The organism is Massilia sp. CFBP9026 (assembly GCF_034045165.1).
Lineage (GTDB): Bacteria > Pseudomonadota > Gammaproteobacteria > Burkholderiales > Burkholderiaceae_D > Telluria > Telluria arenae.
This window is the reverse complement of the sequence record NZ_JAXCWH010000003.1, coordinates 115,344-230,686: the sequence shown is the minus strand read 5'-3', so window position 1 is coordinate 230,686 and position 115,343 is coordinate 115,344. Positions and strand designations below refer to the sequence as shown.

Genomic DNA, 115,343 nt, shown 5'->3' with positions numbered 1-115,343 from the left:
CTGTCGATGACGCACAGCGTGCCCACCGCCTGGCCGTCGCTATAGACCGGCTGGCCGGCGTAGAAGCGGATATGCGGCTCGCCCGTCACCAGCGGATTGTCGGCGAAGCGCGGATCGCACGCCGCGTCTTCCACCACCAGCATCTCGCTCGCCTGCACCGCGTGGCTGCAGAACGAGATCGAGCGCGGCGTCTCCTGCGCTTCGAGTCCGGCGCGCGACTTGAACCACTGGCGCTCGGCATCGACCAGCGACACCAGCGCGATCGGCACACCGAAGGTCATCGCGGCGAGCCGGGTGTACCGGTCGAAGCGCGTTTCCGCAGGCGTGTCGAGGATTTGAAGCGCGGCCAGCGCGGCAAGGCGGGCCTGTTCGTTGTGTGCGTAGGTGATGATGATGGTGCTCTTCCAAATACCGGTTCAGGGGCGGCGGGTCGAGGCCGGGACGATGAGGGAACGCCGGGGATGAGGGCGTCCACGGCCGAATCTTACATGGGGTTCCTAGTGGAAACTACTGTTTCCGCCGCCAGCGTTGCGTGGCGTAGACGCTTTTACGCGGAGGGCTAAGCGGTCGTCAATACGATGTACCGTCTCAAGCCTGAGCGACACGAATTAATGTTTCCTTACGGCATCTATCGCCGTGCGTCCGGTCGCCGGATCGTCGGTGAATACCGCGTCCACGCCGGCTTCAAGGTAGGCGCGGATCTCGCCCGCCGCGTCGCCGCGCTGGCTGGGCGAGGCGATGGGTGCGGCGCGCAAGCCCGTTGGCAGGAACGGGTTCTCGGGCCGCATGGTCCACACATGGATTGCCAATCCGGCGGCGCGCGCATCCTGGACGAAGCGGGTCGGCACGCCCAGCGCGCCTCCCGCATCGCGCGGGATGACGATGGTCTTGTACGGCGCCACCACGTCGGCATAGCCCGCGATCGCGCGCAGTCCTTCCGGCGTGATCATGTCGGCATAGGTCAGGCCGCTGCCGGCTTCGATCGCATCGTGGGGCGCGCCGCTCGGACTGACCAGCTGCACCAGGCGGTAGCCGGCCATCGCGCGCAGCTCCTTCAGGTTGCCGGTTTCGAAAGACTGGATGAACACGGCCGCATCGCGGCCGCGGTAGCCGTTCGCCGCCAGCACCTCCACCACGCGCCGCTCGAGCGGCAGGCCGATCGACTTGAAATAGCTCGGGTGCTTCAGCTCCGGGACCAGGCCGATGGTCTTGTTGCGCGCGCGGCTCTCGCTGTCGACCAGGTCGATGATCTCCTGCAGTGTCGGGATGGCGTACTGGCCGTCGTATTTCACATTGGCCGGCCGGTTGGCGGGAATGCGCTCGCGGGCGCGCAGCAGCTTGAGTTCGGCGAGGGTGAAGTCTTCGGTGAACCAGCCGCTGACCACCGCGCCGTCAATGGTCTTGCTGGCCTTGCGCGCGGCGAACTGCGCCAGTTCGGCGACGTTGGTAGTGCCCGAGATCTCGTTCTCGTGGCGCGCCACCAGTACGCCGTCGCGGGTCGCGACCAGGTCGGGCTCGATGCTGTCGGCGCCGTCCTCGATCGCCTTGCGGTAGGCGGCCAGCGTGTGCTCGGGACGCAGGGCCGAGGCGCCGCGATGGGCGATGACGCTGGGAGAAGTGGGCCAGGCCGGGCCCGGATTTTTCAGGTCATGGCTGGCGCAGCCGGCCGCCAGCAGCGCGACGAATGCCGCGCCGGCGATGCGCAAGGAAAGTGAACGGGCAAGATGCGGCACGGGCCACCTCCGATGATCAGGCTTGGCGTTCATTGTCGGGGTTGACCGTGACACCGGTGTGACAGCCGGCGTTCAGGCCGCCGGCCCCTTGACCACCGCTTCGACCCGATGGCCGTCCGGATCGACCAGGAAGGCCGCGTAGTAATGCGGGCCGTAGTCGGGCCGCAGTCCCGGAGCGCCGTTATCCGCGCCGCCCGCACGCAACCCGGCCGCGTGGAAGGCATCCACGGCCGCCCGCGTCGGCGCCGCGAACGCGAGGTGAAACCCCGGCCCAGGCGCCGCGGCGTCATCGCGCTGCTTCAGGCACAGGATATCCTCGTCATCCTCCAGGCCATAGCCGATCGCCTCGTCGTCCTCGAACACGCGCCTGAAACCCAGCGCGCCAAGGATGCCGTCGTAGAAACGCATGCTGGCATGCAGATTCCGCACGCCGAGCGACAGGTGATGAATCATGTGGGCCCTTCTAGATATCCAGGTGCGAGATCAGCAACCGGCGCTGTTCGATGTCGTTCTGGCTACCCTGGCTCCCCTCCCCTTGCGCCCCCAGCGAGATCCCGACCGACATGATGTCGATCAGCAGCAGCTGCAGGATGCGCGAGATCATCGACAGGAAGGTGGTGCTGTCCTCGCTGTGGTCGACCGCCAGGCACACGCTGGCCTTCTTGGCCAGCGGCGACTTGCTGCTGGTGATGGCGATGACGTCGGCGCCCTGCGCGCGTGCAGTGTCGACCGCCTCCAGCAGGTCGGGCAGCTGGCCGCCGGTGGAGATCGCGATCACCACGTCGCCCGGTCCCAGCAGGCCGGCGGCCAGGTTGAGCAGGTGCGAATCGCCGTACAGCGCGGCCGGGATGCGAAAGCGGAAGAACTTGTGCTGGCCGTCCAGCGCCACCGCGCGCGAATTGCCCATCGCGTAGAACTCGACCCGGCGCGCGCGCCGCAGCAGCTCGATCGCGCGGTCGATCGCATGTACGTCGAGCGCGTCGCGGAACTTCAGGATCGCCGACACCGTGTTATCGATTACCTTGGCCGACAAATCATGGGTGCTGTCGGTGACCCGCACCTGGCTGTGGCGCACCGGGATGGTGCCGGTCAGGCTGCCGGCGAACTTGAGCTTGAAGTCGGCCAGGCCCTGGAAGCCCAGCGAGCGGCAGAAGCGGATCACGGTCGGCTGGCTCACGTCCGCCAGGCGCGCGATCTCGGCGATCGGTTCGGACAGCACCTTGCGCGGATGGTCGACCACCAGGCTGGCCACGCGCTGCTCGGCCGGCGACAGTTCGTGGCGCAGCTGCTGCACCCGGTCCATCAGCGTGTTGGCGCCGCTGCGTCCGCGCAGGTGTTCGGACAGGATCGCCGACACGCCGTACAGGGCCGGGTTCGGGGTCATGATGACGAAGGTAGGGATCTGCGCGATGTAGTCGGTAAAGCGCCCCTTGGCCTCGAAGCGGGCCCGGAACGGCGAACCGGCGAACCACTCTCCCATGCGCGGCACGATGCCCCCACCGATGAAGATGCCGCCGAAGGCGCCCAGCGTCACCGCCAGGTTGGCGGCGGCGCTGCCCAGCATGCCGGCGAAGGTTTCCAGCACTTCCAGGCACAGGGCGTCGCCGGCGTCCAGCGCGCCGCTCATGATGTCGGCGGTGCTGCGCGCAGGCGCATCGATGCTGTTGCGTTGCGCCAGCGCGCGGTAGATCAGTTCGATGCCGGGGCCGGAGATCAGGCGCTCGTTCGAGACGTGCTTCCATTCGCGCCAGGCATATTGCAGGATCGCGAATTCGCGCTCGTCGCTCGGCGCGAAGTTAACGTGGCCGCCCTCGCTGCCCAGGGTCACGAAACCGTCGATGGTCGGGATCACGCCCGATACGCCCAGGCCCGTGCCGGGACCGAGCACGCCCGACACCGCATGCGTCTGCGCTTGCCCGCCGCCGACCTGCAGCAAGTCCTTCGGCTGGAAGCCGGGCAGCGCCATCGCCAGCGCGGTGAAGTCGTTCACGATCAGGAGCGTCGACAGGCCCAGCGCGCGGCGCACCTCGTCGGTCGAGAACTGCCAGTCGCGATTGGTCATGCGGATCAAATCGCCGCTGATCGGATTGGCCAGCGCGAAGGCCGCGTGGCTGATGCGCTGGTTCGGATGATCGGCCAGGTAGGCGTGCAGCAGCGGGACGATGCCGTCGTAGTCGTCGCAGCGCAGCACGCTGACTTGGGAGAGGACCCCGGGCGCGGTCTCGAGACCGAAGCGCGCATGGGTGGCGCCGATGTCGGCCAGCAGGCGCGGACCGTCGGCAAAGGCGGCGCGCGCGGGCTTCAGTTTGGTGTCTGGATCAACGGTCATCGTGTAAGGATACCATTGAAGTAAATGCAAGAGAATGGGGGTTCGTGGGTGCTGCGAAGGGTGCGGGTGCGCTTGCAAACTTGGGTACCCGCCTGCGCGGGTACGACGTTCTGACGGTGTGGGCCACCGCAGTTACCGCAGTCCGCTACGCACGCACGTCGTGCCCGCGAAGGCGGGCACCCAAGTTAACGCAACGCAGCCGCAAGCGCGCAGTACACCACAATCAGCGCACCAGCCCCTCCACCAGCGCCTTGTGGAACTTCACCGGTTCCTGCATCTGCGGCGCATGCCCCATGTCCGGGAAGGTCACCAGCTTCGAGCCCGGAATCGCCTCCTTCGTCTTCTGCGCCAGCACCGTGTAGTTGCCGAGCTTCGGCCGGATCTCGGCCGGCGCCGCGTCCTTGCCGATCGCCGTCGTATCCTTCAGGCCCATCAACAGGAAAGTCGGCACTTTAATCAGCGGGAACTCGTAGACCACCGGCTGCGTATAGATCATGTCGTAGATCAGCGCCGAATTCCAGGCCACGATTTCCTTGCCCTTGCCGCGGTACATACCGACCAGCATCTGCACCGGCACCTCGTACTCCGGCTTCCACTGGCCGTTGTAATAGGTGGTGCGCGAGTATTCGCGCAGGCGCTCGGCCGAGGTCTTCAGCTCGCGCTCATACCATTTGTCCACGCTCAGCGACGGCACGCCGAGATTTTTCCAGTCCTCCAGGCCGATCGGGTTGATCATCACCAGCTGGTCGGTGGCTTCCGGATACATCAGCGCATAGCGCGTGGCCAGCATGCCGCCGGTCGAGTGGCCGATGACGATCGCCTTCTTCACGCCGATCGATTCGAGCAGCTTGCGGGTGTTGTCGGCCAGTTGCTGGAAGCTGTACTGGTAGTGCTGCGGCTTGGTCGATTTGCAGAAGCCGATCTGGTCGGGCACCACGACACGGTAGCCGGCCTGGGTCAGGGCCTTGGTGGTGCCGTCCCAGGTCGCGCCGCAGAAGTTCTTGCCGTGCATGAGCACCGCGGTGCGGCCGTTCGGCTTGGCCGGCTTGACGTCCATATAGGTCATCTGCAGGTCGACGCCCTGGGACTTGAAGCGGTATTGCTGCGTCGGTTCGGGGTACTTGAACTCTTCCAGTTCGGGACCGTAGCTCGGCTCCGTGGTGGACTGCGCGAGGGCCTGGACCGGCAGCAGCGCGAAGGCGAGACCCATTCCCGCGACGGCACGGGCAATACGTGTAAAGACTGGCATGGCAATCTGTGCAAAGTTGACGGAACTTCCAGTCTATCCCAGTTTACGGGCGCTTCGATACCGTGATTTTCACGCCATCGTCAGGCCAATAATGCGCGCATCTCCGGCACCGACAAGGGCGCCGCCTGCGCCTGCTGGAAGCGCTGCAGCACCCGCTCGATCGCCTGCGCCGGCTGCGCGCGGCTGAAGTACCAGCCCTGCACGCAGTGCACGCCGCGCTCGGCCAGCCACGACAGGTCGGCCTCGTCCTCCAGTCCTTCGCACAGCAGCTCGGCGTCGAACACGGCGGCGATGCCCTGGATCAGGGCAAACACGCCGGCGGTGCGGGCATCGCTCGCCACGCCGTGCACGAAGCGGCGGTCGGCCTTGAGGCGGTCGAAGGGAAAGCTGTTGAGCGCATCGAGGTTCGAGTAGCCGGTGCCGAAGTCGTCGACCGCCACCCGCACCCCGAGCGCGCGCAGCGCCGACACGCGCTGGTGCAGCAGTTGCGGCGAATCGAGCAGCAGGCTTTCGGTGACTTCGAATTCGAGCAGTTCTCCCGGCACGCCGGTGGACTCGAGGATGTCGGCCAGGCGCGAAAAGATCTGGGTATGCATCAGCGAAGCGCGAGAAAAATTGAGCGCCACCGGCGGGACGTCGCGGCCGCGCGCGCGCCATGCCATCAGGTCGTTGCAGACCAGGTTGAGCACGTGCATGTCGAGCTCGAAGATGCGGCCGGAGCTCTCGGCCTGCGGCACGAACATCGCCGGCCCTACCAGCCCGTAGACCGGATGGCGCCAGCGCACCAGCGCCTCCAGTCCGATCAGGCGCCCCTGGGCGACGTCGACCTGCGGCTGGTAGTGCACTTCCAGGTGGCCGAAGCGCAGCGCGCCGCGGATCGCCTCGCGCAGCTCGTAGCGCAGGCGCGCGCGCGCCATCAGCGCCGTGTCGTACTCATGCACGGCGCTCACGTCCTGGTGCTGGCGGACCGAGGATGCCGCGATATCCGCGGTATCGAGCAGGCCGCCGGCGCTTTCCTCGCACGGCAATGCCTGGCGCCGCAAGCCGATGCGCGCGTGCAGCGTGTGCATATTGCCCGGCTCGACCTCGAACGGCTGATCGATGGCGGCGCACAGCCGCTTGATCCAGGACGGCTCATCCTGCGGCGGCGACAGCAGCGCGAACACGAACTGGTCGGCGCCAAGATGGCCGAACAGCGCGCCGTCGACCCAGCCTTCGAGGCGCTTGCCCATCAGGCGCAGGATGCGGTCGCCCGTCTCGCGCTGGAACAGGTCGTTCACCTGGCGGAATCCGATCAGGTCGACCAGGCCGACCGTGACCGTCTGCCCGTCGTGGTCGACCAGCATGCGCTGCAGGTGCTGCAGGAATACCGCGCGGTTGAACATGCCGGTGACCGGATCGCAGTAGCGCAGCTCGAGCATGTCGACCACGATGCGGCCCATCAGCCGCAGTTGCGCGGCCTGGGCGACGTCGAGCTTGCGCGGCTCGGCGCCCATTACCCACAGATTGCCCAGCAGGTGTTCGCTCTCGCCCCGCAGCGGCACGGCGGCGTAGTGGCGGTAGTGCGGCTCCCCGGCCACCAGCGGATTGTCGACGAAGCGCGGATCGAGGCTGGCGTCTTCCACCTCGAACCAGTCGTTGCCGTCCGCCACTGCGCTGTCGCAGAAGGAACCGGAACGCGGGAAGAAGCTGGCATGCAGGCCAATGTGCGACGGCAGCCAGACCTGCGACTTGAACAACAGGCTGATGCCGCCGATGTCGGCGCCGGTGGCCTGCACCGCCAGCCGCGTGATGTAGTCGAGCTTGGGATCGGGCGAATCGGCCATGCCGACCTCGCTGGCTTCCGGCAGGTGCAGGCCGGCATGGGTATCGCCCCCGGGCGCCAGCCTGCGCGCCGTCCCCCGCACCAGGCGGTAGCTCATTCTCGCTTTTGCCTTGCTGCCCATGCTCGCTCCCCTTCCGCGCCGGCTCACAGCGGCGCGCCACGGCCGCGCGCTCTATCGGCGCGCGGTTCCGTAAAACTTGACTGTGTTGCCAGCTTAGCAGTCTTCGGTCGAAGGCAGCGGTCGCGCGGATGGGAATTCCGCGCGGCAGGTTTTATGCAACAAGCATGGGGCGGATTCTCAGTCCTGGGCGATCAGCGCCACCGGGGCGGCGGTATCGAAACGCACCTTGCCGCCCTTGACCACGGCGGTCTTGCCGGTGTACCAGTCGCGCACGGTGGCGCCGTCATGGAACACGCCACCGACCTGGATCGTGGCCGGCTGGCCGCCCGGCAGGTCGAGCGCTACCACCACACGGTCGCTCACGCCGTTCCGTTCCCAGGTGCGCTTGAAGGTGTAGGGGCTATGGCTGATCATCTGGTGCACGCCGGCGCCGACCGCCGGGTGGGCGGCGCGGAAGCGTCCCAGGCGCGCCCAGTGCGCGCGGATGTCGGCCACGCGGTGCATGCCGCGTTCGGCGTTCGTTTTCAGCTCGTCCCAGTTCATGAACGAACGCAGGGTGGCGTCGCCCTCGGCGCCTTCGACGCGCAGGATGCGCGCGGTCTCGTCGCCGTAGTAGATCTGGGCGGCGCCCGGCGCCAGCAGCAGCTTGTTGGCCGATTCGAACGGGCGCTCGCGCAGCGGATCGAAGGGGCTGCTGTCGTCGTGCGAGCTGATGTAGTTCAGCACCGAATAGCCCTTCATCTCGCCTTGCAGGATCTTCGAGTAATCCGAGAAGATTTTTTCATAGGGCTGCTTGGCGTCGCTGCGCAGGCTGAAGCTGATCATGCTGTCGAAGCCCTCGCCAGGATAGTCGACGAAGTCGCCGCCGCCCAGATCGAACTTGCGCGCATGCTTGATTTCGTAGTTGTAGACCTCGGACACCATCCAGAATTTGTCGTCGCCCAGGCGCTGCTTCGGATTGGCGCGCTTCCAGTCTTCGAAGGCGATGCTGGCTTCCTGCTTGAGTTCCTTCCACAGGCCAGGCTCGGTATGCTTGACGGTGTCGGCGCGGAAGCCGTCGATGCCGTACTTGCGCACCCAGTCCGCATGCCATTTCATCAGGTAGTAGCGCGGCGCGCGCGGATAGCCGGTGCGCTTGAAGAAGTCGTCCAGCTCTTTCACTTCGCGCTCGTAGCGCCCTTCCTTCTTCCATTTCGCCGCCAGGTGCGGCGGCAGCTCGACGTTGGCGCGGCTAGCGGTGAGGAAGTCCGGCAGGTTCGCCACCAGCGTGCAATCCATCGTGGTGCGGGCGTCCTTGTAGGTGCACTGCGGGCCGGTGCGCACCCACGATGCCGGCCACACCGGGTCCTGCTTCGTCACCGGGCCGGTATGGTTCATCACCACGTCGAACACGATGCGGATGCCGTTCGCGTGCGCCGTGTCGACCAGCTCCTTGAGTTCGGCCTCGGTGCCGAAGGCCGCATCCAGCGCGGTGAAGTCCTTCGCCCAGTAGCCGTGGAAGCCATAGCTCTTGCCGGTGCCTTCGTCGGTCGAGCCGTGGATCTGCTCGACGACCGGCGTGAACCAGATCGCGTTCACGCCCAGGTCCTTGAAATACCCTTCCTTGATTTTCGCCGTGATGCCGGCGATGTCGCCGCCCATGAAGCCACGCATCGTCGCGGCATCGTCCTTGCGGCCATATGCCTTGTCGTTGGCCGGATTGCCGTTGTTGAAGCGGTCCGTCAGCAGGAAGTAGACGGTCGCGTTCTCCCAGACGAAGGGTTTTCCGGCAGGAGCCTTGATCTGCGCGGTGGCAGATGACATGGCGCCGAAGGCGAGCAACATGGAGGCGGCAAGGACGGGTAATTTCATGCGGTTTCCTGTAGGTGGGTGGGTGTCAGGTGATGACGGTGGGTTCGTTGCGGCCGGTGCGTTGGCGCAGGCCGGACACGCTCTCTGCCACGCCGATCAGGCCCTGCAAGGCTTGCTGGGTGTCGAGGTCATGGCGCGCCGGATCGGCCTCGAAGCGTTCGAGGTAGAGACGGACGGTGGCGCCTTCGGTGCCGGTGCCGGACAGGCGGAACACGATGCGCGAACCGTCGCTCATGATGATGCGGATGCCCTGCTGGCTTGCGACCGAGCCGTCAACGGGATCGGCGTATTCGAAGTCGTCGGCCTGCGCCACGTGGTGGCCATCGAGCGTCTGGCCCGCCAGCTCGGGCAGGCGCGCGCGCAGCGCGTCCATCATGGCGGCTGCCGCCGAGGCGTCGACCGCCTCGTAATCGTGGCGCGAGTAATAATTGCGGCCGAAGCGGGCCCAGTGCGCGCGCAGGATCTCCCCGACCGGCTGCTTGCGCACGGCCAGCAGGTTGAGCCAGAACAGCACCGCCCACAGGCCATCCTTCTCGCGGATGTGGATGGAGCCGGTGCCGTAGCTCTCCTCGCCGCACAGGGTGGCGAGGTTGGCGTCCATCAGGTTGCCGAAGTACTTCCAGCCGGTGGGCGTCTCGAAGCAGGAGATGCCGAGCGCCTCGGCCACGCGGTCGGCCGCTTGCGAGGTGGGCATCGAGCGTGCGATGCCGGTGATGCCATCCGCGTAACCCGGCGCCACGGTGGCGTTGGCGGCGATGATGGCCAGGCTGTCCGACGGCGTGACGGCGATGCCGCGGCCGACGATCATATTACGGTCGCCGTCGCCGTCCGAGGCGGCGCCGAAATCGGGCGCATCCGGCGCCGCCATCGCCGCGATCAGCTCGGCCGCATTGACCGGGTTCGGATCGGGATGGCCGCCGCCGAAGTCTTCCAGCGGCTGGCCGTTGACCACGGTGCCGGCGGGCGCGCCGAGAAGGTCTTCCAGCACCGCCGAGGCGTAGGGGCCCGAGACCGCGTGCATGGCATCGAAGCGCATCCGGAAGCCGCTCGCGAACAGCGCGCGGATCGCATCGAAGTCGAACAGGCGCGCCATCAGCTCGGCGTAGTCGGCCACCGGGTCGATCACCTCGATCGTCATGTTTTCGATGCGGGTCGTGCCCAACTTGTCGAGGTCCACGGCCGGCGCATCGCTGATGCGGTACTCGGTCAGCGACATCGTATGCCCGTAGATGGCGTCGGTGATCTTTTCCGGCGCCGGGCCGCCGTTCTCGATGTTGTACTTGATGCCGAAGTCGCCCTCGGGACCGCCCGGATTATGGCTGGCCGACAGCACGATGCCGCCGTAGCAGGCATGCTTGCGGATCACGCAGCTCACGGCCGGCGTCGACAGGATGCCGCCGCGGCCCAACAGCACCTTCTCGACGCCGTGCGCGGCGGCCATGCGCAGGATGGTCTGGATGGCTTCGCGATTGAAATAGCGGCCGTCGCCGCCCACCACCAGGTGCCGGCACTTGCCCTCGCCCAGGGTCAGGAAGATGGATTCGACAAAGTTCTCGAGGTAGCCCGGCTGCTGGAACTCGGACACCTTCTTGCGCAGGCCCGAGGTGCCGGGACGCTGCCCGGCGAACGGGGTGGTCGCGACGGTCTGGATGGTCATGCTGTGCTCCTGTCTGGGTAAGTTTGCGCTCACATAGTCACCCCAGGCCGGGTCTGGCCGGGGCGAATATGTTAGTAAAACGTTACGATACGACAGCCGCGAAAATGACGGCGCGCGTGGACGGGAAACCCGCCTGGATCAGGCCTTCGAGACTGGGGCCGCCTTGTCGGTGACGAACAGGGTCAGCACCGCCGCAATCAGCATGCAGCCGCCGCCCAGCACCAGGGTCAGCACCGCATGGCCGCCGAACAGGTACTTGGTGGCGCTGCCCAGCAGCAGGCCGCTGACGATCTGCGGGATCACGACGAAGAAGTTAAACAGGCCCATGAAGTAACCCATGCGCTTGGCCGGCAAGGAACCCGCCAGGATCGCGTAGGGCATGGTCAGGATCGAGGCCCAGGCGATGCCGATGCCGATCATCGGCAGCATGAGCATCTGCTTGTCGGTGATCAGGAACACGCTGGCCAGCGACAGGCCGCCGATGACCAGGCAGGTCGCATGCACGATCTTGCGCGAGGTCATGCGGGCGAATACCGGCAGGATGAAGGCGGACAGCGCCGACACGCCGCTGTACACCGCGAACATGATACCGACCCAGTTGCCGGCATCCTGGTAAGCGCTCGATTGGGCATCGGTGGTGCCGTAGACGTTGTCGGCGATCGCGGTGCCGGTATAGATCCACATCGCAAACAGCGCGATCCAGGTGAAGAACTGCACGAAGGCCAGCTGCACCATGGTGCGCGGCATTTTGCCGAAGCCGCCCAGGATCTCGACGAACATCGTGCCCACGCCGCGCGAGGCCTTGCGCTCCTTGTGGAAGGCTTCCAGGTCGGGCGGCGGCAGTTCGTCGGCGAACAGCACGGTCCAGCTCACGGCCAGGAAGAACACCAGGCCGCCGGCGTAGAACGAGTAGCGCACGGTGTCCGGAATCGTGCCGCCGACGGCGGCGTTGGACACGCCCATGCTTTCGAAGAAGGTCGGCAGGAGCGAGGCGATGACGGCGCCGCAGCCGATGAAGAAGGTCTGCATCGCGTAGCCCGCGGTCTGCTGGGCCGGGTCGAGCTTGTCGCCCACGAAGGCGCGGAACGGTTCCATCGACACGTTGATGGCCGCGTCCAGCATCCACAGCACGGCCACCGCCATCCACAGCGCGGTGGAGTTAGGCATCAGGAACAGCGCGATCGCGGCCAGCACGGCGCCGATGAAGAAGAAGGGACGGCGGCGGCCCCATTTCGGGTGCCAGGTATTGTCGCTCAGGTAGCCGATGATGGGCTGGACCAGCAGGCCCGTGACCGGCGCGGCCAGCCAGTACAGGGACAGGTTGTCGGGATCGGCGCCGAGGGTGGCGAAGATGCGGCTGGTATTGGCGTTTTGCAGCGCGAAACCGAACTGGATGCCGAAGAAACCGAAGCTCATGTTCCACAGCTGCCAGAACGACAGGCGTGGCTTCCCCACGGTCGATTGCATATCCATTGTGTGTCCCCAATCTGGCCCGGACGGTGCGGGCTCTCTCGTGTGATTGCACGGCCGCTCGCATTGAGCGTACCGTCAGTGCCTTGTGCAGGATGCGGTGCGAGGCCGGAAGGGACGAAAACAGACGACTACAGTCCGGCTAGCGTATCTGTAGCAAAATAACATGGTGATTTCTGGGTGTCAATCGTGGCGTTCTCTAGTAGAGACGCCACGATGACAGGTGTAAAGACTTTGTTTTGTAGTCAAACAACAGAGTCTGGCAATCAGCCTTGGCTTGGCCCCTTGCGATGCGGCTTCTTGCCGGCCGGCTTTTCGCCCAGGCGACGTTCGACGCCCTTGGCGGCATATGGCTTCTTGGCCGCCGGCGGGGTCGCTGGCGTTTCGCCGTCGCGCGTGATGGCGAGCTGGCGGCCCGCGACCCAGATCGTCTTCAGGTGCTCGACCAGGTCCTTCGGCATATCGTCCGGCAGGTCGAGGGTGCTGTAGTCGTCATAGATCTCGATACGGCCGATATGCTTGGACGGGATATTGGCTTCGTTGGCGATCGCGCCGACGATATTGCCCGGCTTGGCGCCATGGGCGAAGCCGACTTCGATGCGGAAGGTGGCCATGCCCGGCTCGGGATCGCGCATCACGCGCTCTTTCTTGAAGCCTGGCTCGCGTGCCGGACGCGCCGGACGCTCTTCCCAGTCGCCGCGCGGTGCACGCGGTGCGCGCTCCTGCACGCCGCCGCCGAACTCGCGTTGCGATGGCACGAACTCGGGACGTGCTTCGCGATCGGGCTTTTGCAGCAGCAGCGGCTCGTCGCCGCGCGCCAGCTTGGCCAGCGCAGCCGCGATGTCGATCGCCGGCACATTGTCGTCGCGCTCGATGTCTTCGATCAGCGAACGGAACACTTCCAGGCCGCCTTCGGCCAGGGCGGTGCGGATCTGGTCCTTGAAGCGGGTAATGCGCACTTCGTTGACCACCTTGATGGTCGGCAGCTCGAGCGGTGCGACCGGCTGGCGGGTGGCGCGCTCGATGGCTTTCAGCAGGCCGCGCTCGCGTGGGGTGATGAACAGGATTGCGTCGCCGCTGCGCCCTGCCCGGCCGGTACGGCCGATGCGGTGGGTGTAGCTCTCCGGATCGGACGGCACGTCGTAGTTGATCACGTGGCTGATGCGCTCGACGTCGAGGCCGCGCGCGGCGACGTCGGTCGCCACCAGGATGTCGATCTTGCCGTTCTTGAGCTGCTCGATGGTGCGCTCGCGCTGTTGCTGGGCCATGTCGCCATTGATGGCGGTGGCCGCGAAGCCGCGCGCCTGCAATTTGGTCGCCAGTTCTTCGGTGCCCAGCTTGGTGCGCGCGAAGATGATCATGCCGTCGAACGGCTCGGCTTCGAGGATGCGGGTCAGCGCGTCGAGCTTGTGCATGCCGGCCACCAGCCAGTAGCGCTGCTTGATATTGTCGGCGGTGCCGGTCTTGGCGGCCACGGTGACTTCTTGCGGGTCGCGCAGGTAGGTCTTGGCGATGCGCTTGATCGCTGGCGGCATGGTCGCCGAGAACAGCGTGGTCTGGCGGCCTTCCGGGGTTTGCTGCAGGATCTGCTCGACGTCGTCGATGAAGCCCATGCGCAGCATCTCGTCGGCTTCGTCCAGCACCAGGGTGGTCAGCTGCGACAGGTCGAGCGAGCCTTTTTCGATGTGATCGATGACGCGGCCCGGGGTGCCGACCACCACGTGCACGCCGCGGCGCAGGCTCGACAGCTGCGGGCCATAGCTCTGGCCACCGTAGATCGGCAGCACGTGGAAGCCCTTGATGTGGGCGGCATAGCTCTGGAAGGCTTCGGCGACCTGGATCGCCAGTTCACGCGTCGGCGCCAGCACCAGCGCCTGCGGCGCGGTTTTCTTGACGTCGATATTCGACAGGATCGGCAGCGCGAAGGCCGCGGTCTTGCCGGTCCCGGTCTGGGCCTGCCCCAACACGTCGCGCCCTTCCAGCAGCAAAGGAATGGTGGCAGCCTGGATCGGCGACGGCGTTTCGTAGCCGACGTCTTTCAATGCTTTCAGGACAGGTGCCGAAAGATTGAGGTCGGAAAACGATGGGATTGGGGTGTCAGACATAAAGGAGTTGCTCTTAAATAAGTAGAAACGAAAGCGGTAGTTTACACCGTCGCCCCGCGCAAGGCGCTAAATAGGACGACGCATGGACTAAACAGGCGTGGATTATGAGGCCAAAACCACAGAATCCGAAAAAAACAAAAAGCCCTTGCAGGCTAAACCTGCAAGGGCTGGCAGACGCCGCGCTGGGCGGCGTGCCGATCAACCAGTGTGTTGCTTACAGCTTGTAGTTCAGGCCCAGCAGCATCTGGCGGCCGTACTTGCTGTAGCCGCGCGGACGATCTTCGGTGCCGGCGTAGCTGCGGAAGGCGGTGTCGGTCAGGTTGTTCACCTGGAACAGCACCGACAGACCTTCGACCTGCTTGAAGTCGTAACCCAGTTGCAGGTCGACCACTTTATCAGCTTTCACGTAAGTCAGCTCGGTTGCACCGCCGATGCCGCCGATTTCACCCACGAAGTCGCTGCGGTAGCGCTGGCTGATGCGGGCCGAGAAACCGTCTTTCTCGTAGTAGGCGGTGACGTTGAACACGCGCTTGGACAGGCCTGGCAGCGGGATCGCGAGGCTGCCGAAGCGCTGGTCGACGATCGAGATTTCGCTGCTGGTGAACGAGGCGTTGGCGGTGATGCCGAAGCCGTCCAGCATCGGGTGGATCATGTCCAGCGGGGTCGAGGCCGCGAACTCCAGGCCCTTCAGGGTGCCGCCTTCGCCGTTCATCGGCTGGGTCATGGTGCCGATATTGGTCAGGGCGCCCTGCAGGTTGAACTCCGAGAAGTCACGCGGCACGGTCACGCTGTAGATGTACGAGGACAGGTCCTTGTAGAAGCCGGCGGCCGAGATATAACCCTTGTTGCCGAAGTATTTTTCGTACGACAGGTCAACCTGCTTGGCGCGCCATGGGTCGAGCTGGGCGTTGCCGCCATTGCCCCATGGGGTGCCGGTGGTTTGCGCGGTCAGGCCCACTTCCAGGGCGGCGTTCAGCTGGTTCAGCTTGGCGCGCGCCAGGGTCTTGCCGGCGCCGAAGCGGATGAATTGCTGGTCAGGCAGGGCCCAGGCCAGGTTCACGCTCGGCAGGTAGTCGGTGTACTTCTTGCCGTCGGTCAGTGGCACCAGGTCGGCGAACGGCCAGGCGCGCAGCGTGTTCGCGGTCGAGCTCTGGTCGGTTTCGATGACTTGCATGCCGATATTGCCGCGCAGTGGCATCGACATCAGTTCGGTGTCGATGTTCAGCTTGGCGTAGCCGGTCTTGACCTTTTCTTCGATCGACCAGTTCTTGGTCGCGCCCCACGGCACCAGCACCGTCGGGGTGAACGGGCCGAAGTTGTTCGCCAGCACCGCGTCGATGTCCCAGCTCAGCGAGTTCTGCAGGCCATAGAGACCCTGCGAGCCATTGAGCACGCCAGGCGCGAAGGTGCCGTCACCCAGCTTGGTGAAGCCGGTTTCCAGGTGTTCCTTCTCTTTCTCGCGCTTGGAGTGGTTGTAGCCGACTTCCAGGCTGCTGAACGGACCGTCCGAGAACTTGCGCTCGAGGCTGACGCGGAACGACGTCATCTTGTCGGTCATGTTCGGGGCGTTGACGTAGCCGTCGCCGAACTGGCCGCCGATGGCGATCTGCGACGGATCGTCGTAGACGCCGGACAGCGACAGTTGCGGGATGGTGCCGCCGTTGTAGCTGTAGCCCAGGGTCTGGCGGGTGGCGCGGCCCGAGTTAATCTCGATCAGCTGCTCCTTGTGGTCAGCCTTGGAACGGCTGATGTCGACGATACCGACCCAGTCGCCCGAGCTGTAGCGGTTGTTCCAGCCGAATGCGGTCAGCTTGTCGTCGCGCGTCATGCGGTTGTTGCGCACCACCGGATTGACGTTGTTGGCGGTGCCGGCGATCGCAGTGCCGTTGACCACGGTCGCGTTCGAGAAGCGCACTTCGCCGTCGTCCTTCAGCGGCATTTCGATGCCGCGGCGGATTTCTTCCTGGTCGAAGCGCGAGTGATAGACGTCGAAGGTCGAGCTGAAGTTGCGGTTAGGACGCCATTCCAGCACACCCATCAGGCCGTCACGCACCTGGTCGCCGGTGGTGGCCATCGACTTCATGCCCTTCGGCACTTTAACGGTCGAGCCTGGCACGACATTGGTGTCATCCACCCAGTCCCAGGTCTCGAACTGCTGGTGCACGTTCGGCTTGTCCTGGCGCGCATAGCCGATCGCCACGCCGAGGGTGCGGTTGGCGAACTGGTCGATGTAGGACGCGCTGATGCGGCTGCCGGTGTCCGGCGAACCGGCGCTGATCGAGCCTTTCGAGTTCTTTTCGCCGCGCACATTGACGGTGATGACGCGCTCGCGCAGCGACAGCGGCTTGATGGTCTGCAGGTCGACCGTGCCCGACAGGCCCTGGCCGACGACTGCAGCGTCGCCGGTCTTGTACACGGTGACGGCGCTGATCAGTTCCGATGGGTACTGGTCGTATTCGACGCTACGGTCCGAGCTGGTGGTGACCTGCTCGCGGCCGTTCAGCAGCGCAGTCGACAGGTCGCCCGAGGTGCCGCGGATGCTGATCTGCTGGGCCTGGCCATTGACGCGCTGGGCCGACAGGCCCGGCAGGCGAGCCAGCGATTCGGCGATCGACACGTCCGGCAGCTTGCCGATGTCTTCCGAGGAGATCGCTTCGACGATGCCGGTCGATTCGCGCTTGACGGCGATCGCATCTTCGATCGCGCGGCGGATGCCGGTCACGGTCACGGTGGTGACAGGCGCGTCCGGGTTCAGGTTGGCGGTTTCGCCGGTGCTGGCGGTTTGCGCGTGTGCGCTGCCGGCCAGGACCGTGACAAAGATGGCGCAGCCGGCGGCAACCGGGCTCAGCTGGAATGCGGCACGCTTGGTGGCGATATTTTTCATGTGTCCCCTCAGATAGAACGATGTAGTCCCGAAATCACCTGCTTGAGCAGACCGGGATCGGCTTTTTGCGACAAAATCAACGTTGGGCGGAATTTTGTATTAAAACTAGATGCACTGTCAACGGGAGTTATTTAGAGCAAGGATTACGCGATCGGATTCGCTAATACATTGTAATTTAACGGATTTTTCGTTGTTTAAGAGCGACAGGGCAATGTAGTGACTCTGTAGTCGGGCTACAAATGCCCTTAAAACCGGCAGATTTTTATTGCCTCGCACCATCTTGGTGCGCTTCCTGTAGTAAATCATTCAGATCGAGGGCGCTTAGGCCCGCAGACTGAAAATTTGCTACACAGATAAGTTCCTCGACCTGATGCGGCCTTACAACAGGCGAAAAAAAGGCCGCCCGAAGGCGGCCGTGCGGCAGAGTCGATGAGGGGGCTAGGATCTTTTAGCCGCGCAATGTTTGGCGATGTATTCTTCATGCGACGGCATCACGTCGACGCATTTGCGGATCACGTCGCGCACGCTGCCCATGTAGTCGGCGATATCCGCCTCGGACTGGGTATCGGCCAGCGGGTGGTAGCCGTCGATGGGCATGTTCTGCCCTTCGAACACCTGCAACCAGCCGACCTCGGAAAACAGCTCATTATCGACGCGCACGATCTTGCCGCGCGAACGGTACAAGTCCATCTTCTGGCGCAGGGTTTCCGGAATCGCCATATGCGCGCACTCGGTCCAGTAGGCCGAATCGGTGCGCTGGTTCAGGTGGTAGTGCAGGATGATGAAGTCGCGCACGCGCTCGTACTCGAAGCGCGACTGGCGGTTGAACTCGATGCGGTCGGTCTCGCTGAAGCGGCGGTCCGGGAAGAATTCGACCAGGCGCGCGATCGCCGACTGGATCAGGTGGATGCTGGTCGACTCGATCGGCTCCAGGAAGCCGCCCGCCAGGCCGATTGCCACCACGTTGCGGTTCCAGGCCTGCTTGCGCATGCCGGTGCGGAACTTGATCATGCGCGGCTCGGCCAGCGCGCGGCCGTCGAGGTTCGACAACAGGGTCGCGGTCGCCTCGTCGTCGCTGATGAAGCGGCTGCAATACACATGGCCGTTGCCGGTGCGGTGCTGCAGCGGGATGCGCCACTGCCAGCCCGATTTATGCGCCGTGGCGCGCGTAAACGGCGTCATCGCCGGCACCGATTCGCACGGCACGGCCAGTGCGCGGTCGGCCGGCAGCCAGTGATTCCAGTCTTCGTAGCCGGTCTCCAGGGTCTGCTCGATCAACAGGCCGCGGAAGCCCGAACAGTCGACGAACAGTTCGCCCTCGATGCGCTGGCCGCCTTCCAGCTCGACCGCTTCGATGAAACCGTCCGGCTCGCGCTGGATGGCGCGCGCAATCTTGCCCTCGATGCGGGTCACGCCGCGCGCCTCGCACAGGGCTCGAAGGTATTTCGCGTACAGGCTGGCGTCGAAGTGATAGGCATAGGCGATGTCGCCCAGCGGCGAATTCGGTACATCGGTGCGCGCCGGCATGAACTTGCCGGCCTTGGCCGCCATGCGCGTGATCGAGTATTCCTCGAGCGGCGCGGCCTTGCCCAGCGCGCGCATCTTGTGCCAGTACTGCTCGAACGGCACGGTGGCCAGGTCTTGCCCCATGCGCCCGAAGCCGTGCATATAGCGCTCGCCCAGCTTGCCCCAGTTGACGAACTCCACGCCCAGCTTGAAGGTGCCCATCGTCTCGCGCATGAACTCCGCCTCGTCGATCCCGACCACGCGGTTGAAGCGCTGGATCATCGGGATGGTCGCCTCGCCCACGCCGACGATGCCGATCTCGTCCGACTCGACCAGCCGGATATTGTAGCGGCCGTTGAGCATGCTGCTCAACGCCGCCGCCGTCATCCAGCCGGCGGTGCCGCCGCCGACGATGACGATGTCCTTGATTGCCTGGTGTTCCATATTTTTATTCCTGCTGTCTCGTCCAAGAAAAACAACCCCCGGGGCCTGGCGGCCGCGAGGGTTGCATTGTAGTCCTGCCCGATTGCGATCAGAACTTGTAGTTGGCGCCGAACTGGTAGGTGCGGCCGTACTCCACGCGACGGGTGATCGAATCGCTGTTGTCGGTGTACTCCTGATACGGTGCGTTGTTCCAGTTGTTCGCTTGTGCGAACACCGACACACCTTTGGCGAAGCCCTTCTGGATCTCGTACGAGATCTGGAAGTCGACGATGGTCTCGCCCTTCACGAAGGTGTACTGCAGCGTGTCCGAGAAGTCGGGCGACTGGCCCAGGAAGTCCGAACGCTTGCGCGCCGCGGCGGCGATCTGGAAGCCGTTCTTCTCGTAGTACAGGCGCAGGTTGCTGACCTTGCGCGACAGGCCCGGCAGTGGGATGGTGGTCGCCGCGGTCTGCACGTTGCCGAAGCCCAAAGCCGGCAGGTCGATCTTCGACGTGGTGTTCGAGTGGTTGGCCAGGATGCCGAAGCCGTCCAGCCATGGATGCACCATCTCGAGCGGCACGTTGATCGCCAGCTCGTAACCGCGGATGGTACCGCCGTCGCCGTTTTCAGGACGGTTCAGCACGCCGATGGTTGAACCGGCGAACGAGCCGGACGTCGGCAGCGGCGTGGTCTCGGTGACCCACGGCGCGAAGTCGTATTCCGATGGCGTACGCAGGATGAAGGTGTCGAGCTTCTTGTAGAAGCCGGCCACGCTGATATAGCCCTTCTTGCCGAAATACTTCTCGTACGACAGGTCGAACGACTTGGCCTTGAACGGTTCCAGCATCGGGTTGCCGCCGCCGCCGCTCAGGAACGGGTTGGTCACGCCGGTGTTGACGCCAAAGCCGATGCCGCCGCGCAGGTCGTCCAGGGTCGGACGCGACAGCACTTGCGCCATGCCCATGCGCAGCACCTGGTCGTTCTTGAGGTCGAACGACAGGTTCAGGCTCGGCAGCACATCCCAGTAGTCGTGCTCGCCGGTAGTACGCACCACCGGGCAGGTGTCGGCGGTCTCGCCGGTGCAGTTGCCGCTGTTGAAGCCGCCGCCCATCTGCTTGGTGTGCACGAACTGGGTGCCGACGTTGCCGCGGTATTCCAGGCCGAACAGTTCGCCGTTCAGGTCGCCCATGACGTAGGCGGTCTGCACGGTTTCCTTCACGTCCCACATCTTGGTGAGGATGTCGGCATTGACCTTCGGCGCCAGTTCATAGACCGATCCGAGCGAGCCCAGTGGATTCCAGGTGGCGATCGGGATACCGGTGGTGCCGGCCGTGTTCGGGGTGCTGCCCGGCATCGCGACGGCGCCGAAGCGGTCGCCGCCGATGATCATCAGGCGGCCTTCTTCGCCGGTACGGGCTTTTTCGCGGTCGGTGAAGTTGTAGCCGAACTGGATCGCCGACACCGGACCCCATTCGACGTTGCGCTTGGCGTTCAGGCGGATCGCCTTGAGCGTGTCTTCGATATACGGCTGGGCCAGGTAACCGGCCTGGGCCAGCGGATTGTCGGCCGTGCCCGACCAGCCGTTGACGTCGGTCAGGCGGGCGACGTTGGGGTCAGCGTAATTCAGGCCGGTGCGCCAGGCGATATCGGTGAAGTTGCCGCCGTTAAAGCCGGTCCACGAGATCGTGTCCAGGTTGGCCGCATTGCCCGGCAGGCCGGCGCTGGTTTCATAGCGCGAGCTCAGCTTGGTCGCCTTGGACCAGGTGAGGTCGGCGCTGGTGTTCCACTCGCCCAGTTTCAGCTCGTTCTTCCAGCCGACCGTCTTGAGGTCGTCGTCCGCCGATTCGATGTGGTTGCGGATCACGGCCTTGTAGTTGGTCAGGGTGCCGCTGGTGGCGATGCCGTTCTGCACCGTCACGTTTTCCAGCACGCCGGCCGGATCGTACAGGCCCGAGGTGTTGGCGCCGACAGCGCCTTCCAGGCCGCTGCGCTTGTAGCCGGTTTCGCCGGCCGAATAGAACAGGTCGACTGTCGAACGGAAGTTGCGGTTCGGGCGCCATTGCAGCGAGGCGAAGGCGCCGTCGCGGTTGTGGTAGCCGGTTTCGGTATCGGCGGTGAAGCCCAGCGGCACGCGCACGTTCTGGCCGTTGTACGGCAGTTCGGCCACGTTGCCGCCCCAGGCATCGTACTTGCGCTGTTCGCCGCCGGTCTCGTCGTACGAGGTCAGGCCGACCGCCACGCCGATCGTGCGGTTGGCGAACTGGTCGATGTACGACAGCGAGAAGCGGTCGCCATCGCCTTCTTCGGCGGTGCGCACGCCCAGGCGGCTCTTCTTGTAGTTGACGGCGATGACGCGCTTGCCGAAGTCGAGCGGCTGCACGGTCTTGAGGTCGATGGTCGCGGCCAGGCCCTGGCCGATCACGCTCGCGTCCGGGGTTTTGTAGATCACCACGCCGCCCATCAGCTCGGACGGGAACAGGTCGAATTCAGGATTGCGGGCGTTGCCGGTCGAGGCCATTTCGCGGCCGTTGAGCAGGGTGCCGTTGAAGCTCGGCGACAGGCCGCGCACCGAAATCTCGGACGCGCGTCCCGAACCGCGGCTGCGCTGGGCGGTCACGCCCGGCAGGCGCGCAATCGATTCGGCCACCGAGGAATCGGGCAGCTTGCCGATGTCTTCGGCCGAAATCGCTTCGACGATGGAATTGGAATTACGCTTGACCGAGATCGCCGCCTCGATGCCCTGGCGGATGCCGGTCACGGTGACGGTGGAGACGCTTGGCGCCGGCGCCGGGGTGGCGATGACTTCGCTGGTGGCGGCCGCGGTCGGGGTGTTCGGTGCGACGGCGGTCTGCGCTTCGCTGCCGGATGCCTGGGCGAAGGCCTGGCCAGCCAGCGCCGACAGCAGGACGGCGCAGCCCGCGGCGAACGGGTTCAACGGGAATGCGGTACGCGCCGACTTGCCGGCGCGCCTGGTGGCGGTAGCTTTCATGTGTCTCCTCGGTGAAAGGCGGTTTCCCGCGGCGCGGCGTTGCCGCTGCCGGGGTCATTGCCTCGACAATTTTTATCAGCCCCGACTCAACGTCTGTACTAAAACTAGATGTTGCAGTCGAAAACTGTGTGTATCGACAATAATGGCAGGTTTCGAAAAAAACAGTATCGCGCGCGTTGTAGCTGGGCTACAGAAATAGCCATGTTCGGCTTAGCGGGAGGAGATTTCGCGCTGTTTCTAAAGGAAATCTGAAGATTCAGTGGAGGCGCGTCCGTGTAGTTCCACTAGAGACGGCAGGCGGTGTATTGATTGTTAGCGGCCATTTTCTATAGTACTCTTTCGCCAACACAACAACACTTCGCGCCAATTCGTACTCACTCTGCATAGGTTTGTAGTCTTACTACCTGAGCAGCTGATAGCGATAATGGCGCTCGATAATCATGAGACAACTCCTCGCCAGCATCGTGCTCGGCGGCGCTTCGCTTGCCGTCCACGCCCAGACCCCCGACATCGCCCGCATGGAGCCGCCCTTCTGGTGGGCCGGCATGCAGCACGAGCAAGTGCAGTTGATGGTGTATGGCGACAAGATCGCCGACCTGGACCCGTCGCTGGCGTATCCGGGCGTGCGCATCGCCTCGGTGACCCGCACCCCGAACCGTAACTACCTGTTCATCGACCTGGTGCTCGACCCGAAGGTCAAGCCAGGCAGCTTCGACATCGCCTTCAAGGGTGCCAACCGCACGGCCAGCTATACCTATCGCCTGCTGGAGCGCGAAGCCGGTTCCGCCGAACGCCAGGGCTTTTCCAGCAAGGACGCGATCTACCAGATCATGCCGGACCGCTTCGCCAATGGCGATGCGTCCAACGACAGCGTCGAGGGCATGCCCGACAAGCTCGACCGCAAGGGTGGCCTGGGCCGCCACGGCGGCGACATCAAGGGCATCATCGACCGCCTCGACTACGTCGCCGGCCTCGGCTTCACCCAGCTGTGGCCGACGCCGCTGATCGAAAACAATATGCCGGGCTACTCCTACCACGGCTATGCGGCCACCGACCTGTACAAGATCGACCCGCGCTACGGCAGCAACGAGGACTTCAAGCGCCTGTCGCAGGAAGCGAAAAAGCACGGCATCGGCATCATCCAGGACGTGGTGCTGTCGCACATCGGCAGCCACCACTGGTGGATGAAGGACTTGCCGGCGCCGGAGTGGATCAACTACAACGACAAGTTCGTGCCGACCCACCACTACCACACGGCGGTGCAGGACCCATACGGCTCGAAGGAAGACGCCGACAACTTCACGCGCGGCTGGTTCGTCAAGAGCATGCCCGACATGAACCAGTCCAATCAGCTGGTGTCGAACTACCTCATCCAGAACAATATCTGGTGGATCGAGTACGCGGGTCTTTCCGGGCTGCGCATCGACACCTTCGGCTACTCGGACAAGGCCTTCCTGGGCGAGTACACGAAGCGCCTGATGGCGGAATACCCGAACCTGAACCTGGTCGGCGAAGAGTGGTCAACCAAGGTGCCGGTGGTGGCCTACTGGCAGCGCGGCAAGCAGAACTTCGACGGCTACCAGGCCTACACCCCTAGCCTGATGGACTTCCCGGTGGCCGAGGCGATGCGCAAGGCACTGGCAGACAAAAAAGGCGGCAACGTCTTCACCGACGTCTACGAGACGCTGTCGCTCGACTACCTGTATCCGGAGCCGGGCAACCTGGTGCTGTTCGCCGACAACCACGATATGTCGCGCATCTACAGCGAAGTGGGCGAAGACTTCGACAAGTACCGCATGGCCATGATCTTCATGATGACGGCGCCGCGCATCCCGCAGTTCTACACGGGCGACGAGATCCTGATGACCAGCGCCGTCGGCGAGCGCAACGACGCCACCTACCGCACCCCGTTCCCGGGCGGCTGGGCCGGCGACAAGGTCGATGCGTTCAAGGGCATTGGTCTCAGCAAGAAGCAGCGCAATGCGCAGGACTTCGTGCGCAAGCTGGCCAACTGGCGCAAGGGCCAGCCGGTCATCCACAACGGCAAGATGATGCATTACGGCCCGCAGGACAACACCTGGGTCTACTTCCGCTACAACGATGACAAGAAGGTGCTGGTTGCGTTCAACAACAACAGCAAGGAGATGTCGCTCGATGTCGACCGCTTCCGCGAGATGCTCTCCGGCGTAGCCAGCGGCACCGACGCGCTGACCGGCAAGACCTATGACTTGCGCGAGAAGCTGGTGCTGGCGCCGCGCGCGGCCATCGTCCTCGAACTGGCGGCGCCGCAATGAAGCGCCGTGCCATCGCCCTGGCGGCCCTGCTCTCCTGTGGCAGCGTCCTCGCCCAGAACGTCGACGGCCTGTACGTGCGCGGCGCCTTCAATGGCTGGGGCACCGCCAGTCCGCTCGCGGCCAAGGGCGATGGCATCTACCAGGCCGACGTCGAGGTCATGCCCGGCAACCACGCCTTCAAGCTGGGCACTGGCGACTGGAGCGCCGAGTGGGTGATCGATCCCGATAAAAGCACCAGCGTCAGGCCCGATACCGACTACCGCCTGGAGCGGCAGTCCGGTCCCGAGACCTTCCTGTTCGTGCGCCAGCCCGGCACCTACCGCTTTACGATCGATGCGCGCGATCGCGCCAAGCCTGTGCTGAAGGTGGCGCGCATCGCCGACACCCAGCGTGGCGCCGGCCCCGATCCGCATGCCGGCCACACGGCCCAGGCAAGCCAGCAATGGCCGACCTGGGACGGCAAGGTGGAAACCGTGCGCTATTCGACGCCGGATGCGGACGCGCCGCTGCGCCGCTACGTCCAGTCGAGCACCATGCTGCTGCGCGATCCCGGTCCGCAGCACGTCGAGTATGCCGAAGAAGACGGCCTGCCGCGCGTACGCAGCGGCAACCTGGCCTTCGACGCCCTGTTCGCGATGGCCGGCCGCGAGATGCGCCAGAATTCGGTCAGCCAGATCAATGACGGCAACTACAACGGCGGCAACGCGATCGACTGCGCGTGCTTCGCCACGGGCGAGAAATGGGCCTATGTCTGGACCCGCGACCTGTCGTACGCGGCCGACCTGGGCCTGGCCCTGCTCGATCCGCAGCGGGTGCGCAATTCACTGGATTTCAAGCTCTCGGGCTGGCGTCCCGAAGTCACGGCCGCGGCGCAGGTCCCGGGCACGCCGGACGGCCTGCAGATCGTGCAGGATACCGGCAGCGGCGGCAGCTGGCCGGTCAGCACCGACCGGCTGACCTGGGCCCTGGCAGCCGAGGAGACGCTGCGCACCCTGCCCGCTTCCGAACGCGCCGCGTTCGCCGCGCGCGCCCTGAAGGCGCTGTCGAACACGATCGAGATCGACCGCGTGGCCGCCTTCGATCCGGTGACTGGACTGTACACGGGCGAGGAATCCTTCCTCGACTGGCGCGACCAGACCTATGCCGCCTGGATCCCGGGCGACCTGGCCTCGATGGCCAGTTCCAAGGCGCTGTCGACCAACGTCGTGTATTACCAGGCGCTGAACCTGGCCGCGAAGCTGGCGCGCGAGCACAAGGACAACGACAAGGCGCAGCGCTACACGCGCTGGGCGCAAGAACTGAAGCGGGCGATCAACGAGCGCCTGTGGTTGAAAGACGCTGGCATGTACAGCAGCCTCACCGCCGGCCACCTGGACGACGCGCCGCTGCACAAGTTCGACTGGCTGGGCCAGGCGCTGGCCATCGTCAGCGGCGTGGCCGACGAGCGCCAGGCGCGCTCGATCCTGGCGCGCTATCCGCATGGCCCGCTGGGCGCCCCGATGATCTGGCCGCAGCAGGTCAAAGCGCCGGTCTATCACAACCGCTCGAGCTGGCCGTTCGTGACCGCCTATGGCCTGCGGGCGGCGGCCCACGGCAAGAACGCGGCGGTGGCCGACGTGGCCTACGCTTCGTTGATGCGCGGGGCGGCGGTCAATCTGTCGAATATGGAAAACCTCGAGTGGCTGTCCGGCCAGCCGCTGCTGCTCGACGAAAACAACCCGGGGCTGAGCGGTCCGGTGATCAACTCGCGCCGCCAACTGTGGTCGGTGGGCGGCTATCTCGGCATGGTGATCGGGAATGTGTTCGGCGTGGAGACGCTGGACGACGGCATCGCATTGAAACCGTTCGTGACCGCGAAACTGCGCCGCGAGACCTTCGGCGGCACGAACGAGATCGCGCTGCACGACCTGCGCCTGCATGGCAAGCGCATCGACGTGCGCATGCAACTGCCTGCCGTGAGCGAGAAAGATGGCTATTACGCGGTCGAGCGCATCGTCCTGAATGGCAAGCCGGTCACCGGCGCCATCCGCCTGGACGCGCTGGCCGACAGCAACCGCATCGAGATCGTGCTGGGCAAACTGGTGACCGGCCAGCAGGACATCCGCCGCGTCAACGCCAATCCCTATGAAGAAGCAAGCGCCGTCTTCGGCCCGCGCGAGCCGACCATCGACAGCCTGGCGCGCGCCTCGTCCGGTGCGGTCACCTTGCAGATCGGCGCCAACGGCAATGCCGCCAACGTGAGCTATCGGGTCTACCGCGACGGCAAGCTGGTGGCCGACAAGCTGCCGGCCGGGACCTGGGTCGATCGCAAGGCTGGCGCCACCTCCTGCTATGCGGTCGAAGCCTTGTACACCGACAGCGGCAACGTCAGCCACCACAGCCAGCCGCGCTGCGTCGATGCGGGCACCGAGATTCCCGTGACCGATGCACGCGTGATTTCGAACCTGAAGACGACCGCGCCCGATGCGCGCTTCACCCAGGCTCACCTCAAGGACTGGGGCAAGCCGGACGACCGCTTCGCCGTCGACGGCATCCGCATCGAACGCGCGGGCGATTACCGCATCCAGGTGCGTTACCACAACGGCGCCAACCAGGTGAACCTGGGCATCAGCGGCGGCGTGAAATGGCTGGCGCTGAAGGACGGCAGTGGCAAGGTCGTGGCCCAGGGCGTGATCCAGCTGCCGCATGCGCCGCTGCTGCAGAAGGACACGCCGAGCGTGTATTCGACGCCGCTGGCGGCGCGCATTGAGGCTGGCAACGAGGCGGGCAGCTACCGTCTCGAGATGACGGACTTCTACAATATGAGTTATCTCGACAGTAACCGCAGCTTCACCGGCGCCGGCGGCGCCGAGCCGTCGAACCGCTTCGATATCTACGGCGTGCGGCTGCTGCGGGTGAAGTAAAGCCTGGCCAGATAGTCAGCTACCACGTCGTTCCCGCCTTCGCGGGAACGACGTGCTGGCGTCAGCAAAGAAGGTAATCGTTAGCTTTACGCTCAGGCTTCACGCAGTCTCGAACGTGCCTTCGACAGGCCTCGGCTCACCGCGCCCGCTCGAAGACACCAACAACTTGAGCCGCCCCTCAAGCACCCTGAATTCGAACGGCGTCGCCATCTTGCTCACCTCGCCGTCCGCCGCCACCTTCAGGCGCTTGCGGCCATAGAACGACGGCGTGCGCACCGTCATGCTCTTGAATGCGAAGGCGATGACGTCGTCGCCTGCGCCGAGCTTGCCGAAAGCGCCGCGGATCAGGAGGCCCAGCAGCCCGAGCTTGCCCATCGGCTTGGGCGCCAGCGCCACCAATTGCCCCTCCTCCACCGCCTCGGTCAGGTCTTCCATCCCGACCTGCTCCATCTGCAGCCGGTTATTACCCACGAACAGGGTCGTGGTGCGCAGATGTTTTTCCTTGCCGTCGAGTTCGAGCGTGATGCGCAGGTGGCGGTGGGGCCGCAACGCCATCTTGATCGCCGACAGGAAGGCGACGAGGCGGCTGCGGCCATATTCGCGCTTGTCGTGCTCGCGCGCCTCGAGCAGCGCCGGATACAAGCCCACACTGGCATTGACCAGGAAGATCTTGTTGTTGAGCATGCCGATCTGCACCGGCCTCACCTCGGCGCGCAGCATCGCGTACACCGCCTCGGCCAGGTCTTCCGGAATGCCGTGGGTGCGGCCAAAGTAATTAAATGTCCCCTGCGGCAGCACGCCGAACAGGCAACCGGCCAGCACCGCCTGGTGCGCCACCGTGTTGATGGTGCCGTCGCCGCCGGCCGCGACCAGCACGCCGCCGTCAGCAAGGGCCTTGGCGGCCATTTCGCGCGCGATGTGTTCCAGTCTCTCTGGATCTTCGACCACTTCCAGGTGGCAGACCCGGCCCGACTGGTCCATGACCTCGCGGATCGTCGAGATGCGCTCCTCGGTCTCGGAATGCCCGGAACCGGCATTCAAGACAATGTAGAAATGGGCGTCTTGCGGCAACTCGTTGGATGGCATCGGTGTCGTTTCGGTCAGCAGGCATTGGAGATGCGCCATCGTACCACCGTCAATACCCGCACAAGGTGCGCTACTCAACCATCCAGATCGGCCAGGTAGACGTCGACCTCGGGCTGGCCGGGGGCCAGGGTGGCGCGGCGTTCCAGGCGCAGTCCCAGCCGTTGCAGGAGCGCGATCGAGGCCGCATTGCCGGGAGAGACGATCGCCGCCAGGCGCCGGATGCCCAGCCGCGCCGCAAGACGCACCACCGCCTGCCCTGCCTCGAAGGCGTAGCCGCATCCGCGGTACTCGGGCAGGAAGGCATAGCCGATATCGACGTGCTCCAGGGTGTCGCGCTTGACCAGGCCGGACAGGCCGATCGGCGCGCCATCCGTCAGCCGCTCGACCAGGTATAGCGAATGGCCGTATTTCTCCTGCATCGCGATCGGGCCCTCGCACAAGCCGCGGCGCGCGGCGTCGACGGTGCGCAGCTTGCGGTCGCCGATATGCTCGATGAAGGCGGGGTCGTTGGCCAGCGCCAGGTAGAACGGGGCGTCGTCCTCGGTGACGCGGCGCAGGCGCAGGCGGTCGGTGGTGAGGATCTCGGTCATGGCCGAGATCATATCGTGCTTATGTGCTCGCGACTACTCGTCCGCGGTCGGCCAGTGGTCGGGGTCTTGCAGCAGCTGGTACATCACATAGGCATCGACATAGCCCAGGCGCTTGTGGCGAAAGGCCTTGGGCAGGGTGCCGACGATGGAAAAACCCAGTTTCTTCCACAGCCCGATGGCGGCGGCATTGGTGCTGACCACGTGGTTGAACTGCATCGCCAGGAAGCCCAGGCTGCGCGCCTCGTTCAGGCTGTGTTCACCCAGCTGGCGGCCGATGCCCGCCCCCTGCGCCGACGGACTGACCATATAGGACGCATTGGCCACGTGGTGGCCGCGTCCGACCTGGTTCGGCACCAGCTTGTACATGCCCAGCACCCGCCCCGCCGCGCTCACGGCGACGAAGCTGTGCACGCCCTGGCCCAGCCAGTAATGATGGCCTGCCTCGCGCGAGGTGGCGGTGGTGAAGACATAGCTTTCACCGGCCACCACGTGGGCGCAAAAAATGGTCCAGATCGCCTCGAAGTCGGCTTCGACGGCGGGACGGATTTCAATATCTCTCACAACAGTCAGTTTGCAAATGCCAGAACCCGGCGGTCAGTTATTTTGCCTGAAAACTCACAAATAATCACGGAGCATCCTGGTTTTCCGGCTTGTTGCTTTGGGGCATCCGGAAGTCGACGCCATCGGGCCTTCCGTCGAGATACAGGTGGCTGGCGGCGGCCGGCGCCTCGGCCACCACCCGGCCGCGCCGCAGCACGAGCCGGCGCGCCGCGCGCAGGCGGATCGCCTCCACCGGAGAACCGGCGTCCAGGATCACCAGGTCGGCATGGCAGCCAGGAGCCAGGCCGTATCCTTCGAGACCAAGGATGCGCGCTGGCGTCGCGGTGATCGCGTCGAAGCAGGACTGCATCGCCTCCAGCCCCGTCATCTGCGCCACGTGCAGGCCCATGTGCGCCACTTCGAGCATGTCGCCCGAGCCCATGCCATACCAGGGGTCGAGCACGCAGTCGTGGCCGAAGGCGACGTCGACGCCGGCCGCCATCAGTTCGGGCACGCGGGTCATGCCGCGCCGCTTGGGATAGGTGTCGTGGCGGCCCTGCAGGGTGATGTTGATCAGCGGGTTGGCGATCGCCGCCACGCCGCTTTCCGCGATCAGCGGCAGCAGTTTGCTCACATAATAATTGTCCATCGAGTGCATCGAGGTCAGGTGCGAGCCGGCCACCCTGCCCTGCAGGCCGAGGCGCTGGGTCTCGTACGCCAGCGTCTCGATATGGCGCGACAGCGGGTCGTCGCTCTCGTCGCAGTGCATGTCGACCCGCAAACCGCGTTCGGCCGCGAACTCGCACAGCAGGCACACCGACTCGGCGCCCTGCGCCATGGTGCGCTCGAAATGGGGGATGCCGCCGACCACGTCCACGCCCATGCCGATCGCGCGCTTCAGGTTGTCGAAGGCGGTCGGGCTGCGCAGCAGGCCATCCTGCGGAAAAGCGACCAGTTGCAGGTCGAGATACGGCGCCACCCGGCGCTTGACTTCCAGCAGGGCTTCCACCGCCAGCAGGCGGTCGTCGCAAATGTCGACATGGCTGCGGATCGCCAGCAGGCCACGGGCCACCGCCCAGTCGCAATAGCGCAGCGCGCGCTCGACCAGCGCGTCCTGGGTCAGCGTGGGCTTGAGCTCGCCCCACAGCGCGATCCCTTCCAATAAGGTGCCGCTGCGGTTCACGCGCGGCAAGCCATAGCTCAGCACCGCATCCATATGGAAGTGGGCGTCGACGAAGGGCGGGCTGACCAGATCACCGGCGGCGTCGATTTCGCGCGCGCCCCTGGCCGCCAAGCGCGGCTCGAGGGCCGCGATGCGGCCGTCGGCGATGCCGATATCGATGTCTTGCCGGCCGTCGGGCAGCGTCGCATTGCGAATCACGAGGTCCATGTCAACTCCATCCTTGATTGGTCATTGTAGCAATTCGGGAACACGGTCTTTGAGCTAAATCAAACAATGCTGCGATGCAATATTACCCTTAATAAATAAGCCACCTTTGTGCGTTGCAACACCCGCAAATCGTGGTTACACTGGTCGATATTGCAGCGCGCCATACTGACCGATAGGAAATCCAATGACTTCACTTCCCGAGCAATTGTCCGCAGCATCTACCAGGCAACTGAGCGCCCAACTGGATGCGCAGTTCCGCTTCTTCAATACTTTCGCCACGCAGGCGCTGGACAACGCCAGCCGTCTCATGTCGCTCAACCTGTCGGCCTCGCGCGATTCGGTCGAGCGCTCGTCGCACACCCTGCGCCAGCTGATCGGGGCAACCCAGCCGCAAGACCTGCTGGTGCTGCGCACCCATGCCGAAGAACAGGTACGCAGCCTGTTCAACTACGGCCGCGAACTGGCCAACATCACCGCCAATGCGCAGCCATACGGTTTGCGCACGATCGCGCCTCAGGCCGCATCCCCGGCCGTCGTCGCGCCGATCGTTCGGACAGCGCTGATTGCCGAGGCCGTGCAGGAAGCGCCGAAGGAAGCCGTGCAGGTTGCCGAGAAGGTCACGGAGAAAGCCACGGAGCAGATCAAGCAGGCTGCGGAGCAGATTCCCGAACCGGCAGCCGCGCCAGAGCCGTTCGTGGTCGAGCAGGTCGAGCCGGTTGCAACGGCGGCCGAGGTGCAGGCGACGATCCTCGAAGAGCCTGTTCCCGTGTCCGAGCAGAAGCCGATCGCCAAGGCCGTCGGCAAGGGCGCCTCGAAAGCGGCCGCGGTGCCGCAACCGCTTGCGGCCCCGGTCGAGGACAAGGATTCGGCCACCGTCACCCGCATCGGCACGTCGTCGAAGCGCCGCAAATAGGATGGCGAAATAGCGCGGCGAAATGCGCCGGATAGGCAAAACGACTACACTAGCGGGCTCTGGCCCGCTTTTTTTTCGGGCGCATTTCCAAGGATTTCGAATGAGTTTGTCCAGGCTGATCGGCGGCTTCGTGCGCCGGCATTGGCAATCCTATGCCTCGTCGGCCGCCATGCTGGTCGGCGTCGCGATCTGCACCGTCCTCATCCCGCGCAAGGTCGGCGCCATGGTCGACGCCCTTGCCGCCAACCGCCTCGGCCAGCACGACCTGCTGCTCGGGATCGCCGAACTGGTCGCGCTGGGCGTGGCGATCTACGTGCTGCGGGTCTGCTGGCGCATCCGGCTGTACTCGGCCGCCTACAACCTGGGCGTCGAGCTGCGCACCCGCCTGTATGCGCGCCTGGCGGCGCAGGGCCCGGCCTTCTACCAGCGCCAGCGCACCGGTGACCTGATGGCGCTGGCCACCAACGATATCGACGCCATCGAGATGGCGGCGGGCGAAGCCTTGCTGGCCGCCTTCGACGGCACGCTGACCCTGGTGATGGTGCTGGGGATCATGATGCTGGGCGTGGACTGGCGCCTGGCCCTGGTCGCGCTGCTGCCGTTCCCGCTGATGGGCCTCGCGTTCTGGTACATCTCGACCCATATCCACACCGCCGAAGGCGATGCGCTCAAGCGCTTCTCGGCCCTCAACGACCACGTGCAAGAGTCGCTGTCCGGCGTGCGCACCCTGCGCGCCCTGGGCCTTGAAGGGCGCAGCGCGAACCAGTTCGGCGAGCTGGCCGGCAATGCCGCGCAAGCCAGCCTGACGGCGCAAAAATGGGAAGCCGCCTACGAGCCGGCGGTCGGCCTCACGCTCACCGCCGCCACCGGCCTCACGCTCGGCCTGGGCGGCTACCTGGTGTGGCAAAACGAATTGACGGTGGGCGCCCTGACCAGCTTCACGATGTACCTGGGCCAGCTGATCTGGCCGATGTTCGCGGCCGGCTGGGTGCTGACCCTGATCGAACGCGGCCGCGCCGGCCTGGCGCGCCTGCAACCGCTGCTCGACGCTCCGCTCTCGGTCGAAGACACCGGCACGGTCGAACAGGTCGGCCAGGGCGCGCTGGTGCTGGACAAGGTCACCTTCGCCTATGGCGGCCAGGGCAATCTGCAGCAGCCGGCACTCGACGGCGTGTCGCTGCGGCTCGAGCCGGGCCGGACCCTCGGCCTGGTCGGCCCGACCGGTTCCGGCAAGTCGACCCTGCTGCGGGTGCTGCTGCGCCAGGCCACGCCGCAGTCCGGCCGCGCCGAATGGGCCGGCCAACCGCTCGACGCCTATCGCCTGTCGGCGTTGCGCAGCGCGACCAGCTGGGTGCCGCAAGAGTCCTTCTTGTTCTCGGCTACGATCGCCGAGAACATCGCGCTGGCCCGTCCCGGCGCCTCGCGCGCCGAGGTGATCGCGGCGGCGCAGATGGCCGACATCCACGACGACATCCTGCGTTTCCCCCATGGCTACGACACCCCGGTCGGCGAAAAAGGCATCACGCTGTCGGGTGGCCAGCGCCAGCGGGTCGCGATTGCGCGCTCGCTGCTGGCCGACAGCCGCCTGCTGCTGCTGGACGATGCCCTGTCGGCGGTCGACACCGGCACCGAGACCCGCATCCTCGAGCACCTGGCCGAGCTGCGCCAGGCGCAGCCTGGACGCACCGCCATCATCGCCAGCCACCGGTTATCAAGCGTGGTCGCGGCCGACCACATCGTCGTGCTGAAAGCCGGCCGCGTGACGGAAGCCGGCACCCACGATCAACTGCTCGCACTGGATGGCTGGTATGCCAGCCAGTGGCGCTACCAACAACTGGAGGCCAGCCTCGATGCCATCTGACGCAAGCCCCGACAAATCCGTGGAACGCGGCGAACTGCGCAACCAGGCGAAGCTCGCCACGCGCCTGCTGCGCCGCGCCGCCGCGCCCGAAAAGCGCCACCTGGCCGTCGCCACCCTGTGGCTGATCCTGGCCGCGGCCTTCGAAGTCCTGGGCCCGCTGCTGGGCAAGGCCCTGATCGACGACCACCTGCTGCCGCGCAACCTCGACTGGACGCAGATGACGCTGCTGCTGGGCGGCCTGGTCGTCACCGGCTGGATCTCGAGCTGGGTGCGCTACCTGCAGCTGATCCGCCTGTCGGGCCTGGCGATGCGCTCGGTGCAGCGCCTGCGCGAATGGGTCTATGGCCACGTGCTGCGCCTGCCAATGGCCTTCTTCGACCGCGCCATCACCGGCCAGCTGGTCAGCCGTGTAACCAACGACACCGAGGCGGTCAAGACCCTGTACATCCAGGTCCTGTACGTCATGCTCGACAACTCGATCGTCCTGATCGGCACCATGATCGCGATGGCCTGGCTCGACTGGCGCCTGATGCTGATCGTGCTGACGCTGGTGCCGGCGGTGGTGGGCATCGTCTGGCTCTACCAGCGCCTGTCGGCGCCGGCGGTGACGCGCGCGCGTGCACTGCGCAGCGACATCAATGCCCAGATGGCCGAGTCGATCGGCGGCATGAGCGTGCTACAAGCCAGCAATGCCGAAGTGCGTTTCGGCGAGCGCTTCCTGGGCACCAACCGCAACCACTACACGGCGCGCGTGGCCGAGCTGCGCGCCAACGCCTTCCTGCTGCGGCCCGCGCTCGACCTGCTCAACGTCGCCCTTCTGGCGCTGGTGATCTTCGCCTTCGGCCAGCGCGAGGTCGGCGCGGTCGAGGTGGGCGTGCTGTACGCCTTCGTCAGCTATATCGCGCGCGTGGTGGAACCCCTCATCCAGATCACGATGCAGTTCAGCGGCCTGCAACAGGCGGTGGTGGCGGCGGCGCGCGTGAACACGCTGCTCGACGAAGCGGGCGCGCCGGAACACGATCCCAAGCGCGCCCACGACGACAGCGTCTTCTCGGCGACTGCGCCGGCGGTGCGGGTGCGTAATGTGGAATTCGCCTACGTGGCGGGCCAGCCGGTGCTGCACGACCTGTCGCTCGACGTGCCGCAAGGCGCCTTCTTCGGCATCGTGGGGCACACCGGCAGCGGCAAGTCGACCCTGCTGTCGCTGCTGCTGCGCTACTACGTGGCCGACAAGGGAAGCATCGAGATCGGCGGCCTGCCGCTGGCCGGCATCGGCAACGAGCGCTTTCGCAACGAGGTCGGCCTGGTGCCGCAAGACCCGTTCATCCTGGCCGCCACCGCGCGCGAGAACATCGACATGGGCCGCGGCCTTTCCTTCGCCCGCCTGCAGGCGGCCGCGCGCGCGGCCCACGCCCACGACTTCATCGAAGCGCTGGAAGACGGCTACGAGACCCAGCTGGGTGAAGGCGGCTCGCGTTTGTCATCCGGCCAGAAGCAGCTGATCGCGATCGCGCGTGCGCTGGCGGGCGAGCCGCGCATCCTGCTGCTGGACGAAGCGACCTCGCGCATCGACAGCGCCACCGAGCAAATCGTGCAGGAAGCGCTGGAAGAGTTGCGCGGCAAGGTGACCATCATCGCCATCGCGCACCGCCTGTCGACAATCCGCGAAGCCGACCGCATCATCGTGCTCAACCACGGCAAGATCACCGAAGCCGGGCCGCACGAGGAGCTGATGCGGATCGAGGGCGGCTTGTATCAGCGGCTGTATCTGTTGCAGCAGATCGCAGTCTAGATTCGACTCCAGTTGAAACAACCGGCCGGCGCACCGCTGCCGCTCACCAGCAGCGCGCCGTGCCGGTACAGGTCCCAGCGGCGTGATTCCGGCACCGCCATCACCACCACGCCCATGGCGCGGTCGCTCCATACGAGCCGACCGTCGACCGCGTCGAGCGCCGCGAACACTTCGCGCGGGCCGGCGCCGGGGTGGAATACGACGGTGGTCAGGTCTTGCCCCGGCGGCGGCATCAGCGCCCAGGCGCCGGCGCCGGCCGTGCCGGCCGCCAGCAGGGCCAGCGCCGCGGTCGCCTTGGTCACATTTTGCATCCCACCGCCGCCGCCGCCCTGGCGGCGCAGCCAGCGCCAGCCCAGCACCAACGGCACAATGCCGAACACGGCCAACCACAGCACATCCCAGGCCAGCGGGTTCGGGCTGTCGATGCGGATGCGGTGGATGCCGAGCAGCCAATGCGACAGCAGCGCATCGACCGAGTGCCAGACGCCAAACCCCACTAGCATCGCGCCCGCCAGCGGCCGGCCCCAATCCACTGCGCCGCGCCGCTGCGCGCGCCACAGCCCAACCAGGCCGACCAGGGCGATCACGTACATCAGCAGGTGGAAGTAACCATCCCACAGCACCTGCAGGCGCAGGTCGTCGATGCCGGGCACCAGGCTCAGAAGGTGGTGCCACTGCAGGATCTGGTGCAGCAGGATGCCGTCGAAAAAACCGCCCAGCGCGACGCCCAGCATCGCGCCCCACCTGGCCCAGGGTGACTTCCACATCGCGTTCTCCTTGTCGCCAATCGTGGCCCCCAGTATAGAAGCCGGCGCGGATCGGGATCGCACCGTTGTCGCCACAATGTGGTACGTGATTTTTGCTATCGGTTACTTCCAACAGGCGATATTTTGTTGTCGCACTAAACACGCGGTTCCAGCAATTTTTCCTGGATTGACAGGCTTCCCGGGGCAATCGCCTTGCGCCACGGGGACGCCCCCGATTTGGCTGTGTCATTTTTGTGACAATTAAAGAGAAAGTGAAATTTCTACTTTGCAACAGCCATATAATGGCCCAAACAACTTCCGCCGGACCACCCCGGCGCGACGAGAAACGGCATGTTCGCTGTCCTGCATTGCGCATTCGCGCGCTCCCGCTTCCACGCGCTGGCCCTGGCATTGTGCGTGGCGGCGCCCGTGGCGTTCGCCAGCGGAGTCCTGCCGCTGGAGCAGCGCATTGCAGAGATCCGCGAACTCAATCGCTTTGTGCCCGAGCGCGCACTGCCGAAGCTGGAGGCGCTCGAAGCGGAAGCCCGTAACGCGCCACTGGCGCAACGCATCGAGTTCCTGAACCAGCTTGCCATGGCGCGCCACGGCCTCGGCCACCATGGGCAGTCCTTCACGCTCGCCAACGAGCTGATCGCACTGGGCCGTGAGTATGATCATGCCGGCGCGCTGGCCAAGGGCTTCCTGATGCAAGGGTATTCGGCCTTTGCCCAACATCGTCCGAGTGAAGCGCACCGCCTGGTCTGGGAAGCGGAAAAGCTGGCCAACACCACCGACGACATCGACCTGCGCGTACGCGCCGCGATCTCGTCGGGCGAATCGCATGCCGAGGAAGGCAATCTGCCGAGCGCCCTCGAGCGCCTGCAGTCGGCAGCCGCGCTGGCGCGCAGGCAGGGGGACCCGGTGCACGTGGTCATGGCGCTCAATTCGCTGGTACGCCTCTACTCCCAGATGCGCGAGCCCGAAAAAGGCTTCGGACTGCTGGACGAGGCGTTCGCCGCCGCCCGCAAGGCGAATTCGCCGGGCCGCATGGCGACCATCAGGAACGCCGAGTACTGGCTGGCGATCGATACCGGGCAGCGCGAACGTGCGCTGCGCGCGCTGCAGGAAGGACTGGCGCTGGAACGCTCGATCGGCGCCACCAAGCGAATCGCAGTGTCGCTGATCAACCTGTCGGATTTCTATCTCAAGACCGGCGCCTACAGGCAAGCGGCGGGCTACGCCGAACAGGCGGTGGCGGCGACGCGTCCGCTGAACGACCGCAAACTCGATGCGACCGCGCACCTGAACCTGGGCCAGGCCTACCTGGGCACCGGCCGCCTGGCCGACGGCAAGCGCCAGATCGAGCTGGGCATGGCCGGCTACGAGGAAATCGGCGACAAGCCGGAACTGCAGAACGCCCTGGTCGAATACGGCCTCGCGCTGGAGCGCGTCGGCGACCTGCCCGGCGCGCTGCAAGCCTATCACCGCGAGCGCAAGATCTCGAACGAGCTGTTCGAACGGCGCCGCCAGCAGGCGATGCTCGACCTGCAGGAAAAATACGAGGGCGACAAGAAGCAGCGCCAGATCGAGCTGCTGCGCAGCGAAAACCTGATCAAGTCGACCGAAATCGATAACCGCCGCCTGCAACAGCGCGTGTGGTGGCTGCTGGTCGCGGTGTTCGCGCTGACGGCGACCGTGGTCGGCCTGTTGTACCGCAAGGTGCGCCACGCCAACGCCCAGCTGCACGAAAAGAACCGCGAACTCAAGCAGCAGAGCGTGCGCGATCCGCTGACGGGGCTGTACAACCGGCGCCACTTTCTGGAGTACATGCGCGCACTGCCGGCGACAGGAGTCGAGGCAAATGAGCAGTCAGATGAGCAGACAAGCGGCGGCGCCTTGTTCCTGCTCGACGTCGACCACTTCAAGAACATCAACGACACCTATGGCCATGCGGCCGGCGACGTGGTACTGACCACGATCGCGGCGCGCCTGTGCGAGATCCTGCGCGAGACCGACATGATCGTGCGCTGGGGTGGCGAGGAATTCCTGGCCTACCTGCCGACGGCGCCGGCCGGCACATCAGGGCTGGACGAGGTGGCCGGGCGCATCCTGGCCGGTATCGGCGCCACCGTCGTCGACCATGGCGGCACGGCCCTCTCCGTGAACGTCTCGATCGGCTACGCGCCCTTCCCGCTGTCGGTCGGCAAGCAGAACCTGGCGTGGGAACGGGTGGTGAATCTGGTGGACATGGCGCTGTACCTGGCCAAGTCGCACGGGCGCAACCGGGCATATGGCGTGCGCGGCTTCGCCGACGACAGGCTGGCCAGCATCGATGCGATCGAACAGAACCTGGAGCATGCGTGGCGTGCGGGGCAGGTCGATTTGTCGGTCGTGATGGGAGAGCGGGAGCCGTTGAAGGCGGCGAACGGTTGAAGCAGTTCCACCGACAGCAGCTTGCCCTGGAGTGTCTTCAGGTCGAGCGCGGCGTCATCGGAAAGTAGCTCGACGACATAGGCGAGATCGCGCGGTAACGCTTTGCAGGCGTCCAGCTTGTTGACGAGCAGCGTGGACGCCGGGCCGTCGTCATGAGAAAACGCCAGCCGCAGGGACGAATCCCGCCCCCTTGTGCAGGGTCGATCGTGTGAAGCCTGGCCGACCGCGAAGGAGCCGGCTGGCAGATGAGCTGTTCAGTAAACTTCTTGAGTTAGCATAAAAACGTCGTCCCCACGCAGGTGGCGACCTAAGTACTGCAAACGTCGTCGAAACGCTTGCAGGATTAGGTTCCCGCCTGCGCGGGAACGACGTATTTGACGGCTAGCTCAGCTAGCTTAACTTAACGCTATCAGCGGCTGGTAAGTCGTCAGAAGCCGTACTGCACGCCCACCGATACCACGTCAGCCTTGGCGCCTACGTCCTTCTTCTTGCCATAACGCTCGTATTCGCCAACCAGCGCCACGTTCGGCGCCAGCGCATACTGCAAGCCCAGCGCAGCGTAGGCGCCGGTGTCGCGATTGGTCCGGTTGACGCTCATGAAGCTGGTCTTGGTTTCGTTATACGACGCGCCCAGCTTTGCGTAGGCCGACAGGTCGGCACTCACCGGCATCGTGTATTTGCCCGCGATATAGGTGCGCGAGCTCTTTACCTGGGCATCCGGGAATTGAGGCGCTGCGGTCGCCCTGAAGTCTTCCTTGCCGAAGCGAGAGTGACCTGCTTCCACCGCCCAGTTCTGGTCGATGTTGTAGCCGCCGAAGATCTTGCCGCCGGCCTGCCAGTCATCCGTCGTCTGGTTCTTGGCGCCGGATACGGCGGCGCCGATATAGGGGCGCCCCGTGCCGCCCTCGGAAACGACGGTTTGGGCTTGTGCGGAACCGATGGCGGCCACGGCGGCTGCGAGCGTAATGAACAGTTTTTTCATGATGTCCTCTGTCTGGTCTGGTTCGCAATTCCTCATTGAATTGCGTATTGGAAAGGTAGCACCAATAGCAAGCCGAGCTGAACCGTTGATACGTAAGCGCTTGTAACCGCGGGATCCCCGGCCGTCGGCCTGCCAGCCGCCGAGGGCGACTAACAGGCACGATGCATGCCATTCGCCGCACGATCAGGCCCGATGCGATATATGTACGGTGTTACCTCTGGATACAACTTGGTCGCGACCTTGCGATCAATGCCCGTGCTGGCCTCCCGCCACCGCCGGCACGACGAATTCCACCTCCTTGCTGGAGATGACCATGTGCGTGGGATCGGCCAGTTCGATCAGCACCTTGTGCGGGCCTGGGGGCAGGCCCACCAGGATGATCGGCTCGTTGCTGGCGTCGGCCCAGTGCCATGGCGTGCCATCCACCGTCACGTGCAGGTGGCCGATGCGCGGCGACACGTCGAGCGCGCCCTTGTTATATACCGGCACGATGCGGATGTTCTCGGTGCGGTAGCCGATGAAGACCTGGCCTTTCGCCAACGGTCCTGGCAGCGGCTGGTCGACGATTAACGTGGGCGCCGCCTCGTTCTCAATCGCCACCACGGCGATCGGGCGGGCGCCGCCGACATCGCCCTGGGCGAAGACCGGCAGGGACAGGGTGGCCGCGAGGCCGAGGATCAGGGTAGAAAGCAGTCGCATGATGTTCTCTCTCAGACGAGGTTGATCTGGACGTCGATATTGCCGCGCGTCGCCTTCGAATACGGGCAGGTCTGGTGCGCGCTGTCGACCAGCGCGCGCGCCGTGTCCTGGTCCAGGCCGGGCAGGTGCACGTTCAGGCGCGCCTGCAGGAAGTAGGCGCCGCGGGCATTGCACAGGTCCACTTCGGCGTCGACCGCCAGCCCGGCCGGCAGCTTCACGCCCAGCGTGCCCGCCGCGAGCCCGATCGCGCCGATGAAGCAGGCCGACCAGCCGGCCGCGAACAGCTGTTCGGGATTGGTGCCCTCGCCTGTCGAACCGGGCGAGGACAGCTGGATGTCCAGGCGGCCATCCGTGCTGCGGGCCGCGCCATCGCGTCCGCCCGAGGTGGTGTGGGTCTTGCCGGTGTAAAGCACGTTTGCGTTGGTGTTCATGGTCGATCTCCTCAAATCCATTTGGCGACGTCGAGGATGGCCTGGGCGAAGTCCCGGGGCGCTTCCTGCGGCAGGTTGTGGCCGACACCCCTGGCGAGGTGGCGGTGTTCGTACTTCTTCAGGAATTTTTTGGCGTAGTTCTTCGGGTCCGGATGCGGCGCCCCATTGGCTTCGCCCTCCATCGTGATGGTCGGCACCGCGACGTCGGGGAATGCCGCCAGGCGCTGCTCGAGGTCTTCGTACTGCGGCTCGCTTGGCGCCAGGCCCAGGCGCCAGCGGTAGTTGCTGATCGAGATGGCGACGTGGTCCGGGTTGTCGAGCGATTTGGCGGAGCGGGCGAAGGTCGCGTCGTCGAACTTCCACTCGGGCGACGCCAGCTCCCAGATCAGGCGCGCGAAGGCGTGCGTGTTTTCGCGATAACCGAGCTCGCCGCGCGGGGTGGCGAAGTAGTACTGGTACCACCATTGCAGCTCGGCCTTCGGCGCCAGCGGCTTGATATTGCCTTCCTGGCTGCCGATCAGGTAGCCGCTGACCGAGACCAGCGCATTGAAACGCTGCGGCCACAGCGCGGCCAGGGTGGTGGCGATGCGGGCGCCCCAGTCGAAACCGGCGACGATGGCGCGCTCGATCTTGAGTGCGTCGAGGAAGGCCACGGCGTCGGCCGTGAAGCTGGCCTGCTGGCCGTTGCGGAGCAGGTTCGGCGACAGGAAGCGCGTACTGCCATAGCCGCGCAGGTGCGGCACGATCACGCGGTAGCCGGCCGCGGTCAGGATCGGCACCACGTCGATGAAGGCGTGGATGTCGTAGGGCCAGCCGTGGAACAGCACGATCGGCGTGCCGGTGCGCGGCCCGGCATCGACATACCCGACGTCGAGCACGCCGGCGCGGATCTGGCGGATATCGGTGAAGGTGTTGCTGGCCGGGGAAATCCCACTGCCGGCGCTTGGCCTGGCGCCGGCAGGCGCCGCCTGCGCGGCGCCCATCAGGCTGGCCTGGACGGCGACGAGGCCCAGCGCAGCAGTATTCAGGAATCCCCTGCGTTTCAGGTTGGTGGTGTCGGTCATGATGTTCTCCCGGATTACAGCGACATGCCGCCGTCGATGGTCAGGCTGGCGCCCGTCATATAGCCCGAATCGGGGCCGGTCAGGTAAGCCACCAGGCCGCCGATCTCGGCCGGCTGGCCGACGCGCTTCACCGGGATCAGGGGCGTGATCATCTCGAGCATGTCGGCCGTCATGTCGGTCGCGATCGGGCCGGGCTGGATGTTGTTGATGGTGATGCCGCGCGGCGCCAGGTCGACCGCCAGGCCCTTGACCATCACCGCCACCGCGCCCTTGGTCATGGCGTACACGCTGGAACCAGGATGGCTGCTGCGTTCGGCCACATTGCTGCCGATGGTGACGATGCGCCCGCCCTCTCCCATGTGCGGCAAGGCCGCCTTGATCGCCAGGTAGACGCCACGTACGTTCACGTCGAGCATGCGGTCGAGGTTGTCGATGCTGAACTTGGCCACGTCGGCGACGTGCAGGATGCCGGCGGCGACGACGACGATGTCGATGCCCCCGAAGCGCGCCACGGCCTGGCGCACGGCCGACTGCAGGTCGGCGGCATTGCCGCTGTCGGCCTGGATCGCCAGGGCTTCGCGGCCCTCCTGCTCGATGGCGGCGACCACTTCATTGGCCTTGGCCGTGGCCGCGGCATAGGTCAGCGCGACATTGGCGCCTTCCTGCGCCAGGCGCAGGGCGATGCCGGCGCCGATGCCGCGCGAGCCGCCGAAGACGAGTGCGATTTTGTGTTGTGCGGTGCTGGTGTTCATGGTGGTTCTCCTTCGTGGGTTGAAAAATTGATGGCTTACGCCGCTTCGGCCAGCAGGGCCTGAATTTTGGCTTCGGTCTCCTGGTAGGCGCCTTCGCCGAAGTGCGTGTAGACGATGCGTCCGCGCTTGTCGATCAGGTAGACGGCCGGCCAATACTGGTTCGAATAGGCTTCCCAGGTGGCGTAGCGGTTGTCCTGGGCCACCGCATACGGGATGCCGAAGCGCTTGATCGCGGACTGCACGTTCGAGGTCGAGCGCTCGAACGGATACTCGGGGGTATGCACCCCGACCACGACCAGGCCTTGGGTTCGGTACTTCTCGTGCCAGCGCTTCACATGGGGCAGCGTGCGGATGCAATTAATGCAGGTGTAGGTCCAGAAATCGACCAGCACGACCTTGCCGCGCAGGCCCTGCATGCTGAGGGGCTGCGAATTGAGCCACTTGTCGATGCCCGTGAATTCAGGTGCGGTCTGGACCTTGGCGACCGGCGCGCCATGGGACGAGGCGGCGTTGAAGAAGGTGGCGCCGGCGAGCAGCAGCGTGAACAGGCGTTTCATGATGATTCCTTTCAGAGCGAGATGAAGTTGGCGAGATGGGCGTACAGCAGGACGTCGTACTGGAAATAGATGGCGGCGGCGGTGGCCAGGATCAGCGCGCCGAACAGCTGTTGCAGGCGGTCGGCGTGGCGCGCCACGGCGCGGATCCGGGTGCGGACGAATTGGCCGCCGTAGGCAATGACGAGCATCGGGACGCCGGCGCCGATGGCGTACAGCAGCAGCAGGCCGGCCGAGCGGCCGATATCCTGGGCCTGGGCCACCAGCACCAGGATCGAGGCCAGTACCGGGCCGGCGCAGGGCGTCCAGACGGCGCCCAGCGACATGCCGAGCAACAGGCCACCGAGATTGCCGGCGCGTGCCTCGCCGCCGGCTGGCATCGCACGGCTCACCAGGGCGCTCAGGTGGTTCATGAGCCAAGCGTACGGCGCCTTCCACAGCATCGCCACGCCCAGCACGGCCAGGATGGCCAGGCCCGCGTAGCGCAGCGTCTCGTGGGCCAGCACGACGTGCTGCGAGGCGCTGGCCAGCAGCATGCCGAGCGCGGCGAAGGCAATGACGAAACCGGCCACGATGAACAGCGGGCGTGTATTACGTTGTCCCTCCACCCGGTCTTGCAGGGTGCCGCCCAGGACGATGGGCAGGATGGGGAGCACGCAGGGCGAGGCGATGGTCAGCACGCCGCCGAGCAGGGCAAGTGGTGCGTCGATGAGAGTTGGCATGGTACGGTCCTCCTGTTGGGATGACCGTATTGGACCGCCGTGGCGTATCCGGGATGTGTCGGGAATGGGGGTTCTTGCAATGTACTGTACCCGGCCATGAGCCAGATACACTGGCATACAAAACTGCGCCGAAGTTGAGATATAAAGACAGCACTGCTACTCTTTGAACCGACCTCCTACCAGGTGCCGACCATGGAACATACCGACCATATCCTGATCGTCGACGACGACCTCGAGATCCGCGAACTGCTCGCCAGCTACCTGGAAAAACAGGGCATGCGCGCGTCCACTGCCGCCAACGGCCGCCAGATGCGCGCGCTGATGGAACAGCACCAGTTCGACCTGGTGATCCTGGACCTGATGCTGCCGGGCGAGGACGGACTGACCCTGTGCCGCGACCTGCGCGCCGGCAAATGGCGCGCCTTGCCGATCCTGATGCTGACCGCGCGCGACGAAGAGACCGACCGCGTGGTGGGCCTCGAGATGGGCGCCGACGATTACCTGACCAAGCCGTTCGCCGTGCGCGAGCTGTTCGCCCGCATCCGCTCGGTGCTGCGCCGCGCGCGCATGCTGCCGCCGAACTTCGAGGTCAAGGAGCCGGGCCAGTTCCTGGCGTTCGGCGACTGGCGGCTCGACACCGTCGGCCGCCACCTGCTCGATGCCGAGGGCACGATGGTGGCCCTGAGCGGCGCCGAATACCGCCTGCTGCGGGTGTTCCTGGATCATCCGCAGCGTGTGCTGTCCCGCGACCAGTTGCTGAACCTGACCCAGGGCCGCGACGCCGACCTGTTCGACCGCTCGATCGACCTGCTGGTCAGCCGGCTGCGCCAGCGCCTGCGGGACGATGCGCGCGAGCCGCGCTACCTCAAGACCCTGCGCAGCGAAGGCTATGTGTTTTCGTGCGCGATCGAGGTGGCGGACGGTCCGGCATGAACGCTAACTTTCTGCGCTGGCCGCGCACCCTGTTCGTGCGCCTGGTGCTGATCCTGTCGCTCGGCCTGGCGCTGGCGCATGCGCTGTCCTATGTCCTGATCATGAGCGAGCGGCGCGAAGCCACGGTGGGCCTGATGCTCGGCTACCTGGAGCAGGACGTCGCCAGTTCGGTGGCCCTGCTCGACCGCCTGCCGGCGGCCGAACGCGCCGCCTGGCTGCCGCGCCTGGAGCGCCGCACCTACAGCTTTTCGCTTGGCCCCGGCGACCTTGGCCACCTGCCCGACACCGCGCATGCGCGCCGCATCGCCGAGGCCTTCATGGATGCCATCGGCAAGCAGTACCAGGTCACCGCGCGGGCGGTCCCGGGCCATCCGAACCGGGTGCAGGCGACCGTGATCCTGGGCGACGGCACGCTGCTGACGATCGACATGCGACCCGCCGGCCTGCCGGTGTCGAACTGGCTGCCCGCCGTGCTGCTCGGCCAGTTGATCCTGCTGGCGGCCTTCACCTGGGCCGGCGTGCGGCTGGCGACCCGTCCGCTGGCCCGGCTGGCCGATGCCGCCGACAGTCTCGGGCCCGATCTCAAGTCCGCGCCGCTGCCCGAATCCGGCCCCCAGGAAGTCTCGCGCGCGGCGCGCGCCTTCAATGCGATGCAGGCGCGCATCGCCGGCTACATGAGCGAGCGCACCCAGATATTGGCCGCGATCTCGCACGATCTGCAGACGCCGATCACGCGCATGCGCATGCGCGCCGACATGCTGGAAGACGCGGTCCAGCGCGACAAGATGAACCGCGACCTGCGCGAGATGGAGGCGCTGGTCAAGGACGGCGTGGCCTATGCGCGCACCCTGCACGGTACGCTGGAGGCGCCGTGCCGCATCGATGCCGATGCGATGCTGTGCAGCCTGGTCGGCGACTACCAGGACGCGGGCCGCGCCGTGACCCTGCGCGGCAAGTCCGGCGTGTCCATGGCAACCCGTCCGCACGCCCTCAAGCGCATCCTTGGCAACCTGGTCGACAATGGCCTCAAGTATGGGGGCGAGGTAGAAGTCAGCATCGGACGGGCCGCGGCCGGCGAGCTCGCGATCCTGGTGCGCGATTTCGGCCCTGGCATTCCCGAGGAAGAGCTGGAGAAGGTCTTCGAACCGTTCTACCGCCTGGAAGCGTCGCGCAACCGCGATACCGGCGGCACCGGGCTCGGTCTGGCGATCGCGCGCCAACTGGCGGCCACGCTGGATGGCACGCTGACGCTGGCGAACCATCCCGAAGGCGGGCTGGAAGCCAGGCTGGTGATCCGCGACCTGGCCTAGGCGAGCGGCACGGCCAGCCGCACCCTGGTGCCTCTGCCGGCGCCGCTATCGACCGTCAGCTGCCCGCCGATCTGCGCCGCGCGCTCGCGCATCCCGACCAGGCCCCAGTGGCCATCGCGCCTGCCGGCCTGCAGCACCGCCTCCGCGATGCCGCGGCCATCGTCGGCCACCTCCAGCGCCAGCCGGCGCCTGCCATACGTCAGGCGCACGTCGATGCGCGTCGCGTCGGCGTGGCGGAAGGCATTGCGCATCGCCTCGCGCGCGATCTCGGCGACTTCCTCGGCCAGTGCGGGCGCCAGCCGCACGACGCTGCCATCGACCTCGAAGCCGGCCATGACGCCGGGATGGTCTTCCTGCAGCCGGCGCAGCGCGTCGTCGATGACGCAGTCCAGGGTGACGTTGTCGCTCATGCGCAGTTCCTGCAAGCGGTCGCGGCCCTCGGCGATGGCCTGGTCGGCTTCGTCCAGCACCTGTTCGAGCCTGGTGCGGGCCCGGTCGCCATCGGGCATGGCGCGTACCACCGTGTCCAGGCGCAGGGCCAGCGCCTCGACCGTCTGCAGGAAGGAGTCGTGCAGGGTGCGGGCGATGCGTTCGCGCTCGGCGGTGCGCATCCGCAGCCGCTCGGCCACCCGCCGCGTCAGATGGCGCACGCGGTAGCGGTACAGCAGATAGCCCAGCGCCAGCGCCGCCAGCGCGCACGCGAGCTGGAACGGACGACTTTCGAACAGGGTCGGCGCGATCTCCAGCTCGAGCGACGCGGCATTGGCGCTGGCCACGCCGTCCTCGTTGCGCGCCCGCACCTGGAAGCGGTAAGCTCCCGGCGCCACATTGGTGTACCAGGCGGCGCGCCGGTTGCCGGCGTCCTGCCAGTCGCGGTCGACGCCGTCCAGGCGGTATTCGAAACGCAGGCCGTCCGGCCGGCGCAGGCCGAGGGCGGTGAACGCGATGCCGAAGTCGTTCGATCCCGCCGGTAGCGCCAGCGCTCCGGCAGCGGCAAGGGCCACGCCCCCGGCCTCGGCGCCGAGGATCGCGACCCGCGCCGCGTGCCGGTTGCGCGACGCCGGCGTATCGTCGATGCTGACCACGCCGCCCGATGTCACCAGCCAGATACGCCCTCCTCCATCGGCTACCGCGGTGGGCATGCGGATCTCGGTCATCGCCTTGCCGGTGTAGCCGTCCTGCACGCCGAACTGCCGGTAGCGCAGCGGCAGGCCGGGGTCGGCCATGCTGCGCCGCCAATCCTGGGCGCGCACGTGCACCGCGCCACCCGCGCCATTGAGCCAGCGGTCGCCCTCGGGCGTGACGTGCATGCCGGTGACGTTGCGCAGCACGTCCGGATCCTGGGCACGCAAGAGCTGCACCCGGCCGTCCTTGAGCACGCCCATGCCACGCGTGCCGCTGATTGTGACGTCGCCTTCGGCGAAGATGCGTGACGCCATGCCGACCGCGGACGCATCGTACACCTGCCTGACGCCTTCATCGTAGAAAATCAGCTCGCCGTCGCCCAGGCCTAGCCACTGCTGGCCCGGTTTGGCGCCCGCCGTCGACGCGTTGATCTTGGGTGGCAGCGGGAAGGCGCTGCGCGGCAGCCACTTGCCATCGACCAGCCCCATCAGGCCGGTCGTGGCGGAGAATATCCACAACACCTTGCCGTCGTGCCCCATGCCGCCAAGGCGCAACGCGGCCGGCTTGCCGTCCGGTCCCGGCGGAAACGGTATCCGTTCGATCGCGCCGCGATAGCGCACCTCGATGCCATGCGTCCCGGCCAGCATCAGCGCGCCCCGATGATCGTTGGCGACCATCGTCGCATGCTGTCCGCGCTCGACCTGCGGCGCACGGCCTGGCGCGATGCGCCACAGGGCGCCGTTGCTGCGGTCGGCGGCCCAGACTACGCCACCGGTGTCGCGCGCCAGGGTGAAATAGTAGCCCGCCCCCGACAGGGGCGAACGATGCACCCGCTGCTCGCGGAAGCGGTCCAGGCCATGCTGGGTCGCGATCCAGACGTTGCCCTCGAGGTCTTCGAGCATGTACTCGGGATCGTCGCCCGACAAAGGCGGGGAAGCGACGACCTCGCCCTCGCCCCGCGCGGCGTCGAAAGCGGCATCCGGCAGCGAGCCGGCGCCGTAGCGCAGGCGCAGTTCACGGCCGGCGCCGAGCGACCACAACGTGCCGTCCCGGTCGAACAGCGCCGCGGGCCGTACCTCGGTGCGATTGAACCCTTCCGGCGGCGGCAACACGCGGCCATCCGGCGCTCCCGGCAGCAGCGACATCCGCCCCCCGTTCGCCAGCCAGAGGCGGCCGTCGGGCGACATCGCGAAGAATCCGCCATGCATGGCGATGCGCACGAAACGGCCACGCTGGCGGTCAAGGCGCCAGGCGCCTTCACGGTCCGACACCCACATCTGCCCATACTGGTCGAGCAGCATATTGTGTACTCCGCCCACCTCCGGCACGCCGTCGAACGGGACCGGCTGCCAGCTCCGGCCGTCGAAGCGGTGCACGCCGTTTTCCGCGCCGGCCCAGATGCTGCCATCGACATCGATCGCCGTGGACAGGATCTGGCCGAGCGGCTGCCCCATGTCGGGCAGGTCTTCCAGGCGGCCGTCCGGATGCAGCATCGACATGCCAAAGCCGGCGTAGGTGATCGTCAGCCTGCCATCGCGCTCCGCTCCCAGCGCATAGATGCGGTCGCGGGGCAGCATGCCGCGCTGAGGCAGCTCCACGCGCGTGAAACGCAAGCCGTCGAAGCGGTACAAGCCATCGTAGGTGCCGAGCCATAGCCAACCGTCGGGCGTCTGCGCCATCGACGTGACCTGTGCCGGCGCGCCATCGAGCGCGGTCCAGCGGCTGTGATGGATATTGGCCAGGCCGACCTCACGATCCAGCGCCGGGGCCGGCGGGCAGGATGACACCAGCCACAGGGCCACGAAGCTCTTCGACAGGAGTAACGGCAAGGATAGGCGGGACATGGCTGCTGGATACCCTCTACTTGTGGTAGCAGAATTTAATACCGGAAATATACCTCATGCGTGGATATGCATGACAAGTAATGCACGACAAACTCGCGACATCGCCTCGCTACGATGCCGGCTCGTTCACCACCTGGAGTCCACCATGTTCCGCCTTCGTACCCTTCTTTCCTGCGCCAGCCTGGCGCTCGCCGCCGCCAGCGTCGGGGCGGCGCCGCCGGCCGGCGCCGCCCCGATGCTGGCGCCTCTCGCGCAAGCCCATACCTTCGCCCAGGTGCGCCAGGGCGAGCGGGTCCATACCCTGCTGGCATTGACGCTGGGCGCCGGCAAGCTCACCGCCATCGACCTGAGCGCGGCCAGCGACCTGTATAGCCCGGACGCCTTCGACGTCGTCAGCCGCTTCGACGCTGCCGCCCTCGACGGCCTGGCGCGCCAGGCGCAAGGCACCGTCAGTCATCCGCTCGAGCGCCTGCTCGGCGTGGGGCCGCGCGGCCTGGCCCACATCGCCGCCGGCACCAACTACCCGGCCCACGGCGAAGAAGTCGGCATGCACGAGGCCTTCCTGTTTCCCAAGCTGTCCGCGGCCGGCGGCCCGCGCGCCACCGTCGCCGCCGCCCCCGGCGCGCTGCTGGACTACGAGGTGGAAGTCTGCGCGCGCTTCGACCGCGAGCTGCGCTCGGGGGCCGATTTCGACGCCGCCCGCAAGGGCTTCTTCCTGTGCGGCGACTTCTCGGACCGCGCCACACTGGTGCGCAATATCGACCTGCGCAATCCCGCCTCCGGCGACGGCTTCGCCGACGCCAAGAGCGGGCCGGACCGCTTCCCCGCCGGCGCCCTGCTGGTGGTGCCGCGCGACTGGAAGGCCTTCCTGCAAGGCGTCACCATCGCGACCCACATCGACGGCCGCCCGCGCCAGCAGGCGAAGGCGGGCGACATGATCAAGGACCTGCGCGCAATCGTGGACGAGACATTGGGCGAGGCCGGCACGCGCACCTGGTCGTATGCGGGCAGCCGCATCCCGATGGTCGCACGAAAGGCGATCGGCACCGAGAGCGCGGTGCTGACCGGCACCGGCGACGGCGTGGTATTCCAGGAACCCGAGCCGGCCGTGATCAAGGCCGTCATGGACGCGAAGGACCGCGCCGCGCAACTGGCGCAGATCGAACGCTACCTGGCCGGCGAGGCCGCCAAACGCATCTATCTGCAGCCGGGCAACCGGGTGCGCCATTCCAGCAACTACCTCGGCTGGATCGACGCGACCGTCGTCGCGGCCGGCGCGCCGGCAAAGTAAGCCACCGTGCCAACGACATTTCATCGACACGCCTGCCGCATAGTGCAGGCATTCAATCAGCGACCACCGACAGGACCATCCATGAAGCCCTTCTTTCTCTTTGCTACCCTTCTCGCCGTCTCCAGCCTCGCCAACGCGCAGCAACCGTCCCGCTGGGGCCTGGGCGTCGGCGCCGCCGTCTCGGACTCGGTGTACGCCGGCGAAGGCACGCGCGTCACGCCCTTCCCGCTCGTGACCTACCAGGGCGAGCGCTTCTACTGGCGTGGCATCGGTGGCGGCGCCCACCTCGTCAAGCGCGGCGGCTTCGCGCTCGACGCGACCTTGTCGGCCCGCTTCGACGGCATCGACAAGGACGATTTCGGCGTGGCCGAGCTGGCCGAGCGCGGCATCGACCGCAATCTGCTGGAAGACCGCGACGATGCCTTCGACCTGGGCCTGGCCGCCAGCTGGCGCGGCGCCATGGGCCAGCTCGACCTCGGCGTCAAGGGCGACATCACCAGCACCAGCAAGGGTTACGAGGCCAGCCTGACCTATGGGTATCCGGTCCAGTGGGGCGCCACGCGGATCACGCCGAACATCGGCGTCTCGCACCTGTCGAAGAAGCTGGCCAATTACTACTACGGCACCTTGCCCGAGGAAGTCGCGCGCGGCGTGGCCAGTTACCAGCCGGGCAGCGCGGCGGTAGCCCGCATCGGCGTCGACGTGATGCGCCCGTTCGCCGGCAACTGGGTCTTCATCGGCAACGTCGGCTACCGCAAGCTGCCGACGAAGCTCTCCGACAGCCCGCTGGTGGAGAAGGACAAGGACGGCTCGGTGTCGGCCTTCATCGGCTTCAGCCGCGGTTTCTGAGATTTTGGTGCGATACTGCTCCGGCCCTTTCAACCGACCTCGTTGCGCCCCATGATCAAGCAGCCCCTGAGCATACTCATCATCGAAGACAACGCCGGCCTGGCGGCGAACATCTACGACTACCTGGAAGCGTGCGGACACCATCCCGACGCGGCGCCGGATGGCGAATCGGGCCTGGGGCTGCTGGCCATCAACCGCTACGACGCCATCGTCCTCGACTGGATGATGCCGCGCATGGACGGCATGACGATGCTGGGGCGGCTGCGCCAGGACATGAAGTCGCGCATTCCGGTGATCGTCCTCACTGCGAAGGACCAGCTCGAGCACAAGCTGCACGGTTTCCTGACCGGGGCCGACGACTACGTGGTCAAGCCGGTAGCGCTGGCGGAGCTGGAAATCCGATTGCGCGTGCTGGTGCAGCGCACGCGCGGCGCCGTGGCCGAATCGCAGGTGCTCGAAGTGGCCGACCTGCGCTTCGACCTCGGCACGCTCGAAGTGAGCCGCGCCGGCAAGGTGCTGGCGATGACGCCGGTGCGGCGCCAGCTGCTCGAACTCCTGATGCGCCGCTCGCCCGCGCTGGTGCGGCGCGAGGAGCTCGAAGCACTGATCTGGAAGGACGACGTCCCCGACAACGACGTCCTGCGCTCGCACATGCACATGCTGCGCAAGGCGGTCGACGGCGACGCGCCGCGCAAGCTGCTCAAGACGATCGCGGGCAGCGGCTATCGGCTGGGGTTATCGGATGAATAAGCGCAACCGCGGCATGTCCAGCCTGCAGCGCAAGATCAGCGCCGTCTTCGTCCTGTTCTTCCTGGTCATGGCGCTGGGCCTGACCGTCCAGGGCAACCTGAGCCAGCACCTGATCGTGCATCCCCTGTGGGAGGAACTGCTGGAATCGAGCACCGCCCGGATGCTCGCGGACGGCAGGCCAGCGCCCGATGCGAAGCCGCCGCAGACGGGCCTGATCCGCGGCTGGCGCCTGGGCGCCGGGCCGGTTCCGGCCGATATGCCGCCCTACTTCGCCGGGCTGCAGCCCGGCTACTACGACGAAGAGCGGATGGACAGCTACGAGTCGGATCTCAGCCATGCGGTGCTGGTGACGCCGGTCGGCGACGGCGAACGCATCGTGATGGCGGTCGACATCACCGACCTGGAGAATTACCAGAACAATATGGCCCTGGTCAGCGTGCTGATCGCGGTGCTGAGCGGCGCGATGATCGCCGGCTCGATCGCCTGGGTCTACCGCAGCCTGCGGCGGCCGATGGGGGTGCTGGCAGAGCGAATGGAAGAACTCGATCCCGAGCAGCCGTCGCAACGCCTGGCGACCGACTTCGCCCTGAGCGAACTGCACGACATCGCCGTCATCGTCAACGGCCACCTGGAACGGGTCGAGCGCTTCATCGAGCGCGAACGCAGCCTGCTCGACCAGGCCAGCCACGAATTCCGCACCCCGATCGCCGTCATTGCCGGCGCCGTCGACGTGCTCAAGCTGCACGAGCTGCCGCCGGCCGCCGAGGCCCCGCTGGCGCGCATCGAATCGACCGCCGAGAACCTCACCGAGATCATGGCGGCGCTGCTGTTCCTGTCGCGCGAGGACGGCAAGGCGCCACTGGAAACCACGCGGCTCGATGCGCTGGTGCTGACACTGATCGACGACCACCGGCATCTACTGGAGGGCAAGGACGCGCACTTCGTCGTCGGCGTGCTGGAGCCCCTGACGGTGAACTGCCCGGAAGCGATCGTGCGCATCGTGGTGGGCAATCTGCTGCGTAACTCGGCCGAGAACAGCTACCAGGGCGCCATTCACGTCCGCCTGGTTGGCGGGCGCCTGAGCATCCAGGACAGCGGCGCAGGTTTCGACACGGTCGCCGCCGCGCGGCGCTACACGCAGGCGCTGCGCAAGTCGGCCAAGCAGGGTGGCGGCCAGGGTCTGGGACTGTTCCTGACGCGCCGGGTGTGCGAGCGCTTCGGCTGGACCTTGACGATCTCGTCCAACCCCGCGCACGGCACGCTCGCGGAAATGACGTTTATTTAATCGTCTTCCTTGATCTCATCGGCTTTTTCCTGGATCTTCTCGCCGGCGCGTTCCACCGACTTGCCGACTTCCTCGGTGGCGCGATCCAGGCCGCGGCTGGCTTCCTCGGTCGCGTCCTTGACCTTGTCGCGCGCCTCGTCGACCGCGTCGTCGACCCGGGCCAGTTCGTCCTTCATCGAATCGGTCACCTTGGCGCTGGCCTCATCCATCGCCTTGCCGATGCGTTCCGCCGGCCCGGCGCCGTCCTCATCGCGGCTGCACGCTGCCAGCGCCATGAGCATCACCGGCACCAGCAGCGCCTTGATCATGGTTGCCTTCATTCTCTACTCCTTGCGGTTTTCTCAACGCCGTCCATGATACACGCGGCCATCGGGCGTGGATGTCCTTACAGGATCATCCCCCGCGCTTCGGATCGGCCAGCGGATGGCTGCGCCGGCGCCGCTCCTCGCGCGTGCAGGCGGCGGCTGCGGCATTGAGCGCATCCTGGACCTTGCGCAGTTGCTGTTCGCTGGCGCGCGTCTTGCGCAGCGCGATCAATTCGTCCTGCGCCTGTTTCGGCTTGCATTCCTTCGCCAACGTGATCGCCGCGTCCATGCGGCGCTCGATGCGCGCCTGGGTCGGCTTGGTCAGCATCCAGGCCAGCCATAGCAGGCCTAGCGCGATCAGCCACCAACGCAGGCGGATCGGCTTGCGCGCCGGCGCGGTCGGCCGGGGCGCGGCACTCGGGCGAATCGGTGGCGGCGGTGGCGGTTGCGGCGGCTTGGGTGGCGGTGGCGGTGGCGGAATTGGCGCCGCAGGAGCCGGGGCAGGCGCCGGCGGCGGGACCGCGACCGGCTCCGGCCGTTTCGCCAAGGTTGGCGCCGGGGGCACGATCGGCGCAACGACGGGTCGCTGCGCCGTTCCGCACCACGGACAGAAATCGACCCGACGCGGAAAGGCGCGTCCGCAGCCGACGTTCACGCAGCGGTGGAGGGACTGGGCTTGCTCCATATTCAATCCTAGTCCGGGTCCGGCACGCCGTCGTCGGGATCGGGTATTCCCTCATCCCCTGTCCGGCCAAGCGCGATTGCCAATTCCGGCAGCTCTCCCACCGTACTCCACTTGCCGATCTTCGGATGCCAGCGCATGTCCCAGGCGCGGGTGGCGTGATCGATCTCGCCGCGCGCGGCCTGCTCCGCGATCTCGTCGACCGTGAACGGCCCGCGCTGGGCGCCGCCGACGAACAGCTTGAAGCGTGGCGTGGTGGTCGGCAGCGGTGGCGGCGCGACGGGACGCTGTGCCAGCGCCTGCGCCGCCGCTTCCTCGTCCGCCAGCAGCGCGGGCAGGATCACGCGCTTGTCGACCGCGCGCTCGACTTCCCAGCTGTAGGCGTCCTGGCTCGAGCCGGGAACGGCCTCGGTCCAGCGTTCGACATGGCCCAGCAAGGCTTCGATGCGTGCCGGCCCCAAGGCCGGATCGGCCGCCTGGGCGCGCCGGATCCAGCTGTCGTACAGGCGGCGCGCGGTGATGTTCGGCAGCGAGGGCGATGGCAGCTGGGCGCCGGTCTCGTCGACTTCGAGCCGCGGCTCATACACGCGCAGCTGGTAGTAGCGCATCAGCGCCGCCAGCAGCATCAGCCGCTGCGGGCCGAGATGCGCCAGGCGGGCCTGGACGGCCGCGACGATCCCCTCGCGATAATAGGGCGGCAGGCCGTTGGAGCGGATCGCGAACTCATTGCCGACCTGGAGCCATTCGCCAGACCCCGCTTCGACCTCGAACAAGTACTGGCCGCGCGGCTGGAAAGCCGCCTCGCGGTCGCCCAGCTCCGGTTTGCGCCGGATGACGCCCAGCGCGATCGCCTGCAAATACCACTCGTAATCGTCGGCCAGCCGTCCCAGCTCGTCCATCGACGGCGAGATCGGATGGCGAAAACGCGTGGCGTCGAAATGCAGGTGGGTCGGGATCTTCGGGTTCTCGATCTGGTACGAGGCGCGCCAGGTCGGCAGGCCGCGCAGCACCGTCATCGGATAGCCGGACAGCTCGATATAGCACACCGCCCTGCCGCTCACGCCGGTGTTGACGATCGAGACCAGCTCGCCATGGAAGTACCCGGTCGGCACTGCGGCGCGGATCTCGGCCTCCATGCGCCGCCACGCGATCGGATCGCCCACACCGATGAAGCACTTGAACTGGTCGGCGTTCGGCGTGAACTCGGCCGAGAAGCGCGCATTCACCCACGGCATCGCGCTGCGGATCCACTCGGCGAAAATGCGCTGGCGCTCCTGCGGCGACAAGCTCGATAATCGTTCGAGCAGCGGATCGGCGGGTTCCTGCTGTTCCAGATCCTGGCTGGACAGCTGCAACTGCGCGCGGCGGAACAGCTTGAGCAGCAGCTCGGCGCGCAGGCGTTCGTCGCCCAGTTGCGGGAACAGGCGCGCCGATCCGCCGAATTCGAGCAGCACTTCCTCGCTCCAGATGCTGGTGTCGCCAGTGAGACGAACCGGCGCCGGCGTCGTATCGACGCCGAGCTTGATCGTGGTCGCATGTTCCTGACGCGCGTCGGCGCGCAGCTGCATGATGCGCTGGTCCACCGCGCCGAGCATCGCCTGGACGGCACGCCGCCCTTCCTGGAACTCGCCGGCGATGCCGCTCCACTGCGCATGGCCCTGCTCATCGGTCGATTGCGGATCGCCCAGCCAGCCGGACAGGGAGCGCATCACCTCGATCGACTGGCCGGCCGCCACCGCGAGCAGGTGGAAGCGCAGGTAGTCAGCCAGGTCGCGCTTGAGGTGACCCATCACTTCGCGCGCCTGCGGCTCCTTGCCGAACAGGCGGCCGGCGGCCTGGCCCAGGTTGTTCAGCGATTCCTCGACCTGGCGCGTGCGCAGCGCATCGCGGATGTCGCGATAGCGCCGGCCATTGCGCTCGGCATGGGACAGGTCGCGCTGCGACAGCCGCGCCTTGACCTGCTCCAGCAGCGACAGCACGAATTCCAGTCCGCCCTGGCGGCGATCGTCGAGCAGGGCATACAGGCGCTCGCGCACCCTGCCCTTCAGGCGGTTCGACAGCTCGCCGGTATGGCGCTTGATGCGGTCCTCGCTCGTCTCGGCGGTGGCGCCGGCCTCGCGGATCGCATCGCGTTCGAGCTGCGGCAGCAGCTCGGACACTTTTTCGCGCCACAGCGTGATATCGTAGGACGCCATGATGCGGTCCATCTCGAGCTGGACCCGGCTTTCCACGCGCTCGAGCAGCGAGCGGCCGTCGCGGTCCTGCAGCAGCGCGGTCGTCAGCGCGTACTCGGTGAACGGCGTCACGTCCACGGAACCCTTGCGCAGATCGGGGAACTCGTCGAACGGCCGCTCGGCCATCTCCATCTGCTCGCGCATGAAGGCGTCGCGCTCGGCGTCGCCGGCGCGCCGCGCCGCATTGTTCCCCGCATTGTTCCCCGCATTGTTCCCACTTACGCCATCGGCGCCGGCAAGACCGAAAAACGCCTTCACCATCAGCGCCGCCAGTTCATAGGCGCGGATGTCTTCATGCAGGCTTTGCTGGGTGTCGAGCACCGACTGGCCGAAGCTCGAATACACCTTCGAGTACGACAGCCGCATGTCACCGAAACGCGCCTCGGGCACGCGCGGGTTGTACGGTCCCAGCTTGTGCTGCTGCTGGTTGACCGCCACCGAACGCTTGCGGTTGGCGAAATCGGCCGATGCGAAGTCTTCGAACAGGGTATCGGCCACCATCTGGTAGACGTCCTTGACGTCGAGCGTGGCCTTGTTGGCCAGGTTGGCGGTATCGACGAAGTACACATCGTCGTAGGGCGCGCCGCGGCCCGCGATGCTGTCCGGCTCCGCCCACGCCACGCTGGCGTTCATGTCGCGCATCGCCGTCTCGAGTTCCATCAGGGTGGCGTAGGCATTGGCCTCGGTGCGCTCCTTGTTGGCCTTGGCGAAACCGGACGGCATCAGCAGCACCAGGTCGACCTGGCTGTCGGACACTTCCTGGCGTGCGATCGCCTTCGACAGCCAGCCCAGATCGAGCACGCTGCCGGCGCCGGTGCCGCCGGCGGCGGAGGCGATGACCACGATGCGGAACTTGGAGGTGTCGACCTGCAGCCCGAGGCGCTGGTAATTCTCCTTGCGCTCGATGCCGGCATTGCTGCTCAGGTAGTTCAGCGCGCCCTTGATGCGGCCGCGCAGCTTCGGATACTTGTCGAACAGGTAGAGCCGCGCCAACGCGCGGATCTGGCCCGCGCCTTTCGACGGATCGATGCCGAGCGAACGCAGCTTCTTGGGCCGCAACGGCATCCAGCTCTCGATCAGCGGAAAGCGGGCCAGGCTGTCGTCGGACTCGTGGTATTGCGGCAGGTCGAGCGGCTCGACCAGCCGTTCCTCGTCGGAGAGGCGCACCAGCTCGTACCAGGGATCGGTGCGCTGCGACTTGCCCTCGTCGATGACGGCATTGTTATCGAGGTCGAAGTGCAGGAAGCGCGCCACCGGGAAGTCGGCGATCGATTCGACCCGGGTCGGATGGCGCCGGTTCCAGACCGCCGACAGGATGCGGCGCCGGATGCGCATCATGACTTCCATGCCGGTGCCGCCGGCACCGATGAACAGCGTCGGCCGCAGGTCGACCTTCAATTCGGCCGGACGGGCGTTGACGCCGGAAGGATGTGGGAATTCTGCCATGGTGTGGGGACTCCCTTTGTTAGCGACGGCCGATGAACAGCGAGGCGACCAGCGCCACCAGGCCCACCGCCACCAGTGGGCCGGTGACCGCGAAGGTCAGGAAGCGGCTGGCATTGATGATGGCCAGCACCGCCGCCGCCGACAGGAAGCCGAGGCCGACGAACAGCAGCCAGCCCGCATTGCCAGCCGAGGAAGGCGCCACGCGCTTCCTCACCAGGTGGTGCACATAGGCGCCGCGCGCGAAGAAGTAGACGCTGATCAGGATCAGGAACACGATGCCGCCGATCGCCAGGTCGCGGTCGGAAGTGTCGGCCACAGGCAGCGTGTGCGGATCGACCGGCATCACCTCGACCGGGCGGGTGGCGGTGTCCGGCAAAGTCTGCGGCAGCGAGTCCTGCGGCGAGGCCGATTCCTCCGGCAGCTTGAAGCCGGGATCGGCGGGCGACGGGGCATTGGTTGGTGGCTGGGTTGCCTGCATGGCGTCTTCCTTTCTAATATTCAGCGGCCGAGCCGCACCTGCGCGCCTTCGCGCACATCGAGCAGCCGATGGCCGAACAGCGTTGTTTTCAGTTGCGCGACCTGTTCGCCATGGCGGTCATGGATCGCCTGTGTGGTGCCGGCGCGGCCGCGCATGGTGCGCATCTCCTCGTCCACCGTCACCTGCACCTTGCGTGGCCGCGCCCAGGCCCAGGCGGCCGCCGCGAGCAGCGCCAGTAGCGCGAGCAAGGCGCCGACCAGCGCCAGCAGCGGCCCCATGCCGTAATGGACGCGCACCTCCACCGGCAGCACCGCCGTCGACGCCTGCACCCGCGCTGGCGGCATGAAGATGTCCGGCAACGGATCGCCCGGGAACAGCGCCGCCATGCGCTGGCGGAAGGCCTGCGACAGCGCCAACTGCTGGTCGGCCAGGTGCAGCTCGATCCGGCCCGGCAGCGCGTAGGCCGAGCCGGCGGACTTGAGCGCTGCCAGCGACCATTTGTCAGGAATCTGCGCCACCGGCAGCGCCATGCTGGAACCCAGCGGCGCCGGCTGGCCGGGCGCCAGCGCGCGCACGCGCTGCGTGTCGAGCGCGATCGGGCGGCTCTCGCCAGCCAGCGTCGAGCGCGCGCTCAGGGTGGCGGAGCTGATCGTGTACGGATACATCGTGTTTTCCAGGTTCCATTCGATGCGCGCCTGCGGCGTGCGCGCATCGGGCGCGACATCGGCGCGCAGCACGCCGCGCGCATCCGAGGTGAACGACACGCCGGGCGCATTGACGACGCGGCGCGGCGCCAGCCGCACCGTGTCGCGGTCGAGCGGCTTGAGGCGCGCCGGCGGCTCGGTGATCACCCGGGCGATGCGTCCGGAAGCCAGCAGCGCATCGAGCGCCGCCGCGCCTTGCGACCCGACGGCGAAGGCGTACACCATCAGACCGTTCGCGCTGTAATGCTTGCCCTGGACCGGCATGCGCAGCGGGAAGGCCAGCGCCTTCGTGATCGCATCGCCGCCGTGGATCAGCGCATAGAATTCGCGGTTGCGGGTGGCCGTGGCCTGGTCGTTATTGGGGCTGTTGCGGTTGTTGGTCACCAGCCAGACGATGCCCGGCTGGCCCTGGAGGACCTGGCCGGTTGCGGCGCGCACCGCTTCGCCCAGGTCGGTGTCGGCCAGCGCCGCGCCTCCTGGCTTGCGCGCCGTGTCCAGGCTGGAGATGGCCTGCGCCACGCGCGCGCGCACCGGTTCCTCGCCCGCCTTGAACGACAGCAGCGCGCGCGGCGACGGCGCCCCCTCCCGGGCCTGGTTGAAGCTCGCCAGCACCAGCGCGTCTCCCGGCTGGACCACGCTGCCCGCCAGGGCCGCCACCAGCGGTTTGAAGGGCGACTTGGGATCGCTATAGAACGGCTCCATCCAGCCCGAGTTCTGCACCAGGAAAACCTGAGGTACAGCCTGCGCGCACAGCGACACGCCGGCCAGCAGGGCCGCCGCCAATGGACGTGCGATCGTCTTCATCATCGTCGTGATCACAACGGCTCGTCCAGGCGCCAGCCGCGCATCTGGTTCCAGTCCGGGTGGTGCAGCCACAGGCAGCCGCCCGCCACCACCGGCACGCATTCGAGCGGACGGGAAAGGCGCGCGATCTCGTCCAGGATCACGTTGCGGCGCCCGATCCATTCGACGGTCGTGCGCGGAATGATGCGCGCATTCTCTCCCGCCCCCAACGCTTCTTCGGCGCGGAAGTTCGCCTTGTGGAAGCGCAGCACCAGGCCGCTCGGCTGGCTGCGGTTATTGTTAAAGCTGCGCAGCAGCGGCAGCACCAGCGTGTCGTCGTGGTGCGGGTCTTCGACGTGCTCGTTCGACCACGGCTCGTCCAGTACCGGATGCCCGCGCCGGAACAGGAAGTTGGCGAACCCCAGGCGCGCGCCGTCGATCGCCATGCGCGCCGGCAGGTGGTCGGGGCCGGCGCCAAGTTCGAGGTAGGAATACCCCTGGCCATCGTGCCCGATCTGCCACAGGCGGCCGTCGCGGCCCTGGGTCGGCCCGCCGAACTCCAGGCGCGGTTGCCAGTGCAGCGGCCAAGGCGAAAATTGCGGCGCCTCGCCGGGTCGCCAGGTGAGCTGGCCCTGCGCGTGCAGCCAGAACAGGCGGCCGTCGTAGCCGAGCGGATGGCTCCAGCCGGCGGCCGGCGCATCGGGGCAGGCATATTCCTGCACTTCATCGAGGTCGAGGCGCATGCTCCACAGGCGCACGGCATCAACGCCGCCCGCGAGGCAGGCCAGGTGGCGCCGCATGAGGCCGGGCGCGGCCACGATGGGCGCGGCCAGCAGGCTCTCGGTGCGGTAGGTTTCGCTGACCGGGTCGATCCAGAGCCGCTGCAGGCCGTCCAGGCCGGGGACCACGCCAGCCTCGCCGCGGCGCGGGTCCTGCGCCGGGATCCAGGCGTGGCTGGAGGCGGTGAACACCAGGCTGGCGGCGCCCGCTTCGGGCGTGAGCACATGCCAGCTGCCGCCCAGCGGATCCCAGTATTGCAGCACCCCGCGGGTGTGGGCCAGCGCCAGCAGGCGTTCGCCGGGAAAGCCGAAGCCGGCGGCGGCGAACACCGAACAGGCATTGGGCGGCGCCGGCATCGTCAGGTCGCAGCGACCCGGCGTCGGCGCCGCCGGCCGTTCTTCGAGGCTGTCGCCGAGCGGCGTCGAGGTGACCGGCAGGCCGTGCGGCACGTGGCGCGGCAGCACGTCATCCCCGCCCGGCCCCCACCATCCGCGCGCTCGCGTCGGCGCGCCGCCAAGGCGCAGCAGCGGGCGCCCGCAGCGCGGGCAATAGGCGAAACCTTCGGGATAGATCGGGGAACAGCGGCAATCGAGGGGCAGCGAGGCGCCGAGCACGTGGGCGACGTCGGGCAGGCGCTGGCGCGCCCGGCCCTGCCAGTCGACCGGGCCCAGCCCCTCGCTGGCGAGCAGGGCGAACTCGCCGCTTGCCTCGTCTTCCTGCCAGATGCTGGCAGGCGTTTCCCATCTGTACGCCATTGCTGCCTTTCGCTCTGCCAAATAATTTGTCGAAACACGACCCGCGGGCCGCGTCATTGCTGTTGCTCAAATGATAGCTCCGCGAACCGGCGCGCGGCGCGCTGTTCACGAGGTAGCGTCGCGCGATCCCGGACGCATCAATAATCGAACTCATCGCCTGCCCCGCAGGGAACTTTCGGCAGACATACGTATAATGGCCGCCTGCCCTTCCACCCCTTCCGCCCTCCCGATTCCGCCATGACCGCTGCCGATTCCCACGCCGACCTCCCCTCGCACGCCATCGATGCCGCCACCAGGAATCTAGCCGACGTACTGACGATCGCGCTCGAACACGGCCCCGCGCAGCGCGCGCTGGTGGTGTACGACACCCGCACCGGCCTTTCGCGCGCGCTGCTCGAAGGCTACCGGCGCAACCTGCCGGATGCGACCTTCGTCGACTTCGACGGCGTGACGCCAGAAGCGGTGCTGGCGGCCTTCGGCACGATGGTGGCGGGCGAGCTGGTGGTGCTGCTGCAATCGTCGAACTTCCGCCTCGACGGTTTTCGCATGCGGGTCGAGCTGTTCAAGCGCGACCTGAAAGTGATCGAGCACGTGCACCTGTCGCGCATGCCGGGCATCCAGGGCGAGCACTACATCGAGGCCCTGGCCTACGACCCCGCCTACTTCCGCGGCACCGGGCGCGCGCTCAAGGAGCGCATCGACCGCGCGCCGCACGGCCGCGTGGTCGGCGGCGGCGAGACGCTCACCTTCGCCTCGCCGTTCGAGCCGGCCAAATTGAACATCGGCGACTACAGCGACATGAAGAACGTCGGCGGCCAGTTCCCGATCGGCGAAGTGTTCACCGAAGCGCTCGACCTCGAAGCGGTGCACGGCCGGGTGCAGATCCACGTGTTCGGCGACACCAGCTACCGCTCAAACCACCCTGACGTGCCGGTGACCCTGGTGATCGAGGCCGGCCGCGTAGTCGCCACCGAGAACGCGACGCCGGCCTTCCAGCAGGTGCTGGACAATATTCGCGCCGACGAAGGCGAAGTCTGGGTGCGCGAGCTGGGCTTCGGCCTGAACCGCGCCTTCACGCGCGAGCTGCGGGTGGACGACATCGGCACCTACGAGCGCATGTGCGGCATCCACCTGTCGCTCGGCGCCAAGCATGGCGTGTATCCGAAGCCGGGCTTCAAGCGCAAGGATGCGCGCTACCACATCGACGTGTTCGCGGTGACCGACGCGGTGTACCTGGGCGAGGAACGGGTGTATGCGGACGGTCGCTGGCTGGCCTGACGCCGGCCTGGCGCGGCAGTATCGCGTGGTATGATGGCCGATTGTAAAACGGGAGCCCATCATGCCGGACTCGCTATCGAGTCATGTGAGGGAAATTCAAGCCATCGCGGCCGTTCCGCGGATGCTGGAAACCGTTGCCGGGCTTACTGGCCTGCGCTTCGTGTGTATCGCCCACGTCACCGCCGACAGCTGGACCGCCTGCGCGGTCCATGACGGCCTCGGATTCGGCCTTGTCCCTGGCGCGACGCTGGACGTCACCACCACGCTGTGCGAGGAAGTGCGCGAGTCCCGGCAGGCAGTCGTCATCGACTGCGTGCGCGACAGCGAGTGCTACCGCGATCACCACACCCCGCGCATCTACGGGTTCCAGAGTTATTTTTCGATTCCCATCTTTCGCCCCGACGGCTTTTATTTCGGCACTTTGTGCGGTCTCGATCCGGAACCGGCCCGGCTGAGCGAGGGCCCCACCATCGCGGCCCTGACCCTGTTCGCCGAACTGGTGTCGCGCCAGCTCGAAACGGAGCGCTCGCTGAACGTGGCCCGCACCGCGCTGTTGTCCGAACGCGACACCGCCGAGCTGCGCGAACAGTTCATCGCGGTGCTGGGCCACGACCTGCGCACGCCGCTCTCGGCGATCCTCACCGGCGCCGAACTGCTGGCGCGGCGCCACGATGACCCGATGACGCGCCAGCTGGTGGAGCGGATGCGCAGCAGCGCGCTGCGCATGTCCGGGCTGGTGGATAACGTGGTCGATTTCACGCGCGGGCGCATGGGTTCGGGACTGGTGCTTGACCTGGCCCGCCATGCCGACGTCGACCGGGTGCTGGAACAGGTGATCGATGAACTGCGCAGCGTGTATCCCGGTCGCGCCATCGCCAGCAGCATCGGGCGCGGCCTGATCTTGCGCTGCGATCCCCAGCGCCTGGCGCAACTGCTGTCGAACCTGCTCAAGAACGCGCTGGTGCACGGCGCCGAAGGGTGTCCGATCGAGGTTCGCGTCGACATCGACGACAGCCGTTTTGTGCTGGAAGTGCGCAACGAGGGGCCGGACCTGAGCCCCGACGTTATCGCGCAACTGTTCAAACCCTACTGGCGCGCCCGCTCGCGCAGCAGGGACGACGGCCTGGGACTGGGCCTGTACATCGTCGACCAGATCGCGCAAGGCCATGGCGGGACGATCGGCGTGCGCTCCGCCGCGAACGGCACGACCTTCACGTTCAGCATGCCGGTCGCATAAAATCCATCCGGCGCTTGTTCGCCTTGTCCGGCATCTCCATACTGTTGGCCATTTGTCCACATCGTATGGAGAGCACATGTCCGTCGAACTGCCTGTAGCACCGCGCTTACGTTTCCTCCTGGTCGCCGCCCTGGCGATGCCTTTCGCCCATGCCGACGACGCCGCCATCGCCCGCATCGAAGCCGGCCTGCGCCCGGCCGTCGCGCTGGCGAACGCCCCGGTCAAGACCGAAAGCCTGCAGGACGCGATGACGCGCCTGAAGGTGCCGGGCGTGAGCGTGGCCGTGATCAAGGACGGCAAGGTGGCCTGGAGCCGCGGCTATGGCGTGGCCTGGGCCGGCGGACCGGCGGTCACGCCGCAGACCCTGTTCCAGGCCGCCTCGGTCAGCAAACCGGTGGCCGCCATGGCCGCCCTGCGCATGGTCGAACAGGGCAAGCTCGATCTTGACGCCGGCATCGACACCGCCCTCACCTCCTGGCGCCTGCCGGACGGCAAAGGCAAACCCAGTGTGCGCCAGTTGCTGTCGCATACGGGCGGCATGAGCGTGTCGGGATTCCCCGGCTACGCCGCGGGAAAATCGGTGCCGACGCTGGTGCAGGTGCTCGATGGCGCCTGGGCCGCCAATACCAAGGCGATCAAGGTGGATGCGGCGCCCGGATCGGCATTTCGCTATTCAGGCGGCGGCTATACGGTGCTGCAGCAGGCCATGATCGATCGCAGCGGCAAACCCTTCGACGTGCTGCTGCGGGAATCGGTCCTGGCGCCGCTGGGCATGGGCGACAGCAGCTTCTCGCAGCCACTGCCGGCGACCTTGCAGGCACAGGCCGCCCGCGCCCACGACGAAGACGGCAAACCCTACCGTGGTGGCGCCCACACCTACCCCGAGCTGGCAGCGGCCGGACTGTGGACCACGCCGCAAGACCTGGCCAGGTTCGCGATCGCGATCCAGAACGGCGCGGCGGGAGGCGACAACGGCGTGATTTCCCCAAGCATGACGCGCACCATGCTCACCCCAATCATGAACGACTACGCATTGGGCCTGCATATCCAGGACGATGGCAAGGGTTTCGGCCATAACGGCAGCAATATGGGCTTCAAGGCCTTGATGGTCGCGTCGACCGAAGGGGGCGATGGCGCGGTAATCCTGACCAACGGCGACAATGGCGGACCGCTTGCGGACAGCCTGGTGCGCGCCATCGCCCACGAGTACAAATGGTCCTTCAACCAGACCCGCCTGCGCCCGACGGTCGAACTGGCGCCTGAGCAGAAGAAGGCCCTGGTCGGAAAATACGAGATCGAAGGGCTGGGCCGCTTCGAGATCGCCGAACGCGAAGGCCGGCTGATGGTCACCAACCGCGGCGCGCCATGGGAGCCGCTGTATGCCGAATCCGACAAGCTGCTCTTCATCATGTCGCGGCCGATCGAGCTGCATCGCACCGATGCGGATAGCGGGGTGTCGGTGCTGGGCACGTCGTCGCGACCGTATAAACGTGTAGGCAGCCGGTAGTAAACACGCATATTTCAGGATTTTTACAAATCCCCTGAGCAGTTGATTAATATCAGGATTAGAATTCTTTTCTTATATCAACAACAAATCCAGGGAAATCATGTTCCGTTTGCCTATCGGCGTGGCAGCGCTATGCCTTGCCACGTCAGCGTTCGCGGCCGCGCCCTTCGACGACAAGTTCCGTCAGCTCGACGAGCTGCTGCCGACGCCGGGATCGGTGCGCACCGCGTCCGGCGCCCCGGGCCACGCCTACTGGCAGCAGCGCGCCGACTACACGATCCGCGCCACGCTCGACGAGAACAAGCGCGCGCTCTCCGGCGCCGGCACGGTGACCTACCATAACAATTCTCCGGATACCCTGAAGTACCTGTGGCTGCAGCTGGACCAGAACATCTACAAGCCGGGTTCGGACGCGCGCCAGGGCGCCACCCTCCCCTCGCGCGGCGCCTGGACCGGCGCGACCGCGCAGACCGGGCTGAAATTCGACGGCCTGCGCACCCTGCTCGAGCAGCGCACCTTCCCCGGCGGTTTCGACATCCTGGCGGTGAAGGATGCGAACGGCCGCGCGCTGCCGCACACCATCAACAAGACCATGATGCGGATCGACCTGCCGCAGCCGCTCAAGCCGGGTGCGCGCGTGACCTTCAGCATCGACTGGCGCTACAACATCAACGAGCAGAAGGTGCTGGGCGGGCGCGCCGGCTACGAGAAGTTCGACGACAATAACGACCTGTTCGAGATCGCCCAGTGGTTCCCGCGCATGGCCGCCTACTACGACGTCTATGGCTGGCAGCACAAGCAGTTCCTGGGCGCGGGCGAATTCACCCTGGAATTCGGCGACTACGACGTGCGCATCACGGTGCCAAGCGACCACGTGGTCGCGTCGACCGGCGAGCTGCAGAACCCGGGCGACGTGCTCACTGCCGCCCAGCGCGAGCGCCTCAAGCAGGCGCGCACCGCGAAAAAGCCGGTCATCATCGTGACCCAGGCGGAGGCCGAAGCGGCCGAGAAGGCGCGCAGCGCAGTGAGCAGCGGCGCCACCAGGACCTGGCACTTCAAGGCGAAGAACGTGCGCGATTTCGCCTTCGCCTCGAGCCGCAAGTTCATCTGGGACGCGCAGGGCGTCAAGAGCGGCGACGTCGACGTGCTGGCGATGTCCTACTACCCGAAAGAGGGTAATCCGCTGTGGGAGAAATACTCGACCCAGGCGATCATCCACACCATCGAGCAGTACAACAAGTACTCCTTCGACTACCCGTACCCGACCGCGATCTCGGTCAACGGCCCGGTGGGCGGCATGGAATACCCGATGATCTCGTTCAACGGTCCGCGCCCAAGCAAGGACAAGAAAACCGGCGAGATCACCTATTCGCAGCGCACCAAGTATGGCCTGATCGGCGTGATCATCCACGAGGTGGGCCACAACTACTTCCCGATGATCGTCAACTCGGACGAGCGCCAGTGGACCTGGATGGACGAGGGCCTGAACACCTTCGTGCAATACCTGGCGCAGCAGGCCTGGGAAGAAAACTGGCCGGACAGCCGCGGCGAGCCGCGCCGCATCACCGACTACATGAAGAGCCGCAACCAGGTGCCGATCATGACCAACTCGGAGTCGCTGCTGCAGTTCGGGAACAACGCCTATGCCAAGCCGGCCGCCGCGCTGAACGTGCTGCGCGAGACGGTGCTGGGCCGCGAACTGTTCGACTTCGCCTTCAAGGAATACGCCCAGCGCTGGAAATTCAAGCGCCCCACCCCGGCCGACTTCTTCCGCACCATGGAAGACGCGTCCGGCACGGACCTCGACTGGTTCTGGCGCGGCTGGTTCTACACCACCGACGCGGTCGACGTGAGCGTGGACGGGATCACCGAATACACGGTGTCGAGCCAGGATCCGGAAGTCGAGAAAGCATTGCTGCGCGCACGCCGCGCGGAGGAACCGGTATCGGTCACGAAGCAGCGCAACGCGGGGATGGCGCGCCGCGTCGATGCGCACCCCGAGCTGAAGGATTTCTACAACGAGAACGACGACTTCACCGTCACCAACAAGGACCGCAACCGCTACCAGGAAAAGATGGCCGGCCTGGAGGATTGGGAAAAGGCGCTGCTCAAGGAAGGCAAGCACCTGTACCTGGTGGACTTCACGAACGTGGGCGGACTGGTGACGCCGCTGGTGGTCGAGATCGAACTCAAGAGCGGCAAGAAGACCATCGAGCGGATTCCGGCCGAGGTGTGGCGTTATTCGCCGGCGAAGATCACCAAGCTGTTCGTCACCGACGAGCCGATGGTGGGGCTGACCCAGGACCCGTACTGGGAGACGGCCGACGTCGACGTCAGCAATAACAGCTGGCCGAGGAAGGCGACGCCGTCACGGCTGGAGTTATTCAAGACCGAGCGGGATCCGAACAATCTGATGCGCGACTTTAATACCAAGCTGAAGGCCAAGGAGAGCGGCGACGCGGCTCCGGTGGAATGATCGGCTTCCTCTCCTTTTCTTGAACGCGTGGACGGCAGAGCCGACTCGGCGTCCCCGTCCACCCTACGCCGGCCCATGCTGGTGTTTTACCTTCTGTTGTCACTACATGAATCTCAAGCACCTGCAGGCGACCATCGCCGCCCTCGTTCTTTCCGCCTCCGCCAGCGCCGCCGGCCCCGTCTTCGACGACAAGTTCCGCCAGCTGGAGGAATTGCTGCCGACGCCGGGCGAGACCCGCAACGCGGCCGGCGCGCCCGGCCACAAGTACTGGCAGCAGCGCGCCGACTACCGGCTGCGCGTGACGCTCGACGAGAACAAGCGTTCGCTGTCGGGCGCCGGCACCGTGACTTACCATAACAATTCGCCGGACACGCTGACCTACCTGTGGGTGCAGCTGGACCAGAACATGTTCCGCAACGATTCGGACAACCGCAATATTGCCACCCTGCCGTCGCGCGATGCCTGGCAACCGCGCGGGAATGATGGCGTCAAGTTCGATGCCCTGCGCTTCACGCTCGAGGCGCGCAAGTTCGACGGCGGCATCCACATCGCCAGCGTCACCGGCAGCGACGGCAAGCCCCTGCGCCACACGATCAACAAGACCATGATGCGGATCGACCTGCCGCAGCCGCTCAAGCCGGGTGCACGCACCTCGTTCGACGTGGCCTGGAGCTTCAACATCCCCGAGATGAACGTATTGGGCCGCCGCATGGGCTTCGAGCGCTTCGACGACGGCAACGATATCTACGAGATCGCCCAGTGGTTCCCGCGCATGGCCGCCTACTACGACGCGGCCGGCTGGCAGAACGCGCAATACCTGGGCGACGGCGAGTTCACCCTCGAATTCGGCGACTACGACGTCCAGATCACGGCCCCCGCCGACCACGTGGTGGCGTCCACCGGCGAACTGCAGAACCCGGGCGACGTATTGAGCCCGGCACAGCGCGACCGCCTGAAGCAGGCGCGCACGGCGAACAAGCCGGTCATGATCATCACCCAGGCCGAGGCGCAGGCGAATGAAAAGGGCCGCGCCACCGGCACCCGGACCTGGCGCTTCAAGGCGCAGAACGTGCGCGACTTCGCCTTCGCCACCAGCCGCAAATTCATCTGGGATGCGCAGGGCATCAAGAGCGGCAAGCAGGACGTGATGGCGATGTCCTACTACCCGGCCGAGGCCAATCCGCTGTGGGAAAAGTATTCCACCCCGGCCGTGATCCACACCATCGAGCAGTACAACAAGTATTCCTTCGACTACCCGTATCCGGTGGCGATCTCGGTCAACGGCCCGGTGGGCGGCATGGAATACCCGATGCTGTCGTTCAATGGGCGCAGGCCCGTGAAGGACGCCAAGACCGGCGAGATGACGTATTCGAAGGCCGCCAAGTATGGGCTGATCAGCGTGATCATCCACGAGGTGGGCCACAACTACTTCCCGATGATCGTCAATTCGGACGAGCGCCAGTGGACCTGGATGGACGAGGGCATGAACAGCTTCGTGCAATTTTTGGCCGAGCAGGCCTGGGAAGAAGGCTATCCGTCGCGCCGCGGCGAGCCGCGCGACATCGTCTCGTACATGCGCAGCACGAACCAGGCGCCGATCATGACGAATGCCGAATCGACGCTCCAGCGCGGCAACAACGCCTACGCCAAGCCGGCCACTGCCTTCAACATCCTGCGCGAGACCATCCTCGGCCGCGAGCTGTTCGACTTCGCCTTCAAGGAATACGCCGAACGCTGGAAATTCAAGCGTCCCACCCCGGCCGATTTCTTCCGCACCATGGAAGACGCGTCCGGCACGGACCTCGACTGGTTCTGGCGCGGCTGGTTCTACACCACCGACGCGGTCGACATCAGCGTCGACGGCATCACCGAGTACACCGTCAGCAGCCAGGACCCGGAAGTCGAGAAGGCCCTGCGCCGCGAACGCGCCAATGGCGAACCGGTGTCGGTCATGGACCAGCGCAACAAGGGCATGGCGCGCCGCATCGACGCCCATCCCGAGCTGAAGGACTTCTACAACGAGAACGACGAGTTCACGGTCACCAACAAGGACCGCAACAAGTACCAGGAAACCATGGCCGGCCTGGAGGACTGGGAAAAGGCGCTGCTCAAGGAAGGCAAGCACCTGACCCTGGTCGACTTCTCCAACAAGGGTGGGCTGGTGATGCCGCTGATCGTCGAGATCGAACTGAAAAGCGGCAAGAAGATCGTCGAGCGCATTCCGGCCGAGGTGTGGCGCTATTCGCCGAAGCAGATCACGAAGCTGTTCGTGCTTGATGAGCCGATCGTGGGCCTGACCCAGGATCCGTTCTGGGAAACCGCCGACATCGACACCAGCAACAATAGCTGGCCGCGCAAGACCGCGCCGTCGCGACTGGAGCTGTTCAAGACCGAGCGTGACCCGGGCAACCTGATGCGCGACATGCAGACGCCGCTGAAGCACGCCGCAGCGCCGAAGGCAGCGCAATGACGCTGCAAGGCTTCAAGAGGCTGTGCGTCGCCCTGCTGCTGTGCGTGAGCACAGCGGCAAGTGCTCACCGCTTCCACTTCGGCATGACCGACATCTCGTACAACGAGCGCACCGGCAGCACCGAGATCGTCCACACCTACACGGCGCACGACATCGACGCCCTGCTGCTGAACCTCTACCAGCGCCAGTTCGACCTCTCCGACCCGGAAGACCAGGACGTGCTGCGCCAGTATGTCGAGCGCCAGTTCTGGCTCGCCGCCCCGGACGGCAAGCGCCTGCCGCCCAAATGGATCGGCATGACGGTCGATGCCAACAGCGTCGTCATCTACCAGGAAATCGAGAACACGCCGCTCGCCCGCGCGGCCACGATCCGCCAGGGCGTGCTGATCGACTTCCTGCCCGAGCAGGTCAATACCGTCAACCTGGGCGCGGGCGGCACGGTCCGTTCCCTCACCTTCACCCGCCAGGCGCTCGAGCAGCCGGCGCAGTAACAAATACCTTTCTTAAGAAATTCCATGCATCTCCGTCCTATCGCCTGCGCGCTGGCCGCGCTGTTCGCCACGTCCGCCGTCCACGCCGACGACTTCCAGCTCCAGCGCGTGCTGGTCGAGGGCGCCCGCGCCTCCCAGCTGGGCATCGCCGATTCGGCCGGCGCCGGCAGCGCGGGCGCGAAAGACCTGGCGGGCCGCATCGCCTACCGTCCCGGCGAACTGCTCGAAGTCACGCCCGGCCTGATCGCCAGCCAGCACAGCGGCGAGGGCAAGGCCAACCAGTTCTACCTGCGCGGCTTCAACCTCGACCACGGCACCGACCTCGCCACCTGGGTCGACGGCATGCCGGTCAACCAGCGCAGCCACGCCCACGGCCAGGGCTGGACCGACCTGAACTTCCTGATCCCCGAACTGGTCGGCCGCCTCGACTACCGCAAGGGCCCCTATTCGGCGCGCGAAGGCGACTTCTCGTCGGCCGGCGTGGCCTCGCTCACCTATGCCAACCGGCTGGTGAAAAACCTCGCCTCGGCCACCGTCGGCCAGGACGGCTACCGGCGCGCGCTGGTCGCCGGCTCGTCCGAGGTAACGGGCGGCAGCCTGCTGTACGCGCTGGAAGCGATGCACAACGACGGTCCGTGGACGCGGCCGGACGACTACCGCAAGCTCAATGCCGTGCTGCGGTTCAGCCAGGGCTACGCCAACAATGGCTGGAGCGTCACCGCAATGGGCTATCGCGGCGACTGGGATTCCACCGACCAGATCCCGCTGCGCGCGGTGCGGGATGGCCGCCTGGGGCGTTACGACCTGGTCGACGACAGCGATGGCGGCCAGGCGCGGCGATTCAGCCTGTCGGGCATCTGGCGCCGGACCGATGCCGACTCGGCCAGCAAGGTCAGCGCCTACGCGATCCGCAACCAGCTCGCGCTGTTCTCGAACTTCACCTATTTTCTGAACGACCCGGTCAATGGCGACCAGTTCGCCCAGCCCGACCGCCGCGTCACCACGGGCCTGGACGCCACCCACACCTGGCATATGCACCGCACAGTAACGCTGTCGTCCGACCTGACGGTGGGCTTTCAAGTCCAGAACGACAATATCTTCAACGGCTTGTACGACACGCGCCAGCGCCAGCGCATCGCGACCACGCGCGAAGACCATATCGTCGAGACCAGCGGCGCCGTCTTCATCGAAAGCGCGACCCGCTGGAGCGATGCGCTGCGCACGGTGGCGGGTATCCGGGCCAGCAACTACCGCTTCCGCGTGGATGGCGACCGGCCGGAGAACGCCGGCAAGGCGCATGACACGCTGGTCACGCCGACGCTGAACATTGTCTATGGCCCGTGGGCGGCGACCGAGCTGTATGCCAACTACGGCCACGGCTTCCACAGCAACGATGCGCGCGGCACGGTGGCGACCGTCGATCCGAAGACCCTGGATGCGGTCGATCCGACGCCCGGCCTGGTGCGTTCGCGCGGTGTTGAATTCGGCGTGCGCACCGAGGCGATCCCGAAGATGCAGACGTCGCTGGCCGTGTACCGGCTCGACTTCGATTCCGAACTGACCTATATCGGCGACGCCGGCAATACCGAGGCGGGCGATCCGAGCCGGCGCTACGGCATCGAGTTCTCGAACTATTACCGCCCACTCAAATGGCTGTCGATCGACCTCGACGCGGCCTGGGCGCGCGCCCGCTCGCGCGGCGAAAACCTCGAAGGAAACCGGGACGCCGGCCGTCGCATCCCCGGCGCCATCGAAGGCGTCGCCCAGCTGGGCGTGACCGTCGATCCAAGCGGCCCGTGGTCGGGTTCCCTGCGCCTGCGCTGGTTCGGCCCGCGTCCGCTGATCGAAGACGACAGCGTGCGTTCGCATTCCAGCCTGACGCTCAATGGCCGCATCGGCTACCGGCTGGCGAACGACCTGCGCCTGGAGCTGGAAGGCTTCAATCTCACCAACCGGCGCGCCTCGGCCATCGATTACTTCTACGAGTCGCAGTTGCAGGGCGAAGCCGCGCCGGTGGCCGACGTGCACTTCCACCCGATCGAGCCGCGCTCGCTACGCCTGACCCTGGTCAAGCAGTGGTAGCATTGACTTTTGGTGGCGCCCGGCCTGTAATGAGATATCTCCATCTCTTGCCCGGGTGACCACCATGCCGTTGCGTTCCCTGCTCGCCATCGTCTGGATCAGCACCGGCATCTTCAGCATCTATATCGCCACCTTCTACGGCGGCGCGATCCTGGCCGGCACCCTCGAGAAGGACTGGAACGAGGTGCTGCCGCGCCTCTACGAACCCGGCGCGATCGCGGCCGCGACGATGATCGGCATGCACTTCATCGCCGGCTCCAGCGTGCTGCTGCTCGGCCCCCTGCAATTCATCCCCGCGCTGCGCGCGCGGCATCCGCGCCTGCACCGCTGGACCGGCCGCGTCTACCTCGTCTCGGCCCTGCTGGCGGGGATCGGAGGCCTGGCCTACCTGGCCCTGAAAGGCGCGGTGGGCGGCATCGTGATGGAGATCGGCTTCGGCCTGTACGGCGTGTTGACGGTGCTGGCCGCGCTGCAGGCCTGGCGTCATGCGGCCGCGCGCCGCCTCGACCTGCACCGCGCCTGGGCGATCCGGCTGTTCGCCCTCGGCATCGGCTCCTGGCTGTACCGCATGTACTACGGCATCTGGCTCAAGGGGCTGGGCGGCGCCGGCCATACCGGCACCTTCGACGGGCCGTTCGACATGACGATGAGTTTCTTCTTCTACGTGCCGAACCTGCTGGTCGCCGAATACTTCATCCGGCGCCAGTCTACGCCCGCATTCTCGATGCCGCGCCGCGTGCTCGGCCAGGCCGGGATCGTGGCGCTGGTGCTGGTGCTGCTGGCAGCGACCTGGCTGTTCGCCCATGCCTACTGGCTGCCGCACATCGGCCGCCGCCTGGCGCCGCTGTTCGCCTGATCCAGCGCATCTTTCCTTCGGCGGGGGCCCTCACCGGTAAAGACGAAAAGTGCTACGCTAACGGGATGACTACACCGCAACTCCCCTATCTCGAGCCGTCGCAGCTGACGGATGCCCTGCGCAGCACCGGTTACGCCGTGCTGCGTCCTGCCGACGTGGCCGCCCTGGCCGGCTGCGGCATCGGCGAGCTGGACTCGCTCGTGCCGAGCTGGGACCGGCTCGAGCTGGACGAATACCTGAAGGACGGCGGCCGCTACCGCCGCCGCCGCCATTCCTGCTTCATTGACGACGCCGGCCAGCTGACGCAGACGCCGCACCGCGCGCACTGGCAGCCGGTCGAGTACAACGCGCTGCACGGCGGCATGCACCGCCTGTTCGCGCCGATGGAAGCGGCCACCGTCGCCAACCCGGCCTGGGACCGGCTGCTGGGTGCGCTGGGCGGGGTCTGTTCACAGGTCGCGGGCCAGCAGCGCTGGTTCGTCGAAGCACACCAGTTCCGCATCGACACCGCCGATGGCATCGGCCGCCCGACGCCCGAAGGCGCACACCGCGACGGCGTCAACTTCGTGGCCGTTATCCTCATCAATCGCAAGGACATCAAGGGCGGCGAGACGCGCGTGTTCGACGCTGACGGCCCGGCCGGCCAGCGCTTCACCATGCTCGAACCCTGGACCCTGCTGCTGCTGGACGACGCCGCCGTGATCCACGAATCGACGCCGATCCAGCCGCTGGGCGACCATGGCTACCGCGACACGCTGGTACTGACCTGGCGCGCCAATGCCTTCCAGGGCGAAGACGCCTGAACTCTTCCACAAGCAAAAAAAACGCCCGCGAACCTGAAGGTTGGCGGGCGGGAATCCAATTTTCGGAGAAAACTGGAGGAGACAGTTCCAATATAGTCTTTTTTATTGTGCAGTGCAATACGGTAGAAGTACTGTAGTTGTTTCAATAGAGGAAGCCCTCTAAATCAGGCCGGCGGCCTGGGCGTTTGCGGCAGTGCGCCATTTCCCTTTCTTCCACATTCCCTCTGTTTCGGCCCTCTTTTAGCCCGACAAACCCCACTATCGTGCCAGCCACGCCGGCCATGCTGAGGCGCGTGCGCACCGGTTGGCCGTATCGCTTTTGCTACACTTCTTTGCTATAGCCAAAAGACATAGAGACCATGATCAAACTTCGCGCTCCGCGTACGCTCGTCATTGCCCTGGGCGCCGCCGCCCTGTGCGCCACCGTCGCACTGGCCACCGCCAACCGCGCCACCGCCAAGGATGAAAAAGCGCCGCCGCGCCCCGCCCTGAGCGTCAGCACCGCCCGCCCCGCCACCACCAGCCTGCCGATCAACCTCACCGCCAACGGCAGCATCGCCGCCTGGCAGGACGCCGTGATCGGCAGCGAATCGAACGGACTGCGCCTGGCCGAGGTGCGGGTGAATGTCGGCGACGTGGTCAAGAAGGGGCAGGTGCTGGCGGTCTTTGCCGACGAAACGGTGCGCGCCGAGATCGAGGGCGCGCGCGCCGCGCTGCTCGAAGCCCAGGCCAACCAGCAGGAAGCGAAGGCTAACGCCGACCGCGCCCGCGCGCTGGAAAGCTCGGGCGCGTTGAGCGCGCAGCAGGTCACCCAGTACGTCACCGGCGAAATGACCGCCGCGGCGCGCGTCAAATCGGCCCAGGCCACCCTCACCCAGCAGCAGCTGCGCCTGAAGTACACGCAGGTGGTCGCGCCCGACAGCGGCGTGATCTCGGCGCGCAGCGCCACCGTTGGCGCCGTGGTCGGCGTCGGCACCGAACTGTTCCGCATGATCCGCCAGGGCCGCCTCGAATGGCGTGCCGAAGTCGTGGCGCAAGACCTGGGCCGCATCAAGCCCGGCGCCAGGGCGACCGTGCGCGCCGCCAGCGGGGCGGAGATTGCCGGCAAGGTGCGCACCGTGGCGCCGTCGGTCGATCCCCAGACTCGCATCGCCCTGGTCTATGTCGACCTGCCGCCGGCGCTGTCCAACGACACGCCGCTCAAGGCCGGCATGTTCGCCAGCGGCCGCTTCGAGTTGGGCGCGTCGAACGCGCTGACCGTGCCGCAGCAGGCGGTCGCCGTGCGCGACGGCTTCAGCTATGTGTTCCGATTGAATGCCGACAGCCGCGTGAGCCAGGTGAAGGTGACCCTGGGACGCCGCCTGGGCGAGCGGGTCGAGGTGGTGAGCGGCGTGAATGCCGACATGGCGATCGTGGTCCAGGGCGCGGGCTTCCTCAACGACGGCGATCTGGTGCGCAATATCGTCGCCACTCCGGCGCCGGCGGCCGCTCGCACGAGCGCCGCGCGCTGAGGACGACACGATGAATTTCTCCGCCCTCTCGATCCGCAACCCGATCCCGGCGATCATGCTGTTCGCCCTGCTCACCGTGGCGGGGCTGCTGGCCTTCAATGCCAGCAAGGTGCAGGACTTCCCGGACATCGAGCTGCCGATCGTGACCGTCACCGCGACCCTCGACGGCGCCGCTCCGGCCCAGCTCGAGACCGAGGTCGCGCGCAAGATGGAAGACTCGATCGCCACCCTGCAAGGCATCAAGAACATCTACACTCGCGTGCTGGACGGCGTGGCCACCATCACGGTGGAGTTCATCCTCGAGCGCGACCCGGCCGATGCCGTCAACGACGTGCGCGACGCGGTCTCGCGCGTGCGCGCCGACATGCCGGCCGAGATGCGCGACCCCACGGTGACCAAGACCGCCACCGCCGGCCGCGTGGTCTCGACCTTCACCGTGGCGGCAGGCGAGGGCTCCGGCCTGGACGACCAGGACCTGAGCTGGTTCGTCGACAACGACGTCTCCAAGCGCCTGCTGAGCGTGCCCGGCCTGGGCGCCGTCAAGCGCGTGGGCGGCGTGACGCGCGAAGTGCGGGTCGAACTGGACGATCAACGGATGGCCGCGCTGCGCGTGTCGGCGCTGGACGTCTCGCGCCAGTTGCGCAATGTGCAGCGCGAGGCGCCGGGCGGACGCGGCGACGTGGCCGGCGTCGAGCAATCGGTGCGCACCCTGGCCACCGTGCAGACCGCGCAGCAACTGGCGGCGATGGACATCCCGCTGCCGGACGGCCGTCACGTGCGCCTGGATCAGGTGGCGACAGTGCGTGACACGGTCGAGGAGCAGCGTGCGCTGGCCGAGCAGGATGGACGCAAGGTGGTCGCCTTCGAGGTGTTCCGCACCCGCGGCGCCGGCGAGATCGACGTCGCCACCGGGGCGCGCGCCGCCATGGAACAGCTGGGCAGAGAAAATCCCAAGCTCGTGATCAAGGAAGTGATCGACAACTCCTATTCGGTCGAAGAAAACTTCGACGCCTCGATGCACATGCTGTACGAAGGCGCGCTGCTGGCGGTGCTGGTGGTGTGGTGGTTCCTGCGCGACTGGCGCGCGACCCTGATCGCGGCAGCCGCCCTGCCGCTGTCGGTGATCCCGGCCTTCCTCGGCCAGTACCTGTTCGGCTACACGCTGAACATGGTCACCCTGCTGTCGCTGGCCCTGGTGGTCGGCGTGCTGGTCGACGATGCGATCGTGGAGATCGAGAACATCTCGCGCCACCTCCACATGGGCAAGACGCCGATGCAGGCCGCGCTGGAAGCGGCCGACGAGATCGGGATGGCGGTGATCGCCACCACCTTCGCCCTGGTGGCCGTGTTCCTGCCGACCGCCTTCATGGGCGGCATTCCCGGCAAATTCTTCAAACAGTTCGGCTGGACCGCGGTGCTGGCCATCCTGGCGTCGCTGCTGGTGGCGCGGCTGCTCACGCCAATGATGTGCGCCTACCTGATGAAGGCGCCCAAGCATATCCACGTCGACGCCCAGGGTAACCCGCAGGCGCCGCCGGACGGCCCGCTGATGCGCCGCTATCTCGCCGTGATGCAGTGGTGCCTGCGCCGGCGCGGCCTGACCATGCTCGGCGCGGCCCTGTTCTTCGTCGGCTCGCTGGCCCTGGTGCCGCTGCTGCCGACCGGCTTCATGCCGCCGGCCGACCGCTCGCAGAGCCAGGTCAGCGTCGAGCTGCCGCCGGGCGCCACCCTGGCCCAGACCCATGCGGTGGCCGAGCAGGTGCGCCAGCAAGTCATGAAGGTGGACGGCGTCAAGAGCGTGTTCAGCTCGATCGGCGGCGGCTCCAGCGGTGACGCCTTCTCGCCCGGCGCGGCGGCCGAGGCGCGGCGCGCCGTGCTGACCATCGCCACCGTCCACCGCAGCGACCGCGACGTCAAGCTGGGCGTGATCGAGAACCGCATCCGGCAGGCGCTGGTGAACATCCCTGGCGCCCGCTTCACGGTCGGCATACCGGACGCCGGCACCAAGATGCAGCTGGTGCTGCGCAGCGAGGACGCGCAAGCGCTCACCGCCGCCGCGCGCCAGGCCGAGCGCGAGCTGCGCACCCTGGGCGGCATCGGCAACGTCAGTTCCAGCGCCTCGCTGGTGCGGCCCGAGATCATCGTGCGCCCGGACTTTGCGCGCGCGGCCGACCTGGGCGTGACGGCGGCATCGATCGGCGAAACGGTGCGCGTGGCCACCGCCGGCGACTACGAGCAGTCGCTGGCCAAGATGAACCTGGACGAGCGCCAGGTGCCGATCCGGGTCAAGTTGCCGGATGCGGTGCGCGCCGACCTGGACGCCATCGGGCGCCTGACGGTGCCGGGCGCCAACGGCCCGGTGCTGCTGTCGACAGTGGCCGACATCACGATGGAAAGCGGCCCGGCCCAGATCGACCGCCTGAACCGCAGCCGCAACGTGACGCTCGACGTCGAGCTGTCCGGCCGCGCGCTCGGCGAAGTCAATGCCGAGGCGCGCGCGCTGCCGGTGTTCCGCTCGCTGCCGTCCTCGGTGACCATCGCGGAGCTGGGCGACGCCCAAGAGATGCAGGCGCTGTTCAACAGCTTCGGCGTGGCGATGCTGATCGGCGTGCTGTGCATCTATGGCGTGCTGGTGCTGCTGTTCTCGGACTTCATGCAGCCGGTGACGATCCTGGCGGCGCTGCCGCTGTCGATCGGCGGCGCGTTTGTCGCCCTGCTCTTGACCAGCAATGCGCTGTCGATGCCGACCATGATCGGCCTGATCATGCTGATGGGGATCGTGACCAAGAACTCGATCCTGCTGGTCGACTACGCGATCCTGGCGCGCGAAGCCGGCATGAACCGGTTCGACGCCCTGGTCGACGCCTGCCACAAGCGCAGCCGCCCGATCGTGATGACCACCATCGCCATGGGCGCCGGCATGCTGCCCCTCGCGCTGGGCTTCTCGGGCGACCCGAGTTTCCGCTCGCCGATGGCGGTGGCCGTGATCGGCGGCCTGATCACCTCGACCTTATTGAGCCTGCTGGTGGTGCCGGCCGTCTACACCTATATCGACGACCTGGAGCACTGGCTCAAGCGCCATGGGCGCAAGCTGCAGCGCAAGCCGGCGCCGGCGCCCACGAAGGCCGAGGAGCACAGTCCTGCTAAATGAACAGCAGCGGCAGGACGAGTACACCCCAGGTCAGGGCAGCGAGCATGACGGCCAGCGCGACGGCCGCGCTGCCCAGGTCCTTGGCGCTCTTGGACAAAGGGTGGCGCTCCAGCGAGATGCGGTCCACCACCGCTTCGATGGCGGAATTGAGCAACTCGACCACCAGCACCAGGACCAGCACCGCGACCAGCGCCAGCCGCTCGACGGCCGGCAGTGGCAGCAGCGCGGCTGCCAGCATGGCGGGCAAGGCCACCAGCAGCTCCTGGCGAAACGCGTGTTCCGATTGCCAGGCGAACTTCAGGCCGGCAGCCGAATAGCGGGACGCGGACAGGATCCGTCCGAGGCCCTGTTTGCTCTTGAATTCACTGATCTGCGGTTGCGACATTGACGGGTTCCGATAAGGGGTTGGATGGCGCCTTGCGGCGGGATGGCCGCGCCCGCAGGACGGCGACCAGGAACAGGACGATCGCGCAGGCGATCCAGATCGACCACAGGGTGTGGGTCATGAAATGGGCGCCGCGCAGCTGCTGCAGATAGCCGATCGCTGCGCCGAACGCGAGCGCGAGGGCAGCCACCGCGCTCGCCATGCGCGGCCGCGCCGGCAACCAGTACACCGCCAGCGACAGCAGCCACAAGGCGCTCGACGCATGCCCGGCCGGCAGGCACTGTCCGGCGACCGCGCCGGCCGGCAAGGCCTCGAACAGGCGCACATAGGGTTGATCGCCGCCATAGCGCAGCAAGTCCCATGGACAATGCGAGGTGCTGAACTGCTTCAGCATGCTGATCGCCAGGGGCACCAGCAGCGCCGACAGCGCGACGATGCGCAGCCGCAGGCGCGCGCGAGCGTCCATGCCGGCGCGCGGCGAGATCAGGTCGGCCAGGGCGCGGCCGATGAAGCCCAGCGCGAGCAGCATCAGCAGCCACTTGAGGATCACGTGGCTGAAGGTCTCGGCCAGCCAGGCATGGCGCCAGGGGAAGACGCCGCCGCCGGCGTCGAACACCGCATCGGCAAGCGCCAGGTCGACGTCGGTGCAGCGGCCGATCCAGAAGATCACCAGCGCGGCGGCGGCCAGCGCCGCCGCCATGCGCCGGATCGCCCGCGCCGGCAGCAGCGCGGTAGACGTGGCAGCGCCCATCTCACGCGCCCCGCACGCAGGCATGGAAGATATCGAGCCGCGGATTGAGAACCGCCGTATTCACGTCGAGCATGCCGAGCACGGAGTGGAACACATTGTCGTGCGAGAGCGGCTCGTTGCGGCGCTGGCCCAGGCAACGGCGGTCGATGCGAAAGCGCTCGCTGAAGCCGTCCGACATCCACAGCATCATCGGCACCTCGGTCTGCTCGCGCGGCGCGAACATATACGGCGTGCCGTGCAGGTAGACGTTGTTCTCGCCCAGCGATTCGCCGTGATCCGACAAATACAGCATCGCGGTATCGACGTCCTCGCCCTGGGCCAGCGCGCGCAGGCGGTCGATGGTCGTGCTCAGGAAGTAGTCGGTGTACAGGATGGTGTTGTCGTAGGCGGCGCGGATTGACTCGCGCGTACAGGTCTCGAACTGGTTGCTGGTGCATACCGGACCGAAGCGGCCGAAGGCCTGTGGATAGCGGCTGGCATAGGCGGGACCATGACTGCCCTTCTGGTGCAGCACCACCACCATGTCCTTGCCACCGCGGCGCAGCAGTTCGGGCAAGCCGTCGAGCAGGACTTCGTCGTGGCACTCGCCGCCCTCGCACGGCCTGCCCGGCCTCGGCCGCGACAGGTCTTCGTAGCGCACGCGGTCGCACACGCCTTTGCAGCCCGAATTATTATCGCGCCATACGACGTCGAAGCCGGCATGCGCGAGCACGTCGAGCAAGCCTTCCTGGCGCTCGGCCTTCGACTGGCTGTAGTCCTCGCGGCCGAAGGCCGAGAACACGCAGGGCACCGACACCGCGGTCGCGGTGCCGCAGGAATGCACGCGCGAAAAGTTGATCAAGCCGCCCTGCCGCGCCAGCAGCGGATTGGTGTCGCGGGGGTAGCCGTTGAGCGAGAAATTCGCCGCGCGCGCCGTTTCGCCAACCACGATCACGGTCAGCGTGCGGCGCTGCGCGCCCTTCCACGCTGCGCCCTTGACGGCGTCGCGCCCGAGCGGCGCGACCACGACCGGGGCGGCCCAGCGCGCGCGCAGGTAGCCGTGCGTCGCCTGGATGAAGTTGGTCGGTGTGAGCAGGAAGCGCAGTTCGCGATGTTCGCGCAACGCCGGCGCCAGGCTCTTGTACAGCAACACCAACAGCAGGAGCGCCAGCAACAGCGAGCCGCCGGCAATGCCGGCGCGTTCGAGCAGCCCGCGCGCGCCGCGCGGGAACGCGATCCTGGCGCGCCAGATCGCCCACGCGGGCAGCACACCCAAAAGGCCGATCCTGGCCGCCATCTGCCAGCTGATCAACTCCGCGGCCTCGCGCGTGTCAGTCTCGAACACGTTCTGGATCATGGCCTTGTCGATGACGATGCCATAGGTCGCGATGAAATAGCTGGCGGCCGATGCGGCCAGCACCAGCGCGATCAGCATCGGCTTGGCGACCGGGCGAAAGCTCGCGAGTGTCAGGCAGGCGTTGAAGAACAGGACCACGATCAGGAACGCGCCCGCCAGCAGCGGCAGGCTGGCGGGCGAGACGCCGCCCGCGGCGCTGCACAGGACCGACCAGAACTTGACGTTGCCCACGCTGGCCAGCAACAAGGCCACGACCAGCACCAGCACCGGCGCCTGGATGCGCCTGCCGAACAATCTCTCCACGCTTCCCCCTCGAGCAGCGCAGTCCGACGCGGACTGCATTGCTTGAAGGATATGGAGGGACGCTTCAGGCCGGCGTCAAGCCGGCGTCAGGATTGCGTGAAGTCGCCTGGAAACACGATCGTGAAGCGGCTGCCGCCGCCCGGGCGCTGTTCATGGATCAGCGTGGCGCCGAGGTATTCGCAGATGCGCTTGACCAGCGACAGGCCCAGGCCGGTCCCGGCCGAGCCGCTCGATGGAATCGCGGCCGCGTCCCGCTCCAGCGTCTGGCGCACCGCGTCCGGCAAGCCCGGGCCGGTGTCTTCCACGCTGACGCGGCCAGGTTCCAGCACCACCGTCACCTGCCCCCGCTCGGTGTACTGGCAGGCGTTGCGGATCAGGTTGGCGATCGCCGACACGCACAGCTCGGCCGGCGCGCGCACGCCGATGGACGCCGAGCCGGTACAGCGCAGGACCACCGGTTTATCGGCCACCATGTGCTGGTAGCGATCGGTCTCGGTGCGCGCGATATCGCCCACCGAGACCGGCGGGAACAGGCCGAGTTCGGGCTTACGCGCCAGCAGCAGCAACACAGTGACGCACTCGGTGGCTTCCTGCGCGGCGCGGTAGATGCGCCGGGCGGGCGCCCGCACCGCTGAGTTGTCGTTGTTCTCGACCAGGATCTCGGCCGCGCCCATGATGACCGTCAGCGGCGTGCGCAGTTCGTGGCTGACGTCGCCCGTGAAGAAGCGCTCGCGATCCAGGAAGGCGCGCAGCTCGCTGGTATGCGCGTCCAGGGCGCGCGCCAGGATGCCCAGCTCGTCCTCGCGCGCCGTGTGCGGCAGCGCCAGTGCGCCCCGGCCGACCGCGTCCGCCAGTTCGCGGATCGGCGTGACGATCCGCATGCCCACGAAGCGGCCCAGGAACAGCGCCAGGATGACGAAGCCGGCGAAGAAGGCGGCGAACATCGAATACACCAGCACCTCGATCTGTTCGTAATCGCTTTCGTGGTCGACCACGACGTAGGGTCCCGCTTCGTCGGTGCCCGCCAGCACGTGCAGGCCGATGCCGTCGATCTCGGCCTCGGACACACCGGCCGGCAAGCCGCGCAGCGACAGCGGGATGTCGTCGCCGCGGTGGAAGCGCAGGCCGGCCGGCAGGTCGGCGGGCAGCCCGGCGGCGGCGCGCGGACGCGCCCACTTCTCGACTTCGGCCAGGCGTTCGTCGACCAGGTGCACCTCGATGCCCTCGACCACCAGCGCCGCCAGCACCGCGAAGAACAGCGACAGCACGACGCCGAACAGGATGAAGGCCCTGGTGATCGGCCGGCTCAGCGAACTAGCCGCGCGCATCTGGCAGTGCGAGCTTGTAACCCACGCCGGCGATGGTGTGCACCATGGGGAAGGCGAACGGCTTGTCGATCGCCTGGCGCAGCGCATGGATATGCGTGCGCAAGGCATCGCTTTCGGGACGGTCCTCGCCCCACACGGCCTGCTCGAGCGCTTCGCGTGGCACGATGCGCGGGGCCGCCGCCATCAGGCAGCGCAGCAGCACGTAGCCGGTCTTGGTCAGGGCGACCCTGACGCCGTCGCGGGCGGCCTCCTGCTGGTCGGGATCGAACACCAGCGGGCCGAAGCGCAGTTCGCGGCTGATCGCGTGCTGGCCGCCGGCGCGCCGCGCCAGGGCCTTCAGGCGCACGTCGAGTTCGACCAGCGAGAACGGCTTGACCAGGTAGTCGTCGGCGCCGCTGTCGAAGCCGGCCACCTTGTCGTGCAGGGCGTCGCGCGCGGTCAGCATCAGCACCGGCGTGGTGGACATCAGCTCGGAACGCAGCTTCTGGCACAGTTCCAGGCCGTTCAGGCCGGGCAGCATGACGTCGAGGATGATCACGTCATAGGTGTTCTCGGATGCCAGCGCCAGGCCGCCATAGCCGTTGCGGGCCGAATCGAGCGTGTAGCCCTTCGGCTCCAGGAATCCATAGAGGTTGGCGAGGATGTCGGGATTGTCTTCGACGATGAGGATGCGCATGCGCTTATTGTAAGACGGCGTCAGCGCGGCCGGTAGCGTTGTTCGCGATACAGCAGCGACGGCAGGATGACGTGCGCCATCGCCTTGTCGGCCTGGGCCCGCGCTGGCGCGCCCTCGCCCGGATCGAATTGCCCGCTGGCCGCGTCATAGCGCGCCGCCAGCGGCGGCTGGCCGGGACGCAGCACGGTGGCGTTGGCGCCTTCCAGGTAGGCGAAATAATCGTTGAACTGGATCAGGGCGCGGCCCGGCGTGGTGGCGTCCTTGACGAAATCACGCCCGATCATCGGGTGGTTGCTGGACACGCCCAGCAGCGACAGCAAGGTGGGCCCCAGGTCGACCTGGCTCGCGATGGTGGCGATGCGCTTCGGTTCGATGTCGGCGCCCAGGATCAGGCCGGGAATGTGGAATTTCTTGATCGGCACCAGGCTATCGCCGTAGACACGGTTGTCGTGGTCGGCCACGATCAGGAACACGGTGTCCTTCCAGTAGGCTTGCTGCTTCGCTTCGCGGATGAACTTGCCCATTGCATGATCGGCATACTTGACCGCATTGTTCACGGTCTGCTTGTCCGGGTCGTGCAGGTCGATCTTCCCGTCCGGGAATTCGAACGGTTCATGATTCGACGAGGTGAAGATCAGGCTGAAGAAGGGTTTATCCTGTGCATGCAGTTTCTTCAAGCGTTCGAGCGACTTGTCGAACAGGTCTTCGTCCGAGGCGCCCCAGCTGCCGACGAACTGCGGCTTCATGTCGCCGATGTCGACGATGCTCTGGAAGCCGTTGCCGGTGAAGAAGCTGCGCATATTGTCGAAGTGGGCCTCGCCGCCGTAGACAAATTCGGTGTGATAGCCCTGGCGACCCAGCCCGTCGGCCAGCGTATAGAAATTGTTCTGCGACAGAGACAGCTTGACCGTGCTGCGCGCCGGCGTCGGCGCATAGCCGGCCACCACCGCCTCGATGCCGCGCACCGAACGGGTGCCGGTGGCATACAGCTGCTCGAACCACCAGCCCTCGTCCTTGAGCTTTTCCAGCTCTGGCGTCACCGGCAGTCCCCCCAGCGACTTGACGAAGGTGGCGCCCAGGCTTTCCTGCAGCACGATCACGAGATTGAGTGGTTTGCTGCGCGCGATCGCCGCCTGCTGGTAGTGCATGGTCGGCAGTTCCGGATTCGGGAAGCGGTAGTCGCGCAACCACGGCGCCGCCTTGACTTCGGCGAACACCTGCTCGCGCGGAAAATCGCCATAGATTTCCGAGGACTTCGCCTCGTTGCCCATCGAACGGATCGCATCGAGCACCGACCAGGCCGAATTGATGACAAGCGAATTGACCATCGCATCGCTGCTCAAAGCGAACATGGCCGGATTGGCCGGGCGGTGGCCCGTAGTGGAACGGATCTGCACGAAGACCAGCAGGCACAGGAGGGGCCAGACCAGCAGCAGCTTGCGGCTCGGCCACATCGTCATGCCGGCCGCCGTCCGTCGCAACAGGCGCACCAGCGCGATGCCGAGAATGACGGTCAGCGCGCAGCCCAGCAGCAGCGCGGTGCGAAAGCCATGCCACAGGGTGGCGAACACTTCTTGCGGATAGCCCAGGTACTCGATGAACAGGCGGTTCGGACGCGCATCGTATTGCATGATGAATTGTGGCGAAGCCACTTCCATGAACACGATAAAGATCAGCGCGAAGCCGGTCCAGGCCACGCTGGCCGTGCGCCACAGGCGGGCGCTGCGGGCATGTGCCAACAGCGGCGCCAGCAGCAGCGGAACCGCCAGAAGATAGCCGAGCAAGATCAGGTCGGCGCGTACGCCCTGCAGCAGGATCTCGGGCACGATGCCGGTCGCCGCCACACGTGGCCATTGCCATGCGATCAGGGCGATTCGAAAAGCCGACAGGAGGAGCAGCCCGATACACAGCAGCTGGACCAGGGGAGCGAAAGGACCGGCCCAAGCGCTGATGCGCGCGAGTCCGGCAGCGCGATGCCGCCCCATTGCCGGAGCACCATTGATGCCCTTAGGCAGATGAAGTTTCTCGATGGTCATGCTATGCATGCTAGGTCGCATGCCGTCATCGAGATGTTAGTCAGGCGTTAAGAAAGCGTTAAATCAGGCGGCGAGAGAAACCAGGGACGAAAAAAAGCCCGGCCAGCGAAAGCTGCCCGGGCAATTCGGGAAGCGCACCAGACGGCGCGCTTCCTTGCAACAAGATCAGTCGCGGTAGTTACGATACTCGTGACGGTCGCTCGAGCCACCCAGCAGCTTGGCCAGGATGAAGCCCACGCCCACCGCGGCCAGCAGCGCGCTGCCCGGGTTGTTCTTGACGTATTCCTTGCCCTGAGCCGACAGGTCCGAACATTTTTCGCTCAGCTGGGCCGAACCACCACCGAATTTCTCTTGAGCCGAGCTCAGCAGACCGGTGACCTTGTCGACGCCGGCGTGGGCGCGCGAAGCCAGGTTGTCAACGACTGGCTGGGCGGCTTGCGCTGCCTTGTCGATGCCTGCGTGCACTTTGTCTGGCGAAATCGACGAGATCGCTGCCTTGATGCCGCCGACCGTCGATTGATCGCCGTTCGCATCGGACGACGAGGTCGACGATGGGGTGGACGATGGGATCGACGACTGGCTTGACGACGATGCGCCCAGGCCGCTATTGCCCAGCGAGCCGGTGCTGCCTGCCGCCGAACCGATGCTCGACGACGAGGACGAGCCGGTGCTGCCCAGGTTGCCGCTCGACGAAGCGCTTTGCAGGCTCGACGACGACGGCGACGAGCCCGTGCTGCTCAGGTTCGACGATGCGCTCTGCTGGCTGCCCGACGAGGCGGTAGTGCCCTTGTTCAGGCTGGAATCCTGGCTCTTGCCGATGTTCGAACCGGACTTGTTGGCGTCGATGCCTTTACCTTCGTTAGACTTTTGATTATCCATGATGTATCCCTCATAAAATGTATGACCAACGCGGAGTAGACCGATATTCGACTATCACCACATTCTTCCTTGAATCAGTCCGATACTAAACGCGGGAACGAAAGCTGCCTGCGGTACATCAATGGCGGCGCGGCTTCATGCCCAAGATCAGTTTATTGATTCACTGACCTCAAACCACCGCAAAGCTTCCATCGATGCCCCAGGCTCATCGTCCCGATCTCGGGGCGAGCGCCCTTCCAGGGCTTCGTCACGAGCGCAGTATCGAACCAACTGCGTCGCGATACCAAAAATACAATGGACCAGTATTAAGAGACCGTGCGCTGACTAACAGAGCCGTTCCATCCGCCGTAAAAGCTGCTTTTTATCAATTGGCGACGGGGTGGAAGACGTGTTGCGAGTACCATACGTGGTTTCGCCCGACTTGGGCGTCCAGTACGACATCACATGGCAGTAGAAAAAATTACAGGCAGCCGCCTGCCGCCGCGCCAGGCCTTGCCGGCAGCTGACGAGGCGGCAGCAAAAAAACAGGCCGAGGCCGAGAAAGCGGCGCAGATACGCGGCGTGGACTCGATCGCCGCCATGCGCGACGCCATCCGCCAGGCCGCGCACCAACTCCCTCCATTTACCGCCGTGCCGCGCCTGGCCCGGCTGGATGCGGCCGGCTTTCGTACGCGGGCGGCGGCCGGGATGCCCTTCCTGGTCAGCGGCATCGTCAAGCGCTGGCCGCTGGCCGACCTCACCGCGCACGACTTGCGCAAACAGTTCGGCCACCTCCCGGTGCGCGCCCGCATCGGCGACTACGTCAATACGGCCTTCGCGCCGGATCGCGCGATGCAGGACATGCTGCTGCGCGACTACCTCGACCTGACGCCTCCCGACCCCGCCTCCGGTCTGCCGCCCTATGTGGGCAACCTGTCCCTGCGCGAACTGAACCGGCTGTGCCACTGGCCGGCCTGGTTCGAGAAGATGGGCCCGCCCCGCTTCTGGATCGGCCCGGCGCGCACGGTGACGCCGCTGCACTGCGACTACGACGACAATATCTTCGCCCAGTTGTGGGGGACCAAACGGATCTTCCTGGCGCCGCCGCACCATGACGCGCTTCTGTATACACGCGAAGCCAATCCGCTGCTGTTCGGCTCCCCGTTCGACCCGGAAGCGCCCGACTACGAGGCCTTCCCGCTGGCGCGCCAGGCGGCGCTGGTCGAGATCGTCGTGGAGCCCGGCGACATGCTGTACGTGCCGGCCGGCTGGTATCACCAGGTGCGGGCCCTGAGCTTTTCGCTGTCGTCCAATCGCTGGGCGCGCGGCCAGCCGCTGGCGCTTTCGAAGGGCTAGGCGACGCGGCCTACGCGGCCCGCTGCGATTCCTCGGTCGCCGGCGTGGCGGCTTCGGCCTCATCCAGCACCACGAACTCGGTCGATGGCCGGCCGTCGGCATTGTGCTGCACGATGCGGCTCGGGCGGCCCTGGGCGTCGAGCCATACCTGGCCGATGCCGGCGCCGTTCCACAGCCGTTCGCCGCTCGTGCGCTGGTCGGGCAGGCGCGGACGCAAGGCCAGGTCGCGGCGCTTGGTGAACCAGTTCAGCGGCGAGCGCGGCGAATACAGCCAGCGGTTCAGGCGGTCGAGCCAGTCGAGCAGCCGGCGCGGGAATTCGTTCTTGATGCCGCTGCTGGTGATCTGCCACACGTGCTGCGGACGATCCGATTCGCGCACCTCGACGTCGTAGACGAAGGAATAGTGCACGTCGCCCGACAGGATCACGTAATTGCCCGGGGTGCGCGAATGGCGGAAGATATTGAGCATGCTGCTGGCCGCGCCGCGGTGCGCCATCCAGTTCTCGGCGTCGACCGTCAGCGCCAGGCCGGCGAAGGTGGCGATCCGCTGCACCACCTCGATCAGCTTCACGCCGAACATCGGCGCCGCCGAAACGATCACCGCCGCCGTCTCGTCGAGCAGTTCGTGCTGCAGTTCGGTCAGCGATTCCCAGTCCATCAGGCCCGACGGATGGCCAGGCGTGCGCCGGTTGCGCCAGCGCCGGGTGCGCGTATCGAGCACGATGATGGCGGGCTGGGTGCGCAGCATATAGTCCCACTGGCGGAACGCCAGCAGGCGCTGGATCAGCGCATCCTGCGCGCCTGGCTCCAACCGTCCCCTGGCGTCCGGCGCGGCGCTCAAGTCGACCATGGCATCGAGCGCATCGACGAACACGTCGGGCCGGTTGCCCCAGCCCTGGCACAGCATATAGGCCATCAGCGCATTGCCGATGATGCGGCGCGAGAACGGGTGCTCGTAGGCGGTGGTCTCCCACTTGGCCGACAGGTTCCAGTCGTCGGTGATGTCGTGGTCGTCGAAGATCATCAGCGTCTGCACGTGCGCCAGCAGGCGCGCGGCTTGCGGCAGCTCGGCGCAGAAACCCTGCAGCGCCGCGCCTTCGCGCTGCCAGCGTTCGACGTGCTTCGGCTTCAGGGGCGGCATCGCGGGTTCGCCCACGATCTGCCACGGCGTTGGCGACCATACCAATAAATACATCGCCATCACCTCGGCCAGTGTCACCAGGTGGTTGTGGGCGTTGGCGGTGGTGAAGATCGGCTTTTCCGAGCCGCCGAAGAAGCGGTCACGCAAGTCGTCGTTCGACTTGAATGCGGGCAGCAGGTCTTCGCGCCGGTAATAGCCGGCCGGGTGGGCATACAGCTCTTCGCTGTCGTCCACCACCGCGCCTTCCAGGCATTCCCCGTACAGGCCCAGGCGTTCGATGAGCGCGTGAATGGCCGCCAGCATCGGGCCGGCCACGTCGTCGGCATACACCTGGTCGCCGCACAGCATGAGCATGGCGGGCCGCGCGCCGGCCTCCCCGATGCGATCGGCCAGCAGCGCGTCGGCGCAGGCCAGGCCGTCGCGCGAGCGGTGGTGCGGCTTGCGGCAGGAGCCGTAAAGGATGTCGTCCATACGGCTGCGCAGCACGAAGCTGGGCCGGCTCGCGCCTGCGTGCAGCAGGTGCGGCGCCCAGTGCGCGATGCCTGCGCCGCCGTCCAGGACCAGGTCGTACTCGATCAAGGTGTCCTGCGGCAGCGGCTCATCCAGGGCGACGTCGATCAGGTGTACGTACGCATGGCGGCCGACACGGATCACGCGGCAGGCCGCGCCATCGAGCCGCAGGCGACGCGGCTGGCCGCCCTGCGGCGAAAGCTCCAGGTTCAGGTCGAGCGCATCGCTGCCGACGAGCCACAGCAACAGGCGGCCCGGCTCGATACGGCGCAGGATGGGGCCGGCCAGCACGGGCGGGAGGTCGGCGGAAGGAACAGTCTGGATCAACGCGGCACGGTCTTCAAGGGATACGATCGGCCGAGTGTAGCAGATGGCGTTCGCTCATCCGCGCGCGATCACGAGCAGGCCGACGACGATCAGCCCGCAGCCGGCCAGCTTGGCCGGGGTGAGCGCCTCTTGCAGGAACAGCCAGCCCAGCAGCATCGCGATCACCACGCTGCCCTTGTCGATCAGGGCGACAGTGGACACCTGCCCTTCCTTGATCGCCTTGTAATAGAAGATCCACGACAGCGCGGTGGCCACCGCCGACCCGGCCAGCCAGGCGATATTGGCCGGGGTGAGCGCCTGCAGCTCGCGCGCCGGCACCACGGCCGCCGCGAACAGCAGCACGAACACGAACACGAAGCAGGTGCGCACCGCCATCCCGAGGTCGCCCGAGATACCGGTGAGGCCGGGCTTGGCGATGACGGCCGTCACACCGGCGAACAGCATCGACAGGAAGGCATACACCACCCAGCGTTCCATGCGCGCTCCTGTTAGTAGTAGACGCAGATGCGCTGGCCATCGACCTCGTGCACCCGGATGTCGAGCTGGTACAGGTCGCGCAGCACCTCGGGCTGGATCAGCTCGAGCGGCGTGCCGTGGTAGGCCACTTTCCCGCCGCGCATGGCGACGATGCGGTCGGCGTAGCACGAGGCAAAATTGATGTCGTGCAGGACCAGGATCACGGTCTTGCCCAGCTCGCGCGAGGTGCGGCGCAGCAGCCCCATCATGTCGACCGCGTGGCGCATGTCGAGGTTGTTGAGCGGCTCGTCGAGCAGCACGTAGTCGGTGTCCTGGCACAGCACCATGGCCACGAAGGCGCGCTGGCGCTGGCCGCCCGAGAGCTGGTCGAGATAGCGGCCGGCCAGGTCCGAGAGGCCCAGGTAGCCGAGCGCGCGTTCGACGTGGGCCGCATCGTCGATCGTCGGCCTGCCCTGCGTGTGCGGATAACGGCCGAAGGCGACCAGGTCGCGCACCGTCAGGCGCATCGGCAGGTGGTTGTCCTGGCGCAGGATGGCCAGGCGCCTTGCCAACTCCTTGCTGTCGCCGTTGACCACGTCGATGCCGTCCACCAGCACCCGGCCCGCGCTCATCGGCAGCAGGCGGCTGATCATCGACAGCACGGTCGACTTGCCGGCGCCGTTGGGGCCGATGATGGCGGTGACGCCGCCGGCCGGCAGGGTGAGCGTCACGTCGTCGACGACCACGGTGTCGGCATAACGCTTGCTGATATGGGAAATCTCGATCATCTAGGACTTTCTACGGGTGATCAGGAACAGGAACAGCAGGCCGCCGACGAACTCGATGACGACGCTGACGGTGGCGTTCAGTTCGAGCACGCGCTCGAGCAGCACCTGGCCGCCGACCAGGAACACCACGCCCCACAGCACGGCCATCGGCAGCAGGTAGTGATGCTTGCCGGAGCCGGCAGTCACATAGGCCAGGTTGCTCACCAACAGGCCGAAGAAGGTGACCGGGCCGACCAGGGCGGTCGACACCGACACCATCACCGCGATCAGGGCCAGCGTGAACATCACCGTGCGCCGGTAATCGATGCCGAGGTTGACCGCGATCTCACGGCCCAGCATCAGGGCGTCGTACTGGTGGCGCAGGCGCCAGGCCGCCAGCGAGGCCAGGCCGATGGCGATCGCCGCCACCCACAACAGGCCGGTCTGTATGGAGTTGAACGATGCGAACATGCGGTCTTGCAGCACCATGAACTCGTTGGGATCGATCAGGCGCATCACGAAGCTCGACAGGCTGCGGAACAGGAGCCCGAACACGATACCGGCCAGCAGCATCAGGTGCAGGCTGTGCGCCGCGCCGTTGAACAGCGCCCGGAACAGCAGGCATGCGAAGCCCGTCATCAGCACCACCTCGACCGCGAAGCGCAGGTTCGGGTTGCCGGTCTCGGTGAGCGGATCGATGCCGAGGCTGAACACGATCACGGCCTGGATCAGCAAATACAGGGCGTCGAACCCCATGATCGACGGCGTCAGGATGCGGTTGTGGGTAATCGTCTGGAACAGCACGGACGATACCGCGATCGCATACGCCACCAGCAGCATGGCGGCCAGCTTCGCGCCGCGGAACGGCAGCACGAAGTCCCAGTTTCCGCCGGCGCCGATCAGCATGAAGGCGGCAACGACCGACAGCGCCAGCGTTGCGAGCAGGGCCAGGCGCGCTTTGGGGGATATCTCAAGCGTCACGTGAACGACCTCGCAGCAACAGGAACAGGAACAGCGCGCCGCCGATGATGCCGACCACGGTGCCGATCGGGATCTCGTAGGGATACACGACCAGGCGGCCGATGATGTCGCAGGCCAGCACGAACAGGCCGCCGAGCAGCGCGACCCATGGCACCGAGCGGCGCATATTGTCGCCAAACAGGATGCTGACCACGTTCGGCACGATCAGGCCCAGGAAGGGAATGCTGCCGGCCGTGACCACCACCACCGCCGAAATGGCCGACACGATCAGCAGGCCATAGAAGGTCAGGCGCTTGTAGTTCAGCCCCAGGTTGGTGGTGAACTGCTGGCCCATCCCGGCCACGGTGAAACGGTCGGCCGCGACCCAGGCGGCGAAGGCCAGCAGCGCGCCGAGCCACAGCAGCTCGTAGCGGCCGCGCAGCACGCCGGAAAAATCGCCCACGGTCCAGGCGTGCAGGGTCTGCAGCATGTCGTGGCGGAAGGCGAAGAAGGTCGTCACCGCCTGGATCACGCCGCCCAGGATCAGGCCGACCAGCGGCACCAGGTAGGGAGAGCGCAGCGGAATGCGGCGCAGCAGGCCCAGGAACAGGAAGGTGCCGGCCATGGCGAAGGCGGCCGCCACCAGCATCTTGCCGAACACCGGGGTATCGGGCGCCAGCAGCGCCAGCGCCAGGACGCCCAGCGTGGCCGCCTCGATGGTGCCGGCGGTGGACGGTTCGACGAAGCGGTTACGCACCAGCATCTGCATGATGAGGCCCGCCACGGCGAGGGACATCCCGGCCAGCAGCAGGGCCAGGGTACGCGGCAGGCGGCTGACGACCAGCAACTGCCAGTCGGTCGACTGCGTGCCCGCCAACAGGCCGGCGAAGCTGAAATCGCCGGCGCCGATGGCCACGCTCAATGCGACCAGCGCCGCCGTCAATAGTAACGGCAGCGCCAGCCAGGCGTGCGAGATGTGTCGCGCAGCGCGCACGCTTGCTGCCATCGGGTTCAGCGTTCCGCGGTGTTCAATGCGCGAGACAGCTGGTCGACGTTTTCCTGCAGTGCGGTAATGCCGGCGCCGCCCAGGGTGTACCAGTTGAGGCCATCGAGGTAGACCACGCGCTTGTTCTTCCAGGCGTTCGACTGGCGCACCAGTTCATTGTCCAGGAATTTGGCGGCGGCCGTGCCTTCGCGGCCGATGGCGGCATCGCGGTCGATCACGAACAGCCAGTCGGGATTGGTCTTCTGGATGAATTCGAAGGAGATCGCCTGGCCGTGGTTCGAGGTGTCGAGCTTGGCCACCGCCGGCTTGATGCCGAAGGTGTCGTGCAGGACGCCGAAGCGCGAGCCGGGACCGTAGGCGCTCATCTTGCCGCCGGTGGTCAGGACGATCAGGCCGGTGCCGGCCGTTTCAGCCCGCTTTTTCAGGGCGGCGATCGAGCCATCCAGCTTGTCGGTCAGTTCCTTGGCGCGCGCCTGCTTGCCGAAGATGCCAGCCAGGGTGTTGACGTTGTTCTTGGCGCTGGCGACCAGGTTGGTGCGGTCCGGCGTCATATCGATGGTCGGGGCGATCTTGGCCAGTTGCGCGTATTTGGCCTGCGAGCGGCCGCCGACGATGATCAGGTCGGGCTTGGCGCCGTGGATTTTTTCATAGTCCGGCTCGAACAGGGTGCCCATCTTGGGGGCGCTGTTGTAGCGCGCCAGGTGGCGTGGCAGCGGACGCGCGGTGGTGCTCATGGTCGGCACGCCGGCCACGTTCACGTCCAGCGCCGACAGGTTGTCGAGGGTGGTGGCATCGAGCACGATGACCTTCTTCGGGCTGGCCGGGACCGCGGTGGTGCCGCTGGCATGCTTGATTTGCACGGTGTTCTGGGCTTGCGCGGGGAGCGCGAACGCCAGGCTGAAGGCTGCGCCGAGGGCGACGACGGCGCGGCGGCGCGCAAAGATGTTCTTGACGGTCATATCGGTATTCCTGTCTCGTTCAACAAAGTGGTTATTCAGAAGCGGGTGGTAACCCCGAGCCACAGGCGGCGGCCGTCGCCGACCGTGTTGTAGGTCAGCTCGTCGAGGCGCTTGTCGCTGACGTTGAACAGCGCGGCCTTGATGGCGACGCTGCGGCTCCAGTCATAGGTCATGCCGATGTCGCCGATCGTGTAGTCGCCGTATTCCTTGGCGCCGTTGGGCAGGGTCACGCCATTGCTGCCCGAACGCGCGGCGGCATTGATTTCCTTGCCGCTGTAGGTGACCGAGGCCCACAGGTCGAGCGCGTCGGTGACGTTCCAGTCGGCGCGGACGGTGCCGCGGTGCTTCGGCGTGCGGGTCAGCGCATAGCCCTCGTAGGCGCCGCCTTTCTGCTCGGAGTCGGTGAAGGTGTAGTTCGACTTGAACGACAGCGCGCGCACCGGCTGCCAGGTCAGTCCCAGTTCAAGGCCCTGGATCGTGGCGTCGTCGATGTTGTAGCTGTACCAGAGGCGGTAGTTCGGGTCTTCCGACCAGCGTGCGATCGAGCCATCGTCGTTGTAGATCAGCGCGTTCGCCACCTTGTCCTTGAAGTCGGTGTAGAACAGCGTCGCATTCGCCTGGATGCCGGCCTTGTTGTTGTAGTGGGCGGAGAGCTCGTAGCTGGTGCTGGTCTCGGCCTTCAGGTCCGGATCGCCGATGATGACGCCGCAGGTGCCGTTCGGGCCGTAGGTACAGCCGCCACCACCGGTGGTGTAGGCATAGCCCGGCGCGATGTTGCGGATTTCCGGCGCACGGAAGCCGCGCGACACGCCGCCCTTGATGGTGACCGCGTCGCTGGCATGCCACACGGCGTACAGGCGCGGCGACCAGTGGTTGCCGTAGATTTCATGGTCGTCGGCGCGCAGGCCGGCGGTCAGGGCCAGGGTGTCGGTCAGGCTCCATTCGTCTTCGACGAACAGCGCCTTCTGGATGATGCTGAAGTGCTCGTCCACACCCGTGCGGCGGCCCGGGTTCTGGTCGGTGAGTTCCCCGCGGTTGTACTGGCCGCCGATCACCAGGAAGTGGTCGCCCAGGCGGGTGTTGAGCTTCGCGTCCAGCACCGTGTTCTTGATTTCCGGCGCGCGCTCGTTGCGGATGTAGTCGCCCGCGCGGTCTTGCGTGTAGGTCTCGCGCTGGCCTTTTTCCTGGGTCAGGGCGACTTGCGAGGTGGCCCAGCCCCAGCGGCCGTTGTGCGACAGCGACCAGTGGTCGCGGCTGTGCTCCTGGCGCGTATTGGCAGCGCTTGGCGCCAGCACGCGGCCGGCGGAGCTGTTGCGTTTCAGTTCACTCTTGCCGGCTTCCAGCAGCACGTCGTGGGCGGCGTTCGGGGTCCAGGCCAGGCGCGCGGTCAGATCGCGGTCCTTGGCGCCGTTGAAGCCGTTCAGGATCTCATCTTCGGTGCGCTTGTTCTGCTTGCCCCACAGTTGCAGGCCGAGGACCTTGCTGGCGATCGGACCGTTGAGGAAGAACTGGCCCTGGGTCGAGTTGCCCGAGTCGCTGTGTTCCTGCAGGGTGCCGTCGACGCCGAGCGAGCCGCCCCAGGCCTTGGCGACCTTGCGCGTGATGATGTTGATCACGCCGCCCATGGCGTCGGAGCCGTACAGCGAGGACATCGGGCCGCGCACGACTTCGATGCGCTCGATCGCCTCCAGCGGCGGGATGAAGCTCTGCTCGTAGCCGGCGTTGCCGTTGGTGCGCGCGTCGCGCGTCGACTGGCGCTTGCCGTCCACCAGGATCAGCGTGTATTGACCAGGCAGGCCGCGAATCAGGATATCCTGTTCATTGGCGACGCCGGTCACGGTCACGCCCTGCACGTCGCGCAGCGCATCGGTCAGGTCGCGGAACGGACGCTTTTCCAGGTCTTCGCGGGTGATCACGGTGATGCTGGCGGGAGCGTCGGTGGCCGACTGCTCGAATCCGGCGGCGGTCACGACGACGGTCGGCACGGTGCCGGATGCGCCGGCGGCTTGCGGGTTGAATTCGGGTGCCTCGGGTGCGGCGTGGGCGCTCATGGCCAGGGCGGCGTGGAGTGCGGCGGCGATGGTCGTCCGCTTGAACCACACCGTTGTCGTGTGCTGCATACGCTTCGTTCTCTCTCTCTGTCGTTCAACTACTTTTATGCGGCGAACACCTATTGCCAGGCCAGTTCGCTGTGAATGATAATGATTATCATATGCAATTAACCGCCAGAAAGTTTGTCAACTTGTGGCAAGCCTTGATACCTCAGCAATGAATCCTGTTTCCACTCCCTCCCGCATTCTCGTGGTCGATGACCACGCCGACATCCGCGACCCGCTCGCCGCCTTCCTGCGCCGCCACGACCTGGAGGTGCTGACCGCCGCCGACGCCGCGGCCGCGCGCACGCTGCTGCGCCAGCACCAGATCGACCTGGTGGTGCTCGACATCATGCTGCCGGGCGAGGACGGCCTGTCGCTGTGCCGCCACCTGGCCGAGACCAGCAACACGCCGGTGATCCTGCTGACCGCGATGGCGAGCCAGGACGACCGCGTGGCCGGGCTCGAGATCGGCGCCGACGATTACGTCACCAAGCCCTTCGATCCGCGCGAACTGGTGGCCCGCATCAAGGGCATGCTGCGGCGCCTGAGCCGCGCCACGGCCGGCTGGCACGGCCGCCGCTACGCCTTCGGCGACTGGACGCTGGACATGGCCAGGCGCGAGCTGCGCGATGCCGGCGGCGAACCGGTGGCATTGAGCACGTCGGAATTTCGCCTGCTGGGCGTGCTGGTCGAGCGCGCCGGCAAGGTGCTGAGCCGCGACGAGCTGCTCGACCTGACGCGCGACGGCGAGGTGCAGAACTTCGACCGCAGCATCGACAGCCAGGTGAGCCGGCTGCGCAAGAAACTGGAACACGATCCGCGCCGGCCACGCCTGCTCAAGACCTCGTGGGGCGACGGCTATGTGTTCACGGCCGACGTCAAGGCACTGCCAACGGCCGGCTAGCATGCGCCTGATCCCGAAGACCATGGGCGGCCAGCTGGTCGCGACGCTGCTGGTGGCCGTGCTGCTGGCGCACGCCGCCGCCATCGTGGCGCGCCAGCTGGCGCCGGACGCCATGCATCCGCTGGCCGCGCGCTATATGCTCGACCGCATGGCTGGCATCTACCAGTCGCTGCGCCTGTCGCCGGACAAGGGAGAGGAGATGCTGGCCGCGATCGGCTCGCCGACCGCGCGCTACTGGCTGGCCAGCGACGCCAACGCCGCCAGCCCGGCGATGAACGAGGCCGAACGCAGGCAGGCGCAGGCCCTGGCCGAACGCCTGCCTGCCATGTCGGCATCGGCGCCGGCGCCGCGCAGCTGGGTGCAACTGACCGACCATGCGCCGGGCAACGATGGTGTCAAGCAGGCCGGCATGCTGGCCTCGGTCGAGCTGCCGGACGGACGCTGGCTGGTAGGCTACCAGCAGTCGCCCGGCGGCAGTCCCTGGTGGCGTCCGCTGCACTTCTCGATCCCGGTGAGCACCCTGCCGGTGCTGCTGGTGGCCTTGCCCTTCATCGGCCGCATCCTGCGTCCGATCCGCGCGCTGGAGCGCGCCGCCGAGCGCTTCAGCCGCGGCGAGCATGACGGCCCGCTGCCGGTAACCGGCCCGCGCGAAGCGCGCGAGCTGACCGCCGCCTTCAACACGATGGCCGAGCGCCAGCGGCGCTTCGTCGAAGACCGCACACGCATGCTGGCCGCGATCAGCCACGACCTGCGCACGCCGATCACTTCCTTGCGCGTGCGGGTGGAGCTGATCGACGATCCCGAGCTGCGCGCGGCGATGATCCGCACGCTCGAGACGATGGGCCTGATGGTCGAGCAGACCTTGCGCTTCGCGGCCGACGACTGCGTTGGCGAACCGTCGCAGGACGTCGACCTGGCGGCACTGATGCGCGAGCTGGCGGCGGAGCTGGCGCGTCCCGGCAAGCGCATCCGCTACGCCGGCCCGGACCGGCTGCCCTACCGCTGCCGCCCGCTCGCCTTGCGCCGCGCCGTGGGCAACCTCGCCGAAAACGCGATCCGCCACGGCACCGAGATCACGCTCTGCGCCAGCGCGCCGCGAGAGAACAGCGACAGCGACGTGATCCTGGCCATAATCGACAACGGCCCCGGCATCCCTGCAGGTGAATTGGAGCGAGTCTTCGAACCCTTCGCCCGCCTCGACAGCGCCCGCTGCCGCGACACCGCCGGCGACAACGGCCACGGCAGCGCCGGCGGCAGCGGCGTCGGCCTCGGCCTCTCCATCGCCCGCTCCTGCGTCGAAGCCCACGGCGGCACCCTCACCCTGACCAACAACACCCCCGGCCTCACCGCCACCATCGCCCTCCCCACCTAACCCTCCAATTAGGGTCAGAGTAGAATTATTCAGCAATTTCTCCGCAATCCCGATAATGAGGGTCAGAGTAGAATTAATGACCAAGAACTTGCAATCAACTGTTAGTCGGGCCATTTTCACGCTGCCCGGTTTAAAAGAAATTGCAAAACAATTCTACTCTGACCCTAATTAGTTTGGTCGTTGAATTGCTGCCTCTAGAACATGGCCTTCCCATAGGAGAAATCATTTCTTGAGCCGCAATAGCGCTTACTTAATTCGATATTCTTGTGCAATTTGTAAACCCGTAAATAATTAGGGTCAGAGTCAAATTATTGAGCAATTTCTCTCCAAATTTGATTAATTGGGGACAGAGTCAGCTTGATTGGCAATTTCCTCTCAACTGAACAATTAGGGTCAGAGTCGAATTAAAAGCAATTCTGGAGAATTGCTCGATAAATCTACTCTGACCCTCATGTTGGGTGGGGCTGGCGGGTGCACGGGTGAAGATTTCGCTTGCGTGGCGTGGTGGGTGAGATAGAATGATGAATGAGAATCATTATCATCTGATGCCACTATCTTGCGTCGAGAGGAACGATATGTGCGACAAACACGCTGCGAACGTACCCTGCCCTGCTGACGGAGCGCAGGGATCGCGCCGGCGGCGCGTGTGGGAGCTGTCCCATGCCTGCCATTGCCCGCTGGTCGGGGTCGGGTTGCCGCTGGGCGGCTTGCGCAAGCTGGTGGAGAAGGTGACGGGCGGGAAGGTGCTGCATGACGATTACGACATCCACGTCGGCACCGTCAGCGAATGCGCGCTGCGCACGCCGGTGGCCGATGCGGTGCAGAAGGAACTCGAGCGGCGCTATGCACAGCATGTCCAGCGCTTCCGCGCCGCCAAGACCACCGAGCAGGTCGAGGCCATGTGGGATGCCGCGGTGGCCGCCGGCGACGTCGCCGGGGCGTTCTGGGCGGGGCTGTCCCATCCGCGCTGTACCACCGCGCTTGAAGAAAAGATGTGCCGCGATATCCATATGGTGCAGCACCAGGCCGGGGCCTGCGCGCGTGCCGACATCAACAAGTTCAATGCGGTCGTCGCCGACAACGCGCGCCTCGAACGCGAAGTGGCGCGCCTGCAGGAGCGCTGCAATGCGCTGGGGCTGGAAAAGGCGCAAGAAGGCGAACGCCTCGAGAACCAGCTGCGGGCTGCGCGGGCGGCGACCATCGCGCGCGATGGCGACGTCCAGGCCTTGCGCGCAGAACTGGCGCGGCTGCAGGCCAGCGTTCCCGACCTCGAGTCGCGCGAACGCCTGGCAGAGCGGGTGACACAGATGGAAGCGCGTGAACAGGCGCTGCGTGTGCAGCTGGCCGAGCTGAAGGCGGCGCGTGCGCCTGCGCCGGCGCCGGAAGCCGACGTGGCGGCGCCCGCGCCGATCCAGGTGGCGCCGGTCGCGATGCCGGTGCGCCTGGAAAACCGCAGCGTGCTGTGCGTCGGAGGCCGCAGCAGCAGCGTGCCGATCTACCGCAATATGATCGAGCGCGTCGGCGCCCAGTTCGCCCACCACGACGGCGGCCTCGAAGACAGCAGCAGCCAGCTCGACGCCAGCCTGGCCGCGGCCGACCTCGTGATCTGCCAGACCGGTTGCATCAGCCACAGCGCCTACTGGCGCGTGAAAGACCACTGCAAGCGCCACGGCAAGCGCTGCGTCTTTGTCGACAACCCGAGCGTCTCGAGCCTGGTGCGCGGCCTGCAGGAAGCCGCTACCGAGGACCAACCCAGCTAAGCTAAGCCGCCAGCGCGCGGATCGCCGCCACCAGGCGGTCCAGCTGCGCCGTGGTCGTGAAGTACGAAGGCGTGACGCGGATGCAGCTACCGCCAACCGGGCCTTCGCGCGCCACCGTGAAGATGCCATGACGCTCGGCCAGCGTGCGCGCCAGCGCCACGTTGTCCTCGAACGACGTTTTTCCCTTCAGGCGGAACGACGTCACCGCACCCGTCATCCCCGCGTCGTCGGGCGTCAGCACCTGCACGTTCGGCAGCCCGCGCACCCGGGTCACCCAGTAGTCACGCAGCGCGCGCAGGTGCGCCGCGCGCGCCGCGAGCGGGATGCGCGCATGGAAGGCCAGCGCGCTTGGAATCGTCATCACCGCCGCCACGTTCAGGGTGCCGGCGTTCACACGCGCGCGGATGTCGGTCGGCGGATGTTCGGTATTGCCGCAATCGATGTCGATGTCCTGCAGCCGTCCCTCGCGTATATAGAGAAACCCCAGCCCGAGCGGCGCCCCGATCCACTTGTGCAGGTTGGCGCCGACGAAGTCCGCGCCCAGGTCGGGGATGCGGAAATCGAGCTGGCCAAACGATTGCGCGATGTCCACCACTACGTCCACGCCGCGGTCACGGGCGATGCGCGCGATCTCGGCCACCGGCAGCACCAGGCCGGTACGATGATTGATGTGGGTGAGCAGCAGCAGCCGCGTGCGCGGATGGCGCCGCAGCGCCTCGGCATAGGCGTCGATGACGTTCTGGCGCGTGGCCGGCTCGGGGATCGTCACCGAGACCAGCCCGGCGCCGCGGCGTTTGGCCAGCTCGCGCATGGCATCCATCACCGTGCCGTAGTCCAGGTTGCAGATCATGACCGCTTCGCCCTCCTTCAGTAGCCGGTAGTTCAGGATCAGGTTCTGCAGCGACTCCACCGCGCTGCGCGTGATCGCGATCTCGCCAGGCGCAACGCCGGCATACGCCGCCAGCTGCGCGCGGATCGCCGTCATGTCTGTGCGGTCAAAGCGCGTGCGCAGGTAGTGCGTGTTGTGGCGGTTCAGGTAGTCGAGATTGCGCTTGTAATCGTCCAGCACCGGGCGCGCCATGATGCCGTAATAGGCGTTTTCCAGGTTGACGATGTCGCCGGCCACGTCGTAGTTGGTCCCCAGGCCGGCATCGTCGGCCGAGCCGGCGGCCGCCGGCCAGGGCAGCGCCGCACTTCCGAGACTCAAGCCTGCGGCGGTGCGCAGCAGCTTGCGGCGGCGATAAGCGATTGGTTTCATGCAGGCTCCCGCGAAAATGGATGTGCAGGAAAGTATAGGCAGGCCAGCGCGGTGCGCTCGCCTGGCGAATGATCACCCCATAAGCGCCATTGATACCCCCGCTCGACACAAACGCAGCCGGGTTAGAATCGGGACCACCTTCCACCACCTGACAATCGCCATGCTCAGCCGCGACATCGAGATCTTCCGCACCGTGATGACCTCGGGCTCCGCCACCCGCGCCGCGAAGGTGCTGGGGCTGTCGCAGCCGGCCGTCAGCATGGCGCTGCGCCGGCTGGAAAAACGCGCCGGCCTCGAACTGTTCCAGCGTCCCGGCGGCAAGCTGCAGCCCACCCAGCAGGCACAGGCCCTGCTGGCCGAGGTCCAGCGCCACTTCGTCGGCATGGACGTGATCGAGCAGCGCATCCGCAGCCTGAAGCAGTTCGACGCCGGCCGCGTGCGCATCGCCGCCTTTCCCGGCCTGGGGACGGGTTTCGTGCCGCGCGTGCTGGCCGACCTCGCGGCCGCCGGCACGCGCAGCATGGTGTCGCTGCAGGTGATGGGGTCGCAGGACGTACGCAGCCAGGTGCTGCGCGACGAGGTGGAGCTGGGCATCGCGGCCCAGGACATCTCCACCACCGGCGTCGAGCACGCGCTGTTCGCGCACTACTTCGGCGTCGTCGCCCTGCCCGCCGGCCACGCGCTGGCCCGCAATAGCGTGATCACGCCGAAACAGCTGGCGCGCCATCCCTTCGTGGCGCTGCAGCCGGACGATGCGGTGAGCCTGCGCCTGGATGCGATCTGCCGAGGCCACGGCGTGCAGCTGCAGACGGCGGTCGAAACCTCGTACACCTTCAGCCTGTGCGAACTGGTGCGCAACCGCATCGGGGTTGCCCTGGTCAATCCGGTCACGGCGGTCGACTACCTCGATGCGGGCCTGGTATTCCGTCCGTTCTCGGAGCGGCTCGAGTTCACGGCGCTGACGATGTGGCCCGCCGGCCGGCCGCTGTCGCCCTTCGTGCGCCAGATGCTGGCCGCGATGCGCGCACGACTGCAGGCCGACATGGACCGGCTGCGCGCGACGATGCCGCCGGGCGCGGGCAAGGTGGCGCTGCACCAGTTCCAGCCGCTGGCGGCGCCCCCGGCCTGAAACGGCGGTTTCAGAGCAGGTCGATCGAGGTGCTCATCACGCCGACCAGTGCCGCCATCTCGGCCGAATTGGCGATGCCCAGCAGGACGTCGCCGCGATTGAGCGTGCCGTCGTCGATCAAGGTGGCCCAGCCCGCGACCTCGGCCTGGCTGGCCGTGCGCTCCAGGCCCGCCCGGTACAGGTGGGCGACATACTGCGCATTGCTCATGCCGCCGAACTGCCCTTCCGCCGCGTTGACGAAGGTGTCGGCAATGGCCGCCATGCTGATGCCGTTCTCGCTGGCCGCGATCCAGTAATTCAGGCCACCCTGGTCCGGCGCGCGGTCGAACAAGGTGTCATACATGCGCACCAGCATGCCGACATCGGTGTCCGCGATCCAGGCGCTGGACCCGTACCAGTCCATATACTGCAGCATGGCGAAGTGGTCGGCGAACTCCAGCAGGACGTCTTCCCGCGTGCGTGCACCCGCGTCCAGCCCGACCAGCCAGCCGTACAGCTCCCTCAGGTTGCCGCCGCGCTCCATGCCGTTCTCGTACAGCGACATGACGAAATCGTCGTCGCTCATGGCGTCGTCGGCGCCGCTCGCCGCGAGCAGGCTGGCCGAGATCTCGAGCAGCGACATCCCGGCGCCATGCTGCGCTTCCCAGGCATCGAGCTCGACGCGGGTCGCCACGCGGTCTTCGAGCGACTCGATCATGCGCGTGACGGTCCCGCGTACCGAGCGCTCGGCGCCGTCGCCGCCGAAGTCAGGATCTCGACATTCGCAAGCGAGTCGCTGCCTTCGACGCCGTCGCGGGCCGTGACCACCACATGCCCCTGTTCGACCCGGATCGTGTAATCGGCCCGGCTCCCCGCCAGGCGCACGGTGTCGGTGCCTGCGCCGCCGTCGATCCAGTCGTCGCCCGCACCGCCAGAGATGTAGTCGTCGCCGTCTTCGCCATGCAGGCGGTCGTCGCCCGCCCCGCCGTCGATGATGTCGTCGCCACCGCCGGCATAGACCACGTCGTCGCCCTCGCCCAGGTTGAGGGTCTGGGCGTCGGCGTCCGCCACCACGTACTGTTCGCCGGCGCCGCCCCTGACCGTGACTTCGCCGGCCAGCGCGGCGAAGCCGATGTGGTCCAGGGTGACGTTGCTGTTCCACAGGCCGCGCGTATCGATGACCACGGCAACCAGCGGCTTGCCGGCCCCGGCCTCGACGCCGACCAGTGCCAAGGGACTGTATGGTTGCGGCGCCGTCCCGAAAGCGGCCGTCGGTGCGATTGTCTGCAGCAGCAGCGGCGTGTTCGCCGCCTCGGCGATGTAGCGGGTGGCGCCGGCGACCAGGCTGGCCTGCGAGGCGGAGCCGGCCTCGCTGTGCTGGCGCACCTCGCGCAACAGGTCGGCCAGCGCGGCGCCGGCCGGCTCCGGCGCGACGCTGCCGCTCGCGGTCATGCCCATGTCCAGCCACAGGTCGGCGCGCAGCAGGACCCGGCCGCTGGCATCGACGGCGATCGGCACCGCGCTCGTGAGTCCGTCGCCATTGGTGTCCGGGCCGGCCACACGGGTGGTGCCGGCCGTCAGCACCTGGCGCTGGGTGCCGTCGGTCTCGGTGACCGTGTGCACCCGCACCTCGCGGTTATCGATGACGCTGACCTGCGGCGCCGTGCCGGGACGCTCGTCGACGTCGGTAACCCAGATCGTCAACAGCTGCGCGGCGGTGCCGGCGCTATCGGTGCGCGTGACCTCGACCTGGTAGGTATTGTTGCCCGCCCCGGCGCCGCGGTCGCGCGGCGCCTCGTAGTCGGGCGCCGCGATGAAGCGCAGCAGGCCGGTAGCCTGGTCGACCGTGAACAGCGCGGCATCGGCGCCGCCGGTGATCACGTAGTCGTTGTAGATCGGGCCGGACGGGCCCTGGGAGATGACGTCGACGGTGACGTCGCGGGTATTTTCAGCCACCTGCACCACGTCCCCGTTGGGATAGGAAAAGCGCGGCTCGATCGGCCAGGTGGATTCGGCGGCGCTGGCCTGCGAAGTGAATGCGGTTGCCATGATCGTTCCTCGGTATCGGATACCGGAAGTATAGCCACCCCAGGCGGCGCACGATTCGAAACACGTCGGCATGGCGCGATTCCATGCCGGCCGCATTGCACGGGCTTTTCCGCATCCGAAAAACAAAAAAGGTTACCTGCTTGCGCATGTAACCTTTTGGACTTACCGAATTTTGGTGCCGCTGACCGGAATCGAACTGGTGACCTTCGCATTACGAATGCGCTGCTCTACCGACTGAGCTACAGCGGCGAAACCTGTGCTTCGCCTTGCCTTTCGGCGCACGACAACGTAGCCGCCGTGACGAAAGAACCATATTCTAGCAAACAATGCGGCAAACTTGCTAGTGTGTATCGCTAGCGTGCCGCATTATCGGCTGAAAACAGGAAATTCAGGCCCCGTGGTAGCCCGTGACGACCTCGACTTCTTCCTTAGAGCCCAGGAACACCGGCACACGCTGGTGCAGCTTGGTCGGCGGGATGTCCAGGATGCGGCCCTTGCCGTCGGTGGCGGCGCCGCCGGCCTGCTCGACGATCATCGCCATCGGGTTGGCTTCGTACATCAGGCGCAGCTTGCCCGGCGATTGCGGGTCGCGCAGGTCGGCCGGATACATGAAGACACCGCCGCGGTTCAGGATGCGGTGCACGTCGGCCACCATCGAGGCGATCCAGCGCATATTGAAATCCTTGCCGCGCGGGCCGGTCTCGCCTGCCAGCAGCTCGTCCACGTAGCGCTGCACCGGCGGATGCCAGTGGCGCTTGTTGGACATATTGATGGCGAATTCTTTCGTCGACGCCGGGATCTGCATATCGCTCTGGGTCAGCACCCACGAACCCATCTCGCGGTCCAGCGTGAAGCAGTGCACGCCGTTGCCGGTGGTGAGCACCAGCATGGTCTGCGGGCCGTAGACCGCATAGCCGGCCGCCACCTGGGCGGTGCCGGGCTGCAGGAAGTCCTGCTCGGTCGGCTGGCTCATGCCTTCCGGCGCCTTCAGCACCGAGAAGATGGTGCCGATCGAGACGTTGACGTCGATGTTCGACGAGCCGTCCAGCGGATCGAACAGCAGCAGGAACTCGCCCATCGGATAGCGGCTCGGGATCTGGCGGATGGTTTCCATCTCTTCGGACGCCATCGCCGCCAGGTGGCCGCCCCACTCGTTCGCCTCCAGCAGGATTTCGTTGGAGATCACGTCCAGCTTTTTCTGGACTTCGCCCTGGATGTTCTCGGTCTCGGCGCTGCCCAGCACTTCGCCCAGCGCGCCCTTGCTCACCGAATAGCTGATGCGCTTGCAGGCGCGGGCCACGACCTCGATCAGCAGGCGCAGCTCGGCGTTGATGTTCTGGTGCAGGCGCTGCTCTTCGACCAGGTATTGCGTCAGACTTACGCGTTTCATGACTTCCTCAGGTTTGGTTTAAATATTGTTATCAATTCGCGAGCGCCTTGGTGACCACTTCGCGCACGTCGTTCGACAGCTTGCCCTGCCCCGCCACCCGCTGCAGCGCGGCCTTCATCTGCTCTTGCAGCGCCGGCGCATAACGGCGCCAGCGGTCCATGGCGCGCGCCAGGCGGCTTGCGACCTGCGGGTTGAGCGCGTCGAGCGCGATCACCTGCTCGGCCCAGAAGGCGTAGCCGCTGCCGTCCGGCGCGTGGAACTGCACCGGATTGTTCATGCAGAAGGCGGCGACCAGGCTGCGCGCGCGGTTCGGGTTGCGCAGGGTGAAGGCCGGATGGCGCATCAGCGCGCGCACGGCCGCGACGTCGGTGGTCGGGGCCGCGGCCTGCATCATGAACCATTTGTCCACCACCAGGGCCTCGCCCTGGAACTCCTGGTAGAACACGTCGAGCGCGTCGGCGGCTTCGGGCACGCGCGATGCGATCAGCGCGCCCAGTGCGGCGGCGCGGTCGGTCATATTGTCGGCCTCGTCGAACTGGCGCTGGGCCAGCGCCACGCTCTCGTCGTCGGGCGCCGCGTTCAGGTAGGACAGCGCGATATTCTTGAGCGCGCGCTTGCCGGCCGATGCGGCATCCGGGCTGTAGGCCCCCGGCGTCAGGTTGGCCTCGTACTGCGCCAGCAGCTCGCCACGCAGGCGCGCGCCGATGTCGGCGCGGATGAACTGGCGCGCGATGTGCACGGCAAGCGGGTCGACGCCGTCGATCTGCTCGGCCACCATGCCCTCGGACGGCAGCAGCAGCGCCTGTTCGCGGAAGGCCGGGTCGAGGGTCTCGTCGACCAGCACCTTGCGCATCGCTTCGATGAAGGTCTCGTCCAGGTTCAGGCTGGCGCCGCTGTTACCCTTGGCCGCGGCCTCGCCGGCCAGCTTGAGCAGGCGGCTCATGGCCAGGCGCTGGCCCGCTTCCCAGCGGTTGACCGGATCGCTGTCATGGCTGAACAGGTGCAGCAGGTCGGCGTCGGTATAGCTGCCCTGCAGGACTACCGGCGCCGAGAAGCCGCGCAGCACCGACGCCACCGGCTGCTCCTTGACGTCGGTGAAGACGAAGGTCTGCTCGGCCTGGGTCAGTTCGAGCACCGCCGTCGCGCCGCGGTCGACGCTATCGACCACCAGGCGCATGTCGTTGCCGGCGGCGTCGAGCAGGCCGACCGCGACCGGGATGTGGAACGGCAGCTTCTGCGGCTGGCCCGGCGTCGGCGGACAGGACTGGATCAGCTTGAGCGTGTAGGTGTGGGCGGTTTCGTCCCAGCGGCCCTCGAAGCGCAGCACCGGGGTGCCGGCCTGGCTGTACCAGCGTTCGAACTGGGTCAGGTCGCGGCCGTTGGCGTCGGCCATCGCGCGCCGGAAATCGTCGCACTCGACCGCCTGCTCGTCATGGCGTTCGAAGTACAGGTCCATGCCCTTGCGGAAGCCATCGACGCCAAACAGCGTCTGGTACATGCGCACCACTTCGGCGCCCTTCTCGTACACCGTCACCGTATAAAAATTATTGATCTCCACGAAGGAGTCGGGACGCACCGGGTGCGCCATCGGGCCGGCATCTTCGGGGAACTGATGCTGGCGCAGCGTGCGCACCTGGTCGATGCGGGTCACGGCGCGGCCGGTGTCGGTGCCGATCATGTCGGCCGTGAATTCCTGGTCGCGGAACACCGTCAGGCCTTCTTTCAGCGACAGCTGGAACCAGTCGCGGCAGGTTACGCGGTTGCCGGTCCAGTTGTGGAAGTATTCGTGCGCCACCACCGCCTCGATGCCCTGGAAGTCGACGTCGGTCGCCACCCGCGGGTTGGCCAGCACGAACTTGGTGTTGAAGATGTTCAGGCCTTTGTTCTCCATCGCGCCCATGTTGAAGTCGCTGGTGGCGACGATCATGAAGCGGTCCAGGTCGAGTTCGAGCCCGTATTTTTCCTCATCCCAGCGGATGCTGTGCTTGAGCGACTGCATCGCATAGTCGGTCTTGTCCAGGTTGCCGTCTTCGACCCACACCTGCAGCAGGGCGTCGCGGCCGTCTGCCAGGCGGAAGGTCTCTTCCTGGCACACCAGCTTGGCGGCCACCAGCGCGAACAGGTAGGACGGCTTCTTGAACGGGTCTTCCCACAGCGCATAGTGGCGTCCGTCGTCGAGATCGCCTTCCTGGATCAGGTTGCCGTTCGACAGCAGCACCGGGTAGCGCGCCTTGTCCGCGCGCAGCATCACCGTGTACTTGGCCATCACGTCCGGGCGATCCGGGAAATAGGTGATGCGGCGGAAGCCTTCGGCCTCGCACTGGGTGAAGAAGTTGCCATTCGATACATACAAGCCGCTGAGCGTCGTGTTCTGCTCGGGCACGCAGACCGATTCGATCTCGAGGACAACGTCGTCCGGCGCCTCGTGGATGACCAGGCGATTGTCGGCCAGCGTGTAATCGGCCCCGGCGAGGGTCTTGCCATTGAGGCGCAGCGCCACCAGCTCGATCTCCTCGCCATGCAGCTCGATGGCCCGCCCGCCGGCCGCCGGGTTGCGGCGCAAGGTCAGGCGGTTGGCCACGACCGTACGCGCGGGATCCAGGTCGAAGCCGAGCTCGACAGTATCCACAAGGTAAGTCGGCGGGTTATAGTCTTTGCGGTAAATGGTCTGGGGCGTATCGGTGCGCATAGGAAGAGTCCAAGAACACAGTGGAGAAGTGCTTATTTTACCAACAAGCTTTTCCGGTGCTTCGTTCGTTTCCATGTATCGCAGTGTATGCACGGTAACGGGGTGTAAAACCCGGTTCATTGATCTTGAACAAGCGGTAAGCTTGATCATCGGCGAAATTCCGCTCAAATAATCTGGAGATAGTATGAAACGCCTCATCATGGTCGCCGCCGGCTCGGCGCTTGCACTGCTCCTGGGCGGTTGCGCGACCACCATCCGCAGCGACGTCACGACCTTCCACCAATGGCCGGCCCAGATACAAGACAAGAGTTATGTGTTCGAGGTGCCGTCGCCGCAGGACGACACGCTGGAATGGCGCAGCTACCAGGAACTGGTGCGCGCCCAGCTGGCGCGCCAGGGCTTCCGCGACGCTGAAGGCGCCACGCCGGCGCTGACGGTGGCAATGCGCTTCACCACCACCGACCTGCCGGTGCGCGTGCTGGAGCCGATCATGACGCCGTATTTCTACCCGAGCGCACGCTTCGGCTATGGCTACGGCTACCGCGGATTCAATCGCCGCTACTGGGGCGGCTGGTACAGCCCGTTCTACGATCCGTTCTGGGGTCCGTATCCGGCCTACCAGACCTCGGTCGAGCACCACTACCGGCGCGAGCTGCAGGTCTCGATCAAGGCGGCGCGCGACGGCAAGCGCCTGTTCGACGTCACGGTGCACAACACCAGCCGCAATATGTCGACGCCGGAAATCATGCCGGCGCTGGTGCACAGCGCCTTCGAAGGCTTCCCGGGACCGTCGGGCGTGGCGCGGCGGGTCGAGGTGAAGCAGGAGCCGAAGGGCTGATCGCAGTCCATCAACTGTAAAAAAAGGCCCGTCACGCAAGGCGCGACGGGCCAACGAGAGACAACGAGAGACAACGGTAATGCCGGCGCGTCTTAGCGCACCATGCAAGGTTTCTTGCTATCGAACTTCCAGTTCGGAACGAGGTACTGCATCCCCACCGCATCGTCGCGTCCACCCAGCCCCATCGCCAGGTAGCGCTGATGCGCGGCCTCCACCGCCTCCATATCGAGTTCCACGCCCAGCCCCGGCGTCGTCGGCACGGTGACCATGCCGTCCACGATGCGCAGCGGATTGCGGGTCAGGTGCTGGCCGTCCTGCCAGATCCAGTGGGTGTCGATCGCCGTGATGTCTCCCGGCGCCGCCGCCGCGCAATGGGTGAACATCGCCAGCGAGACGTCGAAGTGGTTGTTCGAATGCGAGCCCCAGGTCAGGCCCCAGGCTTCGCACATCTTGGCCACGCGCACGGTGTCCTGCATGGTCCAGAAATGCGGGTCGGCCAGCGGGATGTCCACCGCCCCCAGTTGCACCGCGTGCGCCAGCTGGCGCCAGTCGGTGGCGATCATATTGGTGGCGGTGCGCAGGCCAGTGGCGCGGCGGAACTCGGCCATCGTCTCGCGGCCCGAATAGCCGCCTTCGGGTCCGCAAGGATCCTCGGCATAGGCCAGCACGCCCTTCATGTCGCGGCACAGCCGGATCGCATCCTGCAGCAGCCAGCAGCCGTTGGGGTCGAGCGTGATGCCGGCCTGCGGGAAGGCTTCCTTGAGCGCGCGCGCCGCCTCGATTTCCTGTTCGCCGCGCAGCACGCCGCCCTTGAGCTTGAAGCTCTTGAAGCCGTAGCGCTTCTGGGCGGCGCGGGCCTGGGCCACGATGGCGTCGGTGTCCATGGCCGGCTCGTGGCGCAGGCGCAGCCACTCATCAATCGCATCCGGCTCGCTTGCATACGGAAGGTCGGTCGCCTTGCGGTCGCCCACGTAGAACAGATAGCCCAGCATCTCGACCTGGTCGCGCTGGCGGCCGTCGCCCAGCAGGTCGGCCACCGGCACGCCCATGAACTTGCCCAGCAGGTCGAGCAAGGCGCATTCGACGCCGGCCACCGCGTGGATCGTCACGCGCAGGTCGAAGGTCTGCTGTCCGCGCCCCGCCGCATCGCGTCCGGCGAAGGTCGTGCGGATCGAACGCAGCACGCCGTTCCAGGCGCCGATCGGCTGGCCGACGACCAGCGCGCGCGCATCCTCGAGCGTCTGGCGGATGCTCTCCCCGCCCGGCACTTCACCGACGCCCTGCTGGCCGCTGCTGTCGGTGAGGATCACCAGGTTGCGGGTGAACCACGGCGCGTGGGCGCCGCTGAGATTGAGCAGCATGCCGTCGCGGCCCGCGACCGGCACCACGCGCATCGCGGTGATCGTTGGCGTGCCGCCCGGCGTCGAAGATTCCATGGTCATCGTTCTTCCCTAAGCTATGTTACCGGTATCAAGATGAGACGATGATACCGGTATCACGTCGATGAAGTCAACGCGCTGAAAGGGTTTTTTTAGCTGCTGCCGCGTTCGACGATGACGAAGCCGACGTCGCGCACCGGTTCTTCCACCGGCCGGCCTTCGGCGCGGGCGATGATCAGCTGGGCGGCGGTGGAGCCGATGGCGGTGCCGTCGATGCGCACCGTGGTCAAGGGAGGATGCAGGTCGCGCGAGAATGCCAGGTCGCCCAGGCCGACCACGGCCAGCTGTTCGGGCACCTTGACGCCCAGCGCCAGCGCTTCGAGCAGCACGCCCTGGGCCATCATGTCGGAGCTGCAGAACACGGCGTCGATGCCGGGGTCGCGCGCCAGCAGCTCGCGCAGGCTCGCGCGGCCGCTGCCGAGCGAGGTCGGCGCCGGCACGATGCAGGTCGGCACCGCCGCGCGGTCCGTGCCCAGCCCCGGCTGCAGCGCCAGCACGGTGTCGGCGAACTGGCGGTTGCGGCGCACCGCGCGTTCGTCGTCGGCGCTGATGGCGGCGATCCTGCGGCGGCCGCGCCCATGCAGGTATTCGGCCACCGCCTTGCCGATCTGTTCGTGCGAAAAGCCCACCAGCATGTCGATCGGGCTGTCGGTCAGGTCCCAGGTCTCGACCACCGGGATGCCGCTGGCCAGCAGGCGGCGCCGGCCCTGCTCCGAGCGCATGATCCCGGTCAGCACCACGCCGTCCGGACGGCGCCCGATGATGGCCTCGAGCAGCGCGTCCTCGCGCGAGTTCTCGTAGCCGGCCTGGCCCAGCATCAGCTGGTAGCCGCGCGCGGCCAGGCCGTCGGTGAGCGCCTGCACCATCTCGAGGAAGACCGAGCCGCTGATGGTCGGCACCACGGCCGCCACCATGCGGCTCTTCTTGGAGGCCAGGCCGCCGGCCAGCAGGTTCGGCACGTAGCCCACCCGGTCCACCACCTCGCGCACGCGCTGCAGGATCTCGGGCGAGACCGAATCGGGATTGTTCAGCGCGCGCGAGACGCTCATCGGGGCCACGCCGGCCAGGCGGGCGACGTCGCGCACCGTGGGCGTGGCGCCCTTGCGGCTCTTGCGGGCGGTAGCTGGTGCGTCCTTCGGGGCGGGGGTTTCCATGGCCGCGATTCTAGCACCGAGGTATGCCGCGCCCTCTAGCGGTATTTCTGCTGCATGCCGTCATAGAAGCGCTTCAAAGTATGGAAGGCTTTCTTTTTCTGGCCGGTGTCCGAGATCAGGCCCTTGCGGTTCCAGAAATCCTGGTACTGCGGATGCGGGCGGCGCGGCGAGCGGAAGTCGGCCAGGATCCACGGCGTCATGCCGCGCAGGCCGGGGATCGCGGTCAGCAGCTTGAACTGGTTCTGGTACAGACGTTCCTGGTATTCCTCGCTCCAGCGGGTGGCGGCGTCGGCGTGGTAGCCGCCCAGCGCATCGGCGCCGAATTCGCTGACCACCACCGGTTTGTTCACCTTGATGTCGAAGCGGTAGTTGAGCATGTCCTCGGGATCGCTCCAGTACCAGCCGGCGTATTCGTTGAAGCTGGCCAGGTCCAGCTTGCCGGCCAGCGGGTCCTCGACCACGACCCGCTGGCCCTCGCGGTGCACTTCGAGCGCCGCCGCCACCAGGCGCGTGTCGTCCAGGCCGCGCACGGTGTCGGCCAGCCGGCCCATGAAGACGTTGCGCGGCTCGCCCACCGGGGTCTCGTTCCCGATCGACCAGACGATGACGCTGGCGCGGTTCTTGTCGCGCACCACCATATCGGTCAGCTGGCGGTCGGCGTTGCGGTAGGTGTCGGGATTGCTCCACGAGATGGTCCAGTACACCGGCACCTCGGCCCACAGCAGCAGGCCCATCTCGTCGGCCAGGCGCGACATGTGCTCGCTGTGCGGATAGTGGGCCAGGCGCACGAAGTTGGCGTTGAGCTCACGCGCCCACTGCAGCATCATGCGCATATCGCCTTCGCCGCGCAGGCGGCCCTGGGCCAGCGGGTTTTCGTCGTGCAGCGAGATCCCGCGCAAGAAGATCGACTTTCCGTTAAGCAGGATGTCCTGGCCGCGGGTCTCGATGGTGCGGAAACCCACCCTGTCCTTCACCGTGTCCGGACCGGCCGCGATCTCGACGTCGTACAGGGTCGGCGCTTCGGGCGACCAGTAGCCCAGCTTGCCGGCGGGGATGTCGATGGCGGCGCGGCCGCCGGCATCGGCCTGGACCGTGGTCCGGATGCCGGCCGCGGGAATCGTCACGCTGACGCTTTGCCGCGGCTGGGCGCCGGCCAGCTGGACGTAGCCCTGGATGCGCTTCAGGTCGCCCTTGGCCAGCTGCACCTTGTAGTCGGCGATATAGGTGGCGGGGACTTCGGCCAGCAGCACGTCGCGCGTGATGCCGCCATAGTTCCACCAGTCGGTGTTCACGGTCGGGATCTCGTCCTGGTGGCGCATATTGTCGACCTTGACCACCACGAAATTGCGGCCCTTGTTCAGCTTGCCGCTCACGTCGAACTGGAACGGCGTGAAGCCGCCCTTGTGCGTGCCCAGCTTCTTGCCGTTCAGGTAAACGTGGGCCTGGTAGTTGACGGCGCCGAAGTAGAGGAAATAGCGTTTGTCCTCCTGCGGCTCGGCGTTGAACACCTGGCGCATCCACACCGTGCCTTCATAGAACAGCAGCTTCTCGTCCTGCGAATTCCAGTCGCCGGGAATCTTGAGCGTGGGGGACAGGTCGAAGTTGTACTCGACCAGTTCGCCCTTTTGCGGCGGGCCCAGGTCGTCATAGAAGCCGCCCTTGCCCGAGGGCGTCGCATCGAACGGCTCGCGCCGGTAGTTGTAATAGCCCGTCTCGTAGGGATCGACGATGTAGTTCCAGCGGCCGTTCAGGCTCAGGTGCTGGCGGCCGTAGATATTCTGCAGCGGCGCGGATGCTTGCGCCTCCGCTGCGGGCGCCGGTGCTTGCGCCATTGCGTTCACATGCCAGGACAGGACCAGCGCGCACAGCGCGGCCCGCAATGCATTGCCAAGATGCTTCATGGTTGTCTCCCGCTCTCCGGCTGGCGCCGTCCGGTTGGTTTTTTGTTACCGGTATCTAGTGCTGGACTATCGTAGCGGGGCCGTTTTGTTGTGTCAACAAAATGCTTGGCGGCGACACCTTTGTGAAGACAGGCCTAGAGCCGGGGCAGGATCTCGGCGCCCAATTCGCGCAAGACGTCCGCGACGGGCCGCGCGCCCCGGTGCAGGTTGAACAGGATGTGCGCGACCCCGAGTTCGCGCATGCGCTCCAGATAGGCGGCCAGCGCATGGCGGCCGGTGCGCAGGCCGAGTTCGATCGCTTCGGCCGGCGCCGCCGGATCGTCCAGCAAGTCCAGTTGCACCGACTGGATGAAGGGCTTGCGCATGCCGGGCGAGCGCTGGTCCTGCGCCATATGCCAGAGGGCGATGCGGCCTTTTTGCCGGTCTTCCTCACGGTGGTAACTGGCCCACGCATCGGCATGCTCGGCGATCCACTGCAGCGACTGCCGTGCGCTGCCCACTGCGAGCATCGGAATGCGTGCCTGCGGCGGGGGCAGGACGCGGTACTGTTCCGGGTCCACGACCGGCGCCGGCGCAAGCGCGGTATGCAGGGCACTCCAGTGCTCGCGAAAGACCACGTCGCGCGTTTCCAGGTCGGCCCCGAAACGGGAAAACTCCTCGGGACGGTCGCCCGAACCCAGGCCCAGCAGCAGGCGGCCGCGGCTGATCCGGTCCAGGGTGAGCGCCGCCTTGGCCACGTGCAGCGGATGGCGCAGCGGCAGCACGATGGCGCCGGTGGCGAGCACGATCCGCTCGGTCACGGCCGCCAGCGCGGCCAGCCACAGGAAAGGGTCGTCCAGCGCAGCGGTCTCGTTGGCGCTGCCCTGCGGGATCATCAGCGGGACGTCGCGGGTCCACAGCGCTGCAAAACCCAGCGCGTC

The 115,343-nt window shown here is 66.4% G+C and carries 84 protein-coding genes and 1 tRNA gene (2 of these 85 cut by a window edge); 29 read left to right on the top strand and 56 right to left on the bottom strand.

Going from position 1 to position 115,343, the window contains the following annotated elements:
- From SOM28_RS09380 to SOM28_RS09320, 13 genes are all read right to left on the bottom strand, one after another.
- A protein-coding gene (locus tag SOM28_RS09380; RefSeq protein ID WP_320468146.1) for a sensor domain-containing diguanylate cyclase crosses the window boundary here: on the bottom strand, positions 1 to 335 show its 5' portion. Its footprint begins 1,516 nt before the window's first position; only the first 335 of its 1,851 coding nucleotides appear in the window; its start codon is at positions 333 to 335; its stop codon lies beyond the left edge, outside the window.
- Positions 336 to 608: 273 nt separating this feature from the next.
- Positions 609 to 1,766, bottom strand: a complete 1,158-nt coding sequence (locus SOM28_RS09375) for a glycerophosphodiester phosphodiesterase (protein ID WP_414675170.1) — start codon at positions 1,764 to 1,766, stop codon at positions 609 to 611.
- Between the two features lie 39 nt (positions 1,767 to 1,805).
- Positions 1,806 to 2,186 carry a VOC family protein gene (locus SOM28_RS09370; protein WP_123071361.1) on the bottom strand — a complete coding sequence of 127 codons (381 nt, stop codon included), beginning with the start codon at positions 2,184 to 2,186 and terminating at the stop codon, positions 1,806 to 1,808.
- A gap of 10 nt (positions 2,187 to 2,196) precedes the next feature.
- A complete protein-coding gene (locus SOM28_RS09365; protein WP_320467951.1) occupies positions 2,197 to 4,062 on the bottom strand; it encodes a glucokinase in 1,866 nt (621 codons plus the stop codon).
- 223 nt (positions 4,063 to 4,285) lie between these two features.
- Complete coding sequence (locus tag SOM28_RS09360; RefSeq protein WP_414675169.1) at positions 4,286 to 5,311, bottom strand: alpha/beta fold hydrolase; 1,026 nt, start codon at positions 5,309 to 5,311, stop codon at positions 4,286 to 4,288.
- An 80-nt stretch (positions 5,312 to 5,391) separates the two neighbouring features.
- Complete coding sequence (locus tag SOM28_RS09355) at positions 5,392 to 7,257, bottom strand: putative bifunctional diguanylate cyclase/phosphodiesterase (RefSeq protein ID WP_320467950.1); 1,866 nt, start codon at positions 7,255 to 7,257, stop codon at positions 5,392 to 5,394.
- Between the two features lie 177 nt (positions 7,258 to 7,434).
- The gene (locus SOM28_RS09350) at positions 7,435 to 9,108 is read right to left on the bottom strand and encodes an alpha-amylase family glycosyl hydrolase (RefSeq protein WP_320467949.1); all 1,674 of its coding nucleotides are present in this window, start codon (positions 9,106 to 9,108) and stop codon (positions 7,435 to 7,437) included.
- 25 nt (positions 9,109 to 9,133) lie between these two features.
- Positions 9,134 to 10,765 (bottom strand): alpha-D-glucose phosphate-specific phosphoglucomutase, encoded by a 1,632-nt coding sequence (locus SOM28_RS09345; RefSeq protein ID WP_320467948.1) that lies wholly within the window; start codon positions 10,763 to 10,765, stop codon positions 9,134 to 9,136.
- A gap of 138 nt (positions 10,766 to 10,903) precedes the next feature.
- A complete protein-coding gene (locus SOM28_RS09340; RefSeq protein ID WP_320467947.1) occupies positions 10,904 to 12,238 on the bottom strand; it encodes an MFS transporter in 1,335 nt (444 codons plus the stop codon).
- A gap of 263 nt (positions 12,239 to 12,501) precedes the next feature.
- Positions 12,502 to 14,340: a DEAD/DEAH box helicase gene (locus SOM28_RS09335; RefSeq protein WP_320467946.1), complete on the bottom strand. Its 1,839-nt coding sequence runs from the start codon at positions 14,338 to 14,340 to the stop codon at positions 12,502 to 12,504.
- Between the two features lie 214 nt (positions 14,341 to 14,554).
- Positions 14,555 to 17,224 carry a TonB-dependent receptor gene (locus SOM28_RS09330; protein ID WP_320467945.1) on the bottom strand — a complete coding sequence of 890 codons (2,670 nt, stop codon included), beginning with the start codon at positions 17,222 to 17,224 and terminating at the stop codon, positions 14,555 to 14,557.
- 438 nt (positions 17,225 to 17,662) lie between these two features.
- Positions 17,663 to 19,174: a tryptophan halogenase family protein gene (locus SOM28_RS09325; RefSeq protein ID WP_320467944.1), complete on the bottom strand. Its 1,512-nt coding sequence runs from the start codon at positions 19,172 to 19,174 to the stop codon at positions 17,663 to 17,665.
- Positions 19,175 to 19,262: 88 nt separating this feature from the next.
- On the bottom strand, positions 19,263 to 22,142 hold the full coding sequence (locus tag SOM28_RS09320) for a TonB-dependent receptor (RefSeq protein WP_123069427.1): 2,880 nt from the start codon (positions 22,140 to 22,142) through the stop codon (positions 19,263 to 19,265).
- Between the two features lie 440 nt (positions 22,143 to 22,582).
- Between SOM28_RS09320 and SOM28_RS09315 the strand changes: the two genes are divergently transcribed.
- Both SOM28_RS09315 and SOM28_RS09310 read left to right on the top strand, forming a co-directional pair.
- A complete protein-coding gene (locus SOM28_RS09315) occupies positions 22,583 to 24,436 on the top strand; it encodes a glycoside hydrolase family 13 protein (RefSeq protein ID WP_320467943.1) in 1,854 nt (617 codons plus the stop codon).
- Entirely contained in the window at positions 24,433 to 27,339 is a 2,907-nt protein-coding gene (locus SOM28_RS09310) for an alpha-L-rhamnosidase-related protein (RefSeq protein ID WP_320467942.1), read from the top strand. Before SOM28_RS09315 ends, SOM28_RS09310 begins: the two co-directional genes overlap by 4 nt.
- 99 nt (positions 27,340 to 27,438) lie before the next feature.
- On the opposite strand, the gene SOM28_RS09305 is transcribed toward SOM28_RS09310, so the two are convergent.
- From SOM28_RS09305 to SOM28_RS09290, 4 genes are all read right to left on the bottom strand, one after another.
- Positions 27,439 to 28,464 (bottom strand): diacylglycerol/lipid kinase family protein, encoded by a 1,026-nt coding sequence (locus tag SOM28_RS09305; protein WP_320467941.1) that lies wholly within the window; start codon positions 28,462 to 28,464, stop codon positions 27,439 to 27,441.
- Positions 28,465 to 28,499: 35 nt separating this feature from the next.
- Positions 28,500 to 29,015: a GNAT family N-acetyltransferase gene (locus tag SOM28_RS09300; RefSeq protein WP_229414927.1), complete on the bottom strand. Its 516-nt coding sequence runs from the start codon at positions 29,013 to 29,015 to the stop codon at positions 28,500 to 28,502.
- A 33-nt stretch (positions 29,016 to 29,048) separates the two neighbouring features.
- Positions 29,049 to 29,576 carry a GNAT family N-acetyltransferase gene (locus SOM28_RS09295; RefSeq protein WP_123069431.1) on the bottom strand — a complete coding sequence of 176 codons (528 nt, stop codon included), beginning with the start codon at positions 29,574 to 29,576 and terminating at the stop codon, positions 29,049 to 29,051.
- A 64-nt stretch (positions 29,577 to 29,640) separates the two neighbouring features.
- Positions 29,641 to 30,945 (bottom strand): amidohydrolase family protein, encoded by a 1,305-nt coding sequence (locus SOM28_RS09290; protein ID WP_320467940.1) that lies wholly within the window; start codon positions 30,943 to 30,945, stop codon positions 29,641 to 29,643.
- A 184-nt stretch (positions 30,946 to 31,129) separates the two neighbouring features.
- Between SOM28_RS09290 and SOM28_RS09285 the strand changes: the two genes are divergently transcribed.
- The 3 genes from SOM28_RS09285 to SOM28_RS09275 all read left to right on the top strand — a co-directional run bounded on the left by SOM28_RS09285 (position 31,130) and on the right by SOM28_RS09275 (position 35,511).
- Complete coding sequence (locus SOM28_RS09285) at positions 31,130 to 31,858, top strand: phasin family protein (RefSeq protein WP_123069433.1); 729 nt, start codon at positions 31,130 to 31,132, stop codon at positions 31,856 to 31,858.
- A 100-nt stretch (positions 31,859 to 31,958) separates the two neighbouring features.
- Complete coding sequence (locus SOM28_RS09280; RefSeq protein WP_320467939.1) at positions 31,959 to 33,719, top strand: ABC transporter ATP-binding protein; 1,761 nt, start codon at positions 31,959 to 31,961, stop codon at positions 33,717 to 33,719.
- Positions 33,709 to 35,511, top strand: a complete 1,803-nt coding sequence (locus SOM28_RS09275; RefSeq protein WP_320467938.1) for an ABC transporter ATP-binding protein — start codon at positions 33,709 to 33,711, stop codon at positions 35,509 to 35,511. Before SOM28_RS09280 ends, SOM28_RS09275 begins: the two co-directional genes overlap by 11 nt.
- On the opposite strand, the gene SOM28_RS09270 is transcribed toward SOM28_RS09275, so the two are convergent.
- Positions 35,508 to 36,278, bottom strand: a complete 771-nt coding sequence (locus SOM28_RS09270) for a DUF2243 domain-containing protein (RefSeq protein ID WP_320467937.1) — start codon at positions 36,276 to 36,278, stop codon at positions 35,508 to 35,510. The two genes, SOM28_RS09275 and SOM28_RS09270, sit on opposite strands and share 4 nt — an antisense overlap.
- Positions 36,279 to 36,608: 330 nt before the next feature.
- On the opposite strand from SOM28_RS09270, the gene SOM28_RS09265 reads away from it, so the two are divergent.
- A complete protein-coding gene (locus tag SOM28_RS09265) occupies positions 36,609 to 38,690 on the top strand; it encodes a GGDEF domain-containing protein (protein WP_123069437.1) in 2,082 nt (693 codons plus the stop codon).
- A 427-nt stretch (positions 38,691 to 39,117) separates the two neighbouring features.
- Here the strand turns inward: SOM28_RS09265 and SOM28_RS09260 are convergent, their stop codons facing one another.
- The 7 genes from SOM28_RS09260 to SOM28_RS09230 form a co-directional block, all read right to left on the bottom strand.
- Entirely contained in the window at positions 39,118 to 39,672 is a 555-nt protein-coding gene (locus tag SOM28_RS09260; RefSeq protein WP_320467936.1) for a porin family protein, read from the bottom strand.
- Positions 39,673 to 39,918: 246 nt separating this feature from the next.
- Positions 39,919 to 40,371 carry a DUF6130 family protein gene (locus tag SOM28_RS09255; protein ID WP_320467935.1) on the bottom strand — a complete coding sequence of 151 codons (453 nt, stop codon included), beginning with the start codon at positions 40,369 to 40,371 and terminating at the stop codon, positions 39,919 to 39,921.
- Between the two features lie 11 nt (positions 40,372 to 40,382).
- The gene (locus SOM28_RS09250) at positions 40,383 to 40,802 is read right to left on the bottom strand and encodes an organic hydroperoxide resistance protein (protein WP_320467934.1); all 420 of its coding nucleotides are present in this window, start codon (positions 40,800 to 40,802) and stop codon (positions 40,383 to 40,385) included.
- An 11-nt stretch (positions 40,803 to 40,813) separates the two neighbouring features.
- Complete coding sequence (locus SOM28_RS09245; protein WP_320467933.1) at positions 40,814 to 41,866, bottom strand: alpha/beta fold hydrolase; 1,053 nt, start codon at positions 41,864 to 41,866, stop codon at positions 40,814 to 40,816.
- Between the two features lie 14 nt (positions 41,867 to 41,880).
- Complete coding sequence (locus SOM28_RS09240) at positions 41,881 to 42,618, bottom strand: 3-oxoacyl-ACP reductase family protein (RefSeq protein ID WP_320467932.1); 738 nt, start codon at positions 42,616 to 42,618, stop codon at positions 41,881 to 41,883.
- Between the two features lie 35 nt (positions 42,619 to 42,653).
- Entirely contained in the window at positions 42,654 to 43,175 is a 522-nt protein-coding gene (locus SOM28_RS09235; protein WP_320467931.1) for a thioredoxin family protein, read from the bottom strand.
- Positions 43,176 to 43,186: 11 nt separating this feature from the next.
- Entirely contained in the window at positions 43,187 to 43,894 is a 708-nt protein-coding gene (locus SOM28_RS09230; RefSeq protein ID WP_320467930.1) for a cytochrome c biogenesis CcdA family protein, read from the bottom strand.
- A gap of 192 nt (positions 43,895 to 44,086) precedes the next feature.
- Between SOM28_RS09230 and SOM28_RS09225 the strand changes: the two genes are divergently transcribed.
- Both SOM28_RS09225 and SOM28_RS09220 read left to right on the top strand, forming a co-directional pair.
- The gene (locus SOM28_RS09225; protein WP_320467929.1) at positions 44,087 to 44,827 is read left to right on the top strand and encodes a response regulator; all 741 of its coding nucleotides are present in this window, start codon (positions 44,087 to 44,089) and stop codon (positions 44,825 to 44,827) included.
- Positions 44,824 to 46,137, top strand: a complete 1,314-nt coding sequence (locus SOM28_RS09220) for an ATP-binding protein (protein ID WP_320467928.1) — start codon at positions 44,824 to 44,826, stop codon at positions 46,135 to 46,137. Before SOM28_RS09225 ends, SOM28_RS09220 begins: the two co-directional genes overlap by 4 nt.
- On the opposite strand, the gene SOM28_RS09215 is transcribed toward SOM28_RS09220, so the two are convergent.
- A complete protein-coding gene (locus SOM28_RS09215) occupies positions 46,134 to 49,106 on the bottom strand; it encodes a sensor histidine kinase (protein ID WP_320467927.1) in 2,973 nt (990 codons plus the stop codon). The two genes, SOM28_RS09220 and SOM28_RS09215, sit on opposite strands and share 4 nt — an antisense overlap.
- A gap of 145 nt (positions 49,107 to 49,251) precedes the next feature.
- Between SOM28_RS09215 and SOM28_RS09210 the strand changes: the two genes are divergently transcribed.
- From SOM28_RS09210 to SOM28_RS09195, 4 genes are all read left to right on the top strand, one after another.
- On the top strand, positions 49,252 to 50,397 hold the full coding sequence (locus SOM28_RS09210) for a fumarylacetoacetate hydrolase family protein (RefSeq protein WP_320467926.1): 1,146 nt from the start codon (positions 49,252 to 49,254) through the stop codon (positions 50,395 to 50,397).
- An 81-nt stretch (positions 50,398 to 50,478) separates the two neighbouring features.
- Positions 50,479 to 51,246 (top strand): MipA/OmpV family protein, encoded by a 768-nt coding sequence (locus SOM28_RS09205; RefSeq protein ID WP_320467925.1) that lies wholly within the window; start codon positions 50,479 to 50,481, stop codon positions 51,244 to 51,246.
- Between the two features lie 51 nt (positions 51,247 to 51,297).
- Positions 51,298 to 51,996 (top strand): response regulator transcription factor, encoded by a 699-nt coding sequence (locus SOM28_RS09200; RefSeq protein WP_320467924.1) that lies wholly within the window; start codon positions 51,298 to 51,300, stop codon positions 51,994 to 51,996.
- Positions 51,989 to 53,281 carry a sensor histidine kinase gene (locus SOM28_RS09195; protein WP_320467923.1) on the top strand — a complete coding sequence of 431 codons (1,293 nt, stop codon included), beginning with the start codon at positions 51,989 to 51,991 and terminating at the stop codon, positions 53,279 to 53,281. Before SOM28_RS09200 ends, SOM28_RS09195 begins: the two co-directional genes overlap by 8 nt.
- On the opposite strand, the gene SOM28_RS09190 is transcribed toward SOM28_RS09195, so the two are convergent.
- From SOM28_RS09190 to SOM28_RS09165, 6 genes are all read right to left on the bottom strand, one after another.
- Positions 53,278 to 53,601 (bottom strand): hypothetical protein, encoded by a 324-nt coding sequence (locus tag SOM28_RS09190; protein ID WP_123069451.1) that lies wholly within the window; start codon positions 53,599 to 53,601, stop codon positions 53,278 to 53,280. The two genes, SOM28_RS09195 and SOM28_RS09190, sit on opposite strands and share 4 nt — an antisense overlap.
- Before the next feature lie 73 nt (positions 53,602 to 53,674).
- Positions 53,675 to 54,133 (bottom strand): hypothetical protein, encoded by a 459-nt coding sequence (locus SOM28_RS09185; RefSeq protein ID WP_320467922.1) that lies wholly within the window; start codon positions 54,131 to 54,133, stop codon positions 53,675 to 53,677.
- A gap of 146 nt (positions 54,134 to 54,279) precedes the next feature.
- Complete coding sequence (locus tag SOM28_RS09180; protein WP_320467921.1) at positions 54,280 to 57,948, bottom strand: tubulin-like doman-containing protein; 3,669 nt, start codon at positions 57,946 to 57,948, stop codon at positions 54,280 to 54,282.
- A 19-nt stretch (positions 57,949 to 57,967) separates the two neighbouring features.
- Complete coding sequence (locus SOM28_RS09175) at positions 57,968 to 58,426, bottom strand: hypothetical protein (protein ID WP_123069454.1); 459 nt, start codon at positions 58,424 to 58,426, stop codon at positions 57,968 to 57,970.
- Between the two features lie 20 nt (positions 58,427 to 58,446).
- A complete protein-coding gene (locus SOM28_RS09170; protein ID WP_320467920.1) occupies positions 58,447 to 59,949 on the bottom strand; it encodes a hypothetical protein in 1,503 nt (500 codons plus the stop codon).
- The gene (locus tag SOM28_RS09165) at positions 59,946 to 61,448 is read right to left on the bottom strand and encodes a hypothetical protein (protein WP_123069455.1); all 1,503 of its coding nucleotides are present in this window, start codon (positions 61,446 to 61,448) and stop codon (positions 59,946 to 59,948) included. The genes SOM28_RS09170 and SOM28_RS09165 overlap by 4 nt, the downstream gene beginning before the upstream one ends.
- 237 nt (positions 61,449 to 61,685) lie before the next feature.
- Between SOM28_RS09165 and SOM28_RS09160 the strand changes: the two genes are divergently transcribed.
- From SOM28_RS09160 to SOM28_RS09110, 11 genes are all read left to right on the top strand, one after another.
- On the top strand, positions 61,686 to 62,726 hold the full coding sequence (locus SOM28_RS09160; RefSeq protein WP_320467919.1) for a hypothetical protein: 1,041 nt from the start codon (positions 61,686 to 61,688) through the stop codon (positions 62,724 to 62,726).
- Positions 62,727 to 62,847: 121 nt separating this feature from the next.
- On the top strand, positions 62,848 to 63,963 hold the full coding sequence (locus SOM28_RS09155) for a GAF domain-containing sensor histidine kinase (RefSeq protein ID WP_320467918.1): 1,116 nt from the start codon (positions 62,848 to 62,850) through the stop codon (positions 63,961 to 63,963).
- A 76-nt stretch (positions 63,964 to 64,039) separates the two neighbouring features.
- Entirely contained in the window at positions 64,040 to 65,470 is a 1,431-nt protein-coding gene (locus SOM28_RS09150) for a serine hydrolase domain-containing protein (protein WP_320467917.1), read from the top strand.
- Between the two features lie 100 nt (positions 65,471 to 65,570).
- Complete coding sequence (locus tag SOM28_RS09145; protein WP_320467916.1) at positions 65,571 to 67,946, top strand: M1 family metallopeptidase; 2,376 nt, start codon at positions 65,571 to 65,573, stop codon at positions 67,944 to 67,946.
- 106 nt (positions 67,947 to 68,052) lie between these two features.
- Positions 68,053 to 70,416, top strand: a complete 2,364-nt coding sequence (locus SOM28_RS09140) for a M1 family metallopeptidase (RefSeq protein WP_320467915.1) — start codon at positions 68,053 to 68,055, stop codon at positions 70,414 to 70,416.
- Positions 70,413 to 70,907, top strand: a complete 495-nt coding sequence (locus tag SOM28_RS09135) for a DUF6702 family protein (RefSeq protein ID WP_320467914.1) — start codon at positions 70,413 to 70,415, stop codon at positions 70,905 to 70,907. The genes SOM28_RS09140 and SOM28_RS09135 overlap by 4 nt, the downstream gene beginning before the upstream one ends.
- 24 nt (positions 70,908 to 70,931) lie before the next feature.
- The gene (locus SOM28_RS09130; protein ID WP_320467913.1) at positions 70,932 to 72,989 is read left to right on the top strand and encodes a TonB-dependent receptor; all 2,058 of its coding nucleotides are present in this window, start codon (positions 70,932 to 70,934) and stop codon (positions 72,987 to 72,989) included.
- A 64-nt stretch (positions 72,990 to 73,053) separates the two neighbouring features.
- Positions 73,054 to 73,845 carry a DUF2306 domain-containing protein gene (locus SOM28_RS09125; RefSeq protein ID WP_320467912.1) on the top strand — a complete coding sequence of 264 codons (792 nt, stop codon included), beginning with the start codon at positions 73,054 to 73,056 and terminating at the stop codon, positions 73,843 to 73,845.
- 65 nt (positions 73,846 to 73,910) lie between these two features.
- The gene (locus tag SOM28_RS09120) at positions 73,911 to 74,648 is read left to right on the top strand and encodes a 2OG-Fe dioxygenase family protein (protein WP_320467911.1); all 738 of its coding nucleotides are present in this window, start codon (positions 73,911 to 73,913) and stop codon (positions 74,646 to 74,648) included.
- A 359-nt stretch (positions 74,649 to 75,007) separates the two neighbouring features.
- Positions 75,008 to 76,159 carry an efflux RND transporter periplasmic adaptor subunit gene (locus SOM28_RS09115; protein ID WP_123071235.1) on the top strand — a complete coding sequence of 384 codons (1,152 nt, stop codon included), beginning with the start codon at positions 75,008 to 75,010 and terminating at the stop codon, positions 76,157 to 76,159.
- 10 nt (positions 76,160 to 76,169) lie between these two features.
- Entirely contained in the window at positions 76,170 to 79,310 is a 3,141-nt protein-coding gene (locus SOM28_RS09110; RefSeq protein WP_123071234.1) for an efflux RND transporter permease subunit, read from the top strand.
- Here SOM28_RS09110 and SOM28_RS09105 read toward each other — a convergent pair.
- The 7 genes from SOM28_RS09105 to SOM28_RS09075 all read right to left on the bottom strand — a co-directional run bounded on the left by SOM28_RS09105 (position 79,303) and on the right by SOM28_RS09075 (position 87,004).
- Positions 79,303 to 79,695, bottom strand: a complete 393-nt coding sequence (locus SOM28_RS09105) for a diacylglycerol kinase (protein ID WP_123071233.1) — start codon at positions 79,693 to 79,695, stop codon at positions 79,303 to 79,305. The two genes, SOM28_RS09110 and SOM28_RS09105, sit on opposite strands and share 8 nt — an antisense overlap.
- On the bottom strand, positions 79,673 to 80,446 hold the full coding sequence (locus tag SOM28_RS09100) for a phosphatase PAP2 family protein (protein ID WP_320467910.1): 774 nt from the start codon (positions 80,444 to 80,446) through the stop codon (positions 79,673 to 79,675). Before SOM28_RS09100 ends, SOM28_RS09105 begins: the two co-directional genes overlap by 23 nt.
- Position 80,447: 1 nt before the next feature.
- A complete protein-coding gene (locus SOM28_RS09095) occupies positions 80,448 to 82,085 on the bottom strand; it encodes a phosphoethanolamine transferase (protein WP_320467909.1) in 1,638 nt (545 codons plus the stop codon).
- A gap of 86 nt (positions 82,086 to 82,171) precedes the next feature.
- Entirely contained in the window at positions 82,172 to 83,413 is a 1,242-nt protein-coding gene (locus SOM28_RS09090) for a sensor histidine kinase (RefSeq protein WP_320467908.1), read from the bottom strand.
- Positions 83,400 to 84,089: a response regulator transcription factor gene (locus SOM28_RS09085; protein ID WP_320467907.1), complete on the bottom strand. Its 690-nt coding sequence runs from the start codon at positions 84,087 to 84,089 to the stop codon at positions 83,400 to 83,402. The genes SOM28_RS09090 and SOM28_RS09085 overlap by 14 nt, the downstream gene beginning before the upstream one ends.
- A 20-nt stretch (positions 84,090 to 84,109) precedes the next feature.
- Positions 84,110 to 86,125, bottom strand: a complete 2,016-nt coding sequence (locus SOM28_RS09080) for an LTA synthase family protein (RefSeq protein ID WP_320467906.1) — start codon at positions 86,123 to 86,125, stop codon at positions 84,110 to 84,112.
- A gap of 165 nt (positions 86,126 to 86,290) precedes the next feature.
- Positions 86,291 to 87,004 (bottom strand): ElaB/YgaM/YqjD family protein, encoded by a 714-nt coding sequence (locus tag SOM28_RS09075; protein WP_123067527.1) that lies wholly within the window; start codon positions 87,002 to 87,004, stop codon positions 86,291 to 86,293.
- A gap of 444 nt (positions 87,005 to 87,448) precedes the next feature.
- On the opposite strand from SOM28_RS09075, the gene SOM28_RS09070 reads away from it, so the two are divergent.
- Entirely contained in the window at positions 87,449 to 88,339 is an 891-nt protein-coding gene (locus SOM28_RS09070; protein WP_320467905.1) for a cupin-like domain-containing protein, read from the top strand.
- A 10-nt stretch (positions 88,340 to 88,349) separates the two neighbouring features.
- Here SOM28_RS09070 and SOM28_RS09065 read toward each other — a convergent pair whose 3' ends face one another.
- The 7 genes from SOM28_RS09065 to SOM28_RS09035 form a co-directional block, all read right to left on the bottom strand.
- On the bottom strand, positions 88,350 to 90,281 hold the full coding sequence (locus SOM28_RS09065) for a metallophosphoesterase family protein (RefSeq protein WP_320468144.1): 1,932 nt from the start codon (positions 90,279 to 90,281) through the stop codon (positions 88,350 to 88,352).
- Between the two features lie 90 nt (positions 90,282 to 90,371).
- Positions 90,372 to 90,794 (bottom strand): EamA family transporter, encoded by a 423-nt coding sequence (locus SOM28_RS09060; RefSeq protein WP_123072097.1) that lies wholly within the window; start codon positions 90,792 to 90,794, stop codon positions 90,372 to 90,374.
- Between the two features lie 11 nt (positions 90,795 to 90,805).
- A complete protein-coding gene (locus SOM28_RS09055; protein ID WP_123072098.1) occupies positions 90,806 to 91,561 on the bottom strand; it encodes an iron ABC transporter ATP-binding protein in 756 nt (251 codons plus the stop codon).
- A complete protein-coding gene (locus SOM28_RS09050; protein ID WP_123072099.1) occupies positions 91,562 to 92,521 on the bottom strand; it encodes an iron chelate uptake ABC transporter family permease subunit in 960 nt (319 codons plus the stop codon).
- Complete coding sequence (locus SOM28_RS09045) at positions 92,511 to 93,506, bottom strand: ABC transporter permease (RefSeq protein WP_123072100.1); 996 nt, start codon at positions 93,504 to 93,506, stop codon at positions 92,511 to 92,513. Before SOM28_RS09045 ends, SOM28_RS09050 begins: the two co-directional genes overlap by 11 nt.
- Positions 93,507 to 93,511: 5 nt before the next feature.
- Positions 93,512 to 94,465 (bottom strand): siderophore ABC transporter substrate-binding protein, encoded by a 954-nt coding sequence (locus SOM28_RS09040; RefSeq protein ID WP_320467904.1) that lies wholly within the window; start codon positions 94,463 to 94,465, stop codon positions 93,512 to 93,514.
- Positions 94,466 to 94,500: 35 nt separating this feature from the next.
- Complete coding sequence (locus tag SOM28_RS09035) at positions 94,501 to 96,585, bottom strand: TonB-dependent receptor domain-containing protein (RefSeq protein WP_320467903.1); 2,085 nt, start codon at positions 96,583 to 96,585, stop codon at positions 94,501 to 94,503.
- A 148-nt stretch (positions 96,586 to 96,733) separates the two neighbouring features.
- On the opposite strand from SOM28_RS09035, the gene SOM28_RS09030 reads away from it, so the two are divergent.
- The 3 genes from SOM28_RS09030 to SOM28_RS09020 all read left to right on the top strand — a co-directional run bounded on the left by SOM28_RS09030 (position 96,734) and on the right by SOM28_RS09020 (position 100,597).
- The gene (locus tag SOM28_RS09030; RefSeq protein ID WP_320467902.1) at positions 96,734 to 97,465 is read left to right on the top strand and encodes a response regulator; all 732 of its coding nucleotides are present in this window, start codon (positions 96,734 to 96,736) and stop codon (positions 97,463 to 97,465) included.
- A 1-nt stretch (position 97,466) separates the two neighbouring features.
- A complete protein-coding gene (locus SOM28_RS09025; RefSeq protein WP_320467901.1) occupies positions 97,467 to 98,837 on the top strand; it encodes an ATP-binding protein in 1,371 nt (456 codons plus the stop codon).
- Between the two features lie 575 nt (positions 98,838 to 99,412).
- Complete coding sequence (locus SOM28_RS09020; RefSeq protein ID WP_320467900.1) at positions 99,413 to 100,597, top strand: DUF2325 domain-containing protein; 1,185 nt, start codon at positions 99,413 to 99,415, stop codon at positions 100,595 to 100,597.
- Between the two features lies 1 nt (position 100,598).
- On the opposite strand, the gene SOM28_RS09015 is transcribed toward SOM28_RS09020, so the two are convergent.
- Positions 100,599 to 101,855 (bottom strand): aminotransferase class V-fold PLP-dependent enzyme, encoded by a 1,257-nt coding sequence (locus tag SOM28_RS09015; protein ID WP_320467899.1) that lies wholly within the window; start codon positions 101,853 to 101,855, stop codon positions 100,599 to 100,601.
- Positions 101,856 to 102,015: 160 nt separating this feature from the next.
- Here SOM28_RS09015 and SOM28_RS09010 point away from each other — a divergent pair, with 160 nt between their 5' ends.
- Entirely contained in the window at positions 102,016 to 102,984 is a 969-nt protein-coding gene (locus SOM28_RS09010) for a LysR substrate-binding domain-containing protein (protein ID WP_123069377.1), read from the top strand.
- A gap of 10 nt (positions 102,985 to 102,994) precedes the next feature.
- On the opposite strand, the gene SOM28_RS09005 is transcribed toward SOM28_RS09010, so the two are convergent.
- The 5 genes from SOM28_RS09005 to pepN form a co-directional block, all read right to left on the bottom strand.
- The gene (locus tag SOM28_RS09005) at positions 102,995 to 103,681 is read right to left on the bottom strand and encodes a DUF4214 domain-containing protein (RefSeq protein ID WP_320467898.1); all 687 of its coding nucleotides are present in this window, start codon (positions 103,679 to 103,681) and stop codon (positions 102,995 to 102,997) included.
- Positions 103,678 to 105,012, bottom strand: coding sequence for a hypothetical protein (locus SOM28_RS09000; RefSeq protein WP_320467897.1), 1,335 nt, complete (start codon positions 105,010 to 105,012; stop codon positions 103,678 to 103,680). The genes SOM28_RS09005 and SOM28_RS09000 overlap by 4 nt, the downstream gene beginning before the upstream one ends.
- A gap of 173 nt (positions 105,013 to 105,185) precedes the next feature.
- Positions 105,186 to 105,261, bottom strand: a tRNA-Thr gene (locus tag SOM28_RS08995).
- A gap of 139 nt (positions 105,262 to 105,400) precedes the next feature.
- Positions 105,401 to 106,402, bottom strand: coding sequence for a class 1 fructose-bisphosphatase (locus SOM28_RS08990; protein WP_123069375.1), 1,002 nt, complete (start codon positions 106,400 to 106,402; stop codon positions 105,401 to 105,403).
- A 31-nt stretch (positions 106,403 to 106,433) separates the two neighbouring features.
- Complete coding sequence (gene pepN, locus SOM28_RS08985; protein WP_123069374.1) at positions 106,434 to 109,091, bottom strand: aminopeptidase N; 2,658 nt, start codon at positions 109,089 to 109,091, stop codon at positions 106,434 to 106,436.
- A 184-nt stretch (positions 109,092 to 109,275) separates the two neighbouring features.
- Between pepN and SOM28_RS08980 the strand changes: the two genes are divergently transcribed.
- Positions 109,276 to 109,929 carry a DUF4136 domain-containing protein gene (locus tag SOM28_RS08980; protein ID WP_123069373.1) on the top strand — a complete coding sequence of 218 codons (654 nt, stop codon included), beginning with the start codon at positions 109,276 to 109,278 and terminating at the stop codon, positions 109,927 to 109,929.
- 92 nt (positions 109,930 to 110,021) lie between these two features.
- On the opposite strand, the gene SOM28_RS08975 is transcribed toward SOM28_RS08980, so the two are convergent.
- The 4 genes from SOM28_RS08975 to SOM28_RS08960 form a co-directional block, all read right to left on the bottom strand.
- Entirely contained in the window at positions 110,022 to 111,371 is a 1,350-nt protein-coding gene (locus SOM28_RS08975) for an enolase C-terminal domain-like protein (protein WP_123069372.1), read from the bottom strand.
- A gap of 89 nt (positions 111,372 to 111,460) precedes the next feature.
- Positions 111,461 to 112,522, bottom strand: a complete 1,062-nt coding sequence (locus SOM28_RS08970; protein ID WP_123069371.1) for a LacI family DNA-binding transcriptional regulator — start codon at positions 112,520 to 112,522, stop codon at positions 111,461 to 111,463.
- A 35-nt stretch (positions 112,523 to 112,557) separates the two neighbouring features.
- Complete coding sequence (locus SOM28_RS08965) at positions 112,558 to 114,423, bottom strand: glycoside hydrolase family 2 protein (protein WP_320467896.1); 1,866 nt, start codon at positions 114,421 to 114,423, stop codon at positions 112,558 to 112,560.
- A 134-nt stretch (positions 114,424 to 114,557) separates the two neighbouring features.
- A protein-coding gene (locus SOM28_RS08960; protein ID WP_320467895.1) for a TIGR03571 family LLM class oxidoreductase crosses the window boundary here: on the bottom strand, positions 114,558 to 115,343 show its 3' portion. Its footprint extends 135 nt past the window's final position; 786 of the gene's 921 nt are visible here — the last part of the coding sequence; its start codon lies off the right edge, out of view; its stop codon occupies positions 114,558 to 114,560.

Bases quoted from the DNA above. Each gene is read 5' to 3' on its own strand.
- SOM28_RS09030 (WP_320467902.1), top strand. From the start codon at position 96,734: ATGAATCCTGTTTCCACTCCCTCCCGCATTCTCGTGGTCGATGACCAC.
- SOM28_RS08980 (WP_123069373.1), top strand. From the start codon at position 109,276: ATGAAACGCCTCATCATGGTCGCCGCCGGCTCGGCGCTTGCACTGCTC.
- SOM28_RS09075 (WP_123067527.1), bottom strand. From the start codon at position 87,004: ATGGATAATCAAAAGTCTAACGAAGGTAAAGGCATCGACGCCAACAAG.
- SOM28_RS09335 (WP_320467946.1), bottom strand. From the start codon at position 14,340: ATGTCTGACACCCCAATCCCATCGTTTTCCGACCTCAATCTTTCGGCA.
- SOM28_RS09330 (WP_320467945.1), bottom strand. From the start codon at position 17,224: ATGAAAAATATCGCCACCAAGCGTGCCGCATTCCAGCTGAGCCCGGTT.
- SOM28_RS09255 (WP_320467935.1), bottom strand. From the start codon at position 40,371: ATGCGACTGCTTTCTACCCTGATCCTCGGCCTCGCGGCCACCCTGTCC.
- SOM28_RS09365 (WP_320467951.1), bottom strand. From the start codon at position 4,062: ATGACCGTTGATCCAGACACCAAACTGAAGCCCGCGCGCGCCGCCTTT.
- SOM28_RS09250 (WP_320467934.1), bottom strand. From the start codon at position 40,802: ATGAACACCAACGCAAACGTGCTTTACACCGGCAAGACCCACACCACC.
- SOM28_RS09145 (WP_320467916.1), top strand. From the start codon at position 65,571: ATGTTCCGTTTGCCTATCGGCGTGGCAGCGCTATGCCTTGCCACGTCA.
- pepN (WP_123069374.1), bottom strand. From the start codon at position 109,091: ATGCGCACCGATACGCCCCAGACCATTTACCGCAAAGACTATAACCCG.
- SOM28_RS09370 (WP_123071361.1), bottom strand. From the start codon at position 2,186: ATGATTCATCACCTGTCGCTCGGCGTGCGGAATCTGCATGCCAGCATG.
- SOM28_RS09260 (WP_320467936.1), bottom strand. From the start codon at position 39,672: ATGAAAAAACTGTTCATTACGCTCGCAGCCGCCGTGGCCGCCATCGGT.
- SOM28_RS09160 (WP_320467919.1), top strand. From the start codon at position 61,686: ATGACCGCTGCCGATTCCCACGCCGACCTCCCCTCGCACGCCATCGAT.
- SOM28_RS09020 (WP_320467900.1), top strand. From the start codon at position 99,413: ATGTGCGACAAACACGCTGCGAACGTACCCTGCCCTGCTGACGGAGCG.
- SOM28_RS09320 (WP_123069427.1), bottom strand. From the start codon at position 22,142: ATGAAAGCTACCGCCACCAGGCGCGCCGGCAAGTCGGCGCGTACCGCA.
- SOM28_RS09230 (WP_320467930.1), bottom strand. From the start codon at position 43,894: ATGCCAACTCTCATCGACGCACCACTTGCCCTGCTCGGCGGCGTGCTG.
- SOM28_RS09245 (WP_320467933.1), bottom strand. From the start codon at position 41,866: ATGACCGACACCACCAACCTGAAACGCAGGGGATTCCTGAATACTGCT.
- SOM28_RS09355 (WP_320467950.1), bottom strand. From the start codon at position 7,257: ATGGGCAGCAAGGCAAAAGCGAGAATGAGCTACCGCCTGGTGCGGGGG.
- SOM28_RS09285 (WP_123069433.1), top strand. From the start codon at position 31,130: ATGACTTCACTTCCCGAGCAATTGTCCGCAGCATCTACCAGGCAACTG.
- SOM28_RS09115 (WP_123071235.1), top strand. From the start codon at position 75,008: ATGATCAAACTTCGCGCTCCGCGTACGCTCGTCATTGCCCTGGGCGCC.
- SOM28_RS09360 (WP_414675169.1), bottom strand. From the start codon at position 5,311: ATGCCAGTCTTTACACGTATTGCCCGTGCCGTCGCGGGAATGGGTCTC.
- SOM28_RS09025 (WP_320467901.1), top strand. From the start codon at position 97,467: ATGCGCCTGATCCCGAAGACCATGGGCGGCCAGCTGGTCGCGACGCTG.
- SOM28_RS09155 (WP_320467918.1), top strand. From the start codon at position 62,848: ATGCTGGAAACCGTTGCCGGGCTTACTGGCCTGCGCTTCGTGTGTATC.
- SOM28_RS09265 (WP_123069437.1), top strand. From the start codon at position 36,609: ATGTTCGCTGTCCTGCATTGCGCATTCGCGCGCTCCCGCTTCCACGCG.
- SOM28_RS09290 (WP_320467940.1), bottom strand. From the start codon at position 30,945: ATGGACCTCGTGATTCGCAATGCGACGCTGCCCGACGGCCGGCAAGAC.
- SOM28_RS09015 (WP_320467899.1), bottom strand. From the start codon at position 101,855: ATGAAACCAATCGCTTATCGCCGCCGCAAGCTGCTGCGCACCGCCGCA.
- SOM28_RS09175 (WP_123069454.1), bottom strand. From the start codon at position 58,426: ATGCAGGCAACCCAGCCACCAACCAATGCCCCGTCGCCCGCCGATCCC.
- SOM28_RS09000 (WP_320467897.1), bottom strand. From the start codon at position 105,012: ATGGCAACCGCATTCACTTCGCAGGCCAGCGCCGCCGAATCCACCTGG.
- SOM28_RS09090 (WP_320467908.1), bottom strand. From the start codon at position 83,413: ATGCGCGCGGCTAGTTCGCTGAGCCGGCCGATCACCAGGGCCTTCATC.
- SOM28_RS09105 (WP_123071233.1), bottom strand. From the start codon at position 79,695: ATGTCGCAACCGCAGATCAGTGAATTCAAGAGCAAACAGGGCCTCGGA.
- SOM28_RS09070 (WP_320467905.1), top strand. From the start codon at position 87,449: ATGGCAGTAGAAAAAATTACAGGCAGCCGCCTGCCGCCGCGCCAGGCC.
- SOM28_RS09210 (WP_320467926.1), top strand. From the start codon at position 49,252: ATGTTCCGCCTTCGTACCCTTCTTTCCTGCGCCAGCCTGGCGCTCGCC.
- SOM28_RS09345 (WP_320467948.1), bottom strand. From the start codon at position 10,765: ATGACCATCCAGACCGTCGCGACCACCCCGTTCGCCGGGCAGCGTCCC.
- SOM28_RS09215 (WP_320467927.1), bottom strand. From the start codon at position 49,106: ATGTCCCGCCTATCCTTGCCGTTACTCCTGTCGAAGAGCTTCGTGGCC.
- SOM28_RS09040 (WP_320467904.1), bottom strand. From the start codon at position 94,465: ATGACCGTCAAGAACATCTTTGCGCGCCGCCGCGCCGTCGTCGCCCTC.
- SOM28_RS08970 (WP_123069371.1), bottom strand. From the start codon at position 112,522: ATGGAAACCCCCGCCCCGAAGGACGCACCAGCTACCGCCCGCAAGAGC.
- SOM28_RS09270 (WP_320467937.1), bottom strand. From the start codon at position 36,278: ATGTGGAAGTCACCCTGGGCCAGGTGGGGCGCGATGCTGGGCGTCGCG.
- SOM28_RS09125 (WP_320467912.1), top strand. From the start codon at position 73,054: ATGCCGTTGCGTTCCCTGCTCGCCATCGTCTGGATCAGCACCGGCATC.
- SOM28_RS09195 (WP_320467923.1), top strand. From the start codon at position 51,989: ATGAATAAGCGCAACCGCGGCATGTCCAGCCTGCAGCGCAAGATCAGC.
- SOM28_RS09190 (WP_123069451.1), bottom strand. From the start codon at position 53,601: ATGAAGGCAACCATGATCAAGGCGCTGCTGGTGCCGGTGATGCTCATG.
- SOM28_RS09085 (WP_320467907.1), bottom strand. From the start codon at position 84,089: ATGCGCATCCTCATCGTCGAAGACAATCCCGACATCCTCGCCAACCTC.
- SOM28_RS09325 (WP_320467944.1), bottom strand. From the start codon at position 19,174: ATGGAACACCAGGCAATCAAGGACATCGTCATCGTCGGCGGCGGCACC.
- SOM28_RS09315 (WP_320467943.1), top strand. From the start codon at position 22,583: ATGAGACAACTCCTCGCCAGCATCGTGCTCGGCGGCGCTTCGCTTGCC.
- SOM28_RS09140 (WP_320467915.1), top strand. From the start codon at position 68,053: ATGAATCTCAAGCACCTGCAGGCGACCATCGCCGCCCTCGTTCTTTCC.
- SOM28_RS09280 (WP_320467939.1), top strand. From the start codon at position 31,959: ATGAGTTTGTCCAGGCTGATCGGCGGCTTCGTGCGCCGGCATTGGCAA.
- SOM28_RS09275 (WP_320467938.1), top strand. From the start codon at position 33,709: ATGCCATCTGACGCAAGCCCCGACAAATCCGTGGAACGCGGCGAACTG.
- SOM28_RS09135 (WP_320467914.1), top strand. From the start codon at position 70,413: ATGACGCTGCAAGGCTTCAAGAGGCTGTGCGTCGCCCTGCTGCTGTGC.
- SOM28_RS09340 (WP_320467947.1), bottom strand. From the start codon at position 12,238: ATGGATATGCAATCGACCGTGGGGAAGCCACGCCTGTCGTTCTGGCAG.
- SOM28_RS09165 (WP_123069455.1), bottom strand. From the start codon at position 61,448: ATGGCGTACAGATGGGAAACGCCTGCCAGCATCTGGCAGGAAGACGAG.
- SOM28_RS09310 (WP_320467942.1), top strand. From the start codon at position 24,433: ATGAAGCGCCGTGCCATCGCCCTGGCGGCCCTGCTCTCCTGTGGCAGC.
- SOM28_RS09120 (WP_320467911.1), top strand. From the start codon at position 73,911: ATGACTACACCGCAACTCCCCTATCTCGAGCCGTCGCAGCTGACGGAT.
- SOM28_RS09375 (WP_414675170.1), bottom strand. From the start codon at position 1,766: ATGAACGCCAAGCCTGATCATCGGAGGTGGCCCGTGCCGCATCTTGCC.
- SOM28_RS09350 (WP_320467949.1), bottom strand. From the start codon at position 9,108: ATGAAATTACCCGTCCTTGCCGCCTCCATGTTGCTCGCCTTCGGCGCC.
- SOM28_RS09100 (WP_320467910.1), bottom strand. From the start codon at position 80,446: ATGGGCGCTGCCACGTCTACCGCGCTGCTGCCGGCGCGGGCGATCCGG.
- SOM28_RS09130 (WP_320467913.1), top strand. From the start codon at position 70,932: ATGCATCTCCGTCCTATCGCCTGCGCGCTGGCCGCGCTGTTCGCCACG.
- SOM28_RS09205 (WP_320467925.1), top strand. From the start codon at position 50,479: ATGAAGCCCTTCTTTCTCTTTGCTACCCTTCTCGCCGTCTCCAGCCTC.
- SOM28_RS09035 (WP_320467903.1), bottom strand. From the start codon at position 96,585: ATGCAGCACACGACAACGGTGTGGTTCAAGCGGACGACCATCGCCGCC.
- SOM28_RS09080 (WP_320467906.1), bottom strand. From the start codon at position 86,125: ATGACCATCGAGAAACTTCATCTGCCTAAGGGCATCAATGGTGCTCCG.
- SOM28_RS09300 (WP_229414927.1), bottom strand. From the start codon at position 29,015: ATGACCGAGATCCTCACCACCGACCGCCTGCGCCTGCGCCGCGTCACC.
- SOM28_RS09045 (WP_123072100.1), bottom strand. From the start codon at position 93,506: ATGGCAGCAAGCGTGCGCGCTGCGCGACACATCTCGCACGCCTGGCTG.
- SOM28_RS09240 (WP_320467932.1), bottom strand. From the start codon at position 42,618: ATGAACACCAGCACCGCACAACACAAAATCGCACTCGTCTTCGGCGGC.
- SOM28_RS09055 (WP_123072098.1), bottom strand. From the start codon at position 91,561: ATGATCGAGATTTCCCATATCAGCAAGCGTTATGCCGACACCGTGGTC.
- SOM28_RS09235 (WP_320467931.1), bottom strand. From the start codon at position 43,175: ATGAAACGCCTGTTCACGCTGCTGCTCGCCGGCGCCACCTTCTTCAAC.
- SOM28_RS08990 (WP_123069375.1), bottom strand. From the start codon at position 106,402: ATGAAACGCGTAAGTCTGACGCAATACCTGGTCGAAGAGCAGCGCCTG.
- SOM28_RS08975 (WP_123069372.1), bottom strand. From the start codon at position 111,371: ATGACCATGGAATCTTCGACGCCGGGCGGCACGCCAACGATCACCGCG.
- SOM28_RS09305 (WP_320467941.1), bottom strand. From the start codon at position 28,464: ATGGCGCATCTCCAATGCCTGCTGACCGAAACGACACCGATGCCATCC.
- SOM28_RS09220 (WP_320467928.1), top strand. From the start codon at position 44,824: ATGAACGCTAACTTTCTGCGCTGGCCGCGCACCCTGTTCGTGCGCCTG.
- SOM28_RS09225 (WP_320467929.1), top strand. From the start codon at position 44,087: ATGGAACATACCGACCATATCCTGATCGTCGACGACGACCTCGAGATC.
- SOM28_RS09180 (WP_320467921.1), bottom strand. From the start codon at position 57,948: ATGGCAGAATTCCCACATCCTTCCGGCGTCAACGCCCGTCCGGCCGAA.
- SOM28_RS09110 (WP_123071234.1), top strand. From the start codon at position 76,170: ATGAATTTCTCCGCCCTCTCGATCCGCAACCCGATCCCGGCGATCATG.
- SOM28_RS08965 (WP_320467896.1), bottom strand. From the start codon at position 114,423: ATGAAGCATCTTGGCAATGCATTGCGGGCCGCGCTGTGCGCGCTGGTC.
- SOM28_RS09150 (WP_320467917.1), top strand. From the start codon at position 64,040: ATGTCCGTCGAACTGCCTGTAGCACCGCGCTTACGTTTCCTCCTGGTC.
- SOM28_RS09060 (WP_123072097.1), bottom strand. From the start codon at position 90,794: ATGGAACGCTGGGTGGTGTATGCCTTCCTGTCGATGCTGTTCGCCGGT.
- SOM28_RS09005 (WP_320467898.1), bottom strand. From the start codon at position 103,681: ATGATCGAGTCGCTCGAAGACCGCGTGGCGACCCGCGTCGAGCTCGAT.
- SOM28_RS09010 (WP_123069377.1), top strand. From the start codon at position 102,016: ATGCTCAGCCGCGACATCGAGATCTTCCGCACCGTGATGACCTCGGGC.
- SOM28_RS09200 (WP_320467924.1), top strand. From the start codon at position 51,298: ATGATCAAGCAGCCCCTGAGCATACTCATCATCGAAGACAACGCCGGC.